Here is a 90,728-nt window from a genome sequence, read left to right as displayed (position 1 = left end):
ACTTAACTGCTTGTAATTTATCTTCGGCAGTAAATTTAACCATAGAAAAACTGCACCTCCAACTGTTAGATGGTGTCTAACAATTGGGGGGCAGTTCACTGCGCAAGGGTTTTTTCTTTCTCTGAAATCTATATCGATCACTTACATTATTAAGAGTTGTTACTAATAGATTAAAGTGGCTTCAGTGGGGTACCTTGGGCATTACTGAGGAAGCTCCCATACCTCCAGCTCCCTGAAGCCAAATATCAATAACTTTCATACTAGTAAGGGTCTAAAAAATAAAAAAGAACGGTCTCTTCTACTATGTTTGTTGGAGACCGTTCCTTTTTATTAATATGTCTTCGATTCCATTATCGATTAAACATTAAAAAGCTTGCCTATTTCCTTTGATCTTTCAGTTGCAGCTTTAACTGCTTCAATAATCGCTTTTTTCCCACCGAATGCTTCGAGCGCAAAAAGCCCAGCTTCAGTAGGTCCATTTGGTGCCGCAACATGTTTTCGCAAAACCATTGGATCCTCATCACTTAATAATACCATTTTTGCTGATCCTAATATCGTTTGAGCAATCATATTTCTTGCCAATTCGATCGGAAGATCATGCTCAACGGCAAGTGTTTCCATTTGTTCCATAAAAGCATAAAAATAGGCAGGACCACATCCAGCAATCCCTGTAAAAATATCCATTTTGCTTTCTTCAATAACATAGACAGTTCCAATTGCTGCTAACATCGTTTTTGTAAAATTGACATGCTTTTCTTCAACATATTTCCCGATCGAAATTGCCGTAGCAGACTCGTTAATCGTACTTGATGTGTTTGGCATTACTCTTATAATTGGCTGTTGCTGATGAAGATGCTCTTCAAAATACTCTGTAGAAACACTGGAGATAATTGAAATGATTAATTGTTGCGGATGAATTTTTTGTTTAAGGTCACGGCAGACTTCACCAATATCATTTGGCTGCATCGCCAATATAATCATATCAAATTGATCAAGCTGATCTTTTTCAGGATTGAAACCATTAATTCCGTATTTCGCAACTAATTCTTCAATCCTATCCTGATTCTGACGATTTTTTACATATATGCTAGTACCTGGCATGATCTCTTTTCTGACAATTCCAGATATGATCGCTTCAGCCATTGGTCCTGCTCCTAAAAATAATAATCGATTCATAATTGCCTCCTAATACTGTTTTCCATCATCATACACAAAACAACATTAATCTTACCATATTTAGACAGACTAATAATCATACTCTTTAAGTTTGTTTTTTTCTAGAAAAGGTTATCTTTCATTACAAAAGAGGTGATTTCCGCACCAGGTGCTCACTTTCCGCGGATGGATGGAGAATCTCCTCGAAGCTTTTCGCCTGCGGGGTCTATCTCGCATTTCCCGCAAGAGTCTCGCATCCTTCCGCTTCCATCATCATCTTAATGAATTTTTTAATAAATGAAGGTTAAAAACGACGCAGTTCACGAAAACAGATTTATTTTAATAACTCATCAATAATTTGTTCACATATTTCATGTGTTTTAAGTGACTCTTCCATACTAATGGCCGGGGTTGCACTCTTCGTAATCACGTCAATAAAATGTTGTACAATTTGCTCGAACCCTCTTTTCTCTAATGTTGCTGCCCAATCATCTACAGATAGCTTCGTTTCTTGCTTCACATGACGGATAGACATTGTTGCAACATCACGAACAACTCTTTTTTCCTCTTGGCTCATTACCTCTAGTCTTTCTTCCCTCGTTCCACTATCTCGATTCATGATCGCAATTGCTGTCATATTTTTTGAGTGGAACTGCACAACTGCGTGATATAAAACCTCACCTTCTTTTTTTCCACTCACATTCAGTTCTTCAATTGGCTCTGTGAAAAGAAATAGTAAAGTATCAATCACATGAATGAAATCGTCATATACGAATGTACGGATGTCCTCTGCTTGTTTATAACGATTTTTTTGCATGACTAATAAATTAGGCTGTTTGATTTCTTTACACGCTTGATAAGTCGGTGCAAACCTTCTGTTAAATCCTGTAAAGAGCTGCAGATTTCTTGCTTTTGCAAGCTCCGTTAACTCCTTTGTTTGCTGCAGATGATAAGTGATAGGTTTGTCAACATATACGTGAATATCATGAAGAAGCAATGTCTTAATCAGTTCATAGTGGGAATCTGTTGCGCTATGCACAAAGGCCGCTGTAATGCCGCTATTAATTAGATCATCTAAAGAATGATGCATGTATGTAAAACGATACTGTTGTTGAATGTCTAATAATGTTTGTTTCTTGTGTAAAAATGAAATTCAATATCTTGCAAATGTGCATAAACTGGTAAATACGCTTTTTTAGCAATTCCGCCAATTCCAATTACGCCTATTTTCATCGTCCGTCACCCCATCTAAATTATTTTACTTACCTTCTCTATTATACTCTATAGCTTGTACATCACTTCAATTAAATGGTTATGCAATACTTGTTTTTCTAATCAGATGACATTTGCAAACATAATCGAAAGTTTACTAACAACGCTGATAAAGGTATGATATGACACAATTTTTTCATTGACGATTCGAATACAATTTGTTAAAATTTTACCATTCGTTTAAAACAGGACGAAACCTTGTATAAGTTTAGAAATAAGGTCTAAACGTTTCTACCAAGCTGCCGCAAATAGCTTGACTACAAGGATGATTGAGATTTTATCTAGATTATACTTTCATCCTTGCAGTGCTATTGCAGCTTCCGTCTTGTGCGGAAGCTGTTTTTATTGTTCATATTCAACTTTAATTAGGGAAAGCTTGTAAGTAGGACGAAAAAGTTATTTCATCAAAGAGAACAGCGAGGGAAAGATATGCAGAAGTTTTTTCAGTTTCAAGAAAGAGGTACTTCGTTTAAACAAGAAACCGTTGCGGGTATTACAACGTTTTTATCGATGGCTTATATTTTAATTGTAAATCCCATTGTATTGAGCCAATCAGGTATGGATAAAGGCGCTGTCTTTACCGCAACTGCTGTAGCGTCCATTATTGGCACGCTTTTAATCGGTATATTGGCTAATTATCCAATTGGAATTGCACCAAGTATGGGGCTTAATGCGTTTTTCACGTTTTCCGTTTGTCTTGGTATGCATATACCTTGGCAAACAGCTTTAGCAGGCGTATTTGTTTCAGGCATTTTATTTGTTATTTTGAGTCTGCTCAAAATTCGTGAGAAAATCATTAATATGATTCCGGAAGACTTAAAACATGCGATTGTTGCTGGAATTGGTTTCTTTATTGCTTTTATCGGTTTAAAAAATACTGGTATTATTATTGCGAATAAGTCAACGTTCGTTTCATTAGGAGACGTAACATCTCCGCAAGTATTATTAGCTATTTTTAGTTTTATTATGATGCTCGTATTACTTGTTCGCGGGATCCAATCGGGCATTTTTTTCGGAATTGTTATTGCTACGATTATCGGAATGATTGCTGGCTTAATTGATACACCAAAGCAAATTATTGGATCGATTCCAAGTTTACATCCGACATTTGGACAAGTATTTTTCCATTTACATGATTTATTAAATCCTAGCATGCTTGCCGTTATCTTTACATTTTTATTTGTCGCCTTTTTTGATACAGCAGGAACACTTATTGCCGTTGCAGGCCAAGCAGGCATTATGAAAGACAATAAAATACCGAATGCGGGTCGTGCACTTTTAGCTGATTCACTTGCAGGTGTGTTTGGCAGTATTTTAGGAACCTCTACACCGGCTACAATGGTAGAATCAAGTTCGGGTATTGCTGCAGGTGGAAGAACAGGCTTCACTTCGATTGTGATTGCAATTGGTTTTGCAATATCCCTTTTCTTTTCACCGCTGTTATCGGTTATTTCAACAGAAGTAACATCTCCTGCACTCATTATCGTTGGCGGACTTATGGCGATGCAAGTGAAAGCCATTAACTGGAACAAACTTGAGATTGCGATCCCATCATTTGTCATTATTATTATGATGCCGCTCACTTACAGTGTAGCAACTGGCATTGCATTAGGCTTTATTTTATATCCGATTACGATGCTTGTAAAAGGAAAAGGAAAACAGATTCACCCATTAATGTACGTGTTGTTTATAGCGTTTCTTGCCTATTTTATTTATTTAGCCTAATGGAATAAAAAAGCAGTAAGGAGATTTTCCTTACTGTTTTTTTAATGCTTCAACATATAGTCATTGATCATTTTGAAATGACTTTTTACTAACCGATCTGGTAAATGATCGAATGAAAAAAATTGTAAATTTAATGCTTCATTTTTATTTACGGTGATCGTACCAGTAAAGGTTTTTGTCCAATAAGCAGCTGATACTGAGTAAAATTGATCGCCATTGTTCAATTGTACAAAGTACTCTTTTCCAGAATAAATATTGATCAATGATAAATCATTTACATGCAGTCCTGTCTCTTCAAACACTTCTCTTTTAGCTGTTTCTTCTGTTGATTCGCCCAGTTCCATCAACCCGCCTGGTAATCCCCAAACTCCATATGGGTTTGTCCGTTGCTGTAAAAGCACTTGATCATGCTCATTAATGATTAAAACGACAGATCCAACTAAAATTAATGGGCGTTGCCCGACAATTTTTCTTAGCTCTTCCATATATCCCATACTATCAACACCTTTTCTGTTCTGCTCTATTTAAGCATAACACGAAAAGGGGATATGTTCTCATAAAAAAAGAGCTGATTTAGCTCTTTATCGGGCATTTTGAAATGCTTCCAACATCCAAATATGTTTTTCAAATGTAAAAACATAATCGTTCAATAAATCAACTGTTGCTGAATCTTGGATTTCTTCTCCAAGCGGAATACCTTTTTCACGTATTTCTGAAACAATTAGTCGAAGATCACTTCGTAATTGTTCAATCATTTCCTCTTCAGTATTGTCCGCTGAAGCTTCTGCCAACGTTTTTTCATCTAAATATTTAGCCATCGTCGCTAGCGGGCGTCCACCAATCGCTAAAATTCTTTCAGCTAGTTGATCTATATTGTCAGCGAATTCTTCATACATCGTTTCAAATAATTCATGTAAAGAAAAAAAGTGCTTTCCTTGAACATACCAATGATAACGATGTAATTTTATATACATAACTGTAAAATTGGATAATTCCTGATTAAGAAATTGAACAAATTGTTGTGGTTGATTTGGCATGGCACAATATCCTTTCCGTTTCTTTTTATTAGGTTTTGTGCATTTGTCCATTTCTATTCGTGAAAAGTCCAAAATTCAATTCTAACTTTTGAAAATAAGCTTAGCATGAATAATAACATCCAATATCCAAATATGCCTCCAATTGTATTGAGTGTAATATCATCAACATCAAATCCGCCAATATGACCTAGCAATTGTATTAATTCTACTGTAAATGAAATAAAAAACGTTAACAGAAATAATTTAAAGCCGTTTTTCATTCTTTGAAACAGTAATGGAATGATAAAACCAAGCGGCATGAAAGCAAGGATATTACCAAAAAGATTCGCGAACCAATTTTGAAAAGTAAAATAATGATAGTACATAATGTACATCAAGATCGTTTTAAATGGCTTAAGATTATATTCTTCTAAATTCGTGTTTTGTCTGAAGGATGCTAGAAAAAGAATATCGACCATGTAGGAAAAGTAGAGAATAAATATAATCCATATGAAAGTCTTTGCTTTTCTTTTAAGTAGAAAATTTTTTATGAGGTTCAACATCTTATACCTCCGAAACATATCAGGTATTCATAGCGATTGTGTAACATAATTATCCATCGCTAATTGCTAATCATATCAAAAAACCATTCCAAAAGATTCAATATAGCCACTATTATATATTTATTACCATAAAAAACGAAACATACAATATTTCTCTAATCGGTTTTATCTTTAGTTTGCATAATAATGTTTTACCACCTTGTCAATCAAGTGTTCCATCCTTTACTGCATCATTTTAAACGCCTACTACGTTCAACTTACATATGTACAATCAATGACAATGATAAAACAAAAAGCAGTGAAATTCTCATGTGAATCTACACTGCTTTTTGTTACATTTCCTATGAAAATTTACTTATACTTGACTGTTTCTTTGAATTACTAAGCAAGGCTTTTAACATCGGTGGAGTTGCAATGGTGGAAACAATAACAGCAATAATGATTGCTGTAAAATGTTCTTCTGCTAATAAACCAGAGCTTAATCCAATTGCAGCGATAATTAAAGCAACTTCTCCTCTCGAGACCATACCTGCTCCGATAACAAGGGAAGAATGGGTATTAAACCCAGTCAATCTCGCACCTAATCCAGCACCAATAAACTTCGTTACGATTGCAATCAATGACAATCCTATAATGAAAACAATATTATTAGAAAAACCTTTGAATGATACAGAAAGTCCTATACTTACGAAAAATACTGGTACAAAAATGGTATATGCAATTGGATGTAATTTTCTTTCAATTTGTTTTCTAAACTCTGTTTGTGAGATTGCAATACCTGCTGCAAATGCCCCAATGATACCGGAAACACCAAAATATTCCGCTATATAGGCAAAGAAAAAGCAGATGACAACTGCAATACTCATAAGAGGTTCGGTAACTTTTAATAAAGATAGTTTTCTCATAATAAAAGGTACAAATTTCCAACCAAGTAAACCAATAATAATAAAGAACAATATTTTCGTTCCGATTACCATCGTTAAACTGGCATCACTTGTCGTTAAAAAGCTCATAGCAACAGCTAATGCAATAACTACTAGAATATCATCGACTAATGCCGCACCGAGAACTGTCGTACCTTCTCTGCTTTTCAAATATCCTAGTTCTTTAAATGTTTGAACAGAAATACTAACCGATGTAGCAGAAAGTAAAAGCCCGATAAAGAGTGCATGACCTTGGTCCATTCCGAATACTAGCCCTGCAGCATATCCAGCTAACAACGGTAATATAATACCGCCGACGCCAACTGCCATCGATGAATTTCTGTTTTTGTTTAAATCTCCAATATTTGTCTCTAAACCAGCAAGAAACATTAGAAAAAGAACACCTATATGACTAAATGCATCAATCACATCTGAATTTTCTATCCACCCTAACATTGCAGGTCCAATAATGACCCCAATAACCAATTTCCCCAAGACAGACGGCTGCCCTAAACGTACAGCAACATCCCCTGCTAATTTTGTACTACTAATAATAATCGCTAATTGTAAAAATAGCTCCATCATTTCCTCCCTCTAATACCCTAAAAAAACACAAAAAGAGCCTGTCAAATGACAGGCTCCTCCGGGTACTTCTGTATTTATTTAAATATATTATACCATTATTTCTTCATTTTTTCAAGAAGACATCGGAGTCCATAATCATCGCGACCCTAGTCTATTGCCCCAATACATCTAAATAATTTCTGAACTTGATCACAATTGTGAAAATAATGAATATTCTCTTCATCTACTTCACTAATTATTCTAGTTTACAAACCGTCTCATCATAAATGATTTGCAGTTTTTCTAATATATTCTGCAATTCTTTGTTCCCATACAAAATATCAAAAGCATGAATTAAATCAGATTCATTTAATCCTACAATCGATATGGTTTCAGAATAAATACGATTATATTTTGCTTCTACTGTAAGTCCTTTTTTACTAAATTTTATGCCCTTTTCTTTCATACTTTCCATCAACAGGACGCGCTTATCTGCATCGATGGGACCAACCTCTAACGTAAAGAAAAGGGAATCTGAGTTAATATTCATCCAAAATAGAAACGGTCCGTTATCCCACCACCACTTTTCTCTCGTTTCCCCTAATTTCTCTTTGAACGCATCAAACAATGGAATTTTAAAGGAAAGTGTTTTCGAGGATACACGATAATCATTTTCAAGAATATTTTTTGTTCCTACCCATTTTTTAAATGCCTTTTGGACTTGGATCGTCGTTTTTTCTGTTGAAAAATTTTCAATTGTTTTTGTTATCCTATTTTTTACCGAATTTTTATAATTTAACATATCAGCGATTTGCTTACGTAACAAAACAAATTCCGTACTATTATATAAAGCTACCATTGCTTGTGATAGCTCCTCCATATCATCCCACTTATTTACATCAATCTTTTGAGAGAAAAATCGTGTATAACGTGTTTTTTCTAATTTCGAATTTTCTCTAAATGCCAATCCGATTTTTTCCAACTGTTCAAGTAACCAAATACGATGAATATATTCGATAGGTCCCATTTCAGCAATAAGTCGTAAACGACTGTCGTTTGTCTGTTCAAACCAGACAATTAATCCTTTTCCTAGCCAATAATTTGATTCCCGTAGTTTTATAGAGCTAATTGAATTCCATTCTGGTGGTAGTAAATTCGGAGTAGTTGGGTGTGCATCATAAAGAACTTCGCCGCCGAACTGTCGATGAATGAATTGTTCAAAACTATACGATAGAATATTTTTCCCGTGTTTAAAAATATAATTAATCGTATTCTTATACTTCATCATAAATTCAAATTGATATCCAGATTCAAATTGCAACTGCTTATTAAGCTTAGACGTTTCTTCGAATAGTGCATTTATTGTTGGCTTATAATTTCTATATATGTTTATTGCTTGTAATACCTGATCTTGATTTGGATAAAATTTTTCTTTTAATATTTGATTGTAATCTTCGATAAATTTATAAACGTTATCACTCAATTGCTCTTTATATAATATAAGAATTGTATACAGAATCGATTCAATTCGCTCATAAGTCAAAATAAAATATTGTTGATTAGAAGGTTTTTCCCCGTCCAAAGTTAAATAAATTGGAATAATGGTAAAGTTTTTAAATGTATGTTGGATAAAATTCAAATAATCATCCAATTGATTTTTTGATTCCGTCGAATAAAATTTATTTTCAATAAAAAAAATAAATTTAAGTTGCTGATTCACAATAAGTAAATCGATTCTGATCAGTTTTAACTTCTCGATATACGTGACTATCCATTAATGAATGGTTAAGAATTCCACTAACTGTTTCATATTTTGGATTATTACTATTTTCCTCTATTAATATCAAATGTTCTATCATCTTACGTAAAAAATAGTCATGTAAACTATGATTTTCTTTCGGATTTAACAACCAAGCTAAAATATTTGAATGGCGGATTTCATGGTTTTCTAACTTTAAGATTTTTAATGTATTGAATGAATTCACTTGCTGATTAAGTTGTTGAAACGTTGCATCATTTTCTAACTCAAATAAATGTCGAATTTCCATTTATGTTCACTCCGTCTATTTAATAAGTCATCACAAATATTATAGCATCCGCGTTTTATTTATTTAATGGTTACTAATTATACCTTTTCCATTAGAAAAAAGGAGCCTGTTATGACAGGCCCCCTCTGACTTCATTATACACTTCGTATTTTTAAACATCATTAATTGGCGATATCTCGTTTTTGAAAATAAGCAAATGTAATGGCCATAAATACAAGATAATAAATGATTAATGTGACGATTGAAAAGGCGAAATTGACACCGTCTACTAAATGATCTTGATATGCATAGACGGATAAATCCAGATGCGGAAAAATTAAAAATTTCATCCAATGATATTTATTCATTAATAATAATATCACTCCGCCCAATGTATTCATCATAAATAAAACAAAAATTCCAATTCCTACTGCTAGCGCTTGTGTTCTAAATAAAGTTGAAAGCATAAAGGAAATCGCCGTTACGATAATTAAACTTGGTAAATAAAGCCCAAGCTTTAATAAAAATTGTGATCCAGCGTCTTTAATGTCATATCCATTCGTATTGACGGCTGATTCAATGATTTTAGTATGGAAATCACTGTAGCCTAGAAAAATGGAGCCAATAATGAATCCCATGATCGCTAAAATAACTAATAAGATAATCGAATATATCGTGACAGCAATATATTTAGATAATAGTATTTTCCAGCGTGGATGCGGACGTATGATAAGTTGTTTAATCGTTCCATTTGCAAATTCTGCTGCCACGTTTCCGCTGCATACGATGACACTAAACAGGGTGACGAACATACCAAGTGTGATCACAACATCGTTCATAAAATTCCAATTCGTATGGGCATTAGGGTTAATATTATACTTCAAATAGTCTTGATCCTTTTTAATCGATTGTTGGGCATATTGATCATTCGGCTTTTTCTTTAACACTTCTTGATTTGTTTTTATATCCGCCTGAATACTTGTCCGCCAATTTTTATGTTCATCCCCGCCATACATTTTTGTATAAAATATAGCACCGATCAGAATAAAAAGGACAATGAAAATCATATACATCCACGAGCTTTTTCGAGAAAAAATCTTCATCAGCTCATTTTGCACTAGAGCAATCATAATGGATTCACCTCCGTACTTTGATTGGTTAACTCTAGGAATCGGTCTTCTAACGTTTTCTTCACAAAAACAATTTCAAAAACTTTTCTGTCATTCTCTACTAATAGTTTATTCATATCTGCAATTTCATTGTACGTGATTGAAACCGATATTTGTGTTGGGCTAAGGACATTAACAGGGATATTTTTAGCTTCTTTTATTACTTTTTGCGCTTGTTCACTATCATCAGTTGTGAATGTTACTTCCCGCAGTAAGTCCTCCTCTAAGTTAGTCGTTTCATTCATAGATTCAATATGAATTAATTTTCCTTGTTCAATGATTGCATAGCGATCGCACATTAATTCCATCTCGGAAAGCAAGTGTGATGAAATTAAAATCGAGACTCCGTGTTTTGTTAACTCCCGCAAATTTTCACGAAATTCGCGTATTCCTTGAGGATCTAACCCATTTGTGGGCTCATCTAAAATTAATACAGATGGACTATGTAAAATTGCTTGAGCAACACCAAGCCTTTGTCTCATTCCTAATGAATAAGTTTTTACCTTTTGTTTTAAAGCGTGGTCGATTTTCAACAATTTCGCCACTTCATAAATTCTATCATTCGGTAAGTCCTTTTCTGACATCCGTTTATAGTGAAGTAAATTTTTGTAACCGGACATATAATTATAAAATTCGGGGTTTTCAACAATTGCCCCAATTTGGTTCATTGCTTGTGTGTACTTACTATCCAAATTATATCCATTTATTGAAACTTCTCCTGCTGTCTTGTTGATGAGTCCAACAATCATACGGATAATGGTTGTTTTCCCTGCACCATTAGGACCTAATAACCCAAATATCTCTCCTTTCTTTACCTCAAAGCTAACATGATCGACAATCGTCTTTGATTTAATTTTTTTCGTTAAATCTTTGACGGATAAGATAATATTGCTCATAATGCCCTCCCTTTCTTTTTGCTTATACTATTAATACGTTTTCCCTCTAAAAAGGTTTCAAAACGTTTATAAAATTTGTCGTTTTTTTCCAAAGTCATTTTTATCAACATCGTCGCTTTCTTATCGAAAAAAGGAAGATTTGATTTTTGCTTCAGGAAACTCACTTTCCGCGGGCGGATGCTGAGCGTCATTGCGCTTTACAATTTTGGTGTCTCCTCACTTCCTCTTTTCTTGCAGAATTCTCGCTTTTTCCGCTCCAATCAACTTTTTCATATACCGCTGGAACGACAATATCTAAAAATAGATAGTTTCCATTCTAGTTTGGAAATCTCTGAAATAGACTCAAAATCGACTATGTTTAAGCATATTCTTCATAGGAAATTAATAAACTAGTAAAAAATAGTTAATTGAGGGTAGGAAATGAATGGAATTACAATCAAATCGATTTTATTAGGAATAGGTATCATTATTTTAATTTGCCTTTTGATCCATATCCCGAACAAAGGGTATCATAGGGTGACAATCGTAGAAAAATACTATGCTGCGAATCCTAAAAACAATTCAAAAGCGGTAGGCGTTACAACGAAAAAAAAGATTTCTGTTCCTACTAGTACATCTAAACCTTATTGTGCAATGCAATTTAGTAATGGAAAAATACTAGATTTAGATTGTCATACTTATTTAGATTATGAAGTTAAAGAAAAAGTAAAAATTAAATGGAAAGGCAACAAATTAGTCGACATTAGAAGAAAATAAGATCAAGAGCTGTCTCAAACATGAATTGGCAATTTTTGAAGAAAATGAGACAGCTCTCACTGTATTATTCTAAAAATAAATCAGACGACAAATACCGCTCACCTGTGTCAGGGGCAATACATAATACGTTCGCATCTTTAGGAAGCTTTTTTGCCATTTTCACTGCAAAAAATGCCGAGGCAGCACCTGAAGCTCCTACTAAAATTCCCTCTTTTCTTCCTAACTCCAAAGCCATTTCGTGGGCCTCTTCATCTTTAATTAACAAGATTTCATCATAAATATGTTGATTTAAAATCGAAGGAATAAATCCTGGCCCTGTGCCAGGAATATTATGAGGGCCTGGCTTTCCTCCTGAAAGAACAGGAGAACCAGCTGGCTCTACAACATAAATCTTTAAATTCGGCATGCGCTTTTTCAGTTCTTCACCAACACCTGTCACCGTACCGCCTGTACCAGCAGTTAATATGAGGGCATCAAGCTTGCCTTCGAAAGCCTCTTCGATTTCTACGGCAGTTGTTTTTCGATGGGCATCCGCATTTGCAGGGTTATCAAATTGCATCGGGATAAAGCTATCTTTTATGTCTTTCGCAATTTCATACGCCTCATCAATTGATCCTTTCATCCTTTTACTAAAAGGCGTAAGATGGACTTCCGCTCCATAAGCCTTTAATAATCGTACTCTTTCAACAGTAGCATTGTCAGGCATTGTAATAATACAGCGGTATCCCTTTGCCGCACATACCATTGCAAGGCCAATTCCCGTATTCCCTGATGTTGGTTCGATAATAACGCTTTTACCAGGTTGGATTTTTCCTTCCTTTTCAGCTTGAAGAATCATATTTATTGCTGCTCTATCTTTGATGCTTCCACCTGGATTAAAAGACTCTAATTTCATATAAATAGAAGCGCTCTCCTCGTCTGACACATTGTTTAATTTCACAATTGGTGTGTTTCCGATTACATCTAATACTGATTGATAATACATAAACGAAACCTCCTTTTCATCCTCTTGCCTAACTTAATAGCAAGCCGATTTTGTATTAGTCTTCGCCGATAATTTTTACTTCCGTTTCTAAATCAACGTCAAATTTTTCTTTTACTGTCCGTTGTACATACTTAATTAAATTCATATAATCAGTAGCCGTTCCATGATCTACATTTACCATAAAGCCAGCATGTTTTGTTGATACTTGAACACCGCCAATTTGCTTTCCTTGCAATCCGCTGTCTTGAATTAATTTACCAGCAAAATATCCTGGCGGCCTTTTAAACACACTTCCACAAGACGGATATTCAAGTGGCTGTTTCGATTCCCTAAGATAGGTCAATTCATCCATTTTTTCTTTTATTTTATTTACATCTCCGGGCTGTAAACTAAATGTCCCTTCAAGTACAATATAATGATGCTTTGCAATCGCGCTTGAGCGGTAACTAAATTCAAAATCACTCTTTTCCATACGTAACAGTTCACCAGTACTTGTTAGCACAAGTGCACTTGTCAACACATCTTTAACCTCACCGCCATAAGCTCCTGCATTCATAAACAAAGCTCCACCGACTGATCCGGGAATCCCACAAGCAAATTCGAGACCCGTAAGATGTTGTTTTAAAGCATACCTAGAGACATCAATAATTGCAGCACCACTTTGAGCAATGATATCATTGCCTTCATGATAGATCTGACTTAGCTTCGTTAATATTAAGACAATTCCTCTAATCCCACCATCTTTTATAATAAGATTAGAGCCATTTCCTAATATGGTGTATGGAATATTTTTTTTCACTGCATATTGAACTGTCTTTTTCACTTCTTCGTATGTAGTCGGGAATACTAAAAAGTCCGCATTTCCGCCTGTTTTTGTAAACGTATATTTGCTTAAAGGCGCATTTTCAAATACTTGGCTTGGATTGATCAAGTCCGATAATTCTTGATAAACAGTTGATTCAACCATTTTTTTCTCCTTTTTCTCGTTGTTATAACATTTTCTCTTTACGTACATGTTACTATCACTTTTACACTATCATATAAATAAAAAATAAAGTGATCCATGTTAACCACATTTTTAACAATTGAATAGAAATGGATGCGATACTTTTTCGTCAATATGATCCACTCAATACACCATTATAATATATTAACGGTAAAGGAACGAGTACATTTTTTCATCCTTATACATTTGCTAATTCAATTTCAATTTGCTCTTTAATTTTTTTTACGCATTCGTCAATCGTTTTCGCAAATATCTTTTTGCCATTGACAATCGCAAAAGGACTATACGTACAAGTTCCACACGCCATTAAGCATTCATTCATAATAACTGCTACTTCTGGATATTGGGATTCTAATTCTTTTTCAATATCAATCGCATTGATAAGACTTCCTTCACAAATTTCCACAATGACAATACCCAATCCCAATCCCTCCTTTAAAACAAAAATGTTGAGTCCTTAATGTCAATATATCTAAAACCACACAGGTCATATACTCACTTGACATGTTCACATATTAAACATGTATATACCAAGATTAACATAAACAATCCGGCACAATTATTCTATTTTAAACCTTTTTCTCAAATAGAACACACCCATTATTATACTGAATCATTACAAAAATGAATAATGATTGAAATCAAAAATCATTTATATGCACTGAGAAAGAAAATTTTTTTCATATTTAAAGCTTTTTCATTTATAAATGGAATAAAACTTGGTACAATAAAGAAAAACTTCCAATAAATATGCATACCGAATAAAATATTGCATATGGTGAAGTTGTTTTTACATAATTTTAACTAATGAGGTGGCTACATGAGTAAACAACAAATCGGTGTTATCGGTTTAGCGGTAATGGGCAAAAATCTTGCTATGAATATCGAAAGCCGTGGCTACACTGTATCCGTTTTTAACCGTTCTCGTCAAAAGACAGATGAAATGCTAAGTGAAACAGCAGGTAAAAATATTGTTGGATATTATACTCTTGAAGAGTTTGTTCAATCTCTAGAATCACCGCGTAAAATTTTATTAATGGTTAAAGCTGGAAAACCAACAGACGCAACGATTGAACAATTAAAACCATTGCTTGATAAAGGTGATATCGTCATTGACGGTGGTAACACATTCTTCCAAGATACGATTCGCCGCAACAAAGAATTAAGTGAACTTGGCATCCATTTCATCGGTACGGGTGTTTCTGGCGGTGAAGAAGGCGCGCTAAAAGGTCCTTCAATTATGCCTGGTGGACAAAAAGAAGCTTATGATTTAGTTGCTCCAATCTTTAAAGATATCGCTGCAAAAGTTGATGGAGATCCATGTACAACTTATATTGGACCAGATGGTGCTGGACACTATGTAAAAATGGTGCATAATGGCATTGAATATGGCGATATGCAGCTTATTTCTGAGTCTTACTTCTTATTAAAAAATATTTTAGGACTTAATGCACAAGAATTACATGAAGTATTTTCTGAATGGAACAAAGGTGAATTAGACAGTTATCTAATTGAAATTACTGCCGATATTTTCACTAAAAATGATCCTGAAACAGGAAAACCACTTGTTGATGTTATCCTTGATACTGCGGGTCAAAAAGGAACTGGTAAATGGACAAGCCAAAGCGCACTTGACTTAGGTGTTCCACTTCCATTAATTACAGAGTCTGTTTTTGCTCGTTTTATTTCTGCATTGAAAGATGAACGCGTCGCTGCAAGCAAGCTCCTTAAAGGTCCTAGCGCAGCTGCATTTACTGGAGATAAAAAAGCATTTATCGAATTAGTTCGTAAAGCATTATATATGAGTAAAATTTGCTCATACGCTCAAGGTTTTGCGCAAATGCGTGTAGCTTCTGAAGAATATAATTGGGATTTAAATTACGGCGAAATTGCGATGATTTTCCGTGGCGGCTGTATCATCCGTGCCCAATTCCTACAAAAAATTAAAGATGCTTACGATCGTGATGCAAATCTTAAAAATCTTTTACTTGATCCGTACTTTAAAGAAATTGTAGAAAGCTACCAAGATGCACTTCGTGAAATCGTAACTACAGCTGTTAAAAATGGTGTACCTGTACCAACCTTATCTGCTGCACTTGCATACTATGACAGCTATCGTTCTGAAACGTTGCCAGCTAACCTATTACAAGCACAACGTGATTATTTTGGTGCACATACTTATCAACGTGTTGATAAAGAAGGCATTTTCCACACAGAATGGCTAGAAAAATAATCATCAAGCATTATAAAACTAAAACAAACCCTACCTTGTTAAAAGGTAGGGTTTGTTTGTTAGCGGCTGTTCATTTACCAATTTTAATCCTCGTTTCTATAAACTTAGAAAGAACTGTAACTAGCACTTGTTTCAACTTTGTTCTATTTAATATTGGTAACTGATTGTCCAATGAAATGGATCTGGAAGCCGATTCCAATCTTCATTCATCTCCTCATATGTCAAAAGGCACTCATCCAATTCTTTTTCGATTTCTTCCCGATCTAAATCCAGTCCAATAAAAACAAGGCGAGTATTTCGATCCCCGTATTCAGGGTCCCAACTGTCTAAAACATTGGGATTGTCACGAAAAATCCGTCTTTGCTGTTCTTCCGGCAAGGCAGCGACCCAATAAGATAATGGCTGAATGGATATACTTGAACCCGCTTGCTCCACTAATAATGCAAACGAATTTCTCGTTGCGCACCATGCAAAACCTTTTGCCCGAACAACATTATAAGGTAACCGTTCAGTCATCCATCTATGAAAGCGCATTGAATGGAATGGTAAACGACGGTTATAGACAAAAGAGGATATCCCGTACTCATCCGTTTCTGGTGTATGTTGATCAGCACCTAACTCTAATTCTTTTATCCAGCCAGCAGAACGGCTTGCTTGCTCAAAATCAAATAAACCAGTATTTAGAATTTCCTCTGGATTAACTTTACCATGCTCCGTTTTGATGATCTTCGCACTCGGCTGAAGTATCCGTAAAACACGTTCAATCATTTCAATTTCATTCTTCTCAAGCAAGTCACACTTATTTAAAATTAAAACATTGCAAAATTCAATTTGATCAATCAATAAATCTGCAATCTCACGTTCATCTTGTTCAGAAATGCCTTGCTGCCTATCCACCAATGATTGACCAGAGTTATAATCACTCCAAAAACGGTTGGCATCTACAACGGTAACCATCGTATCTAGCTTTGTCCGCTCTGATAAATCAATGTTCAAATCTGGATCGTAATAAGTGAATGTTTGGGCAACAGGCACTGGTTCGCTGATGCCGGATGATTCGATTAATATATAATCAATCCCTTCTATCCGCGATAATTTATCAATTTCAATCAGCAAATCTTCTCGTAATGTACAGCAAATGCAGCCGTTGGACATTTCTACTAATTTTTCATCCGTTCGCGTGAAACCTCCTTCTTTTATTAGTTCTGCATCAATATTTACCTCACTCATATCGTTTACAACGACCGCAACTTTAAAGCCATGGTCACTGTTTAAAAGATGATTTAACAAAGTTGTTTTTCCGGATCCTAAATATCCTGACAAAACAGTTACTGGGATTTTTTTCATTTACTCCATCTCCTATTTCAAATCGTAACGATTACGATTTTATTGATATAACGATGTTACGATGATCCTCAAATAACGTCTGTTGCATGTAATCGTTCTTTTCAGCATTCATTAATTCAATTAGTATGTTACACGCTATTTAAATTCTACCAACTCGACTTTTTAACACCCGGTATTTGTCCTTTATGTGCTAATTCACGAAATGCAATCCGTGACATTTCAAATTTTCGTAAATAACCATGCGGACGCCCTGTTAAGCGGCAACGATTATGTACACGAGTCGGAGAAGAATCACGCGGAAGCTTACTTAGTCCGATATAATCCCCTTTTGCTTTAAGCTCTCTACGTAACTCTGCATATTTTTCGACAAGAGCCTGCTGTTTTAAATGTTTAGCTATTTTTGATTTTTTAGCCATGCTATTTCCTCCTTTAATAAATCGTAATGATTACGATTTAAATTATATAATATTTTCTATGAAAATACAAGAAGACTACATTATTGATGAAACTTCAATCCAGTTCCCACATTGGAATGTTGTTCACGCTTGAACTAATCATTAGGGATGTCGTTTCTTCTTTTTCAAAACAGTTATTAAGCAATGTCTATTTTTCTAATCAAAGATACTAAGTTTTGAACAATTCATTTGTTTATTAGAACAAGGTTCAGCATCATGCTCTAAATAAATACGGCTTTCAGTTGCCCCCCACTGTCCTGAATATTTGCCTTTATATGGGGATGCATCCTGATCTAGTTCAGCAATGACAAGTTGGCAAATCCTTCTGCCTGCTTCTAATGTGATCGGAACACAATTTGCATTAAACAATTCTAATGTGATCGTTCCACAAAATCCGGGATCGATCCATCCGGCATTTTGAACAAAGAGACCAAGCCGTCCAATTGAACTTCTTCCTTCTACAAAAGCCGTTATATTATTTGCTAATTGAATCGATTCCACCGTAGTTGCTAGTAAAAATGTTTGCGGAGGAATGGTGATGCTCTTTTCCTTCATTTTCATATATGTTGCAGGTTCATTAAGTGATATATGTGAAGTACGATACTTATCCAATATCAAAAAGTGGTCACCTAACCGCAGATCAATTGACGCTGGTTGAACTTGAGAGGCAGCAAATGGATCAATGACTAACTTTCCTAACTCAATCTTTTGTTTAATCCCTTTATCAGATAGAATCATGTTCTCCTCCTACTATTTACTTTAAAATCGTTGCTATCGGTCAGCATAGTTTCGAACGTTTCTTTATATTATTTAAATACTGCGTAATCAATGGCAATAATGTTTCAGCCTCTTCAGCATTTATATAGGCATTAAAGCTAATATCACTAAAAATCAAATTTTTCTCCTGATCGATGGTATATCGATTCATTCTAAAAATATTTGCTTGATCATAAAATACTTCGAAAATATCACGATAATCCCCATATTGTTGATCATTGATGAGTGTGTAGCCGTTAATCCCTAATCTTCTTTGATTAAATTCATCTATAGGTGCTTTTAACGGTAGGCCATCTTTTGATTTCAGACGTTGAACATAGTCTCCCAACTCCCCTAATACAATTTCTAATGACTCTATATCCATCTCTTCAGCTCGGTCATTAATGATCTTCATCTGTAAGTCTTCCTTATTAAAGACAATTCTCCATTGCTGATCAGTGAGATTGGCAAGAATCTCTTTTATAGTATGTTCCCACATTTCTAACATCCTCCCTTTATTGATAGGTATCATTCGTAATGTGTGCTAACAGGGTAAACAACTTAATATAATAATAGAAATAGCAATTTTCATCTGGCCTATGATTAATATTACATCTCCTTTCTTTAAAACGAAATGATTACGATTTATAATAACGAAACAACTTGAAAATGACAACCCCCTTTTCAATAGAAAGTTGCCAAGAAAACATAAATATTAGGTTTTCACCTTTACAGCATGCTTCTTCTTTACAATTTCCCAAAAATCATAATCATTACGATTTATTTGTTATAATCATTTCTCTTTTTCATATAAATATTTAATATAGACCAAAATTTAAGATAGAGTATCACAAAAGGAGGAGAAAATGAAAGATAGCTACGAATATATTCGGATTACATTACCGTATCATTTCATTAAATATACTTGTATATACGTTTTCCTCATTACGATTATTGTCATAGCAATACCTAGTATTTTAGTGACCTCTTTTTCTAGTATTAGTGTCCACTATGATCATACAAATAATGATACTAATGCTGTTCGTCATAAAGCGATGACTGCTGATCCATCTAAACAGTCTCCTTCAACAAAAACTGCAGCAGGAAGCAGCAAGCCTCCGTCAATGCAAAATACAGAGAAAAAAAGCGCAGCAGCTAATCAACAGAATGATTCTACTACTAATAATAATGAATCAATTTCATTAGGATGGATTGTAGGGAATGGATATATATATAATCAATTAAATAATTATAAAAAACTTAATACTGTTTCACCGACATTCGCAACGATCGATAAAAACTATCAAGTAAAGTTTGACTTAAATACTTCCACAATGAATACTTTAAAATCGGAACATAAGAAATCTTGGGGACGTTTAATTATTGATAATGATAATAAAACGAATGTCCATTCATTCCTTTCTAATGCAAAAAATACTGAGAATATCATTAATTCAGTTTACACCCAAGCTTCTCGCCAACATATAGACGGCATTAATCTCGATATTGAAAACGTGGATAGCAATGATAGGACATTATTTTCAGCATTTGTAAAAAATCTATCTACTAAATTATCTCAGGCAAATATATCACTAAGTATCGATTTACCAGCCGATCCTAAAGGGAATCTTAACAGTGCAAGCGGATTCGATCATAAACTGCTTGCAACATATTGTGATTATATTATTTTTATGGGCTATGATCTCCATTGGTCTTCCGATCCAGTTCCAGGACCAGTTACATCGCTGAACTGGTTAGAATCTACCGTTCAAGAATTTATTAAGACGGGAATTCCTGCCAAAAAAATTATTTTAGGTCTTCCCGCCTATACTAGAATTTGGAAAGAGAATAGTAGCGGAAAAGTTGTGAGCGACCCTGCATTATCCCTTTCCTACGTACAGCAATTAGTTACTCAAAATCATCGCTCGCTACAATGGAAAAAAGATCTTGGAGAATACTACATTTCTTATCCAGCAAACGGTTTACAATATAAAATTTGGATGCCAACCGCAAAAACGTTTAATACATTTTTAAGCTTAGTACCAAAATATCATTTGGCAGGATCTGCAGTATGGGACTTAAATCTAATGCCTTCTAACTATTGGAATCAAATCTATGCTAATTAAAGAGCATACAAAATGTTCGTATAACATCATTTAGTCTAACTTGCTCGGTGGCAGCATCCTGTACAGTTCAGGAAAATGGACACCGAGCCTTTTATCATAATCACGCTTTCAGTTGAGGATGGGAATTTTCTCTATTTGAACAATTGCAAAACATTCGTCTTTAATCCGATTTGGATGCAATTAATGGATAAACACCTTTTCATTCAAAATTAGATATTGGTAGGATGCGAATAGATTCCTTCTTCCATAAGATAGTTGTTAAGGATGTCTTCAACATGAGTTTAGAGGAGGAGTTTATTCAATTGGAATGGCTCAACTATTTTATCATCATCAATTTGATTGGAATAAGTACAAATTTAGATAATACTGGTGTTGGTATTGCCTATGGAATGAAATATTTTCGTATCCCTTTTTGGTTCAATGGCATAATTAATTTGATTGGTTTCTTTTATACAATTGTCGGTGCACTTTTCGGTTCTGTTATTTTACAATTTATTTCGGCAAAAGAAACTGGACTCATCTCTTGTTGTATACTATGTTGTCTCGGAATATTCACCATTTATAACGGTTCATTCGGTTTCATATTTGGAGAACATAAGTCTGAAGTAAAAATCCAACAACCTAGAATACAGCATGCTATTATCCTTGGCTTTTCTCTTTCGCTCACCAACATTGTTGGCGGACTTGGCGCAGCAGTCGCATATAAGTCGATCATTTGGCTGATGATCATTAGCATTACTATTTGGGGATATATTACCATCTGGATAGGAAATATAATCGGAAATACGATATTCGCTAAAGTGTTGGGGAAATATTCTTTCCTTGTTGCTGGGCTTATGTTTATCATAATCGGATTGAAACAGTTATTTTAGCCATTTCGTCTTCCCTTTATCTTCCACTGATCCTGCATTAAACTATGCCCATCTATCACAACACCAAGATTTTAAGCATACGCATTTAACCAACTATATATAAATATAATGGAATGGATACTTTTATGTTAATAAGGGGGACGAGGCTTTTGATGAAACAGGCATATATGGGAATCTATATGAAAAATAAGCATAAAGGAATCATTTTTAAAGAATGGTAATGCTTGTTGCAACTTCAATTATATTATTCATGGCAACAAATATTGACGATCTCTTCTTTTTAATGACGTGGTTTTCTCAAGCAAAAACAACTGAACAAAAGCTTTGTATTGCAGGCGGACAGTACCTTGGCTTTCTTCTCCTCCTAATTACGAGCATGCTAGGTGCTTTTGGAACATTTCTTATACAAAAGGAATGGGTGGGGCTATTAGGATTGCTTCCTATCTATATTGGCATCAAATCACTTATAATGTTGTATCGGTCACGATCAGAACAGATAAATGTGGTTGGTTGGCTCTTAAAAACCGCCGCTATTACATTTGCAAATGGCAGTGACAATATTGGTGTCTACATTCCGTATTTTTCGACTAATAGCCTAGAAAATCTGATGTTGATACTCTTTATGTTCCTTGCATTAGTAGCAGTTTGGTGTTATATAGGCAATTTATTAAGCAACCAGCCATTCATTGCTCAAATATTAGAGCGCAATGGTCACATAATTGTTCCAATCATGTTAATTCTACTAGGTGTTTATATTTTAATAAAACAAGGAACAGTCTATTATATTTTTTAAAGTTTCGTACCCCACAGTTGCTTATATCCTCCTCATAACTTACTTTATTTCCCTTATGTATAAATTTGGTCTTTTTTTAAAAACTAGTATAAAACCCGTAGGTGAATATATGACTAGTTCTATATTTTTCTTTACACTCGTTTTGCTGATCATAATATTTTGTTCTTATAAGAAAAGACTTCATATTTTTGAAATCTGCTTTATATGGATGACGGTTTGGCTCATTACACATTCGGTTTCAAGTATTCTTATTATAAATTTAAAGTTAATGGATTTACCAAATCAACTTAATGCATTTTGGGTTCAGTTTTTTAAACGAGTACTTTTGTATCCCCTTGTTATTGTTGTCTGTTTTGATGTATACATAAGATGTAAACATGCTTCTTTAAAGATCATCCTTTTTATTTCTACTATTCTTCTTCTTTCTATAGTTGAATTTTTATTTATCCACTTAGGGGTCCAAATTAATAAAAAGTTCAACTTCTATGAGGCAGTAGCGGAATGGACCTTCACATTGTTACTTGCATACTTTCCATGGATTTGGTACCGAAAAAAACGGCTTATGAGGTAAAAAATATGCTCCTTTACTTTCCAAACAAATTTGATGAAAATGAATGGACAATCCTTATTGCAATTCTATTCAATTTGTTAATTCTCATACTTCTGCCTAAAAAAATTCCAAAAGAAATTACGCCACTAATTGCTTTACTTAGTATCTCTTATCCTAAAATAATGGATCATTCAATGGCTGTTAAGCCATATAACTTATACAACTTAACTGATTCAGGAAAATATGAACTTTTTGATTTAGCTTTATACGCTGTTTATCCTGCTTTCGGGTATTTATTCGTTTATTTTTTAGAATATGTAAACGTTAGTAGAGTTTTGTTAGTCGTATATATAGTTGCATGGTCGATAATAGGGGTTGCTGTAGAATATTTATTTGTTATCTTGCATGTATTTATTTATACTGGCTGGAAATTAATCTACTCTTTGCCAATTTACCTTATTGTCATCGCAATCACTTATGTATTCTATCAAATTGCTACTTATTATCACAAAAAGGAAAGCAATAACCAAAGTTAGTGAAAACACAATCAGTTTTCCTGTCCCCAAAATACATGATAATAGATTTTCTCATATGTTAACATTTACATATTAACACGATCTGAATTATTCGTATATTTAAAATTTAATCTATTTTTAATCTAATTTTAATATTTCGCTGGTATTATAGTAAAAAGCTCTACAAAGGAGGCAGATAATATGTTATGGCTCATCCGTTTTATTCCAGTTGCATTTTTTAGTTTAACGGCATTATCTCTCGTTACTTTCCAGTCACTTGAAATTGTTCATGCATTTTTTGATATTATTTCAAATAAAACTGATGTAAAATAATTCTTTCCTTTGCTAAGAGCATCCGTGAATGACCCCTCTCAAATTGAGGAGGGGGATTTAACATGTTTCTTTTCTCCGGTGTACAAGTTTGCTATCAAACATTGCCTTCAACTTTTTTTTCCTAGTCTAATTGTTAATCACCCTCCATTTCGTTAATGTACATCATTAATTTCTCCTTCGACAAACACAGAAATAAACTTCATTTTCTCAACAAAAAACAGATACATTTCCGAAAACATTAAACAGAATAATTTTTTCATTTAGTTTTGTTGCTTTAATTTCGGATTATTTATACCATCCTTTTTCTTTAAAGATAGAAATGGCTGCAATACGGTTGCTAACGCCTAATTTATTAAAAATCACGGAAACATAGTTACGCACTGTTCCAGTTGTAATATACATTTCACTGGCAATTTCTTTTGTGTTTTTTCCTTCTGCAATCATCCGAAGCACTTCTATTTCCCGCTCAGTTAAAGGATTTTCCTCTTCATAAACCATATCAACAAGCTCAGGTGCATAAATTCTTCGGCCATTCATAATACTGCGGATCGAATTTGCCAGTTCATCACTAGGACTATCCTTTAATAAATAACCGCTCACACCGGCTTTTCTCGCACGTTCAAAATATCCTGGACGAGCAAATGTTGTTAAAATGATCACTTTACAAGCACAATCTTCCAGTTCTTCAGCTACATCTAAACCGCTTTTTAATGGCATTTCAATATCCATTACACAAATATCAGGCTGAACATGTTTGACGAGAGACAATGCTTCTTCCCCATTGCTTGCCTTCCCGATAACCTCCATATCATCCTCCATATCGAGAAGAGCTCCCAGTGCCCCCAGCAGCATGCCTTGATCTTCTGCAATAACAATTCTTATCATCCTCAAACCTCCTATTCTACTTTTTAATGACCTTAGGTACTTTAATCAATAGACTCATTCCTCTATCAGATTGAATATCTAGCATACCGTTTACAAAATCCAGTCGTTCCCGCATACCTTTAAGCCCATTTCCTTGCTGAAATGATTCTTTCTCAATTCCGATCCCATTATCCACAATTTTCATCAGCCATTCAGTTTGTGAATCTTCAATATAAAGTTTGCAAGAAGTTGCCTTACTATGTTTGACAATATTATTGATTGATTCCTTTAAACACATGCTAAGTACATTTTCAACTATATGGGGAATTTGTTCCGTCCCCACTTCCTTCGTGTAAGTGAAATCAATTTGAGCAGCCTTTAATATTTGCTTGATACGAATAATTTCATCTCCCAGTTTTTTTCCGCGCATGTTTGAAACCAACTCCCGCATTTCAGTTAGTGCAGTACGGGCGGTTTTCCGAATATCTTTAATTTCTTGGGAGACTAATTTTGGTTTACTATCAACTAACTTTCCAGCTAACTCACTCTTTAATACAATTAACGATAATTTCTGCCCTAACACATCATGTAAATCACGTGCAATCCGATTTCTCTCTTCAAACTTTACCAACTCAGCAATTCTCTCATTCGCATCTTTGAGCTGTTGTTCAAGTTTTTCCTGTTTGTGACGGTTATATGTGTTCAAAGGCAGAAGAATGACACCAATCACACAAATTAAAATAAACGGCAATTGTGTAATAAATATCTTATTTTGAAAGAAAAAACCTAGACTAACAGCTGTAATAGTTGCCACTAAATGAACTGTATATAAAGTAATAAAACCTGCCCTATTTTGAACATTCCCAATAAACAAGGCTAGAAAAATAGAAAAATAAATATATCCGAATAGATAAGTCATCGCTACACACAAAACAATTTGAAATGATACAAGGACATAGACTAGCCATCCTTTAAAAATAAATGACAAGCGATAACACGTAATAAAAAGCATAATCATAAAAATACCAGCTACAATATTAAATATTGATGACGATTTGAGAATATAGTAAAAAGGAAGAATACAGAAGATAATCCATACATACGGTGTTAAACCCGTGAATCTCGGAAATATTTTATTAAAATAATGCATTGAATACTCCTTTATGTTGATTATTTTCAGTATATAACGTCTAAAGGCAAAAAACCATTCATGAATATGGAATGGTCTTTAATCAATATTAATTTTTTTGAAGCTTTACATACGCTTTCTTTTGCTTTACTCTTGATTTTTCCTTTTTTATAGAAGGATAAATGTCCTTAAAGCTTACAAATGTTTTATTTTCTTCGTCAAATAAACGAAAACGCAATGAATGTAAGCTCGTTCCCAATGTGATCGTTGTTGCCTTTTGTAATGGCGGCGTTGAATTATGCGCCTTTTCCAAGTTGTAATTTGGAATTCTCGGTGCTAAGTGGTGTACATGATGAAAACCGATATTTCCTGTTACCCATTGCAATATTTTCGGCAACTTATAATAGGAGCTGCCATCGACAGCCGCTTTTACAAAATCCCATTTGTTTTCATTTTCAAAATATGAATCTTCAAATTGATGTTGAACATAAAACAGCCAAATGCCTAGTGAACCAGCTACAAATAAAATTGGTGCTTGAATCAAGAGGAATGCTTTCCACCCTATTGCCCAGCATAGCAAAAGACTAATGACAACAATCGAAATATTCGTCAAATACGTATTGAAGCGTTCTTTGCGATTTGCTCCTTTTCGATTTATACGGTTGGATATGAGAAATAAAAACAATGGTCCCAGGCCAAACAGTACAATTGGATTACGATAAAGGCGATAGCCTAATCTTCCCCAAAACGATGCGGCAACATATTCATTAACCGTCATGACCCAAACATCGCCTGTTCCCCTTTTATCTAAATTATTACTAGTAGCATGATGAATAGCATGGCTTCTTTTCCATTTCTCAAATGGGAACATCGTAATAATTCCACTAATGGTCCCAATGATTTGGTTAGCTTTTTTATTTTTAAAAAATGATCCGTGACAACAATCATGAAAAATAATAAACATTCGAATAACAAATCCAGATGCAACAATGGCAAACACTAAAGTTAGCAAATAGGAAACCGATAAACTTATATATGCCGCAAACCATAACAAGAAAAATGGAACGGCTGTATTAATCATTTGGCGAATGCTTTTCTTTCGGTTTGAACGCTCGAACGAAGCAACATTTTTTCTTAACTCAGCAATTTTTTGATTACGCATGTGTGCCTCCTGACAAATCATGATTAAGACAAAATACGATATCTTTGCCTTTCTTACCATCATTTTAAAAGATGGCCACCATGAATAATAGACATAAATGTCAAGTAGGATAGATGACAAATGTCATATAGTCAACATAGCTATTCAAATTAAGTCAGCATGTATAAAAAAAACGGGTATTGAAACCCGTTTCAAATGATGGAATATTGTATATTTTAATGGTAAATAAACTTTTTCTTTTAAGTTATTCGGTTTCTTCCCAACTCTAATCATTCAGAGAACTAAATGAATTTTTTTCATCATATTAGCAATAAAACTTAGTATACCATCATCATTTAGAATGATAGAAAACTATTGAATCAATTTTAATGGTACCGCAATTCTACTTTTCACTTTTTTTCCTTGTAATACTTTAGATGCTGCTATAACTGCTTGTTTCCCGATTAATACCGGCTGCTGAGCAACTGTTGCACTTAATCTTCCTTCTTTAACAGCTTTAATCCCGTCATCTGTTCCATCAAATCCTACGACAACAATATCTCTTCCTGAGCTTTTAATTGCTTCAATTGCACCCAGCGCCATTTCATCATTTTGGGCAAAGACAGCTTGGATATCTTTATGTCCTTGCAAGAGATTTTCCATAACATTTAAACCTTGCGTCCGATCGAAATTTGCTGTTTGTTTTGCAATTACATCGAGTTTTTTGTCTGCAATTTCGTGGAATCCTTGCCCGCGTTCACGAGCTGCAGAGGCACCCGGTGTACCCTGTAATTCTACAACTTTTGCATGTTTGCCGACCTTATTGATAATAAAGTTTGCTGCCATTTTTCCTCCAGTAATGTTATCAGATGCAACTAAAGTTTCTACCTTACCTTTATCCGCTGATCGATCCAAAGTAATAACGGGGATTCCGATATGGTTCGCGCTCTGTACTGCTGAGGAAATAGCAGCAGAGTCAGTTGGATTGATCAATAACATATCGACACCTTGCTGAATTAAATCTTCAATATCATTCATTTGTTTTTCGGTATCATTTTGTGCATCTACTGTAATCACTTTTATCCCTTTGCTTGCTGCTTCTTGAATAACCCCATTTTTTAATGACACAAAAAATGGATTATCCAAAGTTGAAATACTTAATCCGATTTTCATATCTTTTAATTCTTTATGTTTACCAGGCTTTGCCCATTCCGGAGGATTCATTGAGCATGCAGATAAACTAATGACAAGTATGATAATTAATAATAGACTTATCGATTTTTTCATATTTTCACACCCCAACTTATGATTTTTTACGATCAATCAAAACTGCTATTAGGATAACAATTCCTTTTACTACTTGTTGATAGAAAGAGGAGACGCCGAGTAAGTTTAAACCATTATTAAGCGTTCCAATAATTAACGCCCCAACAAGTGTCCCGAAGATCCTTCCTTTTCCACCCGAAAGGCTTGTACCGCCTAATACTACAGCCGCAATCGCATCCATTTCATAAGATGTTCCTGCTGTTGGCTGAGCAGAATTCAAACGGGATGTTAATATTGCACCTGCTAACGCTGCCAACATTCCTGCTAAACTATAAATCATCCATTTTACTCGATCTACTTTAATCCCTGATACAAATGCGGCTTTTTCATTTCCACCAATTGCATACGTTTTACGGCCAAAAGATGTTTTATGAAGAATAAACCAAAGGATTATAAAAGTAATAATCATTGTAATTGCTGGCACAGGGATACCTAAAAAATAGCCGCGGCCAAACAATTGAAAAGCATAATTATCACCTAAGCCAGTTATCGGATTTCCATTCATATAAACTAATGTCAATCCTCTGAAAATCGTCATCGTCGCTAATGTTGCGATGAACGGTGCTACTTTACCTTTTGTAATTAAAATACCATTCACAGCCCCCATTACTGCACCTAGTAAAGCGGAAATAAATATCGCAATTATTGGGTCAATTCCTGAAACAATCATACCCGCCATTAGCGCGCTTGATAATGCTAATGTTGAACCGACAGATAAATCGATCCCGCCTGTTAATATCACAAATGTCATCCCGAATGCAATTAAAGCATTAATTGAAACTTGACGAAGCAAATTCAAAATATTCAAAGGCGCTAAAAAAGATGGATTTAAAATTGCAACAATAATAAATAAAAGAATAAAGGCTAAAAGTGGCCCTAACTGTTGAAATACTCTGCTACTCCTTTTGCTGATCTGTTCCATATTTAATTCCCTCCTGTCGCTAATACCATAATTTTTTCTTGTGTTGCTTCAGCACGGTTTAGTTCGCCCGCAATTTTTCCTTCATGGACAACTAAAATACGATCACTCATACCGAGAATTTCTGGTAATTCTGAAGATACCATAATAATGGCCATACCGCGCTCTGTCAGTTCATTCATTAATTGATAAATTTCACGCTTAGCCCCCACATCAATTCCGCGTGTCGGCTCATCAAGAATCAGCACTTTTGGAGCTGTACCAATCCATTTTGCAATGACAATTTTTTGCTGATTACCGCCTGATAAGTCCCCAGCAGCATCTTCAGAAGATGTCGTTTTGATTTTTAATCGTTCAATCATTAAATTGACAAATTTGAGTTCATCCTCCCTCTTTACAATTCCTTGAGGTGCAAAGCTTTCTAAATTCGGTAACGCAATATTTTCTCTAATAGAAAAATCTAAAAGAAGCCCCTCATCTTTTCGATTTTCCGTAATAAAGCCAATTCCCTTTTTCACTGCATCGCTTGGATTGCGAATGGTTTCCTTTTTTCCGTTTATTACAATTTCTCCATGTTCAAATGAATCAATGCCAAAAATTGCCCTCATAATTTCCGTTCGCCCTGATCCCATTAATCCAGAAATCCCTAAAATTTCTCCTGATCGAATCGAAAAATTGACACTGTCAAAAGTAGGTTTACGTGTTAAGTTTTTTACTTCAAACACAATATCTCCTAACACGGCTGTTCTACTTGGAAATCGATCTTCTAAATCGCGTCCTACCATTTTCTTAACAACTTCATCGAAAGAAGTTTCTTCAATTGCTTTTGTATCAATTGTTTTTCCGTCACGCATTACCGTAATACGATCACAAATTTCAAAAATTTCCTCCATGCGATGCGAAATGTAGACGACAGACACACCTGTTTTTTTCAAAGAATGAATAACTTTAAACAATGATCGGATTTCACGTTCCGTTAAAGCTGAAGTGGGCTCATCCATAATAATGACCTTTGCCTCCAACATGAGCGTCTTTGCAATTTCGATCATTTGCTGCTCTCCTACCGAGCATGAACCTGCGATGCGATCAAACGGTAAAGAGATATCCAATTGATTAAGAACTTTGTTTGCTAGCGCTTTCATTTCCTTCGTTTTTAATACACCGAGTGTAGTCATTTCACGTCCAATAAATAAATTCTCTAATACTGTCATATCTGGCCATATGTTCAACTCCTGATGAATAAAGGCAATTCCTGCACGCTCAGCCTCTTTAGGTGAATGAAACATTACTTCCTTTCCATCTATTAAAATACTTCCTCCGTCTTTTTTATGAAGCCCAGTCAAAATATTCATCATCGTAGATTTTCCAGCGCCATTCTCGCCCATCAACGCATGAACCTCACCAGAAAGAAGTGTGAAGTTTACCCCTTCTAACACTTTGTTCATGCCAAACGCCTTGTAAATATCGCGCATTTCAATTTGCATATCAGCACCCCCATACAACACTAGTTTTTTCGTTATAACATCCAGCATTTTAAACAAGATCTACATGTGGAAGCATTAAGTTGGCTTAAACATATTTTACCTTTATCTCCCACGAGGGCTTCTATTCCCGAAGGAGTCTCCCCTTTATACTTCAATGAATATAGGAAATTAAAAATATACACCAGCTTGCAGTATACAGTTAGAATAAGCTGTTGCTTCTCCAGTTCGAATAACTGCTTTTACATGCTTCAATTTCTTTTTAAACTCTTCATGGCTTATATACTCTATTAAATGAGGAAACTCTGCTTCTAAATGTTGATATTGCGTCTGATTTTCTGTCTTTATTTCCTCGGCAGCTATTACTTTTTCTACAGTCATATCTTCATGGACAGCATGAACGACACTCTGAAATGAAGGATTTCCTATTGTAACTGCAAGGTCGATTTTTAAAACATCTGAAGGAATCGGTAAACCAATATCTCCAATGGCAATTTGATCTGTATGTCCTAAATCTGCTAATATTTTTGCAATAGAACTGTTTAACATTCCATATTTTTTCATCATCCACTATCCTTTCATTTCAGCACGAGTAGGCATTCCACCTTGAGCTCCAAATTTGGTAATAGATAAAGAAGCAGCACGGTTGGCAAATATAAGTGCTTCTTCTATACTGCGTCCTTCTGAAATTGCAACAGCAAAAGCTGCATTAAACGTATCTCCTGCTCCAGTTGTATCCACTATCGGGACAGAAAAGCTTGGCACAACGACTTCTTCATTTCCGTTATAAAAACGTGCACCATTTTTTCCTTCAGTAATGATCAGTTTATTCGGGTATTTTTTTAATACTGTAGAAGAATCATCTCCTTTAAATAACAGCTTATACTCGTGTTCATTTGGAGTAATATATGTTGCCAACTCTATCACCTCATCGCCTATTACCCGTGCAGGTGCAGGATTCAACAGCAATGGAATACGGAGCTTTGCACAAAGTTTTGCAGTATATTCTACTGTTTCCTCAGGTATTTCTTGCTGAACAAGTACAATATCTGCAGTTTCAATTGCTTGACTGGCACCTTTTACATAAGCTGGTGTGACATAATCATTAGCCCCTTGTACAACAACAATACTGTTGTCACCTTCAGCTAAAATAATATGTGCTGTGCCAGAAGAGCAATCTGTAACCGGTTCCATAAATTGAGTGAGAACACCGTTAGCACGAAAATTATTCAAAATTTGCTTGCCGTATTCATCATCACCTACACGTCCAATCATGGTAACTTTCGCCCCTAAACGGGCAGCTGCAACAGCTTGATTCGCCCCTTTTCCACCGGGAACGGTCGTAAAGGATTTTCCTAATACCGTTTCACCAGCTTGAGGACGCTTATTTGCACTAACAACTAGATCAATAGACGCACTTCCAATAACTGCAATATTGACCATTATACTTTTTCCACCTTTCTTGTTGTTTCTCTTTCCACAAAGGAAACTGGTAACATCATTTGTTCATTGATCTTTTTTGATTGTTTAAGACTTTTCATTAAAAGCTTCGCTGCCTCTTTTCCCATTTCGTATGCTGGCTGGTGTATCGTTGAAAGAGCAGGATACAACAATTCGCATACTGGAATATCATCGTAGCCAATAATTTGCAGCTCTTCCGGAATGTTCTTTCCTCTTAATAGAGCTTCCCTTAACACTGCAGAAGCGACAATATCATTTGCAGCAATAACTCCATCCGTATTTGGATATTGGTCAAAAAGCTGTTTTGCCGTTGAAGACGCATCATGCAGAGAAAAGGAAGTATTCATAACCTGAAAATGTACATCCGATTTACCGAGAACATGAAGTGCAGCTAGAAATCTTTCTTGTGCAATTCGTAAATGGATTGGCCCCCTCAATAACGTAATATTTCGGCTTCCACGCTCCAACAAAATGTTTGCGGCCATTTGTCCACCAGCTTCCTGATCGGCATAGACAGATGGAAAATCATTTTGAACTCTGTCTAAAAGGACTACTGGGATATTTAATTTCGTCCATTCAGCCGTTTCTTCACTTGTTGAACTGATGACCCCCATCACATTATGCTGTCTAAAAGCTTCGATATATTGAACTTCTTTTTCAACATTTTCATCACTATTTCCAATCATTAAATGATAACCTTCTTGTTGTAAATAATCCTCTACCCCTCTCGCCAGTTCTGGAAAGAAAGGGTTGGTTATATCTGGAACAACCAATCCTATTAATTTAGAAGTATGGTGATAAAGTGAGCGAGCAATTTCATTTGGACGGTAATGCAATTTTTCAATGGCTTTTTCAACTGCTTTCCGTGTTTCTTCATGTACATAACCATTTGAATTCAGCACTCTAGAAACGGTGGCCACTGATACACCTGCTTCCTCAGCCACTTGTTTAATTGTTACCAATACAAAACTCACCTACCATGTGTAATCGGTTACATATAATTTAGCATAATTGTTTTGAAATGACAATCTTTTTTTATCTCTGTTATATCATTCTATTCATTTACCAATCTCGCACCGCCTGTTTGATAGTATTTGCAAAGTCTGCTAACCGTTATACAATCAAAAAATGCTAAATCATAAACATATTGAATAGGTAGGTTTAAATCTTAGGATTTAAAAATGTCTAATATTTTTCATTTAAATGTATAGACATTTAAAAATAGTTGTTTATAATATTAATTGTAAGCGATACCAAAAAGGGTTCAGGAGGTTATTTCAAATGAAAAAAATATTATTAGCGTGCAGTTCAGGAATGTCTACGAGTTTGCTTGTTTCAAAGATGAAAAGTTATGCGGAATCCATTGGCGATGAAGCAGAAATTTGGGCAGTAGGTCAAGATCAAGCACAGCAAGAAATGGAAAAAGCAGATATTCTCTTAATCGGTCCGCAAATGCGCTTTATGAAGAAAAAGTTAGCAAAATTTGCAGATGAGTTGAACATTCCGCTTGATGTTATTGATCCTGTTGCGTATGGACGTATCGATGGAGAAGCGGTTTACAAAAAAGCGCTTCAGCTAATGAGCAAAAAATAAAAACCGGGGGAGAAAAAAATGAATAAGTTTATGGATTTGTTGGAAAACATCCTTTTGCCAATAGCCGATAAGTTAAATAATAACCGTTACTTAACTGCATTACGTGACGGTTTTATGGTCGCATTGCCGTTAATTATTTTTGGCTCCATTTTTGTTGTAATCGCAAACTTTCCTTTCTTAGACCACATCATTAGTAAAGATGCTTACACAGCATATCAAAATGCATTAGGTCCAGCATCTGCTGCAACATTAAGTATTATGGGCCTTTTCGTTATTATTGGAATCGGATACAAATTAACACAGCATTATAAGGGAGAAGCTATTTATGGCGGCGTTGTTGCACTGGCTTCCTTCCTCATTTTAACTCCTCAAGTAGTAGGGAAAACAACTGGTGTCATTCCTACTGCTGTCCTTGGTGCTCAAGGAATGTTCGTTGGTATTTTTACAGCATTTATATCTGCCGAGTTGTATCGTTTTTTCGTTCAGAAAAATTGGACGATCAAAATGCCTCCTGGTGTTCCAACAGCTGTGTCAAAATCATTTAGTGCCCTTATACCGATTACTTTTACTTTAACGTTTTTTCTAGTGATCCGAATTTTATTCAGTTTAACTCCTTTTGAAACGGTACAAAACTTTATTTATACGATCATCCAAGAACCGTTAACAAAACTTGGAAGCGGTTTACCAGCCACAATTGTAGCGGTACTATTAATTCAACTATTTTGGTTTTTTGGCTTACATGGTCAAATTATTGTGAATTCGGTTTTTGATCCGATTTGGTATACATTGAATGATCAAAACTTAAAAGCATTTCAAGCCGGACATGAACTACCAAATATTATTACAAAACAGTTTATGGATTCCTTCCTTGTTGGTATGGGCGGAACTGGTATGACTTTAGGCGTCGTCCTTTTGATCTTTATGATCGGCCGAAGCAGGCAACTGAAAGAGTTGGGCAAACTCGGAGGGCCTGCTGGAATCTTTAATGTAAATGAACCAATCATTTTCGGTCTCCCGATTGTCATGAATCCATTGGTTTTAATTCCATGGTTACTTGCACCTGTTGTTGTTACATGCATTACCTATTTCTCTATGGCAACAGGCTTAGTTCCAAAACCAGCGGGCGTTATCGTTCCGTGGACTACTCCTATCATTATCAATGGCTTTTTAGCAACTGGAAATGCTTGGCAAGGCGGCGTGTTGCAAGCGGTTAATTTGCTCGTAGTAATGGCGATTTGGTGGCCCTTCTTGAAAATTCTCGATAAAAATTACTATGAGAACGAAAAAAGTGCTGGAACAATCGACATTAGTCATAATGACGAATTCTCAATTAATAAACATTAGTCGTCATCCGAACAAAGGCTGGGACAAAAGTATATGAACGAAAGAATTTGCGCTCAAATCCCGCTCCGAAAATATCCTTCGTTTTCCACGGGCGGCTGGTCCCTTCTCGTGCAGGAGTCTATATATATTTCCGGAGCTGATTTATGCAATGTTCGTTTCGTCTTTAACTAGCTTTTAACTTTTCCCCCAGCCTCTAAATACTTTTATTATTTAGGAGTGATAAAACATGGATCAAATGACAGAAATTGCGTTCCAGATCATTTTATTTGCTGGAAACGGCCGTTCTAGTGCTATGGAAGCAATTCAAGAAGCAAAAGAAGGGAATTTTGCAGAAGCTGATCGTTTAATTATAGAAGCAAAAAATGAATTAGCGAAAGCGCATCATTATCAAACAAAACTGCTCCAAGATGAAGCAAATGGTACAAAAAACGAATTAAATATTATTCTTATTCATTCTCAAGACCATCTGATGACGGCATTGACCGTAAAAGATCTTGCAATTGAAATTATCGAGCTTTATCAAACGAAATTTGCATAAATCATGATTTAAAAGACGATACGAAGAGGTGTGGATAATGACATTACAATATCAGTTTCCTGAAGGCTTTTGGTGGGGCAGCGCAACATCAGCGACACAAATTGAAGGTGCCGCACATGAAGACGGGAAAGGATTAAATATATGGGATTACTGGTTCGAACAAGAACCAAATCGTTTTTTTGATGGGATCGGTCCTGAGAACACATCAGACTTTTACCACCGCTATCAAGAGGATATTCGGCTTATGAAGGAAACAGGCCACAATACCTTTCGCCTTTCGATTTCATGGTCAAGATTAATTCCAGGCGGAATCGAGAATATAAATGAAAAAGCAGTAGATTTTTATAATCGTGTCATTGATGAATTAATCAAAAATGATATAGAGCCATTTGTGAATTTATTTCATTTTGATATGCCATTTGAGTTGCAACAAATTGGCGGCTGGGAAAATCGCAAAGTCATTGATGCATATGCACATTATGCTCGCATTTGTTTTGAGCTTTTTGGTGATCGGGTAAAAAAATGGTTTACATTTAATGAACCGATTGTCCCTGTTGAAGGAGGATATTTATATGACTTCCACTATCCGAATATCATTGATTTCAGAAAAGCGATTCAAGTTGCTTATCATACAATTGTTGCGCATGCAAAAGCAGTTCAAGTATTTAAGCAAGCAAGCATCCAAAACGGTAAAATCGGCATCATCTTAAACTTAACGCCGTCTTACCCTAGAAGCCAGCACCCTGCCGATCTAAAAGCTGCAAATATATGTGATCTGCTTTTTAACCGCAGCTTTTTAGACCCTGCTGTTAAAGGAGAATATCCAGCTGAACTAATCGAACTTTTAAAAGAATATAGCTACTTGCCTGTTATTGAAAACAGTGATGCAACACTGATTAAAAACAATACGATTGATATATTAGGTGTGAACTACTATCAACCCCGGCGAGTAAAAGCAAAAGCACATTTACCAAATCCATACGCACCTTTTATGCCAGAAAACCTCTTTGACAACTATGAAATGCCTGGCAGAAAAATGAATCGTCATAGAGGATGGGAAATTTACGAAAAAGGTATTTATGATATCGCAATGAATCTAAAGGAAAACTATGGGAATGTTGAATGTTTTATTTCCGAAAATGGCATTGGTGTTGAAGGCGAAGAAACATTTCGAAATGCAGACGGTATGATTGAAGATGATTACCGGATAACATTTATCCAGGAGCATTTAAAATGGCTGTATAAAGCAATTCAAGAAGGCGCTAATATGAAAGGCTATCATATGTGGACATTTATGGATAATTGGTCTTGGTCAAATGCGTATAAAAATCGGTACGGCTTCATCTCAATCGATCTTCATCATCATTGTGAAAGATCTATCAAAAAAAGTGGATATTGGTTTAAACAAGTCGCAGAAAATAACGGATTTTAAACAGGTAGTTCAAGGGTAAAGTGAGCAACTCATTTTTGGGCTCTCCCCTTCTTTTCTTAAATATTTTCAATTTGAAGGCCCATTTATATTCTGTCTATTGATATAATATTATTCAGTAGAACAGGAAAAAAGTGAGTGGATCTTTTAGAAGGTGTAAAAATGACAAAATATGAAACGATTGCAAAAGAAGTAAAGCGAAGAATATTAGAAAAAGAATATTCGACAGACGCACCGATTCCCGATGAAATTTCACTCACAAAGGAATTTAAATGCAGCCGGATGACTGTAAAAAAAGCATTGGATATGTTAGTCATGGAAGGACTTCTCTATCGAAGACGGGGTCATGGAACTTTTATCGTTAAATCAGCAGTAGACAATCATCTTGTAAATGTCGGCACAAACGAATCTCTCGGTCTTACTCACTTACTGGAAGGCAAAGATGTACGAAGTAAAGTGATTTTACATGAAGTGATGTTTCCGGATGCTGAAACGGCTTCACACTTGGCGATTAGTGCAAAAACACCTGTCTATCATATCATTCGCTTGAGAATTGTTGAAGGTGAGCCGTACGTAATAGAAAACACATATATGCCGACTGATTTAATTAGCGGTATTACAGATGAGGTTCTGCACTCCTCTATTTATCACTATATTGAGAATCATCTAAAACTAACAATTGCTGGTTCCCACCGGAAAATTCGAGCATGTAAACCAAACGAATTGGACCAACAATATTTGCAATGCGCACCGGATGATCCAGTGCTTGAAGTCGAACAAATTTCATACTTAAATACAGGCGTACCATTTGAATATTCCTTTTCTCGACATCGTTATGACAAGTTTGTTTTTACAGCTGTTAGTATCCAAAAAACGTAATGAGGGTGAAATGATATGTTATTTGGCGGAATCGAGGCAGGAGGAACAAAATTCGTTTGTGCTGTCGGTGATGAAAGCGGACACATAAAAGAAAAAGTACAGTTTTTAACCCGTACTCCCGATGAAACAATGGAAAATGTCCTAACATTCTTTTCAACATTTAATGTCAATGCTGTCGGGATTGGCTCTTTTGGACCAATAGATGTTAATCCAAGCAGCGAAACTTACGGTTTTATCACCTCTACCCCAAAAACAGCTTGGCAGCACTATCCGATCAAACAAACGGTTGAACATGCACTCCATGTCCCTGTTGGGTTTTCCACTGATGTAAATAGTGCTGCCCTTGGCGAAATCTCGCTTGGTGCTGCAAAAGGCTTAGATAGTTGCCTTTATATGACTGTTGGCACCGGCATTGGAGCAGGGGCGATTGTAAAAGGACATATACTTGACGGGCTTTCGCACCCAGAAATGGGGCACATTCTTGTTCGACGTCATCCAGATGATCGCTATCTTGGGGCTTGTCCTTTTCACCAAGATTGTTTAGAAGGTCTCGCTTCCGGTCCTGCCCTTGAAGCACGTTGGGGGAAAAAGGGCGTTGAGCTTGCGAATCAAACAGAAGTTTGGGAAATAGAAGCTTACTATATCGCTCAAGCACTTATGCAGTACATGTTAATACTATCGCCTAAAAAAGTGATTTTAGGCGGCGGTGTTATGCATCAAAAACAACTGTTTCCACTTATTCAAAGTAAATTAGTTGAATTGATCAACGGCTATATACAATTACCAGCATCATTATCTGATTACATTATTTCTCCAGGACTCGGAAATGACTCGGGTATCGTCGGCGCCATTTTTCTAGCAAAACAAGCTTATGAAAAGCTTCATCCCTAAAAACGGCACAAAGACGCGGCTTGATTATGCTGCGTTTTTTGTTTATTGAAATTTACCTGTTCTTAAAAAGGCATCTACCCATCTTGCCGTTTCTGGCTGATGATGAATATCTTTATGCCCATACGGCAAGATCATAAAGTCTTTTAAATGTGGTAAATAAACAGATTCGACTTCGACTCTGCCATCGTTCACACCACCAATTAATTTTCCTAATAAAAGATTGTTGTGATTCCCGGCAATTGCTGCCATTTCGATATCAGTCTCATCATTATGATTCAATTTTGCAACACTTTCATAACGAAGAGACTTTAATGTCTTATAAATCTCAACATAGGGCTTTATATTCCCTGCAATATTCGCGAGCCTGCTGCCTTTATTCGGTGACGCGATCAAAACACATCTGCCAATTTTATGGACATACTTCGAATTAGCAATTAATTTTCTAATCACTAGTCCACCTGTACTATGACCAATCAAATGGACTTTTTCATCCGTTTTTAAATGAAATGTATCCATTTCTTCCAAAATCTCTTCTAAAACGGCAGTTGAATGTTCAATCTCTTTATATGTAAGTTCGAAATCTGGAGAAAAGCATTCATATCCGAACTGCTTTAAATTATTTTCTAATGTCCATATGTCCTTTGATGTTTTATTAAAACCATGTATTAAAATAACTTTAATCGTAACCCCCTCCTCTAAAAAGATGAAAGATCATTTATGATAAATGAGTCGTACGAAGTTCTTGAATGGAAATTGTACAATTTTAACAGCCCATTTTATCAGTTTCATTCACAAATCGTAATCGGTCCACTAACCATACAGTACGTACACTTACAAATTATAGAAGCAACATTTTTTTGAAGGCACCCTCAATCCACTTAACAATTAGGATGTTCTTCTAATCAACAACCTTGTCAGCAACAATGCACATATCATTCTAATGTCTTCAATTTCAAGATAGGTACTGCACTACTAACCTTCCACATTCTTTTAAAGCTTCTATAAGCTTATCATAGCAAATGTTATAATATTGTAAAAACGAATTAGGAGGTTGTTTATGGAACCGCTAAAAACTGATCGATTAATAATCAGAAACTGGAAATTATCTGACAGTACGGATTTATACGAATATGCTAAAAGCGAATTAGTAGGACCGAATGCTGGTTGGGCGCCACATAAAAACGAGGAAGAAAGCAAAGAAGCCATAAACAGTTTTATCGAAAACGAAGATACTTATGCGATTGTATTAAAAAACGAGAATAAAATGATTGGCAGCATCGGTCTTCATAGTAGAAAACCAGATGACAGTCTTGCCGATTTAAAGCAAAGGGAAATTGGTTATGTATTGCATCCTCAATACTGGGGGAAAGAAATCATGCCAGAAGCTGTAAAAAGAATCATTCATTATGGATTTATTGAATGAGCATTAGATTTAATTTGGTGTGGACATTTCGATTTTAATCATAATTCACAGAGAGTAAACGAAAAATGCGGATTTACATATCAATTTACCAAAAAAGAAGTCTTAAAAAAATTAGGAAATAAACATGTCACTACCCTATATTACAGCATGTTCAAATCCGATTATTTACATATTTAATTGCTATATTTTAAACCTTATTTCCTGTTTTTTAGCGAAACATGGCTATACAAATTCGCATTCAGCAATAAACCAATTTTTTCCCTGATCTTATTTTTAACGGAATGATAGTTTCAATTTCCCAGGCAAGCGCAGTAACCGACACCGTCCTGCACCAATAGTAGGATTTCGTATGTCTCTGTGAACTTTTTGTTGTTTCATGAAAATAAAGATCGAACTGAAGGCTTATAAAGTATTGAATAACATTTTTAGTTTACATAACAATATTATATTTTACTCTTATTTAAAGACAATACGCTCATATAAAAATCGGCAAACTATTTACAGTTTAGCCGATTTCCCTTTTATAAATATATGAATCTATTCCTCAAACAGGATGTTTCACAAGCTTTTCTTTTTTCGTATTACGCAAAAAAGATACCGCAATTGCCAATAAGGTTAAGAAGAGCATCACTAAAAATGCGGTCCGGTATCCGATAACGATTAAATGTGTATCTCCTGCGCTAATATGCGCTCCTGCACCAGCATAAAGAGCTGACTTTAAATGTGGCGGCAGTAAACTCGTCACAATCATTAAAGATAAAGCGGTACTTATGACTGCTCCCATGTTTTGTAGCATTGAACGAATGCCGTTCGCAAGCCCCCGCCTTTCATGGGGAACTGTTAACATAATAGACTGTGTATTTGGTGTTTGGAAGACACCAGTTCCAATTCCAATGAGCAATTGTCCGACCATGATCCAAATTAATGAGTCTTGGTCACCAATTTTCCATGTCAATAACAACATGCCAATACACGTTCCAAAAAGACCGGCAGTTGACAACAAACGCGCACTATACTTCACTGTTAGTGCGCCAACAATGAGAGAGCCGATCATCATGCCAATTGTAATCGGCAATACTTTTAGACCGGCAATGAATGGGTCTTCGGAGTCTACCACTTGATAAAATAGTGCAATTAATAGCATGACCGAAGAACGAGCGAGTGAATTAAAAAACGTGGCTAAATTAGCCATTGCATATGGTCGGTCATAAAAAAGCGTAAAATCGATCATCGGAAATCTAGTATGCTTTTCGACCACGAAAAAAATAAAGGCTAACACGACAAATAAAATAAGTCCAATTATAACTGGAAGGCTTCCCCAGCCAGCAGTTCCTCCTTCTGACATGGCAAGAATTAAACCGCCAAGGCCAAGAAAAGTAATGACATTTCCAGTCCAATCCACTTTCTCACCTTTTGCTTCTCCTGGTACAGCTCTTAAGGTAAACATCCCCCAAATAAACCCAATGATGCCAACAGGTACGTTAAACCAAAATACCCAGCGCCAACCAAAATGAGACACTAAAAATCCACCTACAACTGGCCCAATTAACTGAGACATTGACGCCACTAACACATTAATGCTTAATCCGGTTCCGAGTTTTTTAGCAGGAAATGCATCTGTAATTAATGGAGTTGTGTTCGTAATAATTAGAGCTCCTCCAAGTGCTTGTAATGCACGCAATACAATTAATACCCAGACATTTGGCGCAATCCCGCATAAAAAACTGACAATCGTGAATTCAAGCAAACCGATTAAGTACATTCCTCGTCTTCCAAAAATATCCGCAATTTTTCCGAACACTAATATAAAAATGGTATTGACCAACATATAGGATAATAAGATCCAATTGGAGGCCAATTCATTCGCATGAAAATGTGTTGCTACTTCTGGCAGCGCAACATTTAATGTGCTTAAATTTAAAGTTGAAAGTAATACACCTAAACTCGTAACAGAGAGGAGCATCCAAGGATAGTATTTTTCTTTCATGCCGTCTCCTCCTTATAATGATTTTTTATTTCATATTTCCCATAACTAATTTTAACAAGCAAAAAGGGTCAACCAGAAATCTCTGGCTGACCTTAAGCAGGAAATTAACCTACTTATTGATTGTCCTCAGACAATTTACGAAATTGTTCATTTACTTCATGATCACAAAATCCACCATGATAGCAGATTAGATTTGCGACATCAAAACGAGTAAATTTGCTTTGAGACTTAAGCGCTTGCTCCATATTAGGTGTTACTTGCGGATTAGGGCCAAGAATTTTCCCATCTTGAGAAACTGTTGCATCACCTGCAATAAGTGTCTTGCTTGGGCGATGGTATAAGCTAATATGACCAGGTGTATGCCCAGGAGTAAAAATAACTTCAACGCCGCCAAAAATAGGAAGTACTTCTCCGTCAGCAACGACTTTCGTCACTTTAGCAGTTGGAAGATTTCGAAAAACTTTCTCCATTTGCGGTCGTATATCCTCAGGGAATCTTGACAACATTTGCGTCACGCGCTCACGTGTCATTTTTATTGGTTCCTTCTCTCCCTCAATATACGGCTGATCTTCAGCATGTGCATAAACATCAATGGGCTTTCCAACCGCATTAATAACATCCTGTATCCCACCAATATGGTCAATATCCTGATGGGTTAAAATGACGCCGTCAATTCGCTCAAATGGAACACCCGCTTTTGCCATCGCAGCTTGAATCAACTCTAATTGTCCAGGCATGCCAGTATCGACTAAAACGGCATGTTGACCATCATAAAGTAGTGTCGGATTAATCACCATGCGGTTACCCATCATATTTCCTTCAATTTCTAACATTTCAATTCCTTCAGCAATTTTCATTTTAAACACCAAAGCATTTTGGCTTGCTTTGGTTGCACCTCCTCATGAAATAAAGTTCAAACAAGTGTACAATCCTAACTTTATTTCGACATTCTCCCCCTCATCCCCGTAAAATCTAGTCAGCATCAAGTTTATTACCGCTAGATTCGCTAAGGAAAAGAAACCTATTCCTTTTCTTATCATAAATGAATCAAAATAAAAAATCCATTGATTACGTTTAGAAGGCAAAATCATAAAGCGAATATATTAATCAAATTGATTATCCTCTTGAGAATACGAGATTAACAGAAAAACAGCGCAGATTTTTCTATAGCTTTATTTTAGTAGTTGGGGTATGCTTAACCATTAAAGATCAATTATTTCACTGCCTTCAACACAACTGCTTCTCCCTTGAACGAAATGACTTTATTGTTTTCAATTATAATTGCAAATTTCTTTCGTATCTCTTCAGATGTGTTAATCATGTATGTTGTTAATTCGTCCTTTTTCGTAATTGATAAATTCATCCGATTGCACCACGGTTCAAAAGTAAATTGTTTTTCAAAACGATGCCATTCTTGAATGACGAAGCCGGTTGCTTCCAGGAGCTGCAGCCATTCTGATTTTTTCCAGGCACGGAAATGGCTGTAATCTCTCATTTTTTCAATTGTGTTGTAGAATTGGTCAAATGCGGTTAATTCTGGTACAACGTTATCATCTAATAAAAACTGTCCATCCTTCTTAAGCACTCTGTATACTTCAGAAACAAATGTCTTTATGTTCGGAAAATGATGAGGTGCGATTCGGCATGTAACGATATTGAATGTTTCATCAGAAAATGGGAGCTTCTCTGCATCTCCACGAACAAATTGAACATTTTCATGACCATTTTCTTTAATGAATCGCTCAGCAGCCACGAGCATTTCCTTCGTTAAATCAAGAGCAGTTACTTCATTTACAATAGGCGCAAAAGCATTCGCCGTATGCCCTCCGCCTGTTGCTATATCGAGTACTTTTTCACTGCCGTCTATATGTGCAATACTTACCAACTTTTGCAGATCCTTCCCTTCTTTATGCAGCTTACTTTGTACATAAGATTCTGCACTTCTGCCAAACTGCTGTTGAACATCACTCTTATTATCACCCATATCGTTAGCCCCTCTCATATCGACTTCAGTATCTTTACTATAACATCAGAAAGAAAACAGCAACATATTCAGTTTATTATATTTCATCATAAGAGATAATGATCGACTATTCACGAGAAAAAGTGTTACGTATAATAAACTTCCCTCGTTCATCACATGATTTTAAAGCAACAAGCTCCTATAAATCATACACTTCAGAAAAGATTGTTATTATATAATTTGTTCACTTAAACTGTTCATAACTTTCTCGTGATTAGCGAGATAGATGGACCCTGCAGGCGTGCAACGTCGAAGAGGCTCAGCATCAGCCTACGGAAAGCGAGCAACCTGGAGCAGATATCAACTCTTTTTTGATAAAAAAACAACAAAGAATGCACAAACAGCCATATAAGGAAAAACGCATTTTTTAAATACTACCTGTTAAAACACCAGTTGATTGAAGCGAATATCTTGGAGCGAAAAATTCCCACCAAAGTTGCTTCCATAATAAAAGGAGCTGCTTCTGCAGCCCCCGTTCATTATTCATTCCATTGTACGTTTTTTAACAGCTTCCATTTGAATAATCCGAGAATAAAACTTACATACGATTCCTTTTTAACAATTACCTGTAAATGATCTTTATACGTGTAAAATAGAACATCTGAATAAACAGCATCGTTTTCAAAAAATTGTCTAAGCTCATGCAAGTCTTTTTGTATTTCAGCTTTTTGGAACTTTATGATAAACTCAATATCTTCATCTCTTTTATTTTCCTGGAGAAGAATTTTATCAGCAGCGACACTATATTGCAAAGCATTCATCCCTTTACCTCCTACAATAAATATCTTAAATAAATATATACCATTGAAATGACAATCGAAACGAGCATTAATGGAAATCCAATTAGAAAGTACTTTACAAACGAAATGTTGTATCCTTCTTTACCAGCCAGCCCAGCAACGATCAAGTTTGCACTCGCTCCGATTAAAGTACCATTGCCACCTAAACAAGCTCCTAAAGATAAACTCCACCATAATGGTTCTAAGTCGTGAACCCCTAACGTCCCCATTTGTTGGATGAGCGGGATCATCGTTGCAACAAACGGGATATTATCAACAAATGCAGATGCGATGGAACTAAACCACAATACGAGAAAAGAACTAGCTATTTCATTTCCACCTGTTAATTTAATAACAAAAGAGGCAATTTGTTTAATGACGCCCGTTTCTTCAAGTCCTGATACAAGAACAAAGAGACCTACAAAGAAAAAGATTGTCGTCCATTCAACTTTTGCTAAGGACTTCTCTAAATAGCTTTCTCCAGATAACAGCAATAATAAAAAGGCACCGAGTAACGCAATTGTTGCAGATTCCACACCAATGATTTGATGTAAAAAGAAACCGATAATCGTTAACAACATAATACTTAAAGATTTGATCATTAGCGCTGGATTATTGATTTCATCTTTTTCATTTAATTCTACAATTCTTTGCCGTACGCTATCATCAACTTTTAACTGCTTGCGATAAATCGCAATCAACAAAAGAATCGTGATAATTACAATGATTAGGATGATTGGCGTTAAATTCGTAATAAATTTTCCAAAGGTTAATGTATGTACAGCACTTCCAATCATAATATTTGGGGGATCTCCAATCATCGTCGCTGTCCCGCCGATGTTGGACATTAATATTTCAGAGATTAAAAATGGCATCGGAGATATATTTAATTGTCTAGTAATACTAAATGTTATCGGCACCATTAACAAGACTGTTGTGACATTGTCTAAAAAAGCTGAACCAAATGCTGTTATAACAGAAAGGGCAACAAGAATGTATAAAGGCTTCCCTTTTACTTTTTTCGCAGACCATATGGCTACATATTTAAAAACACCTGTTTCTGCTGTAATACTGACAATAATCATCATTCCGGTTAATAACCCTAAAGTATTAAAATCGATATGTTCTAATGCAGTATCTTGTCCAACTATTCCAAATAAAACAATCAATCCACCGCCAAGCATCGCTACAATCGTACGATGAATTTTTTCTGAAATAATCAATCCATATGTAACAATAAATATTCCAATCGCAAGCAAAGCTTCATTGCTCAACTTCATCACTCCTTTTCAACCATTCGGCCTGAAACATTTCATGAAAAAACTATCGTTCATCCAAGATGTACAGGCCTTCGTTCCAATATGATTTGTAGTTCATTTGCATAACATACAAAAAGAGTCTGCTACCAAAGGGCATAAAACTCCCTTGGTGACAGACTCCTCCTCGTTAGCTCTTTATGAAACTGTTTATATTATATCATATTCAATGTTAAAAAAGTGCCGTTTTACGATTTCTTTCCATATTTTTGATTAAACACGAATGATTGAGTACATGGTGCATCATAGATTCAGCACGATTCATGTTAGTTCAAAATTTCTTTCACTCTGCCAACAATGCCATTTTCCAACATCACCTTAATACCATGTGGATGTGTAGCGGAATTAGTTAGGATTTTAGAAACAACACCTTCAGTTAGTTTTCCAGAACGTTGGTCTTGCTTTTGTACAACTTTTACCTTTGTTCCTTGTTTAATTTGCTCTCTTATCGTTCCTGCCATATGATTCTATCCTCCCGATATATAAAAATCTTTTATAATTGTAGACTTTTTGTCATAAATACACTATTTGGATCTTCTTTATAATCTGCAAACGGCTTACAAAATTGAAATCCAAAATGTTTATAAAGATTTCGAGCCGGTGTGAAAGCTTCCACTGCCCCCGTCTCCAAACTTAACCGTTTATAGCCGCGTCGATTAGCCTCATCGATAATGTGCTTAAGCATTTGCGTAGCAACGCCTTTTCTTAGATGCTCTGAAGTGGTTCGCATGGATTTAATTTCGCCGTGATCATCATTCAGTTCTTTTAGTGCTCCACAGCCAAGTAAATCATCTTCTTCCCATGCGCACCAAAAAGTAATTTCCGGTTTCTGCAATTCATCAAGATTTAGTGCGTGTATACTTTCAGGCGGCGAATGCTGTGCCATCCCACCAAGATGTTCCGCCACTAACTCTTTTACTTTCTGCCCTGTTAAATCGTCTCGTCTAATTTCCATTAAAAGAAGCTCTCCTTTATGAAGCTGATTTACTTGAATATGATTGTTCTTTCGAGATAAATGGTGATAATTCCTTCATTTTAACAGATATCTGTGCCGAGAGAGTTTCTATTACTGACGATTATTCTTTTTTCAGATCATTTATTTGTTTTGTCAGCTCAATAAATTTTTTATCGAGTTCAGAATACATTTGCTCATTCGGTGTCATAAAGCTGAGCTTTCCTAACACTTCTTGTCTTTCTGTTTCAAGCGTTAATATAAGCTCGTCGAGATTGTCTCTTTTCGCAAACGACTCATTCAATTGCTTCCGTATACTGTTATTTAAAATAACGAGTTTGCTATTCGTCGTTTTTTCAAGGAAATAACGATCATGGGAAACGACAAGAAGCGTACCATTATACAGCGCTAGTGTATCTTCCAGCTGTTCCCGTGAAGGTAAGTCAAGATGGTTTGTTGGCTCATCTAAAATGAGCACATCTTTTTCCTCTAATATATACATCATTAACTTACACTTCACACGTTCACCCATACTCATCTTGTTAATAGGCTCTGTCCATTGTGATGGTATAAATCCTAGATGTTTCATTAACGTTTGGACTCTTCCTCGTGCCGCAAATGATGCTTGAAAAAAGAGTTCTTCTGGTGTTAACTCAAGCGGTAAATCAAACACTTCTTGCGTTAAATAACCAATATTGGCAGTTGGAGAAATCCATATGTCCCCTTCAGACTCCTCCTTCCCGAACATGATGTTTAATAATGTCGTCTTTCCACTACCATTTGGACCTATGATTGCGACCTTCTCACCATGCTGAATTGTAAAATTGACATTTTTAAATAATGCTCGCTCCTCGAATGATTTGCTGACATTCTTTACTTCTAAAAATCTTTTTCCAATCTTATCACCCGCTTTAATCGAAAATTGTACAACATATTCTTTCTGAATAGGACCTACTTTTGTTTTTTCTAGCTCTTTTTCAAGACGCTTTTGTTTTGACTTTACTTGAGCATCCATACGCTTTGCTTTTACACGATGATATTCTTTAACCCCTTCCTTCTTTGTTGATTGTGCATGGGCTTTTTTCGACCAAGAAGTGAGTTCGGCCATTTGACTTTCAATCCGTCCAACCATTTTTTGTTGTTTTTCATATTCACGTTGTTGGGAAAGCCGCTTCTGCTTACGAAATTCTATATAGGTTGAGTAGTTTCCTTTATATTCAATAAGATGTTGCTCTTCAATTGACCAAATTTTTGTTGCAACAGAATCCAAAAAATAACGATCATGTGATACAAATATAATCGTGCCTTTATAAATCTTCATTTGTTTTTTTAGATCCTCTATACTATGTTCATCGAGATGATTTGTCGGTTCATCTAATAGTAAAAGATCGGCGTCTTTTGAAAAACCTCGTGCGAGCCGTGCTTTTAATTTTTCTCCACCACTTAATTGTGAAAAATCATTGGTTGGAACGTGCCACTTCTTTCGTAATTTCACTTCAGCAGCGTTTATGCCTTCAAAAGAAAATGTTTCTTTTTCTTGTTCAACGAGAACAATGTTCAAATCTTGTTGCAACCATTGCAGCTTCCCTCCTGTTGGCACAACATCATTATTTATGAATTGCAGCAATGTGGACTTACCAGCACCATTTTTGCCAATAATACCGATCACTTCACCTTGCTGCACACTAGCATTCATATTTTTAAACATTTTAAAATCCATTACTTCATGGCTAATATTACATAACTTCAATAGTTCTTTCATTTTATCTCCCCCTCTATGACAGGGAGAATAAAAAAATCCTCCCAGTTATTTGGAAGGATTAGCCGTACATTTGTATGACAAAAAAGCTACTTCATCGATAGCTTTGTCGTTTATAAAAATGGGCAGACTAATCCTATTTCGTATAATTTGAAATATTCGATTTCAAATGACAAAAATAAGATTAGTGAATCATCGTCCACCCATCACCTCTTTTATTATGATAAAAAACAGTATAGCACATCCTCATCTGAAAGTATAATGACAATATCTTCTCAAAGACTCTTCCTGCAAATGTATATAAAACGATGCTCTTACTTTTTATATTCTTCAGCTAGTTTTCTGAAAGCATTAAGGGAGCGTTCAACTTTTTCAGTTGGGATGCAGTATGCTATCCGGAAATAGCCTGGACAACCGAAGCTATCTGCTGGAACTAATAATAGATTGTATTTTAATGCTCTTTTGCAGAATGCAACTGCGTCATCTTCCAAAGCTTTTGGGAACATATAAAAAGTCCCTCCCGGCTTCACACAAGAAAAACCAAGATTCGTTAATTCATTGTATAAAATATTCATATTAGTTTCGTACACGGATAAATCAGCTGTCATGTCAATTACTTCTGCAATGGCAAGCTGAATAATGGATGGTGGACAATTATGACCAATCCCTCTTGAAATCTGTCCACATATGTTAACAATTAATGCTGCATCTTTACATGCTGGGTTAACTGCAATGTAGCCAATTCGTTCACCAGGTATCGATAATGATTTACTGAAAGAATAGCATGTTATCGTATTCTGATAAAATGTCGCAATATATGGTGCATCAACATTCTTAAAGACAATTTCCCTATATGGTTCGTCGGAAATTAAGTAAATTTCATGTCCATATTCTTTTTCTTTATCCTGTAAAAGTTGTGCCAATTGTTTTAACGTGTCCGTAGAATACACAATCCCAGACGGATTATTTGGGGAATTGATAATGACTGCTGTAACGTTAGGCGTTAGCATCTTTTCGAATTCCGTAAAGTTTATTTGAAAATCAGCAGTATTTGCTGGTACAACTTTTAAAACGGCACCCGTTTTATTCACATAAGGATCGTACTCTGGAAAATATGGAGCAAAGGTAATAACTTCATCTCCTTTGACTGTTACGGCCCTAAGTGCATGGGCAAGCCCACCGGCAGCTCCTGAAACCATAAAAATATGCTCTTTTTGATAATCCATGCCAAAACGTCTTTTTAATGACTGCGCAACTTTTTCGCGCACGGAATCAATCCCAAGACTTGGACTATACCCGTGGACCGCACCTGGATCGCTGCTTGATGCTAATTCTATAAGTTTATCTGTAAAAGCTTGTAGAACTGGAACAGAAGGATTCCCTAAACTATAATCAAAAACATGTTCATATCCGATTTCTTTTGCTCTTTCTGCACCATATTCAGCAATCTCTCTTATGACAGATTTTTTTCCTAACATTTGTTTGTATTCTTCTGCAATCATTTTTGTCTTCCTCTCCCATTTATAATCCGTTGACAATATGTTTTGGTCTGTTTCCTTCTGCAACCCGCTTCATATTCTCCCAAACAAAGCGATGCATATGTATGAAAGCCTGTTCAGTCACACCGCCGATATGTGGGGAAAAAATAATGTTATATTTGATTTCTTCAGGCAGCTGCAATAGGATGTTATTTTGCGTCACCGGTTCTGGTGAAATCGTATCAAGACCTGCGCCTGCGATCATCCTTTCTTTCAGCGCAAACATTAAAGCATGCTGATCAACGATGTCCCCTCGTGATGTATTGATAAGAATAGAAGATTCCTTCATCTGACGGAAACGATCCAAATTCATAAAATCTTTCGTTTCAGAATTGGCCGGCAAATGAAGACTAATAATATCGCACTGCTGTAGCAATGCATCTAATGGCAAATAGGTTGCCTCCAGTTCAGTTTCCAATTCTTCCGGTAGCCGATGTCTGCTGTAATAGCTGACTTTTGTTTCAAAACCTTTGAGCCGTTTTGCCGTCTCTTGTCCAATTGCCCCCATTCCGATAATACCAACATGGCAGTTCCAAAGTTCACGAATCCCTTCTAGGCTCCAATTACTTTTTGCCTCTATTTGCCTTGCCTCTCTTACCATTTTGTCACCTTCAACCGTCCTCCTTAAAACAGCCAGCATTAACAATACCGCTTGTTCAGCAACGGCTCTGCTATTTGCAGCCGCATTGTTGCAGACAAAAACGCCTTTTTTCTTTGCAGCATTATAATCAATTCGGTCATAACCAACGCCTTCAGAATGAATCAATTTCAAATTTGGCATTCTTTCAATTAGCCCTTTTTTGACAGGCTGAATGGCATCAACAAAAATGGTATCAGCATCCATACCGATTTCCAGCAGCTTTTCTGTGTCGCTTTCATAGCCAGCAAACACCAATGTCCAATCTTTCGGGATAATGGAAAAATCGGAAAACCGCTCAATTCTCTCCCTTAATGTCATTACTAACACTTTCATGGCGACCTTTCCTTCCCTTAGCCTAGTATCTTAAAAAAGTCAGTTTATCTATTATGTTCATATTCTATTTTTCCTGAATAATCATATTTTAACAAACTTTATAAAAGTTGCAATGAAGTTTGTATCCAAAACAAAGGAACAACTCCGAACGTTGTTCCTCTACTTCACACCCTTTATTATTTTTAACATTGTGTTCGCATTCCTTTGAAATTCATATGGCACTTTCACTTCTTCAACGATACATCCATAATTCGTAAGAAAAAATACGAATTTCTTCTTTTGCAACCCTTAATAATTCGTTTATTGTCTCAATATGAAAATGGTAATTTAAGTGATCTCCGTACATAAATAGAAAATGTGCAGACGGAACGAGATCAAATTGTTGATCCGTAAACGGCAAAGTTGGTCATGTAGCAGGAACGTATCTCCCTGACCCTTTTACTATATCATCAGTACAATCTTCCAATGCTGTTAAACGATTGATTCGCAGTTCTCCAACGTTTTTGAAATTCGCCCATACATAATGGTTTTGAGCTTTTTCCATATGCTTTATCGTATGTTCAACATCATGAAGACCTTCCTGTTTCAAATCTTCAGCATCATAATAATAGGCAATATCACAGGCTGTTATATCTAAACCTAGCCTATTTCCGACAGCTGTAAACGAACATGCCCCTGCCGGACAAACGAGTATTTTTCTATCCTCTAATTTCTTCTTTGATAAGAAAACATGTTACAATATTCCTCAAAGTTTCTTCCGATAAAGACAATACGCTCTAAATCTAAATTTAAACTCGTCTCTTGCTTTCTCAACTACACTCACCTCGAAAAGAAGAATATTTATATATTAGTATAAACCCATTATTTAATGGGTGAGCTATTAAGAGACACTGTCAAGTAATTGAATATTATAAACATCCATTTCATTACTTAATTTTCCAGCTAAGCTTCCGACTTTCGTAAGTTTTAATTAGCTCCTTTTTCATCGCTTCTTGTAATGTACAGTTATGCATCAATTTTTCATGAGAATAAGAGCCTAAAATCCGCCGCATTCTTTTATCATGTTCTAGCATATTTTCCCACTTCGGATCATTTTTATAGTCAAAAAAACAATCTTGTTTTTTGACCCACTTTAGATTTGCTTTTGCCACTCGTTCCCTATAGGGATTATAAAAGTTAAAAAATCGAATAAGTAATCAATACCTTCTAACAATTCACTTAACATCGCAAGTTTGCCCCCATATCAATAAACCTTCTATACTATATTTTCATTTTACTTATATGAATACGTTTCATAAAAACGCAAATATTTATGCTCAGTTTATATAAAGCATTCCAGGCAAAACCAGAAATATAAAGCTTTCTGTTGAGGATTTGAGCGTAATCTCGATAAAGCTTGATGGTTATATAGGAATATTGCTTACACTCTTTATCTCGAGCGAATTCAACGATGTATTTAAACGATCTTTTACCTCTGCTTCTAATTCGAATAGATGATTTCCTAATTTTTTTACTTGACTATCTAGTACAAAGACTCCTTTTAAAATGTGGGTGGCACCAAGTGCACAGAGCACCGGCTTAAGTGCATAATCAATCATGAGCAAGTGCCCGAATGTCCCTCCAATAGAAATTGGTAAAATTGTTTTATCATCTAAACTATTTTGGGGCAGTAAATCCAAATAGGTTTTTAGAAGACCAGAAAAAGACGACTTATAAATTGGCGTTAAAATCACAACAAATGAAGAATCCGCAATTTTATTATTTGCTTCTTGTATTTCTTCACTGCTAAAATTGGCGTGGATTAAATCCTCGGCTGGAAGATTGCGAATTTCGATCACATCAAGTTCGATATCAGCATGTTCCAAATAAGTGTTTACATAATTAAGGATCCCATTTAATCTTGACTTTTCAGATGGACTTGCAGAAATAACTGTCACTTTGTTCATCTTCATACTTCCTTTCTTCTCAACATTCTTTAAATATTATTTTTCCTATTGAATAACTCGTATTTAAAGCGACATGTTTCTAGGAGGACAAGTATAAATAAAAAGGCGCCCGTTTATATACAGGTGCCTTTGGTTGACCAATCGGCATGATTTATGTTAATTTAGAATATTTATTAAAAACTAAATGTTTGGCAATGTTGAATATAAATATAGAGCTGTCTTCTCACTCTCATTTTCTGTTTCTGTCATAAATACCGCAAGCTGCTTCGTCAATCCTCCATTTCCGAAACGAATAAACTTTTTTGAATCAGTGACTAATTTTTTATCTAAAGCAAATCTTAAAAATGATAAAATGTAAAGCCGACGAGGCAAAATTTCTTTTATACCATAGTGATAAAACCATTGATCAATTGTATTATATATACCTCTGTTAACATTGTATTGTTGCTGGCACCAATTAAAGAACAGTAAATCAGGTAAGTTTAAATGTTCATTTTGCTTTAAGGGATGTTTTTCCTTCTTAAACATATTTCTTGAGGTTGCATCAATTTCTGGCATCTTTCCTTCCACCCTCCTAAAGAATATTAAATTCGTTTAAAGATATCGCTTATCTCGCAACATTTTCATTAAAAATCAAAAAGGCACCTGCATATATACAGGTGCCTTTGGTTGACCAATCGGCAATTTTAAATATTTAGAATTGGTTCATTAATATGAATTCGATTATAAATACATTCATTCTATTTGTCAATAAAAATAGCTTATTTCATTTGAACGATTATACATTATCAAATGATGATATATGATTAAATTCATAAAATGATGATTTTACTGCTTTAGTGGCAACATATGTTAGCATATTCTTATGTTGACAGTCCTCGTTATAAACCTTTATCCGACTTTGTGTTTCCCACCTAAAGAAGGTCTAAATTGTATACTTCCTGTTTTTACCATCCCTTCAACATTAGAGTTGTATGAACTTTCAATCCGTTATACGGCAATTAATTTACTTTGTCCAAAGCTTATATACAAAGATTTTTGAATCGAGCGAATAGTATGCCGCCCTTTTTAAAAATACAGTAACATGCCCGCCATGTATGACAACTTGAACATAACAATTGGATATGAGATGGAAATTTATAACGAAACGCCCTAATCATAATCTATGAATCTGTTTTATAAAGTTCTGCTCTTAATTTAACGGAACTTCTTTTTGTTATATCCCCTTTCACCATATGGCTGTAGTTGTTCCAACCACTTATTTTCCAATTCTGCCAGCGCTTCTTTTTCGTTATAATACGGATCATCTTTCTTTTTAAGTTTCTCTAATATATCAATAGTGAAAGCTTCTTTTCCAAATTGGTGCCATTCATCTTGGAGCGTTTTATTGGTATGTGTGCCTGTTTCTAAAGTGAATGTTACTCCATTTAATGTTTTAAAATTTCTAGTACTTCCAATAAACATTTTTTCATTTATTGTATTTTTGATTTGATAAATACCAGCTTCAATTGGTGTTTCTTTATAAAGCTGTTTTAGTTCCTTTTTTCGATCCATTTGCATACACCTGCTTTCTTATTTTTTCAGCCAATACTGACTTCCGTCCGATTTCCGATCTAAAAATCCATATTCTATTAAATACCTTCTGACCATGACATAATCTTCATACATTTCCTTCAACATTTCGTTCACTTCTTGCTCAGTATAAACAACGTCTTGTTTGAATCGTTTTGCCATTTCACGCAGAACGATCAGTCGCTGCTTTTCTTTCGGAGGAAATCTCTTTAGGCGGCCGCTTATTCCATCAGGTAAAAACTTTTTGATTGTTTTTTGCTGCTCTTCTTCCGTAATAGCGTAGCGCGCATCGAGCATTTTTGCTGTTTGATGCGGAGGGATAAATGCAGGTGCATATTGATCTTTTTCTTTCAGCAGCTCCATTATGGCTAAAAAGACTTTTGCTTGTCGCTCCTTCTCTTTTAATGCAAAGCGATGATGCCTAATTGTAGATGCACTTCCAATTCCAAGCTCAGTTTGCACTTCTTTATCACTTTTTCCCTGATAAAAGAGACGAAGGAGACGATTTTGATGTTCAGTAAGACCGGTTAATTTTTTATCAAGTCCAATGATGTACTCAAATACCGATTGATGGGCATTTTTGATATGAAGGCGCATATACCTTTCCGCTTCATAAAGGACATTTCCTTCGGGATAAATAATTCCTTTTTCAATTTTCTCCCCACATAACAGACATATATAAGAAGTAGGTTGTTCAACATATCCTTGTTTAAGTTCTGCTATCGAGGCATTCCAAAACATATCTGAAATCTCCAAATCAACACTTCCAATCGTTTACATAAAAACAAACAAACTTAATTTTTGTTTATCATTTTACAAACATAATAATATAATGTTTGTAAATAGTCAAACGTTTTTACAACTCTGCTGAACAATAAAAAATACTGCAAGCCGCTTGATAGATAGGTTTAACAAGTGGTTTACAATCTTTTTACACATCCATATTACGTTGCAATCTTGATTGCATCTATAATTAACGACGGAAAACTAAGTTGATCCCCTTGATTTCTAGAGTCGTACTTTTTCGAACGAAAAATTACCCCATCTTTGCCATTCCAATGATGACAATGAAATTCCCCATTTTCATCACAATATTCAAGCAGCTTTACTTCGAAAAAAGCAGTTTCAAACATCGTCTTTAATATTTTATAGTTGTAAACACTTATATGGCTTGCTGCTGGATGATCCTTTGGCCCAGGTCCGCCTATTTGCACAATACGTTGGTAAGCTTCATTCTGGAAAAATCCATCAGGGACTGCACAGCGAATATACCCTGAAGGCTTCAAAAAAGTATAGCAAATTTTTGCTGCTTCAATACCTTCTTCATATGTAAGATGCTCCCAAACATGCTCCGCCAAAATTGCTGTTATAGAATTTTCAGCAAATTGATGTTTCCATAATTGTAGATCTAATAAATTTAATTCATCTTCTTCCGTATGTATCCAACCATGGTTATTATGATATTCTCCTGCACCAATCACAAGTTTCAGCTCATTATCTTGTATCACCGACTGCCCACCTCCGGATCATCATTACGAGTCATTTGCGTTATTTCCCATTTTTGTTCAACAATTGTACCCCATTTGGCTGAGAACATTTTTTCACACTATATTTTCTAAAAAACGAATCAATCTTTTGGAACATGATATGAACCTACAAGGTTTATTCTATTTTTTATTTCCTCCAAAAAGTAGAACAATTCGACTTATCCCAAATATTAAACTCGATCATTTTCTGAAGTAATGAGAAGTCAAATGGTTTTTCCCACGGAAAAATTACTAAATACTTAGTGTGCCTGTACCCAGCCTGAACAATTTCATCGGAAAAATGAACAATTCCTTGCAATTCAGGAGAGACAGTCATACGATTTTTTGATACACTAAATCCAATAATAAAAGTGCCATGATCTGTAAACATAGGCTGGTTCCACTTAATAACAGGCTTTAAGTTTGGATATTTTTTGGCTACCCAAGCTAAAACCTCCTCTGTTCGTTCCCGGTGTTCTTGGTTATCAATACGTGCTAAATAATCTGCAAATACTTCCATGTTGTTTCCTCCTCTTTGTATCCAAAGCGTTATGAAAATAACCAATCCCTAATAACCAATCGTGTACTTTTCCCAATAGAAATTCTAACATCGAAATCATAACTCCCAATCACATTTAATATACATTTGGATTTATAGAAAACGTTTTAGTGTGGATCACTTTTTGTAAAGATATATCGATACTGTCTCTTTGTAAAACAAACCAATACATAACAATAAAAAGATATCCATTTTGAAAAAATCGATTCAAAATGGATACTAGCATCGATTACACCCAGAAATGTTGTTAATAAAGTTTGGTTATCTGCTTTCGTAATATGTCCTTATGGTCTTGCTATTATAAGGCGTAGAGCCCCCATAAGAGCTGGTTTCTTTCTATAATGCCCATATTTTTTATCCCATGTTCCTGATTTAAGGTCATCTGATAATCTCTTAACAAGTTTTTCCTCAACACCATCAGGTAAGAATCCCCAGGCTGACTGTGACAATCGTACCTCTTTATCCAAGAAAGCTTCCGGTCTTCCATAAAACGCTTCCTGAAAACCATCTGCGCAATCAAACGGGATAGGGATTTGCTGAACTTGACTGTTTACGCCGAGTGATTCAGTAATAAAGTCAATTGTAGGATAGCGCACTTTCTCTATTTCGTTTAATTCAGGGAAATATTCGGCGTTCCAATAGCCGTCCAACGCTTCTGGATCAAAAGTCATAATTAAAACCTGTTCTCGAGTTACCCTTCGTAATTCTTGCAAACCTTTTTTTATGTCCGGCCAGTGATGAATAGTAACCATTGCCATAGAAGCATCAAAAGAATGATCATCAAAAGGTAGTGAATCGGCTGTTCCAATAATGGCTGGCACCTTCTTGCCTCTTTGACGTTGGGAACGCATAACGCTTGACGGTTCAACAGCAATGACGTATTTATCTTCAGGTTCATACGACCCTGCTCCAGCACCTACATTCAAGATTGTGCTAGCCGACTCCAGAGCAGCATAAACATATTCTTCAATTCTTGGATCAGTTCGTCTGTACCCAGAGTATTTCTGTCCATGTTTATCATAATTGAAAGCTGAATGTTTAATTTTCACAATTTCACCCCGATTTATTTTGATCTTTAAAGAGGTTAATGTCAATCTCTATATCATATTATATCAGGTTATTCCGAATATTCCTTCGTATCGTTCCTAACAATAAATGATCAATCTTTATGATCATTAGCGAAGTTTATTTCAAAGCTGCACTCTTGCCAATTGTTGCTCATTCCTCTTTATCAAGAAGCACCTCCCTTTTGATAGCTGATGTTTTTTTATAAATATTTTTTTAACAACAATGTTCGAATTGGCATCATTGCAAATGAACATAAGAAGCCGCATAATGGAATGATCGATAATGTATAGTGAGTGATTACTATTGACTACTGCAAATAAACCTAACAATCTATATAACGCCAATAGGAGAATCGCCTACTTTACGGCATTTGTCTTCACGATTTAGGGTTAGCCTCAATAAAATTTGGCTATCTGCTTCCAATCTACATTGCACAAAATGCCGATGATATGCTGTGGGCAATGATGGTCTATTTCGGAATGCGCTTCTTACTTGCACATAAAGCCCCGCCTATCGCAATGTTGCTTAGTTTTTTGTTCAGCTTCGGCATTGAATTCAGTCAGCTTTATCAGACAGATTGAATCAACCAAATTCACAGAACATGGCTCGGTGCATTAATATTAGGACATGGCTTTCTAACTGCTGATCTTATCCGTTACACAATTGGGATGTTCATCGCCGCAGTCTAGATAAAATAGCACTTGTGTATACTCAACATCAATAAAGCAATTCAGTTTCAATCGTTTTAACATATAGATCACATCCATAGAATTGCAACTCAAATTTGAGGATATTGTTTTTATACTTTAATTGAAAACAACTACTCACCATCTTTCCCCCATATTCTTGCACAAATGATTTTATGTTTTTCATATTTTAAAAGAAATACGTCAGGATTAGAAAGGTTACACCAATCAGTGAATCCAACATCTTTCTGATAATGCTTTAAAAGCAGGGACATAATATTCCCATGTGTGACAATCACTGTGTTGATCGCGTCACTTTGAAAAACTTCCTCAGTTACTGCGACAATTCGTTTCATTGCCGCTCTACTTGATTCGCCGCCTTCAAATGTCAAATCCATATCCGTAAAAGTAGCTTTTAACTTTTCAAACCAATTAGGGAGATTTTCACTGCTTAGAACACGTTCTGTCAAGCGATGATCATTTTCTATTTCCAAATTTAAGCAGAGGGCAAGCGGCTCAATAGACTGGCGGGCACGCTTATAAGGACTGGATATAATACGATCAACTTGAATACTATGAAAAAATGCTGATAAGTCCAATGCTTGGTGATTGCCTCTTTCTGTCAACTGTGCTTCCGCAGACTGTCCTTCCGCTTCACAATGCCTAACCAAATAAATATTTTTCAATTCTTTCACCCCAAAGAAAAAAACTGGTTTATCGAATGTTTAATTGTATGTATACATCATCCAAAAACCGATATGTTCAAAACCGATTCGCTTATAAATGGCACCTGCCGCCGGATTATCATAGAACAAACATAATTCTTTTCCTTCCCGTAATAAGTCATTGCAAAGCTTAACCATACACTTCGTTGCATACCCCTTTTTCTTATAGTTTTCCAATGTAGCGACGGCGACAACCATTGCTGATAAGGAATTTTCAGCCGCTGTTGATGCAGTAGAGACCATTTTTTCATCTTCTATAATAAAATATGAACGTGAAGTTCCATCTTGTAGCCCACGGCGTTTACTTTCCACTGTCATCGATGCATCACTAAATTCCGGAACTGAATGAAGCAATTTTACAAGTGCTTCTGCATCGCTAGGAAACGCCTGTTGTACGATTGAGCAATCGACATCTTTAACATCCGAATTCAAGCTCGTACATTTCGCATAATATGTTTGTCTTTTTCTTTTAAGCGTTCTATTTATATAAGGCTCAATTTTTTCAGTAATATGTTTTATTCCTGACATCATAGTAAAATCAGGATCATTAGAGATAATCTCAGCAAATCCCACGGCATTAAATGAACCTGCCGCATAAGGAATATAGCTTTTTTCATATTTTAATAAAACGGCAATGAGTTCTCCATCTTCATTAAATTCTCCCCATAGCTTTTGAAAATCTTGTTCATAACCGTAAGCTTCAATATCACCAATTATAAATAAATTTTCAGCACTTCGTGTTTTTAACAATTGAAAACAAGCCTCATGATCTGTTTTCTCTAGCCGTCTAATCATCCTACTCTCCCCTTTTCGAAAAACTATTATTATATAAAATATTCTCGTAATTTTACAACAAAAGGCAGTTGATGTGAAGTGGAATTTTCAAAAAATGAAAAGCCGGAAGATGGCCATTGCTGCGGTACCTATCTTTCCGGCTTTAATCTAAATATGCTTTGTGTTTCAGTTCTAAATTGCCCAATCACCGTTGCGGAATATTGGTACAATTGTTCCATCTTCTTTAATACCGTCAACATTCATTTCAGCAGAGCCGATCATAAAGTCAACATGGACATCAGAAGTATTCATACCATGCTTTAATAATTCCTCTTGGCTCATTTCTGTTCCACCTTGAATTGTTGTTGGATATGCAGCACCAATCGCTAAGTGATTTGAAGCATTTTCATCAAACAACGTATTAAAGAAAGTAATACCTGATTGCGAAATTGGCGACGGATCTGGCACGAGGGCAACTTCCCCTAATCCTGTTGCACCTTCATTATCATGGACCAATTTCTTGATTGCTTCATCTCCCTTTTCAGCGGAAATATCGACAATTTTACCATCTTTGAAATGAACCTCAATACCTTCAATTAAAGTCCCGGCATAGCTTAACGGTTTCGTACTGCGCACAACACCGTCCATGCGATGTGTATCCGGAGCGGTGAAAACCTCTTCTGTCGGCATGTTCGCAATAAACTCCTCACCTTTACGGCTCGTACTGCCTGCACTTGCCCAAATATGATTTTTCGGCAATCCTAATGTTAAGTCGGTACCTGGAGCAGTATAGTGAAGTGCATCAAATTGAATTTCATTGAGCTTCGCAGCCTTTTCATCCAAAGTCGCTTTATGTTCATCCCATGCTGCTACGGGATCATCAGCATAAACACGGCAAGTTTTAAAAATTTGATCCCATAAAGCATCTACTTGCTCTTCCGAAGTTGCTAAATCAGGGAACACTTGCGCTGCCCATCCAGCCCCGGCAGCTGCAGCAACTGTCCATTTAATATCATCATTTTGGGTAGCTATCCGCTGTACACGATAAGCTTTGCTCGCTTTATTTTGATAAGCGGCGACTTTTCCTGGATCGACATCATTTAATAAACCAGGATCACTTGATAAAATTGACAGTCGGCTTACTTTATGATTTAATACATGATCTTCCGATTCAGCAATCTTATAATCGGGGATGTTCGTTAACACTTCCTCTGGCTGATTTAAATAATGCTGTTTCGTAATTTCATCATCTGACCATACAACGATGACATTTTCAGCGCCTAATGCATAAGCTTCTTTCACAATTAATCGTGCTAGTGGTGCCTGGTCTACTGTAATTGTCATTTTCACCCAATCACCAGGTTGGACATTGATCCCTTTAGCTACTAATAATTTCGCATATTTTTGTAAATGTTGCTCAAAATTCGGCAATACCATGCAATTCCCTCCATATCTTTAAAGTTCTTTTCGTAGTTTTTTTGTTTTCATTAAAAAGATGATTGTACGCACCTAGTGTTGGCTAATTACTTGCCTTTTAAAACGCGCATATGTATGTTCAATGGAGCAAGCATGCTTTATAGATGGACAACGCACATCAATTATTGCTTTTTTTTGCCTTTTCAATTAATTATACCAAAGGTTGGCATAAATCATAAGAAAAAACTGGTAATAGTTCAACACGATTGAAAGATTTCATCAATGACCGCTAATCGAAATCTAAAAATCCATTCATTATATCGCAAATCCTTCCCTCGAATACTGTCAGTGAACATAGCAGGGAGATCACAGCCTTTATCATCATATACTTAAAAAATATCTTTAAAGGCAGAACATATTGAAATCATCTACCTCGCATCTAAGTATCAATCTGCTTGTCTTATATTATTCATCTTCAGCATATACGTAAGGCACCTTCGTTTAGGCCGTTTTCATCAGTTTGTTGCGATCACACCTGCAATATCTAAACCTAGCTCCGTTTTCCTGACATCTAGTTCTATATTCATATACAAATGATTTAATTAACTTGAACAGAAGCGTTTTTTCGTATTGAAAAGCGTACGAATTATCGATTTCTATATAGATCACGACTTTTGTATCCTGCACCTAAAATCAGCTTCATTTCTATACGCCGTTTAGCTTTTGTCGCTTCTTGCTTAGCGCTGTATATGTATCTTGCCCAATCTTTACGATAACCTAGTGTAAGGGATTGATAAAACGCAAGTAATTCAGGAGTATCTCGCAAATCGTTTTCTACATCTTTAATCATGGCAACATAGTCGTCAACAGATTGACTTGGTTTTGCTAATCTACTCACTTTATTTCGGTCCTGTGATTTTAAACCTGCAACTGTAAAAACATCGTCTAAGGCAATCATACGTGCAAATTTCATATTACTTGTTCCAACATAACCGTTTTCATCTGCACCTAATCCATCTAATAAATGATCTCGATGAATAAACGTATCATACACTTTATTCCCCTTCTTCGGATAAGCCAAGAAAAGATAACCGTTTTGATTTAAAAAATGATTCTCAATCACTTTATGAACCATATCTTTTAAAGCATCTATATCCAGTACAAAAGCAAAAATAACATCATAACTGCTTTCGACAAACGCTGTATCATAATGATTTAATGTTGCAAAATAATCTTTATTCTCCGGCATATTTAGCACGGCTATTTTTTTATATTTTTGCAAGTTTAACTTTTCCACAATTGTTTTCGTCATACTACTCGCTCCTAACAAGGATCATTTTTGTTCGAATGCATGTTCATTATGGATGCTTCTCATCAAAATTGCAATATTCGGCTAAAACCATTGCAGCTAATCAATCATTCATCGATAAGCATGAAAAAAGATGCCAGGCATTTTATATAAACCCGACATCTCTTTTTACATATCCTGTTATGAAATACAATTGTTTAAATGATACGTGCTGTAACAATTCCTGGAATTTCATTCATTTTTTCTTTCAAATTTGGAATGTCATCACTGTCTACTTTTTTATCAATATCAATCAATGTATACGCATAGTCTCCACGGCTTCTGTTTATCATATCTGCAATATTCAAATGATAACTGGAAATTGCCGTTGTAATATTTCCAACCATATTTGGAACGTTTTGATGAAAGATAGCGATACGTTGCTTACCTGTATATGGAAGTGAGACATTTGGGAAATTTACAGAGTTTTTAATATTTCCTGTTTCAAGAAATTCCTTCACTTGACGAGCTGCCATAATGGCACAATTTTCCTCAGATTCTTTCGTAGATGCACCAAGATGCGGAAAAGTAATTGTGTTTTTCATGTTTAGCACACTTTCGTTTGGAAAATCTGTAATATATTTGCCAACTTTTCCATTTTCAAGTGCGATTTTCATATCTGTTTCATTCACAAGTTCGCCGCGGGAGAAATTTAAAATATGAACATCTTTTTTCATAATATTAAATGCTTTTTCATTAAACATGCCTCTTGTATCGTCTGTTAATGGCACATGAACAGTAATGTAATCCGCCTTGGCAAATAGTTGGTCAAGCGTCAAAGCACGTTGAACATTGCGGGACAAGTTCCAAGCTGTGTCAACAGAAATAAACGGATCAAAGCCGATTACATTCATATCTAACTGTAGGGCATCATTTGCGACAAGGGCGCCAATTGCTCCAAGGCCAATAACCCCTAATGTTTTCCCTTTAATTTCTTTCCCAACGAATTGTTTTTTTCCTGCTTCGACTAACTTCGGAATTTGTTTTCCTTCTTTTCCTAGTGTCTTTGTCCAAGCCTCGCCAGCAAAAAGATTACGGGATGAAGCAATTAAAGAAGTAAGCACCAATTCTTTTACAGCATTAGCATTCGCTCCTGGCGTATTAAACACTGCAATCCCTTCTTGCGTACATTTGTCAACTGGAATATTATTGACACCTACCCCTGCCCGTGCAATTGCTTTTAAATGCCTGCCGAATTCCATTGTATGCATGTTAAAGCTGCGGACAACAATAGCATCAGGATTTTCATGATCATTATCTATTGTAAAATGGTCATCACGAAATACGTTTAATCCACTTTCTGCAATATTATTTAATGTTTTGATTATTGCGACCTTTTCTAACGCAATTGTACTCATTTATGTTCTCCCCTTTGTTTTGTTCTTGTTCAATTTCCGAACATTCTTTCACGTCGACCACATGAAAACCTGTTTAAGTTTAACATTCCGTATTTATTATGTATGCGTTTTGCCCCTCTGTTTTTATCATTCCTCCCCTAAATGCAGAAAGAGGCAAAGGATGTTAAAAATCCTTTACCTCTGCCCAGGCGAACGGCTACGACCACTATGTGCTCCCTCACGGTTATCCGCGTTTCGCCAGTCACACATAGTCTTTTTAGATTTATTCTTATAATATCAATTTTCCGACAAACGTTCAACCTTCAATTTTATTCTTCGATAAATAATTCAAAATTCTCAGCAGTAATCAACAAGAATATGTTAAATCTCATATACTTTCTTTATTCATTTTTTGCTGTTTGTGCAATGTATGTTTTGTCCCCCATTCATGCATAGCCTCTAAAATAGGCTGTAAGCTCATACCATATTCTGTAATCGAATACTCTACTTTAGGTGGAACTTGCGGATGGACCACTCGTTCAATAATATCCTCTTCTTCTAATTCCCGCAGCTGTTTTGTGAGCACCTTTTGAGTAACACCAGGGATACTTCTTTTTAGTTCACTAAATCTCTGTGTACCATTTTTTAATAAATATAATAAAATGATCGGTTTCCATTTTCCTACTAAGATGCTTAAAGCATCTTCCACACGGCATAAGGTTGGTTCAATGTTCATATCCTATTCCTCCATTAGTATCTTTAAGTATACTATACCACTTCAAAGTACGTACTTATATGAATTGCTATTATGCTCTACAATAATATTGCGAAGAGTTGAATGAAGTACTTTGCCGACTGATAGATACGCACTTCATTACTTATAATAAAGGATACAATTTAAATAACGGTGCCTGGCAATGTCCGTATTAAGTTCTATTTTAAATGATTATTGTTTTTAAATAGCTTGTTTAGAAAGAATTATTGGTCTCCCCGCTTCGCTTTCCACGGGCGGTCCAGGAGCTTTTTCGGGTATCTCACACTACGCATAAACTCGGAGAGGTCCTGTCTTTTGTACTTTTAGCAAATCTATGAATGGTTAAAATGAACAGCAACTAATGTTACGAAAATAACTATAAAAAATATTATGATCGCATACATGATAGCGTTGAAAAAGGAATGAGTCATAAATGGAAAGATATCGAATTGACCAAAGTAAAGGGTTAGAGTTTGGCATATATACACTCGGGGATCACTTACCTGATCCTTTAAGAGGCGCAAGGATTTCTGCAGAAGAACGGATACATGAGATTATCGAATACGCAAAGCTGGCAGATGAAGCAGGACTTGATTTCTTCAGCGTCGGTGAAAGTCATCAAGAATATTTTGCCACCCAGGCCCATGCTGTTGTTCTCTCTGCAATTGCGCAAGCAACTAAAAATATAAAAATTGGAAGCTCTTCAACGATTATTAGTACATCGGATCCAGTACGAGTCTATGAAAATTTTGCGACAATTGATTTAATTTCGCGGGGCCGTGCCGAAATTATTGCCGGACGTGCCTCAAGAATTGGACTCTTTGATTTACTAGGCTATAACGTCCACGATTATGAGGAACTTTTTGAGGAAAAGTTTGACCTATTATTAAAAATTAATAAGGAAGAAATTGTGAACTGGCAAGGGCAATTCCGTGCGCCATTAAGAAATGCAAAAGTACTTCCTCGACCTCATGACGGATCTATGCCAATATGGAGAGCAGTTGGAGGGTCACCTGCAAGTGCAATGAAAGCGGGATACGCTGGTGTTCCAATGTTCATGGCCCATTTAGGTGGACCAGCTTCTGTTTTTAAACGAACGATTGACGCTTACCGTGAAGCAGCACGAAGCAACGGCTTTGATCCAGCAGAGCTTCCTGTTGCTACTGCAGGCTTTTTCTTTGCGGCTGAAACGACACAGGAAGCATTGCGCGAAACATATCCTCGGATTAACGAAGGAATGAAGAAAACGAATGGTCAAGGTTTCCCTAAGCAGCATTTTGCTCAAGGCGCAGATCCACATAATATTATGAATATCGGCAGTCCACAGCAAATCATTGAAAAAATCCTCTACCAACATGAAATGTTCGGTCATCAACGTTATATTGCCCAAATTGATTTTGGGGGTATGCCGTTTGAGAAAATTATGAAAAATGTTGAATTAATTGGGACAGAAATTTTACCAGCAATTAGAAAATATACAGCAAAAAAATAGGAGGCTAGCAATGTGAAGATTGTTGTTTTATCAGGCTCAAGAGTCGGTTCGAAAACGAGAACAGCGATGGACTACACTTTTAAAGTAATAAGAGAACAATATCCTGAGATTAACGTAACATTAATAGATTTAACTGATTATGACATTCAATTTAGTGATGGCCGCAATTATTTGGAATATGAAGGTGATACAAAATATGTAGCACAGATGATCATGGATGCAGATGCGCTTATCATTGGAACACCTATTTTCCAGGCTTCTATACCTGCGACATTAAAGAATATCTTTGATCTTCTACCCGTAAATGCATTTCTTGATAAAGTTGTTAGTATGATTGTCACAGCAGGATCTTCAAAACATTACTTAGTTGCAGAACAACAATTAAAACCGATCTTATCTTATATGAAAGCCCAAATTGTCCAAACGTATGTGTTTATTGAAGAAAAAGATTTCTATCGTAAAGAAATTACAAACGATGATGTAATATTTCGCATCAATCGTTTAGTTGAAGATACCGTTGTACTAACGAAAACATTCGCGACAATTCGCGCGGAGAAAGAAGAAGAGTACGGCTTTTAGCAGAAAGTCAGACATTTACCGTATAGGGGTATCATACAGATGTGCACCTCGAGAGTTAGACTAAAAATCTAACTTTTGGGGTGTTTTTAATGGTCAATGTTTTGCTTACGCTGCCGATAACCCCTTCGAAGCAAATTGCTGAAATTTCGTGCGTATATGCTGGTTTCCTTAGTCATTTATAAGCTATAATGATGATAAAAAATTTGAATCTTCAAATTTAATCAAACCATTAAATAACCAATCAGAAAACCTAAGAAAATTAAACCTATACCAATTGTAAAATGCATCTTTTTTTCATTTATTTTTGTCTTTTCAAAAATAGTAAAAATAACGCAAATCAAACCAATGAAGACTATACTTCTTATAAAATATGATATATTTACAAAGAAGACTTCAGGAAACTTTTGAAAAAGTCCAGAGATTGTGCCAATTACAAATAAAAAAAGAGGAATCCTTAGTTACCAATACATCCAACCACCTTAACGATTTTTTCTAACTAAAACTTATACGTTCAGTAAAGTATAAGTTTCTTTAATTAGAATTAGATAGCTCAAGCTTTAAGAAAGAAAACATTTTTTACATACTATTGGAGGGATAAAAATGCGACACGCACTAGTCGTCGGTGGAACTGGTATGTTATCAGCGGTTACGATTTGGCTAGAAAATAACGGTTATCATGTTTCAGTCATAGCACGGGATGTACAGCGTATGGAGAAAGTCATTGCAAAATCTCAGCGTCCATCACGAATAACACCTGTAATGGTCGATTATCGCAATCATAACGAATTAAGAAAGAGACTTAGCGAAGTCAGTGAAAAGCATGGTGCGATTGACTTAGTAGTTGCATGGATTCACTCCGATGCAAAACATGCACTTCATATCATCAACCAAGTCATTGCAAAGTCAACACATCATTGGAATTTATTTCACGTATTGGGAAGCAGCGCTGACTTACTTCAATTTAAACAAACTTCTCCACATAGTGAACATTGCAATTATCATCAAATACAGCTAGGATTTGTCATTGAACACAATCATTCAAGATGGTTATCAAATAAAGAGATTTCCGATGGAGTGATTGAAGCAATAAAAAAGGGCGTCCCAACATATACAGTTGGCGTAATGGAACCATGGGAATTGCGACCGTAGCGATGATGACTCTTTATCACCTTTATTTACAAAATGACCAAAATTTAAGCGAGGAACACGTACATGACTGATGAATAGGAGATCTAAAAATTTAGATCTCCTATTTTCAAAGGAAGTACGAATCAACAATAATATTTTAATGACTTAACAATATACGCCAAATATTTTCCTCTATGTTATTTAAAGTTCCATTAAGCCTAACTCGTTCACTAAAATCATTTGGCCAAATAAAAAAATCTGAAAGCCCACCTCTTGGAGGATATAAAGTATTATTCATTCTTCTTAAATCTTCAAGCAACGTTGTTTCATTTTTGTATTGGGAGGAATCTATATGATCTAAAAAAATAGATTATCCTTTTAACAAGATTTATTCGAGTAACTCTGTATGCAATTCTTTTTTCCTCATTCAGTTTGGCATCACTAAGCCCTTCATCTCTAAAAATATGTACCAAAGTTCCCGCCTTGTTCTTCATCATTTCTTAACATTTCAGGCCATTCTCTTGTTTGACCTTGAGATTTGAAATATCGTGCTTAAACCTAAAAACTCTTTACTACTTTAAAAATTGACTCATCCTAATTTATTATCATTTTTTTCAGAAGTAGTTATCTTAGCCTCTTATATACCTCATATAAATCTAATAGTTGTTTTCCAAGTACACTATTAACATCCCACGAGTCAGTAATAGCTCTTGGATATGATGGAATATGACTTTTGCTTTTAATCATTAGTTCTACATCTTTATAGAAATTTTTAAGTTGACCTATCGTCCCATCTTTGCCTTGACCTAATTTGTGAACTTTAATTTTACACTCTAGCTTCATTTTCACTTTTTCAGCTTCCTTTATAAAGTTTGCGGTTTTATTAAGCTGTCTAGGTTTGTTATATACCATTGCTCTACGCCTCCAACACATTTCAATGGCATCTCTGTTCTCTTTTAATGTATTGATTGTTGCTTGAATAGGGCTAGTGTAAATCATCAGAAAGTCCTTTTCATCCATATCTTCATTAATTGTAAATGCTAACCTTTCTTTATCTATGGAGAATTGCGCTTGTACACCAGCTTTATTTCCACGAGCATCTAACCGAATCCAGCGATCTAATGACCGAAGAAACACGCCATGAAGAGCATGAAGAGAATACCCTTTTTCTGGCGTATCAAATACCATTAACCTTTGATAACAAAAACCTGTTGGGATTCCTTGTGATTTAAGCTGAATTTCAGGATGTGTAAAATCAATTATTTCCGAATGCTTTAAATAATGATCTAGATTTGAAGACCCAGGCAATATCTTCATGACGACTCTCTCCAAATATATATTCCATCAATTATATATCCAACTGTATATAAAAATGTAGGTACTATTAAAGATTTGAACAAACTAAAGGACGAAAAACTTATACTTATTTTCTAATTGATTCTATATAGGATTATTTATTGTTAATGTCGACTCTATCTAGCCATTCATTTATGTGACTAGTGAAAAGTTGTGGCTGTTCTATTTGTAAGTTATGTCCTGCTGTATCTAACACGGCAAAGGTTGCACGCGTATAATTATTTATGAGACTTAGTGCATCTTTATATCCAACCGATGAATCCTGCCTGCCTAGCAAAAATAAACTTGGTTTATTAAAAGTAGATTGATCAATTTTAAAAGAAAATGCATAGTTATGCTTAATGTTATTTAAAAACTGTTCATCTGCAATTTTACATCCAGCAAGAATCTCATTACGATAGCGCAGCCAATTATATTCATCAAGAATAACTTGATTATTCCTAAACTCAGCTAACTCCTCTATAGATAAGCTGTTCACTAATGTCTCATCACTTATCATGACTTTATGTGTTTCTACTGTTCTATTGACTTGCAAAGGAAAAATAACTGGGCATATAAATGCTGCACCAAGTATTTGTCCTTTATCTTTTTCAATTATCCCTCTTGCTAAATATCCGCCATAAGATTCCCCTACAATTAAATATGGTTGATTAGGCAGTATAGTTTGAATAAAGTCCAAAACAACATTTAACATATCGTCCGTACTGTTGATGTCATGATAACTTTTAGTCAGACCCATTCCAGGCAGATCTAAATATATACGTCGATAGCGATCTCGCTCAGTAAATATAGGTTCCATACAACCAATCATTAATCGATGATCAGGTGTAAATCCATGGAGCATGATAATTGGCATCCCTTCCCCGATATCTTCATAATAAATATCAGCTATACGTACTTTACAGTATGCCATTGTTTCAACCCCTTTCACTTTAGCTATTTGTTATATACGGTGATTCATATCATTAAAATGACTTATAAACGTTACGGCAATTGCTCTGCAATTAAAATAATAAGAAGATCAAATATGGCATAAAAATTCATTGTGGCATTGTTTCTTTTTTTATAAAAAGTAGCTGAGTGCCATTTCAGGATTTTTGCACCGTCCATTCCAGTCAACTTTGAAATGAGTTAATCGTTTAATATAAGAAGCGGACAACATTAAAACTCGTGATGACGAGCAACATAAATTTCTTCCGACCGTTAACATTCGGGCTGTTTTTGTTTGAAATCATTGTTTTAGATCAGCTGGTTTCTTCCAATTAGCTTATGGTTTCCAACTATTTTTTACATATTAGTAGAAATCTGATTTATTATTGCTTTTACGGTAGGAATAAACTCAAGGAAAATCATCATCAAAATATTTAGTATAATTGCTAATATCATATTGGCTGTCATAACATTCATCATCTATTTACGATTTACTACAATTGGAATTGTCGGGGCATCAGAAATCTATATTTTTGCATTCCTCACCTTTTTGTAGCACTTGCCCGCTCATTCAAACGGATCCCACCATTTTTTCTAAAGTAAAATCGTGCAGCTTATAAGTACCGTCTTAATAGTCTGCGGTTCCTGATCCTCCATTTACTCGTATTAGACGTTATTCAAGCTTTTCAGCAGAACGCTCATATTGAATCCCGCACGTCTTACAAATATCATCATTCAACAACGGACACCGATTCATTTTATGGAAATTAAAAATAATCATTATATTTAATTATAATGATTATTTTAACAATTAACAGTATAACACCCTATTCAGTTAAGTTGCGTTCATAAGCATTTTAAACTTGATTCACATTATTTTTTGCTAATACCCACTCATAGACAGATTGTGCAAATTGCTTACATTCATTTATTTCTTCATCAGAATCAGGAGTTAGTTCAATTTTTAATCTTTCCTTAAAAACCTCTCCTCCTCTTTTTTCTAATGTTTCAGCAAAAATATCTACCGCCCCGCAAAATTCTGGATAAATCGTATCGCCTGAGCCAAAGCATGCTGCGTGTACTCCTTTTAAATTTAATGCATTCATTTCTTCATATACATCTTCTGCTTCATATGGAAGATCTCCATCCCCCCAAGTATAAGATCCAATAAACACACAATCATAGTCTAAGATTGTCTCTATTTCGATATCATCAAGATAGTCCATTTTCACTTCGCACCCATTTTCAAGAAGAACATCTTTAAGTATCGTTGCAATATCCTCCGTATTACCTGACATACTTATATACCCAATGAACATTTTCACGATATAGCCTCCTAATTGATAACGATTATCACACAGGATAATTTAATCATAGTTGATAATGATTATCAATGTCAATAATATTTTCTGTTTAAAAGAAAATAGTCTTTCGCTCTTAGTTCATACAACACTCTGTAAGAAAAAATGAAAAAGAGGTCTCATCCCTCTTGGTGGAGAGATTGGACCTCTTTCTGGATCATTACTGATAAACGCTTACATAATACAGCAATTTTTATCGTAGGAAAGCTTTTAATTTTCCATTGTAAGCATTTTCTATTATTTGCTGAATATCATCGGAATTTGTTAACCTAGGATTTACATCTACATTACCGCTTCTCATTGAATCCTTTACCAATTTATTAAGTTGTTCCATATTGACCCCTAATTCTTTAATATTAGAGGGGATATTCATCTTTTTGTTCATTTCAATTACATAATTCACTGCTTTTTCAGCTGCCTTTACGGTAGATAAGCCTGTGATATCAATTCCTAAGGCTACGGCTATATCTTTATATTGGTCGATACAAGCTGGTAGATTAAATTCCATTACAAAAGGCAATAGTACTGCATTCGCAATTCCATGTGGAATATTAAAAACTCCTCCAAGTGTGTGTGAAATTGCATGAACATTTCCTAAGCGCGATTGTGCGAATGCAGCCCCTGCCATCATTGAAGCGATAAGCATCTTCTCTCTATATACAATTTCAGTTCCAATAAAATATGCTTTTGTTAAATTTTCTCCTATCAGTTTAATAGCTTTAAGGGCAAGTGCCTGACTTACAGGATTAGCCGCTTTTGATGTATAAGATTCAATGGCATGGGTTAATGCATCCATTCCTGTCGATGCTGTTATACTTTGTGGTAAATGAAGAGTAAGTATTGGGTCTAATATAGCGAGTTTTGGATAGATGAAAGAACTAAGTACACCTAATTTAAATGATGTTTCTTTGTTTGTAATAACCGTTGAATTTGTTACCTCGCTTCCTGTTCCGGCTGTTGTAGGAACAGCTATGATTGGAATTGGAGCTACTTTTATTTTACCAACTCCCTCATAGTCTAAAATACTGCCAGGATTCGTTGCCATTATTGCTATCGCTTTTGCAGTATCAATACTGCTTCCCCCACCTACCCCAAGAACCGCTTCTAAGCGATGTTCCTTTAGAAACTTTGTTCCTTTTTCTATCGTTTCAGAAGATGGATTAGGTTCAACCTCGTTGTAGATTTCATAATCCAACTTTACATCCAGAAGCGATTGCACAATGCCTTCTAGAAGTCGTGCATGTTGAATCCCCTTATCTGTTACAATTAATATTTTTTGAACCCCTAATTCTTGAACGACTTCTCCAATTTGATCCGATAATTTATTTCCACACAAAACTCGAGTCGGCATAAAATAGCTATATGACATGACTGTACTCCCCTTCCTTAAAAAAGATATTCGTCGTAAATTGAATGCACTTATTTATTTCATCATTTGATTTTTGGCGATCAATAACGGCGTCTGTATAGATGGCACTTTTATTATTGAAATGTTTGCTTTTTGTCCCCATTCTGCTAGTATTAAAAACATTAACAGATGAATGTCATTTCCAAGGATGAGCTTAACTAACGTTGCCTTGATGTGTCACGATATCTCGTCACGCAAACATTCTTACTACTTCTCTCATACTTGGGCGGCTTACTCCGAAGTGATTGACGACTCCGGCTCAAACGGTAACTATTTCTTGGTAATAAACACCCTTAATAATTAACCGCTACATTTCCTCTACATTTCTTCAAGAATTTTTCCTATTTAAATACACTAGATACGAGTCAACATGTTCGCCTCTTTCCTTCCAAGACTAAATAAACGATAAAAATATTTGTGACCTGTTTGTAAGATTATCGGACATCCGATTTATTACAATATACATAGGGGATAGACAACTTAGAACATTATGTATTTTTAAACGACCATACATTGATAATAAATAAAAAGAAATAAGAAAAGGAGCGTCACTGATGCCAGCAACGCCCCCCAGTATTATAGATCATTCACTTGCATATGATTTATTTGAATTTATAGCCTCCTTAGTTATTTGTCTCATTATAGGCATCTTTTCCTTACATACTTTCAATGCGATGGAAAGCAGTTGGCGAAGGCCCTTCTAGTCTGCGACGAATGATATTAGCACACTCTCCAGCACTATTCATTGAAGTATCTACCTCTAAATCGTAAATACCTGGCTGGTGGACGAGCTGTTGCCATAAACTTACTGGTTTTGGAATATTACCATCATTTGTGTAACCAGTTTGCCAAGTTGCAATCCGCCGTTTCATAATAATTTCGATCGGGCAGCGAACGCCCACAAATAAAACAGGGAGCCCCTTCAATATTCTTGCACACATCGGTAAAATTCCTCGAGGAACAGAATAACCGTCATGATGTCCTACATCAACTACAACATTCATTCCTAAACGACTATGCGCAGCAATTGATTGATACATCGCTTTATACATATTTACAATAATCGGTTCTATCTCAGGGTGTTCACCGCCAGGCCGCAGTCCGATCCCAGGTTGATAACGGTCGGGAATCATCTCCATATAGCGGTCAACCCCAATATTCATCCATACACCTTCAAATGTTTTCTGGATAACAGCAGCAATGCTCGACTTCCCAGATCTTGGAGTTCCGTTGAGAATAATGATCCATCCAGGTTTAATGAAATTCATTCAAGCTGTCCTCCTTTATCCTATTTAGTTAAAACTGAATACTACATATCTTTGTCAAATTGAATGAATTGTGATCTTCTATTTTTCGGCCTTAAGAATAACGATTGATTTATGACTTTAGATACATCAATCCTTGGGAATTCATGCTGAATGAATTGATACACCTCTTGCACGATAATCTCTAATTCTTTTATAACATTTAGGGGATCCTCCAGTAAAATAGAAGAAAAGCGCTTAAATGAATGATTCGGCACAATATCCATCATTTCTAAAGAATGTTTTTGCCATTTAAAAGCTGGCTGATGAACATATAGTCGATTTAATCCAAAAAGCATCCCCACTATCGACTGTACAGAAACAATTACTTTATATAGCATTAACTAATCTCCACGAGCAAGTAATGCCTCGCGATTATTCCATCTACTGCCAAAATCCATATATTCTTTAATCATCGCTTCACTTAATGCTGTAAGATAAACCTCTACTCGTTTTTTAAGTGCATGAATGACTTCCTTACCACCAAGAGCAACCTCGTCTCGTACTGTTGCGATAAGACATTGTTTATCTAGATCCGTGTCAATTGCAACCATCACATCAACGATTATTGTCTGAACGGTTCGTGTTAAGAAGTTGCTAATTTCTCATTCATTATGTATGTCTCAGACCATTCCTCATCCTCATATAGATAAAAATCGATGATGTCACCATTTACATAATGAATCGCGGCTTTCCGATCTTCATCTGTTGGATTTTCACGCCATAAAATAAACAATTCAATATCAGCATAATCATCATACCAATTACGGGAAACAGATCCGCCAAGTAAAACAGCCTCTACTTTTGAATGTTGTAAATAAACATTTGCAATATCTATTGCTAACTCTTTTAAATTCAAGCAATCATCCAAATATTTTTATTTTTTATATTCGATATTCATCACTGTTCCTCCTTTAAGACAAACAACCATTCTATAGACAATTCCACTGTAGCTCAATAAAACATCACATGATATTATTGTACTAATACCTATTCACAAGCATAAATCTTTAACAAATGTTGTTATTTTTACTTTATCGTCAATAAGGAGGTTGTGTATGAACGAGCCTAAGTATGGAATCGATGCCCCTATTGTTCCTATAAGCTACTTTAGTTGTTTTGTTATCCTTGCACTGCTAGGCATTATTTTAATATCTCTTGGCCATGATTGGGCATTTTGGCTGTTAGGTTATGCATTTTTTTGTTTGATTTGTCTATTTTTCTACATGCATTCGACGTTAAAAGGTAAGTTTACTATTTGGAATAACATTCTAGCGGATTTAGAGATAAAGCAACAGGCTCATTTTCTAGATTTAGGATGTGGTCGGGGAGCTATTTTTTATTTAATTATTAAAAAGCTTGGAACTACTGTTCAAGGAACAGGAATAGACCTATGGAAAAAAATTGATCAATCAGGAAACGGAATTGATATTGCGAGAAAAAATGCCGAACTTGAAGGAATTAGTAAACAAATTGACTTAATTACAGGGGATATTCGCAGTCTGCCTTTTAAAGATCAATATTTTGATTTCGTTACAAGCAATCTCGTCATCCATAATATTCATCAAAAAGCAGATAGGGAAAAAGCATTACAAGAAGCCCATAGAGTTTTAAAAGAGGGAGGTAAATTAATTATTACTGATATCAGTAAAGTAAAAGAGTATAAATGCGTATTAGAAAATTTAGGAATGGTTAACATTACTTTAAAAAATGCTGGATGGCAAGGGTGGTGGACTGGACCTTGGGTACCAACATACATATTAATTGCAACAAAGTAATAAGTGATTGAACATATATAGTTGAACGTCTTAAATGATACCCATTTCTCATAAAGCAACTTATCCACATATGGGCATTCTTTACATCTTCTTTTTTAACCAAAATGGACTGTATAAAAGATAAAAACTTACCAATATGACAAGCTCCATTGAAAATATGTACCACGGCCAAGGACCGATGTAATCTAAAATGGAAGTATTTCGCGGTTTTTTCATAATATATAAGTAATTGGCTCCTAGCAATTTGTTTAGGAAAAAAATAACGGCTCCATATAAATTTACAATGAAAAAAGATGCCCACATAGATGGAATTGTTGGTTTATAGTTAAATGTTGCAACCATAAAAAGACACGCTAATACTACACCGCCATGTGAAACGAAAAATTCAATATACTGAAAGTGCGGAAAAGAAAAACGGCCAAGGTCAGGTGTTAAAATTGCTTGTAATGAGCTTCCTAAACCTGCAAAATACATAAATTGAAACAATCTATAGCTTTTCGTCAAGAGCATTGCGACAGCTAGGATTGCAGCAATATCACTTAATTGTAACGGTAAATCCTTTTTCAATGACCAGACATGTTCAGATACAAGCCAACAATGTTGCAAAGTATCTGAAATGATTAACAGAAAAGCCAGCATGTAACAAATTCCCGATCGTAGCTTTTTGAGCCCGTTTTGATAAACAAACAATAGTGTGCTAAGAACAACAATAACAGCAATTGTAAGCAAATGTTCAATTGAAAAAAGATGGAATGAATGAAGTTTTGAGTGATAAGCGAAATATGCCTGCATATTAACAACCCCAAGAACAATTTTTATAAATAGTTTGGGGCAAATATTTCTACCTCTATACTCCAATATACTGATTATCGTATTTTTTAATAATCTGCAGCATATCTGCAAAAACAGAGAAACTATCGATGTTAAACTTTTTAATCAGTTACCTACCTTTGCAATATAATATCAAAAGGTTTTATAACAAAGTTTTATGACCTTTCTGCTTCTTTCGCTATCAAACGTTGAACAGCGCGAATAATTCCGCCATATCCCGTACAACGGCAAAGATTCCCAGATAATGCTTCTTTTATTTGTGCTTCAGTCGGATGTTGTGTTTCATTCATTAATGCTTTGACAGCGATAATCATTCCCGGAGTGCAATAACCACACTGAAATCCTCCTTCTTCAAGAAAGTATTGCTGAATGGCATCAAGCTCTCCATCTTTACTTAAACCTTCAATTGTCATAATTGAACATTGATCGATTTGATAAGCCATCACTAAGCAAGCATTCACTGCATTCCCATCTATTAGTACTGAGCAGGCACCGCACCGTCCAATTCCGCAGGAGATTTTTGTTCCAGTCATTTGTAGCTGATTACGCAGAAGATCAATAAGCCTTAATGTCGGATCAACTTCAAGCATATGATGCTGACCATTGAGCATAAACGTAATATTGATACGACCTGACATACGCTGTTCTAGTTTTCTTTTATTAACCTCTACTTTATCCAATGACATGCCCCTCTTTCATTACATATTTTAGAATCTCCTCTTGTGAAACTGGCAATCGGTTTGCCCAATATCCTGTCGCATCGTGGATAGCTTTTACAATGGCTGGTGAAACAGCGACCGAACCGATTTCTCCTACTCCTCTTGGACCATACGGATCCCCTTCAACTAAATCATCAATTGGCTCCACATTCATTTTGTAAGGGACGTCGTTAATTGAGGGAATTAAATAAGTGTCAAGATTCTCTGTAAGATATCTGCTTTCATCCATTGCGGCTTCTTCCATTAAAGTATAGCCGAGTGCCATTACACCGCCTCCTTCAATTTGCCCAGTGTATCCAAGCGTATTTACAACGGGCCCCGCTGCAATTGCTTGATCTAGATCAATGACTTTGACTCTTCCTGTCAACATATCAACTTCGACTTGTGCCATCACACCAGCGAACGTATATAAAAAGTGCCCAGAATCGATTTTATCTGGGGTAGTTGGAAAATCAAATTTCGTCTTTATAATGACTAGATCATGTTCAGGAATAAGTTCAGCTAGTTCACGATAAGAAAGAACGGGACTAGCTGATATTTGGCCTTCATGTTCGGAAAAAATCCCACCTTCCCCTAATTTTAAATTTGCGTGCGGAATGCCTGTGATGGTTGCTGCCTTTTCAAGCATGTTTTGACGAAATTCACTTTTCATTCGATTGATTGCGTGCCACACCATGCTCGTTCCCCGTGAAGCTGTTGTAGAACCTGAGGAAGGAACGATAGCAGTATCGCCGATAACAATCGATAAATCATCTTTCGAACAGCCAAGCATCGTGCAGGCGATAATCTCAATAACACTTAAAATCCCCTGTCCAGCTTCTTCAAAACCAAATGCAAGCTCAATTTTCCCTTCCTTTGTTAAGGAAAGTCTTCCGCCAGCCGGATCTAGACGGCCATAGCCTAGCCCGCCTCCATGCATGGTGACTGCTATTCCGATACCACGTTTTTTCAATTTATTTTCCTCATTGTATCGCTTTGTTTCAATCACTTTCTCTTTTAATTTGCCGGCAACTGCCTCCAGTACATCAGAAGCACCATTTGTTTCAGCAATTCGATGTCCCAATGGGCCATGGTCATTTGCTTTCCGAATATTTCTTCTTCGTATCTCGGCTGGATCTATTCCCAGCTTTTCTGCCAAACGATCCATTTGTCCTTCCAAAGCAAACGTAACTTGATTGCCTCCGAATCCTCGAAATTCACCAGCAACACCATTATTGGTAAATACAGAGACTCCTTTCACCTCAACATTCGGAATCATATATGGACCAATGGCATGTTCAACTGCAAAGTCCAAGATCGCAGGTCCAAGTGTAGAATATGCACCGGTATCTGCGACAATGAACTCCTGAAAGGCTAATAATTTTCCAGTTTCATCAGCACCAATTTTCACCGTCATTTTCATTGGATGGCGTTTAATGCTCGAAATCACTGATTCTTTTCGTGTTTGATGGATTTTTACTGGTCTCCCAGTCAATAATGCCAACAGCGCTCCATATGGTTGGATATTCAATTCATCTTTACCACCAAAAGATCCGCCGATTGGACTGGATACAATTCTAATTTTTTCTTCATCCATATCTAGAATTCTTGATAACTGGAAGCGGTCTTTATAACCATGTTGAGTACCGACATAGACAGTAATACCACCATCATCTTCTGGAACAATGACACCTCCTTCTGTTTCCATATATGCATGCATTTGCCTTGGAACATGGTATGTCTCTTCAACAATAACAGCACATTGAGAAAAGGCTTCATCCACATTGCCATCTATATGTTCTCTGCGATGGAGAATGTTGCCATCGGGATGAAGTTTCAGTGCATTTGGTTCTAGTGCTTTTGTGGGACTATCGATAATTGGTAACGGCTCATAAACAACTTCGATAAGATCTAAAGCTTTTTCCGCAATCTCTTCTGATTCTGCCGCAACTGCCGCTACTGCATCCCCTACATAACGAACTCGATCTTCACATAAAACTGGCTGATCGGGTGTCACAATTCCGAATCGGTTTAATCCCGGTACATCTTTAAATGTGATTACAGCTTTTACACCTGGAAACTGTGCAGCTTTGGTCGTATTAATTGAAATAATTTTTGCATGCGGGTATGAACTTCTAAGAATTTTTCCGAAAAGCATATTCGAGAAAGACAGATCTGTTAAGTATGTCATCTTTCCTGTCACCTTTGCGATACCATCCGGTCTAATGCTTCGTTTTTTATTCTGTTTTTCCATATATCTCACACCTTTCCATCAAAAACACTGCTTAACTCTGAAATAATTAAGTTAGCCGCCACCATTTTTCGATACTCCGATGATACGAAGGCATCTGATGCCGGATTATATTCCCTAATAATTGTTTCATACAAACTCATGATCTTTTCTTTTGTCAAGACTGCTCCATGTAGAAGCTGTTCACAGTCTATTAATCTTTTTGGCAAGTATGTACCGCCGCCAACTGCAATCCTAATATGCTCAGCTCGAAATTCACTCGTAAAAGAACCATTGAGAGAAACAGTAACAAGTGATGGAATAAACGCCTCTCTGCGGCCAATTTTCTTATACACATTTATCTTATTTTCAGCTAGTATCTGAGAAGGAAGCATAATTGCTGTTAATATTAAACTTGGATTTAATTGATATTGTTGTAAAAACAACTCTATCTCACCGATTTGTAAATGATTGCCATCAAACCAACATGCTTTAGCAGCTAATGCTAATAATGCAGGAATTGTATCGCCAACCATATAACAGACGTTCCCACCAATTGTTGCTCTATTTCGAACAGCTGGTGCAGCCACCTCCTTGACTGCATGTGTAAGAATATTCCACTCTTGTTTAATAAGAGCATGTTTACGTACATCTGCTAAGCGTACCGAAGCGCCAATCACTAAAAAATGTTCTGAATCTATCTGTTTAAGTTGTATTTCTTGCATTCCGTCTATTTTCTCCAAGCTTATTAAATAAGGGTGCAAAGCTGTGCCTTGTTCCCTCTTCATTTGCAGAAGTGTACCGCCAGAAATAAACATAGCATGCGTACCAATTTCTTTCTTTAACTCCCATGCTTCTTCAATAGATGTTGGTCTTAAAACGACAGATGAAACTTCCGGTATCTTTTCTTGCTTCACCACCGATTCAACCCCTTTGCTTTTTCGTAGTCTTCTTTTGTATCAACATCATGGAAAAGTTGCCAGTTATCATATTCAATGCACATCCCTCGCAAAGAAGAATTATCTCTTAAAATTGCACGGGCACCTTGATCCCCCTTAAGCTCCATTAATGCTGGAAAAAGTGTATTTGCCATTAACATAGGAGGCTGGATTCTTCCTTTATAACTGGAGGCAATAAAATCTACTGTTTGCCCCATTTCCATTCTCTCTTGAAATTCTTCGATTAAATGATTAAGCATGCCGACCTCGATAAACGGTTGATCTGCAAGTATGATGATAACTGCCTTTACATTCATCAGCTGGGCCACCTTTATGCCGCATTTTATTGTATGGGCCTGCCCACGTTCAGCATCAGAACAGTAAATTGGCGACCATCTTCTTTGATGGACATGATTGAACATTTCAGTATCTATCCATGCAATCCCTAGTTCTTCTTTCATCATTACAAGTGTATAGTCAAGTTTTGACGTGATCGCTGTTTTTAACGCTAAACTGCCTAATGGCTTTCCTTCTAATGGGAGATGAAGTTTGCTCCGTCCCATCCGGTTACTTTTCCCAGCTGCTAGCAATAACCCTGCGATTTTCTCGAATATCACAGATGAACTTTCTCTCTCATCAGCTGATTTTTTAATTGAATTAATTCAGCGACAATGCTAACAGCAATTTCTTCAGGTCCTTCTGCCGCTATCGATAATCCTATAGGGGTGCGAATATTAGATGGAAGCAGCTCCATACCGAGTAAACGCTTCGTACGTCTGCTAGAGCCTAGCACACCGAGATAACGTATATTTTTATCGAGAAGATAGGCTAATAACTGTGCGTCCTTTGAAAAATGATGTGTAACAATTAGCACGAAATCGTGCGGAGAAACCTTAATTCTTTCTTCTATTAATTCTGTTGAGGGGAAACCGACAACAAGTACATCTGCGTTTGGAAAATTTCTTTTATTGCATAAACCCGGTCGCCAATCTGACACCGTTACGGTAAAACCGGTTTGTGCTGCAAGGGAAACAAGGGGGATCGTGTCTTTTCCTGCACCAAAAATAATTAATCGTGGTTTCGGATAGTAATGATGAATGTATACTTCTTCTTTAAGCATTGATAAGTAATTTTTTCCATTTCTTAGCCGAAAACATTCTTGTATGTTAATTGATTCACCTCGTAAACTACCAAATTTGTAGTGACCATCTTCTGTTAGAAATAAATATGAACCGGTCGATAAACATTTCATGAATGTTACAGCAATTCCTTTTTCCAATAACGCCTTCAATTTAAGCAGATGCTCATAATACGTTGCATCAACTGGTTCAACTAAAACTTCGATAATGCCGTTGCAACCAGATCCCTCTCCCCATGACAAATCATTATATCCCCGCATGTCATAAACAATCGTCTCTGTTTGTTGTCCAAAACCATTTTGGATTCTAGCTGCTAAATCCTCTTCCAAACAGCCAGCACTTATAAGTCCCACTTGCGTGCCATCATCTTTAAAAAACATGGCAGCCCCTTCCTTTTTATAGGCAGAACCTTCCACATGAATGACGGTCGCAAGTACACCTTTTAGTTTGTTAAAATATATTTCATCCAAAATTTCGTACATATCTTCCATATACATTCTCCTTTACCGCAAACCGTTAAGCAAAATTATTATTACTATAATGATTGAAAATTCAGTTATTTGCAAGTGTTATGTCACATTCCCTTACATCAAACTTACATGAAAGGCTTGTCAATTCTTAACAATCCAAATTGAAAAAAAGCAGAACATTACCATTTGTCATGACCTATATGTTTATTCCTTGCAAAAATGGTTCACTCATTATACGATTGTTTTATGAATATGAAACTACAGAACAACGATGAGATAAGAGTCCAAATTTTTAAGGCGCTTGCTGATGAAACAAGGTTAGAAATTATCCGTATGCTTAAACATGTTGATAAGGAAATAAGTTGTGGCGAGGTAGGTGAAAACATTAATATTTCTAAGTCAACCGCTTCGTATCATTTTAAAATTTTACGTGAAGCTGGATTGATCTCTACAAGAAAAGAAGCACAAACGAAATATGTTCAATTAAGATTAGATACTTTTGAAACGTACCTTTCACATTTCCTAGATTCGTTATAAGAATCTAGGAAAAAATTATTCTTTAGTTCAAAGATTTTAGAACTACAAAACAAAAGGAGTCATTAAACAAAGAACAACATCACTTTTTTATTTTTCTCTATTATGTTTTTAATTGGAACAGATACATTTTTAATTTCACCATTGCTTCCAGCATTAACAAAAATCTATCATATCTCCGCTGATGTTTCCGGCTGGATGGTTAGCGCATATGCTTTAGGATATGCTACTTTTGCGTTAATTGCCGGACCAATTTCCGATTATTTAGATAGAAAAAAAGTAATGATCTTTGGCATGATTGGGTTTGCGATCTCTACATTCTTATGCGGGTTAGCACCTAATTTCTGGACGATGATGCTTTTTAGATTACTAGCGGGCATTAGCGCAGCATTTATCACTCCACAAGTTTGGGCATCAATTCCAGTTTTAGTAGCGCCAAAGAACATTGTTAAAACAATGGGATATACAACAGCAGGATTGTCCTTATCACAAATGATCGGCATCCCAATTGGTAGCTATTTAGCTGCAATGTCATGGCATGCACCATTTTTTGCCATCGCATGTTGTTCCGTTATATTAATGATTGGCCTATTGTTTATTCTTCCATCACTTCCAACATCGTCCAATACAACAAATAAACGAAGATCTATTATTGATGTATACTTACGATTATTTAAAACTCCAACAATCACTATATACATAATTGCTTATTTTATCTTTCAAACTGGCAATTTTGCTGCCTTCTCTTTTATAGGTTCTTGGCTTTCTTCAGATTTCCAGTTACATATAGCAGAAGTTGGTACAGCAATGATCGCTCTTGGTTTAGGTAATACATTCGGTTCTATTTTTGGCAATCACCTTGTGAAAAAACTAGGTGTACGTAAATCGCTGTTATTTGCTTTTTGCTCACTCATTATTCTTTACACCGTACTGCCATTTGCGTTAAATCTTATGATTGCAGAGTTATTGCTATTTATGATCTTTTTAATTGGCGGATTCGTCTTTCCTATTTTTATAAGTACATTGCAAGCTCTAACAACTACTGCAAGAGGGACCGTCTCTGCCATGGCGAATGCTGCAATGTATGGAGGAACTGCACTGGGCGGTATGATCGGCGGTTTATTATTAAACCATTTCAGAGGATTTTTCGGTGTATCATTTTTTACAGTGGTCATGTACATGTTTTCTCTTTTTATCTATATAAAAGGCGGAATCTTTAAAACAGAAAAACGTTATCATCGTTTACAAGAAATTCAAAAAGTTGAACGTAAATGATCTTTTCATAAATGCTGGAGGATGATTTCCGCTATAAGGTTTCATCCCTTGCATTCCAATATGTATAGTGATTAAAAATAAAAAAAGCTAGGACAAAAGTATGTTAGCAAAAGAAACACCAAATATTACACTTTAACCCCGCTCCGGAAATCCGCGGGTGGCTGATGAGCCTCCCGCAGGAGTCTACGTATATTTCCGGAGCTGATTTGTGCAATGTTCATCTTTAGCTAACCACTTTTAAGTTTTGTCCCAGCCTCATACATTCTCTTTATTGATTTGCTTTTTTTACCCATTCAGCGACAGTCACTGTACGTTTTGCTTGGTGTTTTACTGCCGCTTGGACATCCTCAACCATGTTACCGTCTTGATCAACGGTAACACTTGTACCATAAGGATTCCCCCCTGCACCAAATGTTACAGGATCTGTGTATCCAGGAGCGGCAACGATAGCTCCCCAATGGTACATTGTCGTATATAATGATAAAATGGTTGCTTCTTGACCACCATGTGGATTTTGAGCTGAAGACATTGCGCTTACCACTTTATTCACAAGCTTTCCGTTAAACCAAAGACCTCCTGTAGTATCTAAAAACTGCTTCATTTGTGATGGCATATTTCCAAATCGTGTTGGGACACTAAAAATAATGGCATCTGCCCATTCTAAATCATTTAATGTAACTTCTGGTACATCCTTTGTTGCCTCAACATGACTTTTCCAAACTGGATTTCCATCAATAACTGATTGGGGAGCAAGTTCAGGTACCTTTAATACTTTTACTTCAGCACCTGCTTCTTTCGCTCCTTCTTCAGCCCACTTAGATAACTGATAATTTGTTCCGCCCATACTGTAGTAAATCACTGCTAACTTAACATTTTCCATTTTTTCGATCTCCTTCTTCTCTGAAGAATTTCCAAATAGCTTGGATAAAATACTCATAATTGCACCTACCTATTATTTCTTTCTAATTGAGAAAATATCCCAAAAGTTAAAATGATTATAGAAATGTTGCTATTAGTTCTATCAAAAGTTTAAATAATCATGTAAAGAATAAGCTCCCGGTCCAATTAATGCCATGCCGATCGCAATGACAATTAGCATTAAATTATATTCAAAACCACCAGCAGCATTCGCAAACCCTTTAGGCCCATGAACTTTTACGATTGCGCCTAACATGACAATTGTGATAAGAACAGCTGCTATCGGTAAAAATAGTCCTAAAATAAAGAGAATACCACTTACCAATTCAGCTAAACCACTAAATAGTGCTATAGCATTTCCTGGTTTTATTCCAACCGATTCAAACCAGCCGCCAGTGCCTTTGATCCCGTATCCACCAAACCATCCAAATAACTTTTGGGATCCATAATAGAAAAATACTATTCCAACCATTATTCGTATGATAAGTAATCCTAAATCTATCATTATCAATTCCTCCTCATTATCTATAAGTGCGTACTTTCTTTTCAATATATATTAGTCTAATTCTCTTACTTTAAATGGAAGCAACCCTTTTTCAATTTGTCCTCGATATATTTCAAATTGTGGCGGAAGCATTAAATTCTCACCCATTGTTTTTCTTGACTCATCATGTGCAAATCCTGGAGGATCCGTAGCAATTTCGAATAAAATTTCTCCATGTTCTCTGAAGTATATAGAATTAAAATAATTGCGATCTCGAACTGGAGTTACACCATATCCGCTGCTTTCCACATAATTCAGCCAATCTAATTGGTCCTCGTTATCTTTTGCACGCCACGCAATGTGGTGCACGGTGCCAACTCCCATTTTGCCACGACCAATAGGGGTTAATTTCAAGTCTATGATATTACCAATTTCAGCTGAAGATTGATAACGGATGAGATCTCCTTCTCTACCAATCATTTCAAGTCCTAATACATTTTCTAATAACCCTGCAGTCTGATTTGGCCGTGCTGATAATAGCGTTGCACCACCAAAGCCTTTTATTGCAACATCGGGTGTTATAACGCCAAAGGTCCATCCATTGGTCGCTCCACCATCTCTTTCGACTATTTCCAAATGAAGTCCGTGTGGATCATCAAATTTTAAATAACTTTCTCCAAATCTGTTTGCTTTCGTATACTGAACATTGAACTTTGTTAATCTGTTTTCCCAAAATTCCATTGCTCCTTTAGGAACTACATACGTTGTAACACCTACTTGACCGTCCCCAATTACTCCTTGGCGGGCACCCGCCCATGGAAAAAAGGTAATAATCGTTCCGGGGCTACCTTCTTCATTGCCGAAATAAAGATGATAAGTACCGGGATCATCAAAATTTACTGTTCGCTTCACTAAACGCAAACCTAAAACGCTGGCATAAAAGTCCACATTTTCTTGCGGATGCCCCACTATGGCGGTAATATGGTGAATCCCCATCGTTTTCTTTTCCATTTCATTTCACTCCTTCTAATTGTTAATATTTTACTTTTTTATAAATGATTGTTGCTCTGAAATAGTATAAAGCCATTAATTTCGGCGCCAAGATATTTGCTTCTTCACTTAAAAAAATTAAACAACCACCTGACAAGTAATTAGTGGAAGAGTTTCGAAAAATATCTCGAATTCGAGATAGTAATCAAAAATTTTTTTAAACAAATGTTTATTTTTATGAGTAGCAAAATATCTTGAATTCGAGATAATTATAATATGCCTTTTACTGTCTGTCAATACTTTTATCAATCGCATATTGATTATGCTCTTTTAGTCGAGCACTATGCGTCTGATAAAACCTTTTTCAGGTAGAAGTAACGGTATGATTAATATGTTTAATCAATTACTTCTACCAAGAGGAAATGTTTAAGTAGAGATCCCAAAAAATTTTTCTGCTTTTTCAAGGTACGGCTCTTGTGCTGGTGTTAATTCGTATTCTTCAACAATTGCGAATACTGGGCAGACAGCAGCACATGCACCACAATCAATACATAAATCTGGATTAATAAAAAACTGTTCACGATCTTCAACTATACAATCAACAGGACACACTGTTGCACATTCCCCAGCTTTCTCAGCCACACAGGGGCTTGTAATAACAAACGCCATCGTATTTTCTCCTTCTCTTTTTAAGCATGGTTATTCTTTATTTACTAATTCTTTCTTGTAAAAACAGAATCTCTTCAGCGAGTTTATTGATCCGCCTTGCAATGTCTACATCTACAATTTCATTTTCTTCATTAAATGAATCATTGTGTACAAAAACATTGCTGACCGATACAGTTCCTTTCAAAAAAGATAAAATCGGTTTTAATTGATATTCTGCTACGAGAAAATGTTTATCCGTTCCTCCGGTTGTAATAATTCCAATCACTTTAGACTTTAAAGCATCTGTAGGAAGATGATCCAATAGATTTTTTAATACTCCTGTAATAGATGCCTGATAAATCGGAGTACCAATGACTAATGCATCAGCAGATAGAATTGTTTTAACAACATGAATTGTGTCCTCATTATAATAAGTTAATGGTGTACCACGAACAAATTCTACTTCATAATCCCTTAGATCGACTAATTCTGTCTGTATGCTTGAATTCATTCCTTTAGCAGCAAATAAAACATCATGGACAGCTTGGGTTGTTTTCCACCCAACCAATGATCCAGAAATTCCAACAAGCTTCAATATTGTTCTCTCCTTCTGTCATTCACTTCCAAAAAAGAATGACCTTTATAATGATGTATGCATGCAAATAGCATTTCTAATTTTACTAGTATATGCTCATGTTTCTTACGTATCTATAAAATATTCATTGAATATGGCTTTTGCAATTTATGTAATGAAAATCCGCATACATTGGGAACTTTTTAACGATTGAATAAGGCTGGGACAAAAGGATATGAACGAAAGAAAACCCGAATATTGCGCTTCAACTCCGCTCTGGAAATATACTTTGCTTTCCGCGGGCGGCTGATGAGCCTCCTGCAGGAGGCTACGTATATTTTCGGAGCTAATTTGCAATGTTCGTCTTTAGCTAACTACTTTTGAGTTTTGTCACAGCCTCACTCAATAAATTAATTGATTATTTTGTTAGAGCTTGCTCAAACTTTCCTGAAACAACTTTCCAATTAATAATGTTAAAAAAGTTGGCAATATATTCAGGTCTTCTATTTTGATAATGTAAATAATAGGCATGTTCCCAAACATCTAAACCTAAAATGGCCGTTTTTCCTTCCATAATTGGATTATCTTGATTTGCAGTGCTAGTCACTTCTAATTTCCCTTCATTATTCACAACAAGCCATGCCCAGCCAGATCCAAATCGACTAGCAGCTGCACTAGAGAATTGATTTTTAAAATTTTCAAAACTACCAAAAGCTACGTTTATAGCATTTGCTAAATTTCCAATGGGCTCTGATTTTTCTTTGGCAGGTGCAATTACTTCCCAAAATAGTGTATGGTTTAAGTGACCGCCACCATTATTTCTCACTGCAGTTCTAACTTCCCCTGGAATAGCGTCCAAATTTTCAAGAAGTTCTTCCAATGTTTTCTCTTGTAATTCCGTTTTCCCTTCAATTGTAGCATTTAAATTATTTACGTACGTTTGATGATGCTTGCCATAATGAATGGTCATCGTCTGCTCGTCTATGTATGGCTCCAACGCGTTAAAATCATAAGATAATGCTGGTAATTCATACTTTTTCATGTTTTATTTCCTCCTAAAATGATCAATAGTATATTTTTATACTTAAAAGTATAAAAAGTATAATAAAAGATTATCCTATGATTGTAAGAAAATCAAATGATTTGCACTTTTATATATTTATAACTGTGAAGGAAAAATACTCCTACTCATTTTTATTGCTATAAGTATTTTACTTTTCAGTTGCAATCATTTTTAATATAATAAATATAACTCTATAACTATTAAGATGTTTGAAAGGTAGTGCCGTGATGATTCAGCACTGCTTTTTGTTTTATTTATAAATGATAACACTTTGTATCTAAAATGAGGTGCAGCAATTTGAAAACAATAACGAAAAAAACAACAAAAGATAAAATCCTTGATTTATTAAAGAGAGAAGTTGCATTAACGGTAAGTGACTTAACTCAATGCTTAAATATTACAGATATGGCCGTAAGAAAACACCTCACCACTATGGAACAAGATGGTATCATTAAGTCAAAAGAAGTAAAACAGCCTGTAGGAAGACCACTTCAAATATACTCCTTATCAGAAAAAGGTGAAATGCTTTTTCCAAAAAACTATGAAGGATTAAGCATTGAATTTCTGAGAGATATTCAAGAAATGTACGGAGAACAAACGATCGTGCAGTTATTCAAAAAAAGAGAGCAGCGCATGACTAAAGAATATATTAGAAGATTTCAGAATAAAACCCCTTTCGAAAAAATGATTGAGCTTCACAATATTCAAAATGAAAAAGGTTATATGGCAGCTGTATCACAAATTGATGAGAAAACATTCGAATTAACCGAATATAATTGTCCCATTTTGAAAATTGCACATGAATATAAAGCTGCATGCAGTTGTGAAACATCTATGTTTAAACATGTTCTTGACACAGACAATATAACAAGAACAAGCTGTAAGTCAGAAGGTAATGATCACTGTAAGTTTCTAATATCATTCTAATAAGATGAAACGTGAATAACCTTAACCGGTTCATATAAAAAGTGGATTGAAGCAGAAGGGGGCGAGACCCCGCAGTCGGGTAACGAGGGCACTGAAAAAGTCCATTAAATTATTAGACGGTTAAAGGTTGAATAAATTAAACCTTTAACTGTCTTTTTAGCTTATAATAATGATATTAAT

Annotated in this window: 90 protein-coding genes, 4 pseudogenes and 2 riboswitches; of the genes and pseudogenes, 23 read left to right on the top strand and 71 right to left on the bottom strand. The window is 35.7% G+C overall.

What is annotated here, in order from left to right; all coding sequences use genetic code 11:
• Positions 1-357: 357 nt before the first annotated feature.
• Entirely contained in the window at positions 358-1,176 is an 819-nt protein-coding gene (gene proC / locus G4D61_RS10090) for a pyrroline-5-carboxylate reductase (protein ID WP_163173859.1), read from the bottom strand.
• Between the two features lie 313 nt (positions 1,177-1,489).
• Positions 1,490-2,245: a Gfo/Idh/MocA family protein gene (locus G4D61_RS10085; RefSeq protein ID WP_235929356.1), complete on the bottom strand. Its 756-nt coding sequence runs from the start codon at positions 2,243-2,245 to the stop codon at positions 1,490-1,492.
• A 360-nt stretch (positions 2,246-2,605) separates the two neighbouring features.
• Positions 2,606-2,707, top strand: a riboswitch (purine riboswitch).
• Between the two features lie 149 nt (positions 2,708-2,856).
• Between G4D61_RS10085 and G4D61_RS10080 the strand changes: the two genes are divergently transcribed.
• Positions 2,857-4,152, top strand: coding sequence for an NCS2 family permease (locus G4D61_RS10080; RefSeq protein ID WP_025726917.1), 1,296 nt, complete (start codon positions 2,857-2,859; stop codon positions 4,150-4,152).
• 41 nt (positions 4,153-4,193) lie between these two features.
• Here G4D61_RS10080 and G4D61_RS10075 read toward each other — a convergent pair whose 3' ends face one another.
• From G4D61_RS10075 to G4D61_RS10040, 7 genes and pseudogenes are all read right to left on the bottom strand, one after another.
• Positions 4,194-4,646, bottom strand: coding sequence for an NUDIX hydrolase (locus G4D61_RS10075; protein ID WP_025726918.1), 453 nt, complete (start codon positions 4,644-4,646; stop codon positions 4,194-4,196).
• Positions 4,647-4,733: 87 nt separating this feature from the next.
• Positions 4,734-5,189 carry a Dps family protein gene (locus G4D61_RS10070; RefSeq protein ID WP_035356153.1) on the bottom strand — a complete coding sequence of 152 codons (456 nt, stop codon included), beginning with the start codon at positions 5,187-5,189 and terminating at the stop codon, positions 4,734-4,736.
• A 53-nt stretch (positions 5,190-5,242) separates the two neighbouring features.
• Positions 5,243-5,731, bottom strand: a complete 489-nt coding sequence (locus G4D61_RS10065) for a VanZ family protein (RefSeq protein WP_025726920.1) — start codon at positions 5,729-5,731, stop codon at positions 5,243-5,245.
• 341 nt (positions 5,732-6,072) lie between these two features.
• Positions 6,073-7,236: a cation:proton antiporter gene (locus tag G4D61_RS10060; RefSeq protein WP_025726921.1), complete on the bottom strand. Its 1,164-nt coding sequence runs from the start codon at positions 7,234-7,236 to the stop codon at positions 6,073-6,075.
• Between the two features lie 238 nt (positions 7,237-7,474).
• Positions 7,475-9,266: pseudogene (locus G4D61_RS10055) on the bottom strand (PDDEXK-like family protein).
• Between the two features lie 161 nt (positions 9,267-9,427).
• Positions 9,428-10,375 carry an ABC transporter permease gene (locus G4D61_RS10045; RefSeq protein ID WP_025726923.1) on the bottom strand — a complete coding sequence of 316 codons (948 nt, stop codon included), beginning with the start codon at positions 10,373-10,375 and terminating at the stop codon, positions 9,428-9,430.
• Complete coding sequence (locus G4D61_RS10040) at positions 10,372-11,310, bottom strand: ABC transporter ATP-binding protein (protein WP_163173853.1); 939 nt, start codon at positions 11,308-11,310, stop codon at positions 10,372-10,374. The genes G4D61_RS10045 and G4D61_RS10040 overlap by 4 nt, the downstream gene beginning before the upstream one ends.
• Before the next feature lie 420 nt (positions 11,311-11,730).
• On the opposite strand from G4D61_RS10040, the gene G4D61_RS10035 reads away from it, so the two are divergent.
• Positions 11,731-12,066: a hypothetical protein gene (locus G4D61_RS10035; protein ID WP_163173851.1), complete on the top strand. Its 336-nt coding sequence runs from the start codon at positions 11,731-11,733 to the stop codon at positions 12,064-12,066.
• A gap of 64 nt (positions 12,067-12,130) precedes the next feature.
• Here G4D61_RS10035 and cysK read toward each other — a convergent pair whose 3' ends face one another.
• The 3 genes from cysK to G4D61_RS10020 all read right to left on the bottom strand — a co-directional run bounded on the left by cysK (position 12,131) and on the right by G4D61_RS10020 (position 14,478).
• Positions 12,131-13,051: a cysteine synthase A gene (gene cysK / locus G4D61_RS10030; RefSeq protein ID WP_163173849.1), complete on the bottom strand. Its 921-nt coding sequence runs from the start codon at positions 13,049-13,051 to the stop codon at positions 12,131-12,133.
• 55 nt (positions 13,052-13,106) lie between these two features.
• Positions 13,107-14,018, bottom strand: a complete 912-nt coding sequence (murB, locus tag G4D61_RS10025; RefSeq protein WP_163173847.1) for a UDP-N-acetylmuramate dehydrogenase — start codon at positions 14,016-14,018, stop codon at positions 13,107-13,109.
• Positions 14,019-14,235: 217 nt separating this feature from the next.
• On the bottom strand, positions 14,236-14,478 hold the full coding sequence (locus tag G4D61_RS10020) for a YuzB family protein (RefSeq protein ID WP_025726929.1): 243 nt from the start codon (positions 14,476-14,478) through the stop codon (positions 14,236-14,238).
• A 399-nt stretch (positions 14,479-14,877) separates the two neighbouring features.
• Here G4D61_RS10020 and gnd point away from each other — a divergent pair, with 399 nt between their 5' ends.
• Complete coding sequence (gene gnd / locus G4D61_RS10015) at positions 14,878-16,290, top strand: NADP-dependent phosphogluconate dehydrogenase (protein ID WP_163173845.1); 1,413 nt, start codon at positions 14,878-14,880, stop codon at positions 16,288-16,290.
• Positions 16,291-16,437: 147 nt separating this feature from the next.
• Here the strand turns inward: gnd and G4D61_RS10010 are convergent, their stop codons facing one another.
• The 4 genes from G4D61_RS10010 to G4D61_RS09995 form a co-directional block, all read right to left on the bottom strand.
• Positions 16,438-17,637 (bottom strand): GTP-binding protein, encoded by a 1,200-nt coding sequence (locus tag G4D61_RS10010; protein ID WP_025726931.1) that lies wholly within the window; start codon positions 17,635-17,637, stop codon positions 16,438-16,440.
• Positions 17,638-17,783: 146 nt separating this feature from the next.
• Positions 17,784-18,053: a 30S ribosomal protein S14 gene (gene rpsN / locus G4D61_RS10005; RefSeq protein WP_025726932.1), complete on the bottom strand. Its 270-nt coding sequence runs from the start codon at positions 18,051-18,053 to the stop codon at positions 17,784-17,786.
• Between the two features lie 195 nt (positions 18,054-18,248).
• A complete protein-coding gene (dcd, locus tag G4D61_RS10000; protein WP_025726933.1) occupies positions 18,249-18,830 on the bottom strand; it encodes a dCTP deaminase in 582 nt (193 codons plus the stop codon).
• A 40-nt stretch (positions 18,831-18,870) separates the two neighbouring features.
• Complete coding sequence (locus G4D61_RS09995) at positions 18,871-19,347, bottom strand: hypothetical protein (RefSeq protein WP_025726934.1); 477 nt, start codon at positions 19,345-19,347, stop codon at positions 18,871-18,873.
• Between the two features lie 367 nt (positions 19,348-19,714).
• On the opposite strand from G4D61_RS09995, the gene G4D61_RS09990 reads away from it, so the two are divergent.
• The 5 genes from G4D61_RS09990 to G4D61_RS18345 all read left to right on the top strand — a co-directional run bounded on the left by G4D61_RS09990 (position 19,715) and on the right by G4D61_RS18345 (position 24,037).
• On the top strand, positions 19,715-20,974 hold the full coding sequence (locus G4D61_RS09990; protein WP_025726935.1) for a glycosyl hydrolase family 18 protein: 1,260 nt from the start codon (positions 19,715-19,717) through the stop codon (positions 20,972-20,974).
• Positions 20,975-21,249: 275 nt separating this feature from the next.
• Positions 21,250-21,846, top strand: coding sequence for a manganese efflux pump MntP (locus tag G4D61_RS09985; RefSeq protein WP_235425203.1), 597 nt, complete (start codon positions 21,250-21,252; stop codon positions 21,844-21,846).
• Between the two features lie 214 nt (positions 21,847-22,060).
• Positions 22,061-22,639, top strand: coding sequence for a cadmium resistance transporter (locus G4D61_RS09980; protein WP_025726937.1), 579 nt, complete (start codon positions 22,061-22,063; stop codon positions 22,637-22,639).
• A gap of 576 nt (positions 22,640-23,215) precedes the next feature.
• Positions 23,216-23,725, top strand: coding sequence for a hypothetical protein (locus G4D61_RS09975; RefSeq protein WP_163173843.1), 510 nt, complete (start codon positions 23,216-23,218; stop codon positions 23,723-23,725).
• 180 nt (positions 23,726-23,905) lie between these two features.
• Positions 23,906-24,037, top strand: coding sequence for a hypothetical protein (locus tag G4D61_RS18345; protein WP_268812508.1), 132 nt, complete (start codon positions 23,906-23,908; stop codon positions 24,035-24,037).
• A gap of 285 nt (positions 24,038-24,322) precedes the next feature.
• On the opposite strand, the gene G4D61_RS09970 is transcribed toward G4D61_RS18345, so the two are convergent.
• The 9 genes from G4D61_RS09970 to G4D61_RS09930 all read right to left on the bottom strand — a co-directional run bounded on the left by G4D61_RS09970 (position 24,323) and on the right by G4D61_RS09930 (position 33,320).
• The gene (locus tag G4D61_RS09970) at positions 24,323-24,922 is read right to left on the bottom strand and encodes a response regulator transcription factor (protein WP_025726940.1); all 600 of its coding nucleotides are present in this window, start codon (positions 24,920-24,922) and stop codon (positions 24,323-24,325) included.
• 16 nt (positions 24,923-24,938) lie between these two features.
• Positions 24,939-26,051, bottom strand: coding sequence for a sensor histidine kinase (locus tag G4D61_RS09965; protein WP_163173841.1), 1,113 nt, complete (start codon positions 26,049-26,051; stop codon positions 24,939-24,941).
• 88 nt (positions 26,052-26,139) lie between these two features.
• Positions 26,140-27,192, bottom strand: coding sequence for a Delta(5) desaturase DesA (desA, locus tag G4D61_RS09960; RefSeq protein WP_025726941.1), 1,053 nt, complete (start codon positions 27,190-27,192; stop codon positions 26,140-26,142).
• Positions 27,193-27,543: 351 nt separating this feature from the next.
• Positions 27,544-28,458 carry a ribose ABC transporter substrate-binding protein RbsB gene (gene rbsB / locus G4D61_RS09955; protein ID WP_025726942.1) on the bottom strand — a complete coding sequence of 305 codons (915 nt, stop codon included), beginning with the start codon at positions 28,456-28,458 and terminating at the stop codon, positions 27,544-27,546.
• Between the two features lie 16 nt (positions 28,459-28,474).
• A complete protein-coding gene (gene rbsC / locus G4D61_RS09950) occupies positions 28,475-29,419 on the bottom strand; it encodes a ribose ABC transporter permease RbsC (protein WP_025726943.1) in 945 nt (314 codons plus the stop codon).
• A 2-nt stretch (positions 29,420-29,421) separates the two neighbouring features.
• The gene (locus G4D61_RS09945) at positions 29,422-30,900 is read right to left on the bottom strand and encodes a sugar ABC transporter ATP-binding protein (RefSeq protein WP_025726944.1); all 1,479 of its coding nucleotides are present in this window, start codon (positions 30,898-30,900) and stop codon (positions 29,422-29,424) included.
• A gap of 168 nt (positions 30,901-31,068) precedes the next feature.
• Entirely contained in the window at positions 31,069-31,461 is a 393-nt protein-coding gene (gene rbsD, locus G4D61_RS09940; RefSeq protein ID WP_025726945.1) for a D-ribose pyranase, read from the bottom strand.
• Positions 31,462-31,467: 6 nt separating this feature from the next.
• Positions 31,468-32,340: a ribokinase gene (gene rbsK, locus G4D61_RS09935; protein ID WP_163173839.1), complete on the bottom strand. Its 873-nt coding sequence runs from the start codon at positions 32,338-32,340 to the stop codon at positions 31,468-31,470.
• The gene (locus G4D61_RS09930) at positions 32,340-33,320 is read right to left on the bottom strand and encodes a LacI family DNA-binding transcriptional regulator (RefSeq protein ID WP_025726947.1); all 981 of its coding nucleotides are present in this window, start codon (positions 33,318-33,320) and stop codon (positions 32,340-32,342) included. Before G4D61_RS09930 ends, rbsK begins: the two co-directional genes overlap by 1 nt.
• A gap of 319 nt (positions 33,321-33,639) precedes the next feature.
• Here G4D61_RS09930 and G4D61_RS09925 point away from each other — a divergent pair, with 319 nt between their 5' ends.
• The 6 genes from G4D61_RS09925 (at position 33,640) to G4D61_RS09900 (ending at position 39,032) form a co-directional block, all read left to right on the top strand.
• On the top strand, positions 33,640-33,951 hold the full coding sequence (locus G4D61_RS09925) for a PTS sugar transporter subunit IIB (RefSeq protein ID WP_025726948.1): 312 nt from the start codon (positions 33,640-33,642) through the stop codon (positions 33,949-33,951).
• Between the two features lie 18 nt (positions 33,952-33,969).
• Positions 33,970-35,295 carry a PTS cellobiose transporter subunit IIC gene (gene celB, locus G4D61_RS09920; RefSeq protein WP_025726949.1) on the top strand — a complete coding sequence of 442 codons (1,326 nt, stop codon included), beginning with the start codon at positions 33,970-33,972 and terminating at the stop codon, positions 35,293-35,295.
• A 226-nt stretch (positions 35,296-35,521) separates the two neighbouring features.
• On the top strand, positions 35,522-35,833 hold the full coding sequence (locus G4D61_RS09915) for a PTS sugar transporter subunit IIA (protein ID WP_025726950.1): 312 nt from the start codon (positions 35,522-35,524) through the stop codon (positions 35,831-35,833).
• 37 nt (positions 35,834-35,870) lie between these two features.
• On the top strand, positions 35,871-37,265 hold the full coding sequence (locus G4D61_RS09910) for a 6-phospho-beta-glucosidase GmuD (protein ID WP_163173837.1): 1,395 nt from the start codon (positions 35,871-35,873) through the stop codon (positions 37,263-37,265).
• Positions 37,266-37,424: 159 nt separating this feature from the next.
• Positions 37,425-38,141: a GntR family transcriptional regulator gene (locus tag G4D61_RS09905; RefSeq protein ID WP_025726952.1), complete on the top strand. Its 717-nt coding sequence runs from the start codon at positions 37,425-37,427 to the stop codon at positions 38,139-38,141.
• A gap of 15 nt (positions 38,142-38,156) precedes the next feature.
• Entirely contained in the window at positions 38,157-39,032 is an 876-nt protein-coding gene (locus tag G4D61_RS09900) for an ROK family protein (RefSeq protein WP_163173835.1), read from the top strand.
• A 42-nt stretch (positions 39,033-39,074) separates the two neighbouring features.
• On the opposite strand, the gene G4D61_RS09895 is transcribed toward G4D61_RS09900, so the two are convergent.
• Complete coding sequence (locus tag G4D61_RS09895) at positions 39,075-39,698, bottom strand: DUF7379 domain-containing protein (RefSeq protein WP_367613768.1); 624 nt, start codon at positions 39,696-39,698, stop codon at positions 39,075-39,077.
• 391 nt (positions 39,699-40,089) lie between these two features.
• Between G4D61_RS09895 and G4D61_RS09890 the strand changes: the two genes are divergently transcribed.
• Complete coding sequence (locus tag G4D61_RS09890; RefSeq protein ID WP_235425062.1) at positions 40,090-40,455, top strand: GNAT family N-acetyltransferase; 366 nt, start codon at positions 40,090-40,092, stop codon at positions 40,453-40,455.
• 544 nt (positions 40,456-40,999) lie between these two features.
• Here G4D61_RS09890 and G4D61_RS09885 read toward each other — a convergent pair.
• The 19 genes and pseudogenes from G4D61_RS09885 to G4D61_RS09795 all read right to left on the bottom strand — a co-directional run bounded on the left by G4D61_RS09885 (position 41,000) and on the right by G4D61_RS09795 (position 58,479).
• Positions 41,000-42,442 (bottom strand): MFS transporter, encoded by a 1,443-nt coding sequence (locus tag G4D61_RS09885; protein ID WP_025726954.1) that lies wholly within the window; start codon positions 42,440-42,442, stop codon positions 41,000-41,002.
• Between the two features lie 113 nt (positions 42,443-42,555).
• Positions 42,556-43,299 (bottom strand): MBL fold metallo-hydrolase, encoded by a 744-nt coding sequence (locus G4D61_RS09880; protein WP_025726955.1) that lies wholly within the window; start codon positions 43,297-43,299, stop codon positions 42,556-42,558.
• 356 nt (positions 43,300-43,655) lie between these two features.
• Positions 43,656-44,426 (bottom strand): class I SAM-dependent methyltransferase, encoded by a 771-nt coding sequence (locus G4D61_RS09875; protein WP_025726956.1) that lies wholly within the window; start codon positions 44,424-44,426, stop codon positions 43,656-43,658.
• Between the two features lie 518 nt (positions 44,427-44,944).
• Positions 44,945-45,226 (bottom strand): hypothetical protein, encoded by a 282-nt coding sequence (locus tag G4D61_RS09870; RefSeq protein ID WP_025726957.1) that lies wholly within the window; start codon positions 45,224-45,226, stop codon positions 44,945-44,947.
• Between the two features lie 11 nt (positions 45,227-45,237).
• Positions 45,238-46,518, bottom strand: a complete 1,281-nt coding sequence (locus tag G4D61_RS09865; protein WP_025726958.1) for an ArsB/NhaD family transporter — start codon at positions 46,516-46,518, stop codon at positions 45,238-45,240.
• A 308-nt stretch (positions 46,519-46,826) separates the two neighbouring features.
• On the bottom strand, positions 46,827-47,021 hold the full coding sequence (locus G4D61_RS09860) for a YwbE family protein (protein ID WP_025726959.1): 195 nt from the start codon (positions 47,019-47,021) through the stop codon (positions 46,827-46,829).
• 32 nt (positions 47,022-47,053) lie between these two features.
• Entirely contained in the window at positions 47,054-47,515 is a 462-nt protein-coding gene (locus G4D61_RS09855; RefSeq protein WP_163173831.1) for a GNAT family N-acetyltransferase, read from the bottom strand.
• Between the two features lie 121 nt (positions 47,516-47,636).
• Complete coding sequence (abc-f, locus tag G4D61_RS09850; protein WP_163173829.1) at positions 47,637-49,274, bottom strand: ribosomal protection-like ABC-F family protein; 1,638 nt, start codon at positions 49,272-49,274, stop codon at positions 47,637-47,639.
• Positions 49,275-49,585: 311 nt separating this feature from the next.
• Positions 49,586-50,773 (bottom strand): pyridoxal phosphate-dependent aminotransferase, encoded by a 1,188-nt coding sequence (locus tag G4D61_RS09845; protein WP_163173827.1) that lies wholly within the window; start codon positions 50,771-50,773, stop codon positions 49,586-49,588.
• A gap of 19 nt (positions 50,774-50,792) precedes the next feature.
• Positions 50,793-51,782: a 2-hydroxyacid dehydrogenase gene (locus G4D61_RS09840; RefSeq protein WP_163173825.1), complete on the bottom strand. Its 990-nt coding sequence runs from the start codon at positions 51,780-51,782 to the stop codon at positions 50,793-50,795.
• Between the two features lie 159 nt (positions 51,783-51,941).
• Positions 51,942-52,595: pseudogene (locus G4D61_RS09835) on the bottom strand (SAM-dependent methyltransferase).
• 113 nt (positions 52,596-52,708) lie between these two features.
• On the bottom strand, positions 52,709-52,855 hold the full coding sequence (locus G4D61_RS09830) for a hypothetical protein (RefSeq protein WP_163173823.1): 147 nt from the start codon (positions 52,853-52,855) through the stop codon (positions 52,709-52,711).
• Between the two features lie 330 nt (positions 52,856-53,185).
• On the bottom strand, positions 53,186-53,728 hold the full coding sequence (gene ssuE, locus G4D61_RS09825; RefSeq protein WP_025726966.1) for an NADPH-dependent FMN reductase: 543 nt from the start codon (positions 53,726-53,728) through the stop codon (positions 53,186-53,188).
• Between the two features lie 180 nt (positions 53,729-53,908).
• Positions 53,909-54,286, bottom strand: coding sequence for a hypothetical protein (locus G4D61_RS09820; protein ID WP_052137797.1), 378 nt, complete (start codon positions 54,284-54,286; stop codon positions 53,909-53,911).
• Between the two features lie 639 nt (positions 54,287-54,925).
• Complete coding sequence (locus G4D61_RS09815) at positions 54,926-55,282, bottom strand: GIY-YIG nuclease family protein (RefSeq protein WP_025726968.1); 357 nt, start codon at positions 55,280-55,282, stop codon at positions 54,926-54,928.
• Between the two features lie 18 nt (positions 55,283-55,300).
• Positions 55,301-56,056, bottom strand: a complete 756-nt coding sequence (locus G4D61_RS09810) for a DUF2087 domain-containing protein (RefSeq protein WP_025726969.1) — start codon at positions 56,054-56,056, stop codon at positions 55,301-55,303.
• Between the two features lie 188 nt (positions 56,057-56,244).
• On the bottom strand, positions 56,245-56,808 hold the full coding sequence (locus tag G4D61_RS09805; RefSeq protein ID WP_163173821.1) for a class I SAM-dependent methyltransferase: 564 nt from the start codon (positions 56,806-56,808) through the stop codon (positions 56,245-56,247).
• Positions 56,809-56,974: 166 nt separating this feature from the next.
• Positions 56,975-57,346 carry an iron chaperone gene (locus tag G4D61_RS09800; protein ID WP_025726971.1) on the bottom strand — a complete coding sequence of 124 codons (372 nt, stop codon included), beginning with the start codon at positions 57,344-57,346 and terminating at the stop codon, positions 56,975-56,977.
• Between the two features lie 323 nt (positions 57,347-57,669).
• Positions 57,670-58,479 (bottom strand): class I SAM-dependent methyltransferase, encoded by an 810-nt coding sequence (locus G4D61_RS09795; RefSeq protein ID WP_205603253.1) that lies wholly within the window; start codon positions 58,477-58,479, stop codon positions 57,670-57,672.
• Positions 58,480-58,902: 423 nt separating this feature from the next.
• On the opposite strand from G4D61_RS09795, the pseudogene G4D61_RS18505 reads away from it, so the two are divergent.
• A pseudogene (locus tag G4D61_RS18505) lies at positions 58,903-59,142 on the top strand (ribosomal maturation YjgA family protein).
• A 131-nt stretch (positions 59,143-59,273) separates the two neighbouring features.
• Here the strand turns inward: G4D61_RS18505 and G4D61_RS09785 are convergent.
• The 6 genes from G4D61_RS09785 to G4D61_RS09760 all read right to left on the bottom strand — a co-directional run bounded on the left by G4D61_RS09785 (position 59,274) and on the right by G4D61_RS09760 (position 65,475).
• Positions 59,274-59,834, bottom strand: coding sequence for a histidine phosphatase family protein (locus G4D61_RS09785; RefSeq protein ID WP_367613767.1), 561 nt, complete (start codon positions 59,832-59,834; stop codon positions 59,274-59,276).
• A gap of 30 nt (positions 59,835-59,864) precedes the next feature.
• Entirely contained in the window at positions 59,865-60,659 is a 795-nt protein-coding gene (locus G4D61_RS09780; RefSeq protein WP_035353533.1) for a GNAT family N-acetyltransferase, read from the bottom strand.
• A 171-nt stretch (positions 60,660-60,830) separates the two neighbouring features.
• Complete coding sequence (locus G4D61_RS09775) at positions 60,831-62,075, bottom strand: aminopeptidase (protein WP_025726975.1); 1,245 nt, start codon at positions 62,073-62,075, stop codon at positions 60,831-60,833.
• Positions 62,076-62,700: 625 nt separating this feature from the next.
• On the bottom strand, positions 62,701-63,366 hold the full coding sequence (locus G4D61_RS09770; RefSeq protein ID WP_025726976.1) for a YdeI/OmpD-associated family protein: 666 nt from the start codon (positions 63,364-63,366) through the stop codon (positions 62,701-62,703).
• A gap of 194 nt (positions 63,367-63,560) precedes the next feature.
• The gene (locus tag G4D61_RS09765; RefSeq protein ID WP_163173817.1) at positions 63,561-64,760 is read right to left on the bottom strand and encodes a phosphoglycerate dehydrogenase; all 1,200 of its coding nucleotides are present in this window, start codon (positions 64,758-64,760) and stop codon (positions 63,561-63,563) included.
• A 175-nt stretch (positions 64,761-64,935) separates the two neighbouring features.
• Positions 64,936-65,015: riboswitch (ZMP/ZTP riboswitch) on the bottom strand.
• Positions 65,016-65,127: 112 nt separating this feature from the next.
• Positions 65,128-65,475 carry a winged helix-turn-helix transcriptional regulator gene (locus G4D61_RS09760; protein ID WP_025726978.1) on the bottom strand — a complete coding sequence of 116 codons (348 nt, stop codon included), beginning with the start codon at positions 65,473-65,475 and terminating at the stop codon, positions 65,128-65,130.
• Positions 65,476-65,926: 451 nt separating this feature from the next.
• On the opposite strand from G4D61_RS09760, the gene G4D61_RS09755 reads away from it, so the two are divergent.
• From G4D61_RS09755 to G4D61_RS09745, 3 genes are all read left to right on the top strand, one after another.
• On the top strand, positions 65,927-66,985 hold the full coding sequence (locus G4D61_RS09755; RefSeq protein ID WP_035353536.1) for an LLM class flavin-dependent oxidoreductase: 1,059 nt from the start codon (positions 65,927-65,929) through the stop codon (positions 66,983-66,985).
• A 12-nt stretch (positions 66,986-66,997) separates the two neighbouring features.
• Positions 66,998-67,564: an NADPH-dependent FMN reductase gene (locus tag G4D61_RS09750; protein ID WP_035353539.1), complete on the top strand. Its 567-nt coding sequence runs from the start codon at positions 66,998-67,000 to the stop codon at positions 67,562-67,564.
• 600 nt (positions 67,565-68,164) lie between these two features.
• Positions 68,165-68,713: a short-chain dehydrogenase gene (locus G4D61_RS09745; RefSeq protein WP_025726981.1), complete on the top strand. Its 549-nt coding sequence runs from the start codon at positions 68,165-68,167 to the stop codon at positions 68,711-68,713.
• Between the two features lie 909 nt (positions 68,714-69,622).
• Here G4D61_RS09745 and G4D61_RS18625 read toward each other — a convergent pair.
• From G4D61_RS18625 to G4D61_RS09705, 8 genes and pseudogenes are all read right to left on the bottom strand, one after another.
• Positions 69,623-69,925, bottom strand: a pseudogene (locus G4D61_RS18625) (transglutaminase-like domain-containing protein); the annotation flags it as partial.
• A gap of 217 nt (positions 69,926-70,142) precedes the next feature.
• Positions 70,143-70,961 carry an alpha/beta fold hydrolase gene (locus G4D61_RS09735; protein ID WP_025726983.1) on the bottom strand — a complete coding sequence of 273 codons (819 nt, stop codon included), beginning with the start codon at positions 70,959-70,961 and terminating at the stop codon, positions 70,143-70,145.
• Positions 70,962-71,835: 874 nt separating this feature from the next.
• On the bottom strand, positions 71,836-72,306 hold the full coding sequence (locus G4D61_RS09730) for a flavodoxin (protein WP_429888770.1): 471 nt from the start codon (positions 72,304-72,306) through the stop codon (positions 71,836-71,838).
• A gap of 226 nt (positions 72,307-72,532) precedes the next feature.
• Complete coding sequence (locus tag G4D61_RS09725) at positions 72,533-73,708, bottom strand: iron-containing alcohol dehydrogenase (protein ID WP_025726985.1); 1,176 nt, start codon at positions 73,706-73,708, stop codon at positions 72,533-72,535.
• Between the two features lie 695 nt (positions 73,709-74,403).
• Positions 74,404-75,015 (bottom strand): chloramphenicol phosphotransferase CPT family protein, encoded by a 612-nt coding sequence (locus G4D61_RS09720; protein WP_025726986.1) that lies wholly within the window; start codon positions 75,013-75,015, stop codon positions 74,404-74,406.
• A gap of 41 nt (positions 75,016-75,056) precedes the next feature.
• On the bottom strand, positions 75,057-75,392 hold the full coding sequence (locus tag G4D61_RS09715; RefSeq protein WP_081749948.1) for a hypothetical protein: 336 nt from the start codon (positions 75,390-75,392) through the stop codon (positions 75,057-75,059).
• A 3-nt stretch (positions 75,393-75,395) separates the two neighbouring features.
• The gene (locus G4D61_RS09710; protein ID WP_081749949.1) at positions 75,396-75,605 is read right to left on the bottom strand and encodes a hypothetical protein; all 210 of its coding nucleotides are present in this window, start codon (positions 75,603-75,605) and stop codon (positions 75,396-75,398) included.
• A gap of 32 nt (positions 75,606-75,637) precedes the next feature.
• Entirely contained in the window at positions 75,638-75,910 is a 273-nt protein-coding gene (locus G4D61_RS09705) for a hypothetical protein (protein WP_025726987.1), read from the bottom strand.
• A gap of 199 nt (positions 75,911-76,109) precedes the next feature.
• Here G4D61_RS09705 and G4D61_RS09700 point away from each other — a divergent pair, with 199 nt between their 5' ends.
• Positions 76,110-76,829, top strand: coding sequence for a class I SAM-dependent methyltransferase (locus G4D61_RS09700; protein WP_025726988.1), 720 nt, complete (start codon positions 76,110-76,112; stop codon positions 76,827-76,829).
• Between the two features lie 81 nt (positions 76,830-76,910).
• Here the strand turns inward: G4D61_RS09700 and G4D61_RS09695 are convergent, their stop codons facing one another.
• The 6 genes from G4D61_RS09695 to G4D61_RS09670 all read right to left on the bottom strand — a co-directional run bounded on the left by G4D61_RS09695 (position 76,911) and on the right by G4D61_RS09670 (position 83,156).
• Positions 76,911-77,621 carry a YwaF family protein gene (locus G4D61_RS09695; protein WP_163173813.1) on the bottom strand — a complete coding sequence of 237 codons (711 nt, stop codon included), beginning with the start codon at positions 77,619-77,621 and terminating at the stop codon, positions 76,911-76,913.
• Between the two features lie 194 nt (positions 77,622-77,815).
• On the bottom strand, positions 77,816-78,346 hold the full coding sequence (locus G4D61_RS09690) for a (2Fe-2S)-binding protein (protein WP_025726990.1): 531 nt from the start codon (positions 78,344-78,346) through the stop codon (positions 77,816-77,818).
• Positions 78,333-80,612 (bottom strand): xanthine dehydrogenase subunit D, encoded by a 2,280-nt coding sequence (gene pucD / locus G4D61_RS09685; RefSeq protein ID WP_025726991.1) that lies wholly within the window; start codon positions 80,610-80,612, stop codon positions 78,333-78,335. The genes G4D61_RS09690 and pucD overlap by 14 nt, the downstream gene beginning before the upstream one ends.
• A 5-nt stretch (positions 80,613-80,617) precedes the next feature.
• A complete protein-coding gene (locus G4D61_RS18495) occupies positions 80,618-81,508 on the bottom strand; it encodes an FAD binding domain-containing protein (protein WP_025726992.1) in 891 nt (296 codons plus the stop codon).
• A complete protein-coding gene (locus G4D61_RS09675; RefSeq protein ID WP_025726993.1) occupies positions 81,502-82,143 on the bottom strand; it encodes a nucleotidyltransferase family protein in 642 nt (213 codons plus the stop codon). The genes G4D61_RS18495 and G4D61_RS09675 overlap by 7 nt, the downstream gene beginning before the upstream one ends.
• Positions 82,140-83,156, bottom strand: a complete 1,017-nt coding sequence (locus tag G4D61_RS09670) for an XdhC family protein (protein ID WP_025726994.1) — start codon at positions 83,154-83,156, stop codon at positions 82,140-82,142. Before G4D61_RS09670 ends, G4D61_RS09675 begins: the two co-directional genes overlap by 4 nt.
• A gap of 225 nt (positions 83,157-83,381) precedes the next feature.
• Between G4D61_RS09670 and G4D61_RS09665 the strand changes: the two genes are divergently transcribed.
• Together G4D61_RS09665 and G4D61_RS09660 are read left to right on the top strand one after the other, a co-directional pair.
• Entirely contained in the window at positions 83,382-83,672 is a 291-nt protein-coding gene (locus tag G4D61_RS09665; RefSeq protein ID WP_152604254.1) for an ArsR/SmtB family transcription factor, read from the top strand.
• Positions 83,673-83,774: 102 nt separating this feature from the next.
• Positions 83,775-84,944 (top strand): MFS transporter, encoded by a 1,170-nt coding sequence (locus tag G4D61_RS09660; RefSeq protein WP_052137800.1) that lies wholly within the window; start codon positions 83,775-83,777, stop codon positions 84,942-84,944.
• A 268-nt stretch (positions 84,945-85,212) separates the two neighbouring features.
• Here the strand turns inward: G4D61_RS09660 and wrbA are convergent, their stop codons facing one another.
• From wrbA to G4D61_RS09630, 6 genes are all read right to left on the bottom strand, one after another.
• Positions 85,213-85,824 (bottom strand): NAD(P)H:quinone oxidoreductase, encoded by a 612-nt coding sequence (gene wrbA, locus G4D61_RS09655; RefSeq protein WP_231472971.1) that lies wholly within the window; start codon positions 85,822-85,824, stop codon positions 85,213-85,215.
• Between the two features lie 141 nt (positions 85,825-85,965).
• Positions 85,966-86,367: a DoxX family protein gene (locus G4D61_RS09650; protein WP_025726998.1), complete on the bottom strand. Its 402-nt coding sequence runs from the start codon at positions 86,365-86,367 to the stop codon at positions 85,966-85,968.
• Positions 86,368-86,418: 51 nt separating this feature from the next.
• Positions 86,419-87,357, bottom strand: coding sequence for a ring-cleaving dioxygenase (locus tag G4D61_RS09645; protein WP_025726999.1), 939 nt, complete (start codon positions 87,355-87,357; stop codon positions 86,419-86,421).
• A 405-nt stretch (positions 87,358-87,762) separates the two neighbouring features.
• Positions 87,763-88,005, bottom strand: coding sequence for a DUF362 domain-containing protein (locus G4D61_RS09640; protein ID WP_025727000.1), 243 nt, complete (start codon positions 88,003-88,005; stop codon positions 87,763-87,765).
• A 37-nt stretch (positions 88,006-88,042) separates the two neighbouring features.
• A complete protein-coding gene (locus G4D61_RS09635; protein ID WP_025727001.1) occupies positions 88,043-88,579 on the bottom strand; it encodes an NADPH-dependent FMN reductase in 537 nt (178 codons plus the stop codon).
• 397 nt (positions 88,580-88,976) lie between these two features.
• A complete protein-coding gene (locus G4D61_RS09630) occupies positions 88,977-89,600 on the bottom strand; it encodes a superoxide dismutase (RefSeq protein ID WP_025727002.1) in 624 nt (207 codons plus the stop codon).
• A 318-nt stretch (positions 89,601-89,918) separates the two neighbouring features.
• On the opposite strand from G4D61_RS09630, the gene G4D61_RS09625 reads away from it, so the two are divergent.
• On the top strand, positions 89,919-90,548 hold the full coding sequence (locus G4D61_RS09625) for a helix-turn-helix transcriptional regulator (protein WP_235425065.1): 630 nt from the start codon (positions 89,919-89,921) through the stop codon (positions 90,546-90,548).
• Positions 90,549-90,728: the final 180 nt, after the last annotated feature.

This window comes from Heyndrickxia ginsengihumi (genome assembly GCF_011008565.1).
Lineage (GTDB): Bacteria > Bacillota > Bacilli > Bacillales > Bacillaceae_C > Weizmannia > Weizmannia ginsengihumi.
Note: the sequence above shows the minus strand (reverse complement) of the source record. Positions and strands in the feature narration are given on the sequence as shown.

Excerpts from the sequence above, each read along its gene's own strand:
- proC (WP_163173859.1), bottom strand. The coding sequence starts at position 1,176 with ATGAATCGATTATTATTTTTAGGAGCAGGACCAATGGCTGAAGCGATC.
- G4D61_RS10085 (WP_235929356.1), bottom strand. The coding sequence starts at position 2,245 with ATGCATCATTCTTTAGATGATCTAATTAATAGCGGCATTACAGCGGCC.
- G4D61_RS10080 (WP_025726917.1), top strand. The coding sequence starts at position 2,857 with ATGCAGAAGTTTTTTCAGTTTCAAGAAAGAGGTACTTCGTTTAAACAA.
- G4D61_RS10075 (WP_025726918.1), bottom strand. The coding sequence starts at position 4,646 with ATGGGATATATGGAAGAGCTAAGAAAAATTGTCGGGCAACGCCCATTA.
- G4D61_RS10070 (WP_035356153.1), bottom strand. The coding sequence starts at position 5,189 with ATGCCAAATCAACCACAACAATTTGTTCAATTTCTTAATCAGGAATTA.
- G4D61_RS10065 (WP_025726920.1), bottom strand. The coding sequence starts at position 5,731 with ATGTTGAACCTCATAAAAAATTTTCTACTTAAAAGAAAAGCAAAGACT.
- G4D61_RS10060 (WP_025726921.1), bottom strand. The coding sequence starts at position 7,236 with ATGGAGCTATTTTTACAATTAGCGATTATTATTAGTAGTACAAAATTA.
- G4D61_RS10045 (WP_025726923.1), bottom strand. The coding sequence starts at position 10,375 with ATGATTGCTCTAGTGCAAAATGAGCTGATGAAGATTTTTTCTCGAAAA.
- G4D61_RS10040 (WP_163173853.1), bottom strand. The coding sequence starts at position 11,310 with ATGAGCAATATTATCTTATCCGTCAAAGATTTAACGAAAAAAATTAAA.
- G4D61_RS10035 (WP_163173851.1), top strand. The coding sequence starts at position 11,731 with ATGAATGGAATTACAATCAAATCGATTTTATTAGGAATAGGTATCATT.
- cysK (WP_163173849.1), bottom strand. The coding sequence starts at position 13,051 with ATGTATTATCAATCAGTATTAGATGTAATCGGAAACACACCAATTGTG.
- murB (WP_163173847.1), bottom strand. The coding sequence starts at position 14,018 with ATGGTTGAATCAACTGTTTATCAAGAATTATCGGACTTGATCAATCCA.
- gnd (WP_163173845.1), top strand. The coding sequence starts at position 14,878 with ATGAGTAAACAACAAATCGGTGTTATCGGTTTAGCGGTAATGGGCAAA.
- G4D61_RS10010 (WP_025726931.1), bottom strand. The coding sequence starts at position 17,637 with ATGAAAAAAATCCCAGTAACTGTTTTGTCAGGATATTTAGGATCCGGA.
- rpsN (WP_025726932.1), bottom strand. The coding sequence starts at position 18,053 with ATGGCTAAAAAATCAAAAATAGCTAAACATTTAAAACAGCAGGCTCTT.
- dcd (WP_025726933.1), bottom strand. The coding sequence starts at position 18,830 with ATGATTCTATCTGATAAAGGGATTAAACAAAAGATTGAGTTAGGAAAG.
- G4D61_RS09995 (WP_025726934.1), bottom strand. The coding sequence starts at position 19,347 with ATGTGGGAACATACTATAAAAGAGATTCTTGCCAATCTCACTGATCAG.
- G4D61_RS09990 (WP_025726935.1), top strand. The coding sequence starts at position 19,715 with ATGAAAGATAGCTACGAATATATTCGGATTACATTACCGTATCATTTC.
- G4D61_RS09985 (WP_235425203.1), top strand. The coding sequence starts at position 21,250 with ATGAGTTTAGAGGAGGAGTTTATTCAATTGGAATGGCTCAACTATTTT.
- G4D61_RS09980 (WP_025726937.1), top strand. The coding sequence starts at position 22,061 with ATGGTAATGCTTGTTGCAACTTCAATTATATTATTCATGGCAACAAAT.
- G4D61_RS09975 (WP_163173843.1), top strand. The coding sequence starts at position 23,216 with ATGCTCCTTTACTTTCCAAACAAATTTGATGAAAATGAATGGACAATC.
- G4D61_RS18345 (WP_268812508.1), top strand. The coding sequence starts at position 23,906 with ATGTTATGGCTCATCCGTTTTATTCCAGTTGCATTTTTTAGTTTAACG.
- G4D61_RS09970 (WP_025726940.1), bottom strand. The coding sequence starts at position 24,922 with ATGATAAGAATTGTTATTGCAGAAGATCAAGGCATGCTGCTGGGGGCA.
- G4D61_RS09965 (WP_163173841.1), bottom strand. The coding sequence starts at position 26,051 with ATGCATTATTTTAATAAAATATTTCCGAGATTCACGGGTTTAACACCG.
- desA (WP_025726941.1), bottom strand. The coding sequence starts at position 27,192 with ATGCGTAATCAAAAAATTGCTGAGTTAAGAAAAAATGTTGCTTCGTTC.
- rbsB (WP_025726942.1), bottom strand. The coding sequence starts at position 28,458 with ATGAAAAAATCGATAAGTCTATTATTAATTATCATACTTGTCATTAGT.
- rbsC (WP_025726943.1), bottom strand. The coding sequence starts at position 29,419 with ATGGAACAGATCAGCAAAAGGAGTAGCAGAGTATTTCAACAGTTAGGG.
- G4D61_RS09945 (WP_025726944.1), bottom strand. The coding sequence starts at position 30,900 with ATGCAAATTGAAATGCGCGATATTTACAAGGCGTTTGGCATGAACAAA.
- rbsD (WP_025726945.1), bottom strand. The coding sequence starts at position 31,461 with ATGAAAAAATATGGAATGTTAAACAGTTCTATTGCAAAAATATTAGCA.
- rbsK (WP_163173839.1), bottom strand. The coding sequence starts at position 32,340 with ATGGTCAATATTGCAGTTATTGGAAGTGCGTCTATTGATCTAGTTGTT.
- G4D61_RS09925 (WP_025726948.1), top strand. The coding sequence starts at position 33,640 with ATGAAAAAAATATTATTAGCGTGCAGTTCAGGAATGTCTACGAGTTTG.
- celB (WP_025726949.1), top strand. The coding sequence starts at position 33,970 with ATGAATAAGTTTATGGATTTGTTGGAAAACATCCTTTTGCCAATAGCC.
- G4D61_RS09915 (WP_025726950.1), top strand. The coding sequence starts at position 35,522 with ATGGATCAAATGACAGAAATTGCGTTCCAGATCATTTTATTTGCTGGA.
- G4D61_RS09910 (WP_163173837.1), top strand. The coding sequence starts at position 35,871 with ATGACATTACAATATCAGTTTCCTGAAGGCTTTTGGTGGGGCAGCGCA.
- G4D61_RS09905 (WP_025726952.1), top strand. The coding sequence starts at position 37,425 with ATGACAAAATATGAAACGATTGCAAAAGAAGTAAAGCGAAGAATATTA.
- G4D61_RS09900 (WP_163173835.1), top strand. The coding sequence starts at position 38,157 with ATGTTATTTGGCGGAATCGAGGCAGGAGGAACAAAATTCGTTTGTGCT.
- G4D61_RS09890 (WP_235425062.1), top strand. The coding sequence starts at position 40,090 with ATGGAACCGCTAAAAACTGATCGATTAATAATCAGAAACTGGAAATTA.
- G4D61_RS09885 (WP_025726954.1), bottom strand. The coding sequence starts at position 42,442 with ATGAAAGAAAAATACTATCCTTGGATGCTCCTCTCTGTTACGAGTTTA.
- G4D61_RS09880 (WP_025726955.1), bottom strand. The coding sequence starts at position 43,299 with ATGAAAATTGCTGAAGGAATTGAAATGTTAGAAATTGAAGGAAATATG.
- G4D61_RS09875 (WP_025726956.1), bottom strand. The coding sequence starts at position 44,426 with ATGGGTGATAATAAGAGTGATGTTCAACAGCAGTTTGGCAGAAGTGCA.
- G4D61_RS09870 (WP_025726957.1), bottom strand. The coding sequence starts at position 45,226 with ATGAATGCTTTGCAATATAGTGTCGCTGCTGATAAAATTCTTCTCCAG.
- G4D61_RS09860 (WP_025726959.1), bottom strand. The coding sequence starts at position 47,021 with ATGGCAGGAACGATAAGAGAGCAAATTAAACAAGGAACAAAGGTAAAA.
- G4D61_RS09855 (WP_163173831.1), bottom strand. The coding sequence starts at position 47,515 with ATGGAAATTAGACGAGACGATTTAACAGGGCAGAAAGTAAAAGAGTTA.
- abc-f (WP_163173829.1), bottom strand. The coding sequence starts at position 49,274 with ATGAAAGAACTATTGAAGTTATGTAATATTAGCCATGAAGTAATGGAT.
- G4D61_RS09845 (WP_163173827.1), bottom strand. The coding sequence starts at position 50,773 with ATGATTGCAGAAGAATACAAACAAATGTTAGGAAAAAAATCTGTCATA.
- G4D61_RS09840 (WP_163173825.1), bottom strand. The coding sequence starts at position 51,782 with ATGAAAGTGTTAGTAATGACATTAAGGGAGAGAATTGAGCGGTTTTCC.
- G4D61_RS09830 (WP_163173823.1), bottom strand. The coding sequence starts at position 52,855 with ATGCTAGAACATGATAAAAGAATGCGGCGGATTTTAGGCTCTTATTCT.
- ssuE (WP_025726966.1), bottom strand. The coding sequence starts at position 53,728 with ATGAACAAAGTGACAGTTATTTCTGCAAGTCCATCTGAAAAGTCAAGA.
- G4D61_RS09820 (WP_052137797.1), bottom strand. The coding sequence starts at position 54,286 with ATGCCAGAAATTGATGCAACCTCAAGAAATATGTTTAAGAAGGAAAAA.
- G4D61_RS09815 (WP_025726968.1), bottom strand. The coding sequence starts at position 55,282 with ATGGATCGAAAAAAGGAACTAAAACAGCTTTATAAAGAAACACCAATT.
- G4D61_RS09800 (WP_025726971.1), bottom strand. The coding sequence starts at position 57,346 with ATGGAAGTATTTGCAGATTATTTAGCACGTATTGATAACCAAGAACAC.
- G4D61_RS09780 (WP_035353533.1), bottom strand. The coding sequence starts at position 60,659 with ATGATTAGACGGCTAGAGAAAACAGATCATGAGGCTTGTTTTCAATTG.
- G4D61_RS09775 (WP_025726975.1), bottom strand. The coding sequence starts at position 62,075 with ATGGTATTGCCGAATTTTGAGCAACATTTACAAAAATATGCGAAATTA.
- G4D61_RS09770 (WP_025726976.1), bottom strand. The coding sequence starts at position 63,366 with ATGACGAAAACAATTGTGGAAAAGTTAAACTTGCAAAAATATAAAAAA.
- G4D61_RS09765 (WP_163173817.1), bottom strand. The coding sequence starts at position 64,760 with ATGAGTACAATTGCGTTAGAAAAGGTCGCAATAATCAAAACATTAAAT.
- G4D61_RS09760 (WP_025726978.1), bottom strand. The coding sequence starts at position 65,475 with ATGAACATTGAACCAACCTTATGCCGTGTGGAAGATGCTTTAAGCATC.
- G4D61_RS09755 (WP_035353536.1), top strand. The coding sequence starts at position 65,927 with ATGGAAAGATATCGAATTGACCAAAGTAAAGGGTTAGAGTTTGGCATA.
- G4D61_RS09745 (WP_025726981.1), top strand. The coding sequence starts at position 68,165 with ATGCGACACGCACTAGTCGTCGGTGGAACTGGTATGTTATCAGCGGTT.
- G4D61_RS09735 (WP_025726983.1), bottom strand. The coding sequence starts at position 70,961 with ATGGCATACTGTAAAGTACGTATAGCTGATATTTATTATGAAGATATC.
- G4D61_RS09725 (WP_025726985.1), bottom strand. The coding sequence starts at position 73,708 with ATGTCATATAGCTATTTTATGCCGACTCGAGTTTTGTGTGGAAATAAA.
- G4D61_RS09720 (WP_025726986.1), bottom strand. The coding sequence starts at position 75,015 with ATGAATTTCATTAAACCTGGATGGATCATTATTCTCAACGGAACTCCA.
- G4D61_RS09715 (WP_081749948.1), bottom strand. The coding sequence starts at position 75,392 with ATGCTATATAAAGTAATTGTTTCTGTACAGTCGATAGTGGGGATGCTT.
- G4D61_RS09710 (WP_081749949.1), bottom strand. The coding sequence starts at position 75,605 with ATGGTTGCAATTGACACGGATCTAGATAAACAATGTCTTATCGCAACA.
- G4D61_RS09700 (WP_025726988.1), top strand. The coding sequence starts at position 76,110 with ATGAACGAGCCTAAGTATGGAATCGATGCCCCTATTGTTCCTATAAGC.
- G4D61_RS09695 (WP_163173813.1), bottom strand. The coding sequence starts at position 77,621 with ATGCAGGCATATTTCGCTTATCACTCAAAACTTCATTCATTCCATCTT.
- G4D61_RS09690 (WP_025726990.1), bottom strand. The coding sequence starts at position 78,346 with ATGTCATTGGATAAAGTAGAGGTTAATAAAAGAAAACTAGAACAGCGT.
- pucD (WP_025726991.1), bottom strand. The coding sequence starts at position 80,612 with ATGGAAAAACAGAATAAAAAACGAAGCATTAGACCGGATGGTATCGCA.
- G4D61_RS09670 (WP_025726994.1), bottom strand. The coding sequence starts at position 83,156 with ATGGAAGATATGTACGAAATTTTGGATGAAATATATTTTAACAAACTA.
- G4D61_RS09665 (WP_152604254.1), top strand. The coding sequence starts at position 83,382 with ATGAATATGAAACTACAGAACAACGATGAGATAAGAGTCCAAATTTTT.
- G4D61_RS09660 (WP_052137800.1), top strand. The coding sequence starts at position 83,775 with ATGTTTTTAATTGGAACAGATACATTTTTAATTTCACCATTGCTTCCA.
- wrbA (WP_231472971.1), bottom strand. The coding sequence starts at position 85,824 with ATGGAAAATGTTAAGTTAGCAGTGATTTACTACAGTATGGGCGGAACA.
- G4D61_RS09650 (WP_025726998.1), bottom strand. The coding sequence starts at position 86,367 with ATGATAGATTTAGGATTACTTATCATACGAATAATGGTTGGAATAGTA.
- G4D61_RS09645 (WP_025726999.1), bottom strand. The coding sequence starts at position 87,357 with ATGGAAAAGAAAACGATGGGGATTCACCATATTACCGCCATAGTGGGG.
- G4D61_RS09640 (WP_025727000.1), bottom strand. The coding sequence starts at position 88,005 with ATGGCGTTTGTTATTACAAGCCCCTGTGTGGCTGAGAAAGCTGGGGAA.
- G4D61_RS09630 (WP_025727002.1), bottom strand. The coding sequence starts at position 89,600 with ATGAAAAAGTATGAATTACCAGCATTATCTTATGATTTTAACGCGTTG.